Raw genomic sequence first — 115,343 nt, 5'->3', positions numbered from 1 at the left:
TAAATAACGGGCATCTTTTGCGTGGTAGATTTCCATGCCTTCTACATCATCAACCAACAGATCGTTCACGGTTTGCAGCATTACAGGTATATTTCCAGCTGTTGGCTCAGCGCCAATAAACCAAATACCTTCGTCTTCTTCACCTAAAAATAGCTGTGCGGTTTTATCATCTGCACTGCAACCTTCAGGTTGGCTTGGAACACTAAACTCGCGTACTAGTTGTGCAGATACGCTCTCATTATCACCTGTTAGTTTGTATTGCTGAAACAGGCCTGATTTGTCATTCATAAACACATAGTTGCCTGTGTTTGATGAGTACATACACATACCGTAAATTTCGTTTAGAGTCGTTGGCAGCTCTGCAATATGTTGCACCTGATTGTGAGTATCGACGCTGTAAACACTGATGCTGTTATGAGTACGGTTACTACCTGCAATCCAGGTATTCGTTGCGTTGTTGATACTGGCATGTTGGCGCACATCAACATTATTTAAACGGCCTGTTTCTAGTGCTTGTAGCTCTTTGCCTGCAAGGTCATACACCATTAAGCCACGGCGTTTATCGGTACCTAAGATCAAGCTTTTAGCTGCATTATTAGGGTTTACCCAAATTGCAGGGTCATCGGCGGCATCACCAAAAGCACGTACTGCATCGGTTTGCGCTTGTGCATTGATGTAAGTAACAGCCGCTGTTTTAGCGCTATTATGTTGTTTAGCCTGCCCATCTATTTGACCTTTTACATAATGACCTGATTCATCATCGTATAACACGATGTCAGCTTGATTATTGTTAAAGCGCACTGCGGCAGACTCAATCGCCAGTTCACCAGCAAATTGCCAGCTGCTAAAACGCTTTGTGCTATTTTCGTAGCGATGTAATTGGTTATCTTCAGAAGTGGTGAACCATAAGCTACCATCTTCTGTTGTGCTTAATCCGCCAACTTCAGGCGCTAAGCTGCCAAATGGCGACATCATAGCAAGGGGCTTTTTATCGGCGCGCGATTCAGCGTCGGCGTTAATTTGCCAAATGCCTAGCTCGCCTTCACTTAAATAAAGAGTTTTACTGTTATCATCAACCGCGCAGCCTGATGTTTCACTTACACCAGCAAACTCACGTAATTCAAGGTTTAACGCGCGCTTGCTTGCCATATCAAACACCAGTGTTTCGCGGATAAGACCACGAGCGTCTGCCACAAATGCCGAAACTGCCTGAGTGGTCGGGTTGGCAAATAAGCACACCGCCTCAGGTTTTGCTTTTGGTGGGCTGATACGGCTAATTTCAGTTAGGTGCCATTTAGCTGCTTTTTGTAAGCTAAAAATCACCGCTTGGTCGGCTTCGTTGTCGATGCTGGCAACAAGGTAACTGTTTTTGTCGATCGCCTTAACAGATAGCGCTTCGAAGTTACCTTTTTGTAATGCGTGCTGTTTACCAGTGACATCAATAAGTTGTAGGCCTTGGCTTTGTGAGCTTAATAGCCAAGCGTCATCAGCAAGGGCTGCTGCTTGTGAGCCTTGCATATTTTCAGTTGTGCCAAAGGCTGTTAATTGGTTTTTACTTGGTGCCTCGTTTGCCGTTGTTTGGCTACACGCTGCTAGGGTGCTTAGCATCACTGCACTGGCAACAAGATTAAGTGGTTTTTTAAAATTCATGGGATCCCCAAATATACAACAAGGCAGCAATGCGCTGCCTTAATAACTCTTATGTGTATTAAAACGCGTAGCGCAGCATTAACTGGATAACAGGATATGCTTCTTCAGACTCCAGTTCATACTCGTCAAAGTCGCGGTTGATTTGGTCATCAACCGTGTCGAACTTGTTGAAGGTTTCGTCTTTGCTTGCATCAAGTAGGTTTGAGCCCACTAAACGAAGCGTGACGTCTTGCCAGCGTTTTTCTACGAATACTTCAAGGTCTGCACCGTAGTGTGTGGTTACTTCTTCACCCACGATACGACCATAAGCATCACCTTGTTTACGGTAAGTTGCACCGAACGAAGCGCCTAAATCAGGTAGGTCTTGAATAAAACCAACGTTAAACACGTAGTCAGATTGGTCGTTGAATTTACGGCTACCGAAAGTGTCATCTACTTCTGAATCAAGCCATGAGTAGTTAAAGAATACCCCTGTGTTTGGCATGCTAATAGCGCTTAGCGGCGTTGATAAATCAAGCTCGATACCTTTTACGTTGCCATCACCGGTGTTACGCGGTTGCAAAATGTAAGTACCATCACCTTCTGAGCCTTGTTGGCCTGTATTGGCTATTTCGATAAGGTCAGTGACATCGCGATAGAACACATTAATACCCACGACGCCGCTTTTACCTAAGCGATATTCATAGCCTAAGTCCATACCCCACGATGATTCTGGTTGTAGGTCTGGGTTACCTAAAAAGTCGTTATCGCCTAGCTCTTTTTCAAGTAGAGCAGGGGTGATGTAATCAAAGTCAGGACGACGTAAGCTACGTGCAACCGATGCACTAACACGGCCATTTTCAGAGACGTTGTAGCGTAAATGTGCCGATGGTAAGAAGAAGTCATAATCGTTTTTAGCGCTTACACCTTCTACTTTGTCAGTAATGGTTGAATCAGTTGTTTCGTAGCGCACACCTAACTCCCACGAGAAGTCTTGGTCTTCGTGCTTAACTAATGCAAATACATCTAGGCGGTCTTCTTCGAGTTTATTGACGCCACCAGCGGCTGCTTCAAACTCGTTATTAAAGCCTGCCAGTGACAGTGGTGTTTTGTTGAACTGATCCCAGCTAGTAAAGCTTTGCTCGCTTTCACCTTCGGCTTGATAAACCGCAGTATCGCGCTCTTTACCTTGTACAAAGGCACCGAATTGAATCGTTTTGCTCTCGCCTGCAAATAAGCTATGTTGCCATTGTAATGACCATTCTTTGTCATCCAGGTCTACAGTTTCTTCTTCTTCCTCAAACACCATAGGTAACTCAGAGGTATCGATTTCTACTTCTTGCTCGTAAACTGACTCTTCAAAGCTTGCAAAACCAAGCTTAAATTTACTGGTACCACCAAAAAGGGGTAACTCATAACCAGAGTTGATGTTGTAGTTGGTTTGATCAATGTAAGACACATTGGCGTTGTCGGTTTCAAGATTACCGCCTTCAACAATTGAGTTATTGATTGCTGTTGGATCGTCATATTCGAATGAACGCTCATCTTCAGTACGGTCGGTATCAACCCAAATTGCGCTGATATCAAACTTGCTGCCATTATCAAAAGCAATTTCGTAGCTGGCATTTAGTGAGGTGTCGTCACCATCGCGGGTGTCTGTTTGATCTTCGCGGTTATCGAATTCTTCGGTTTTGTAATTGGCGTTATTCTCTGGGCTGTCGCCATAGCGTAGGCTTGATTTTTGTTTTGGGTTATAACGACCTTGTAAGTTCGCACCAAGTAGTAAACGACCGCCAGCAAACTCAGTGCCGTAAACACCAGCAAAGCTTTCTTTTAATTCGCCATCGTCATAACGCAGGCCACCTGCACGCAAGTAACCACCATCTAGGCTGTAACCGTCACGCAATACAATGTTTAGCGTGCCGGCAATGGCATCGGCAGAGCGGTTTGCACTTGAAGCACGAATAATTTCTACACGCTCAATTAGCTCGGCAGGAATACGGTCAACAAAGAATGAGCGGTCAGCACCTGCACCAGGTACTTCTTCACCGTTGATAAGCACCTTTGTGTAAGCTGGGCTTAAGCCACGCATACGTGCGCCATCAGACTCTAAAACATCCGATAAAAACGTCACACTCGGTACACGTTTTAATGCATCACCGGCAGTCAGCGGTTCAAAACGTTGAAAGTATTCTTGTGAGTATTCAAGCGTCGGTGCCAGCTCTTGTGAGCGGTTGCGATAGCCGATTTCGCCATATACAACAAGCTCTTCAGAGACTTTTACTTTTTTCTCATCGCTGCTTTGTTCGTCTTGTGCGTAAGCGGCAAATTGGCATAAGGCGAGGGCGCTTACTAACGCCTTCGTTTTAAATTGTTTCATGGGTTTGCTCCTGGTTGTCCTTGGTTTGATGAGCAAAGTACGCAGCTTAAATGACGCAAATGTGACAGAAAATCGCTAACAACCAGTAAAAACAAGTGATTAGAGGCTTTTAAAAGTACTTTTGAGCTGCAATAACCCCATCTTTTTAAGGCAATTACAGTACTTAAAGGGTTTAACAAGGTATGACTGTCGTTTTGCTGTCACATCATTGAGCTAATATGACCCTGCTGCTTTAAGCGCTAACGAGTTAGCATGGCAGCGTGAATTATTGTTAGGTACTGAGAATGCGATATAACCCTTTTACTCATCATCGATTTTTAACCAATGCCGTTATTGCTTTGTTTGTGATTGCGTTTTTGCTAAGCGCACAAGCAGGAGAGTTAAAGCCTTTTGCCGATATTGCTTGGTTAGATATTTTAGGCGAGGGTGGCATTGTGCTAATGACCCTGACTTGGATAGCTGCGCTACTTATTTCGAGGCCGCCCGGCAAAGTCACCAGCTTTTTAGTGCTTGGGCTAGGGCTTTTTATGTTTTCAGCTTCCCTTGATTTATTTGATGAGTGGTTACATCAACCAACCAATACGTGGCTTACTTGGATTGAATCATTGCCTGCGCCGATAGGCATGATTTTCACAAGCCTTGGGCTGTATCAGTGGCACCAAGAGCAATACGTGCTTAACAGGCAACTAAAACGCCGTGAAGCTCAGCATCGTGAGCATGAATTAGTATGCTCAATAACTGGGCTGTATAAGGCTGATTACTTACAAGCTGTGTTAAAAGAGCAATTAAGTGAGCCACAGCCTCTGCAACTGATCGCTATTGATATTCGTGGTTTTGCTGATTTTAACGCTGAATTTGGCTTTATCGAAGGCGACCGCTTACTAGGTGAAGTAAGCGAGCTTTTATTGATGAATTGTCGCCTTAGCGATGTGGTGTGCCGCTATGCAGGAGACTGCTTTATGGTGCTAATGCCAAACACCAGCGCAGTACAAGCGAAAGAGCTGGTGGCGCAAATTACCTCGGCGCTGAGCCATTGTGCATTTAAGGTCGAAGGCGAAAAACACGCTAAGTTTCAAGATGTAACAGCGGCCTTAGTGGGCAGTATGTATGGCGATACACCACAAAGTTTAAGCTCGCGTTTACACGCTAAGTTACAACAACAAAAACAACAAAGAGTCAGCCATTGTGAAGCCGTATCTTAATCAAGATGACAAATATCTCACCGCACAGGGACTGATCACCACGCTGGTGGAGCTGGCCTTAAGTCGCGGCATTGCACTGCATAAGTTACTCAGAGGCACAGGGGTGTTTGAGCAAGACTTAATGAGTGTGCAGCATCAGTTTAGTATTTCGCAGCAAGTACGCTTATTGGCGCAGTTTAAGCAGTTGATGAAATCCGCCGACAGTGGCTTTTTATTAGGCAGTCAACTAGCAAACGATACCTCTGTTGCCGCCCAAGGCGTGTTACATGCAGCGCATATCGGCCAAGCTTTAAAGCAGTTACACAATTTACGCATGCAACTAGCCCCTTTGTTATTTAGTTACAGTTATGTACATAACGAGCAGTATTACATTGTGCTGCAAAATGCTGTGGGCTTGGATGATGAAATAAGCCAGTACGTAATGGAAATTTATAGCGCCGCGTTTTACCAAGTTCTAAAAAAAGTGGCGGGTGAGCGAGTACCTTGTCAGTTTGAGTTTGCCTATAAACGTGCCAGACATAGCCAAGAATACGAGCAGCATTTGGGCCTTAAAGTTGCTTTTGAAAAGCCTATAACTCGCTGGGTATTAAATAAACACGCGCTTAGGCTTACTAACCCTGCGTTTAGTAGTTTTCGGTTCTCACAAATTAACTCGCAGCTAGCGGCATTAGATTCAGCAAATAGCACTTTTGTGGAAGCCGTAAGCCGATTAATTTATCAAAATCCGGCGTTAAATTTAGACCAAGTCGCCAGCCAATTTGCTATGAGCCCTGCAACTTTCAAGCGCAAACTAAAAGCTCATGGCGTACGTTTTTCTACCTTGTATGATGAGCAAAGTAAGCGCAAAGCGATTTACCTACTTGCCATGCGCGAACAATGCAATGAGCAAGTCGCCATGCGCTTATCATTTTATGATATTGCTAATTTCAGACGAGCATTTAAACGCTGGACCGGGCTTACGCCAAGTCAATTAAAGGGGTAAGAAAGCCCGCTCTTATCGCTAAGAGCGAGCGTGCAGTTAAAGGGTTTCTAAAAATGCGATAAGCGCATTTTTTTCATCTTTACTAAGTGCTAACTTATGCAGTAACTCTGTTGTTTGTGGGTAGTTTGGATCATCTTTAAATTTTTTGCTCGGTTTTGGTTTTGCTCCACCTGCATTATAAAAGTTGACTATCCCTAGCAAACTTTGAAAGCCACCATGGTGCATCCAAGGTGTACTTTGTTGTAACGCTAAAAGAGAAGGGGTTCTAAACTTGCCTATATCAGCTGGGTCTTGGGTGGCATCAAAACGTCCTAAATCTTGAAGTTTTCGACCATAAAAATGCAGCCCCGTAATATGAAATTCATTGTCGCTGAGTAAAGCACCTTCATGGCAAGTCATACACCTTGCTTTGGTTCTAAAAAGATGCAAGCCTTCAAGTTGTTGATTGTTTAAAAGTGCAACCGCTTCACTAGGACTCGTTTGCGCTTTATCGATAAAGCGCGTGAATAATGATTTTGGAATATCAAAGGTACGTTCAAAGGCAACAAGCGTAAGAGCCAATAGTTCTTTGTTTAGTGCTTCTTTGCCAAAGGCATTGAATATTGGGCTTTTATAGTCCTCAGCACTGTTTACTTTGTTAAGCACAAGATCAACGGAAGTGCCCATTTCTATCGGGTTTTCAATCGGCATTAATGCCTGCTCTGTCGCAGTTTTAGCCCTGCCATCCCAAAAGAAACTTTGCCAATGGTCAACACCAATAATAGCTTGGGTATTTCGAGTGCCCACTTGGCCATCAATGCCGACAGCTAGTTTTCGCCTGTCTGAGAACGCTAAACGAGACTCATGACAGCTTGCGCAGCTTACCGTGTTATCTCGTGACAAACGGGTATCGTTAAATAGCTTTTCGCCTAATGTGATGATCTCATCACTTTGATTAAACGGTTTAGCTTTTAAAGGTTTGAGCGGGGCAGCTGGCACATCTTTACTGCTAATAATCGCAGGCCACTCATGCTGTGGCTTTGCGTATAACTTGCGTAATGATTGCTCTTGTGTGAAGGCGCTCGTTGTAAAAATGCCGCAAGTTAAGAGAAATAACCATTTATTCATAGTTATAAGATACCCCTAACCAAAACATTCTACCTGGTTCAATACCTGAATTTCCTTCTGTAATAGCGTGACTTCTGGCATTAAATAAGTTGCTGATATCAAGGCGAACTTCAAGAGATTGAGATTGACTAACTTGATACTCCCAACGGCTACTTAAGGCAAATATAATACGAGCGTCAAAGGTATGAGCTTCATATTTGGATATATATATATCGGTCGAACCACACGTAGCACATTCACTTCCAATGCCTATTCTTTGATCGTTACTAGACTTAATAGCGGTTGTATAACTACCGCTGTAGGTTGCTGTTAGACCAGTTGAAAAAGTATCAGTCCAGTTGGCATTCCAACCAAAGTTAGCAGTTACAGGGCGACCAAAATTCGCTTTAAGGGTATCTAACTCAGATAAGCTCATCAGCTCACCCTCATAGTAAACCAGTGTTTCAACAGGCGTGTTATCGGGTGTTGCAGTGTAGTCGCTATTGCTTTCACTGTTTTGGCTATAAGATGCATTAGCCCATATTGAATGGTCGCCAAATTTGGCATCCCAAGATAGCGAGTAACGCTCGCTTTCACCTGTACCATTATTATAAATAGTAATATATTTAAAACCGTCATTTTTTAGGTTGGTTTCTTCGTTTCTCGCTAATTGTTCTTTTTTGTTACGGTGCACATATTTTAATGCAAAGTTACCGAAATCTTCTGTCGCGTGACGAAGACCTAAGGCAATTTCATCATCGTAAGGACTTTTTACGTCGTCATAGATATAGCGGAAGTTACCTGTGTAAGAAGAAGGAAGCCAAGCTTGTAAATAACCGTTTTGAATAGGGCGATACTCACGATAAGCAAACTTTTGTTGCTCTTTAATTTTATAACCGAGTAGGTTCGCATCGTAATAACGGTTTAAACCCGCGGTCAATAGTGTATTGCCATCGTTATATACGTCATAACCCATTGATAAGCGTGGCGCGATATTGTGATTTTTGAAAAAATCATCGTAGTCGTATCTAACACCTAAATGAAAATCAAACTGTTTCCAGGTGATCACATCGGTGGCATATAGTGCCGCTTTATTTAAGCTTACGTCTATTTGTTCACTGGGTGTGACTAAACGTGAGTTAAAATACTGAGCTGTTGTCGCTACGTTATTCGAGTAGGCAAGTAAGTGCTCTGGATTATTAAAATCGATACTGCCACCTAATTGCTCGGCAAGGGTATCTAAATCAACATAAAAATTTTGCTCAACACAATCAAGGGTATAGCCACTACAGTTTAGTTGTGCGTTGGTTGATGAGTATTGAATTGGCGAGTCATACTTATAATAGTTTTGTTGGCGGGTACGCTCATAGTTTTGATGGTTGAGTTCAGCGCCCACGCGAATTGCGTGCTCAGTATTGCCCCAACTTTTACGCTCAAGTGTTAGGGAATTTCGCCAATTAAAGCTGGTTTGCGTGTTATCAAGATTGCCATAACCGCCGTATCTTGAAACAGGAGTTGAATCAGGGCTCTGATCGGCTAATTGACCCCACTCTTTGCCTTTAGCTTGAAGCCAAGTATAAAAATGCGCAGACCCTTTACGGTTGTTATCACTTTGGCTCATATTAAACTTACTGCTGAAGTGACCAAAGCGTGTTTCTTCACCTAAATTAGCCGTAAAACCAAAGCTTCCTCCTTCGACTTGGTAGTCACTATTAAGCACGTCTTTCAAGTATGAATCTGAAGTATAAGGGGCATACATAACGCTAAGATCAAGTGAATCAACCCAGCCATCGCGATAGCTGTATTTAAGTAATGCATTGATGTTTTCTCTACTTTCGACCTTTTGTGCTGAAAGCGAAACATCTGAGATATCACTTTTTAAATAGCTTACGCTTAGCAATAAGGCATGCTTGTCAGTCAACTCTTTTTGAATTGAAAAATCGATATTGGTTTTTTCATAGGTTGGTGGCTCTAGGGCGTCTTTGCCCTCAGCGGTGTCATCTGGCTCATCATTATCGATTATATGGTACTCCCCCCAATCACTGCGATTACCACGAATACCTAAGCTTACACGTGTTTCTCTAGAGAAAGCAGATATCGTTTCGGCATCAATCACGCCACCAGAAAAGTCGCCAAAGTCTGCTGGAATGTTGTGATCGTACACAGTAATTGACTCTACGATTTGACTGTTAATATTCATACTTTGCACACCGCCTGACACCTCATTTTCAGAGGCGCCAATGCGGCTCGCACTGGCAGGATCAAGACGATTGTTATAGTTCATGCCATCAATCATAAAGCCTGTTTGCCAAGGCTTTGCACCCGAAATACTAATTTCAGGGGCACTAATTTCCGCAAGGTTATCAATCGAGTAGTAGTCTTCACTTAATTGCACGCCCGGCAGTAAGGCAATCAATTCGTTGATATCACCATTACCTTTTGGAGTTGCTTCAATAAAGTTTCTATCTAAATAGGCGCGACCAATTACTTCAGGTACTTCAATCCCTATGTATTGCCCTTTAATGGTAATGCGCTCTACCTCTTGATCTGAGCATTGCTTATTGTTCTTATCATTACATTGAGGATTTGTTGCTTGCTGCTTTACTTCATTAGCGTGTATAGGGGCATTAAGTAAAAGCATCAAACACGCTGATAAGTAGCGCATTTGCATGGTAAAACTCCTGAAATACAAGTGATTAGATTAAAATAGGAACAGTCAAATGACTTGTAAGGCTTCATTGCATTTTTTAAATGCTGCTTTTATTGCGCATTACACATAAAAGTAAATGATGAAAAATTACAATGCTAAACATACGAAGAGATTTCGGATGTGTTTTAAAGTTTGACTTTCTATTGAATATAAAATTTTTTTCTTAATGTTATTGAATAATAATGCGAGGCAAGGCGACCTCGCATTATTGTGATGGTGTTATTCTCCTAAAGGAGTCACATCGATACTATCTTCAATACCATCATTGTCGGCATCGTTATCAGCAATTAAGCCCGATTCAGCAATTGCTTGCTCTGATGCGCTGGATAGGAAGAAGTTAGGTTTGCCATCGTGGTCTGTATCGATACTTGCGATCGCAGATGCAGGGAAGTCATCTTTTTTAGCTACTAAGTTAGCATAAAGGGCTGTAAGTGATAGCTTATCTGCTTCTGCATTGACTGAGTGATCGATTAATTCTTTTACTGCGGCATCATTGCCAAGTCGGGCCTGAAAAGTAAGCAATGTTTCAAGGTTACTTTGAATAACTTTATCGGTTTGTAAGAGTACAAACGTATTTGCATTGGCTACGAATGGCTTTAACATTTCAATTGTTTCAGCATAAGCTGAAGCATACTGCTCGTTATTTACTTGGAATCTAGCTAATGATGAGGTGAGAGAATAGCTTTTGAATAGTCCACCACTTGTTTCGCTATTACTAAGTGTCGCGTAAAGTACTTTATCAAGTAGAGTTTTATAGTCATTAATATCAAGGTTTGATTGTTCTGATTGCAGTGTGGTTAAACTGATATCTAACCAATTTAACGCCATATCAATTAGCCCAGCTTGCACAAGGTATCCGAGTGAACTCAATCGCCATTCTATTTGTGTTTGTTTTTCTTCAATTAAGTTAATTTGAGTGTTAAGTCTTTCTGCGGTGATGGCTACCGAGTCATTCTGAGATACAAATCCAAAAATAGCTAACTGCTGATTTAAAGCATAAGCAGCAGAGGAAGTACTAAAGTTAGTGTTATTTTCTATAAAGTAAGAATCTATAACCTCAGCACAGCGTTGTGCAAAAATATTTGCTTGTTCTTCCCCACCTAAACTAAGGGTAAAGTCGACAAGGCCGCCACAACCGAATATTCCGGTGACATAATATGCGTTAGTTTCATTTAACACATACTCTTCAGAAAATAGGATGTTTGCGGCGTAATCCGTCAGAATTAGGCCAAGTTCATTTTCACCTCGAACTCGAAGAATATCAGCAGCACCTGGTTGACCTGATGAAGTTATAAGTGTTTGATAGAAACTTTTTGCATTAGGTGTTTCGCCACTCATAAAGTATTCTTTAGCGTTTTGCACCGCATCCTCTATGGAGATACCCGCTTGTAGTTTGTTAGCTACTTCATAAGCAAAAGAAAATTCAATAGCATCATCTTTGTCATCTTGATCTGTAAGTAAAGCAAAGGCTGGGTTATTTGAAAGCTCTACATCATATAAAGCTTTAATATTTGCTGTTAATACTTCTAATGGATAGGTGTATGTCGCTAAAGTTGCTTCTGCATATGGGCTTGCAGTAAAGCTATATGTATTATCGAATCCAACAACACCATAATATGAAAGCGCTAAGTTCGTATAATATTTTGCCAAATCAACTTCATTGAGCTGTATAAAAGATTGAGCAGCCCATGCAATGTAAAGCACTCTCATACGCTCAGTTGGTTGGCCTTTGTAGTCACCTGATTTTTGAGTAAAATAACCGATTTTTTCACTTAACTCGGCCATGGCTTGGGTGACTTTTACTCCTTCATTTCTTACTGTTTCTGTGTGAGTCGCTGCGTATTGATCTTTAGAAGATTCAACGGTTTTTTTGATTGCAGATATAAATCTAATATAAGTCGCATTATATTCTTCTGTATAAACCTCATTTGCATAAAGTTTAAGTGTGTCTAACATGGCTTGAGCGTATTCGGTTTGGCCAGCTGCGTTGTATTGATTGGTTAGAGTCAGATAAAACCCCGGATCTGAGCTGCTGATGTTATCTAGGCCTTTTTCAGCAAGGTACTGATTGTAAAGAGTTGCAGCATCTTGTCTAAACGTTAAAGCCCTCTCGCTTAAACTTACTAAATCAAGAGATTTAGCTGCATCTAAATAGGCTTTTGCTTTTGTGTCTATTGCTGAAATGTTGTTGAAGTGTTCGTCTGCTTTCTCAGCAAAGCCTGCAATAAGATAACCAATAGCTAATTGTGTGTTTACTTCGTCCATGTAAACATCATCATTGATATTGTCACTAATCGCTTGTGCTTGTTTTAAATGAGAGTTATTAGAGCTGTAGTAGTAATTAAGTTTATCTTCGTTAGTCACATAGGACGGTTTTAATTCAATGGTTGCGCTGATAGGCGAGCTAATAATGCCATCGGTAAATTCGATAACAAAGCTGTCGTTAATTTCTGACAACGTATCAGCTGTGAATAGAAATTCACCCGTTTGTTCATCTAGAGTAAGGGTGCCGTTGGCAGGGTCCGTTACTAAAGAAACAGTCACAGTGTCACCGTCAACATCATTAAATACTAATGTGCCTTCAGTCGTTGTTGAGGTGGTTACAGTGATTGATTGGCTCGCCAGTGTTGGCGCATCGTTAACGTTATTAACCGTAAAAGTAAGTACTGCATCAGTACTTAAGCTGCCATCAGTGGCGGTAACGGTTACTGTGTCTTGGCCTGCAAAATCTTCTTTTGGGGTATAGCTAAAACTACCATCAGCATTTAAAGCAAATATCCCGTTACTTGCTGCAGAGCCGAGGGTATAGCTAACAGCATTATCACCTGTTGCCACAACTTGACCTGTAATAGATGTATCTTCATCTAGAGTGAACGCTGAGTTGCTGGTGAACTCAGGTGCATTATTACTATCTGAACCGCCACAGCCAGTGAGTGCAAATGCAATCACAAGTGGTAAATACTTTATTCTATTAGTCATGTTTATACCCGCATTTATTATTGGTTATTTCAAAAGGGAGGGAATGTTATCATTATAATACGAATGATAATGGATCTTAATAGCGTTTATTTGTGCATTTTTATGCAATTGTAGTGACTCAGACTTGAAAGCTTAGGTAGAAACTATGCTTTCCATCTGAGAATAATCGCATCATTGAAAATTAAAGCTAATTCATAGCAGTTATTTTTCCCGAGCTGCGTTAGACTATTGTTATTGATGTAATTAACCGAGGTCTCAAATGATTGAGTATCCTGTTGACCAACTTCCCCAGTTAATTGATGACTTGCTTCAGTGTGACACCACAACACGCAAAAATAAGTTACTTACTGATGCTAAAGAAAAGCTTTCTACAGAACATTTATCGTTATTGTTTGAAGCGCTACCTAAAGAACAACGTCTAGAGATTTGGCAATTACTCGATGAAGACACGCAACATGAAATCTTCATTAACTTAGGCGGTGATAGCTGTCGCTGGTTATTGCAAAGCTTAGATGAAGCTGAAGGTTTTAAGCTACTTGACGAAGTGAGCGTAGAAGAATTACTTGAACTCGAAGAAATTATTCCTGAGCGCTTTGTTGATTATGCACGTAAACAACTTGATGAAGTTCAAACAAAGCAGTACGACCTTGCACAGCAATATAACCCAGAGCAGTTAGGTCACTGGCTCGATTTTGATGCGCTAAAAGTATCAGAAAAACTCACCGTGGCTGGCGCGCGTAAAATTTTTCAAAAAGGCTTACCGCAATACACCGAGGTGATTTATTTGGTTAGCCGTAAGGGCACTCTCATTGGTGAAGTGGCTATCAATGCTTTGTTTAAAGCCAATGATAACGACAGCCTGCTTGATTACGCGAACCTTGATGTATCGGCTTTACATGCTGATGACGACTTATACGAAGCTGCTGAAGTGGTTATTCACAGTGAGCAAATGGCGATGCCTGTTGTGAATGCCGATAACAAATTATTAGGCCGATTGTCAGTGTCATCTGCTTATGAATTGCGTCAAGAAGTGACCGACGAAGCCGTTGCAAAAGCCGGTGGTCTTCGTGAAGACGAGGATCTGTTCTCAAGTGTCACTAAGTCGGCAAAAAACCGCGGTATTTGGCTTGGTATAAACCTAGCAACGGCATTTCTAGCATCTTGGTTTATTGGTTTGTTTGGCGCAACCATAGAGCAAGTGGTTGCGCTGGCGGTACTGATGCCAGTTGTTGCCTCTATGGGTGGGATTGCAGGTAGTCAGACGTTAACGGTTATTGTACGCGGTCTAGCACTTGGTCAGGTTACCGACTCCAACCGCAAAGCACTGTTAAAGAAAGAGCTAAGAGTAGGGGCATTAAACGGCTGTGTTTGGGCCTTTGTGATTGGTGTACTCACTTATTTTTGGTTCAACGATGGTATGTTAAGTTTAACAATCACTATCGCTATTTTACTTAACTTAGTTGCCGCGTCGTTATCAGGGGTGGTGATCCCATCGATTTTAGATAAGCTTAAAATTGATCCAGCCCTTTCAGGTTCTGTGATCCTTACCACAGTCACCGATATCGTTGGTTTTGTCACTTTCCTTGGCCTGGGTAGTCTTCTTTTACTTTAAGTGGTTAATGCGCTGGCTAAGATAATTAGCCAGCTTCATTTCGATTATGCTGTTTCTTTACGGGTATTGGTTGCAATTACCTACAATTCCAATATCACAACGTTTTGCTTTGCCATCAAAGGTCCAAGTTGAATTGTTCTAACTTATACAAGTGACTATTCGAATTTATTCATTATTTAGCGTCTCTATTAAGATACTGGATTAGAACTATGTCGGTTACATTTATTAATTTAGTTAAAAAATACTGTTATAAAGCATTAAACTTTGTTAGCTTTCTGAAGGTGTTATCACTGAGATAATTGTGGATGAAGAAAAAGTTAGCCATGTTATTGCTGGGGTTATCTAGTTTTAATGCCTCAGCCTCTGAAAACTTTAGTGATCATGAGATGTTTTGTGAGCGGCAATCGCAAATTAGTTGCCTAGATTACATTAATCAGCAGCTTGCCAGCAGCGAGATTAGCTCTGCGCGTTGGTATGAGATTAAATCGTATCAGTTAGATTACTTCTACGACAAAATGGAATTTCAAGCTTTAAAGGATAGCGCTGAGCCTTTTATTACAAGTGAAGAATTGCCAGTCGTCTTTCAAGTACAAGTTTACTTTTATTACGCAAAATCAACACACTATTTAGGTGACTCAGAAACTGGTCATAAATATGCGACGAAAGCGTTTGAAAAGCTACAAGCTATTTTTGATTTGTTTGGTAATCCGATGCGTATGGTCGAGCTGGTCAATTTGCAATTTGTGTTTGGTAATAAAGAAACAGCGTTGCAAATTCTTGATAGGGCAGAGCGCCGTTTTGGCAAAAGCAAAGACCCCATTTTTCATTTTGAATTAGCGTCGAATAAAGCGAATGTTTTTCATTCATTAGGGGATATAGATGGTGCACTTGTAAACCGACAAATTGCAGCTGATTGGATTTTAAAAACTAATCATAACCGTAAGATTTCTGTAGCATTAGGTAACTTAGCCCGTACTCATCAACTTCTTGCTGATTATGTGAAAGCTGATCATGTTTATGTGCAGTCACTCAAATTCATGGACACGGACTCAGATCGCAACGCAGTTGCTATTTATAAATTACGCCTTGCTGAAATCAATTGGCAAGCTGGCAAGCCAGCACAGGCTTTAAAGTGGTTTAAACAAGTGCATAAAGAAGACATTCGTCAATCACATGCGAAACTTTATGCACATCTTAGTAATGTGCTTTAGATAGTGTAAAAACACCCAGATTTTTCATCTTCACCTGGCGCTAAAATTTGTAGATGGGTTGAATCGCCTTGCTCCATCAAAGGTTTCATAGTTTTATCAAACTGCTTAGCGGCATGTTCAATTAACTTTGCTTGCTGCTCTAGCGCTTTAAAATCGGCATCATGAGCAGCCATCAGTTTATTGAGCTCTGTAGCCAACTTATCTTGCTCTTTTAATAAGCTTTTATTAATTCGCAGGTGATTCTCGTCTTCAATAACAGCTTTTTCGGCGATCGCTTCTATTTGCTCAGAGTACTCAGTCACTTGTTGTTCTATGTTGCTAATTGGTTGCTCTAGCGCTTCTAGTTTTACTTGCTCATGTTTAAGCTCTAGGTATGCAGCAATCTGTTCGTTATTGAGGGTAATTTCGCTCACCTTTTTACAGTCTTTAAAAGTGATAACGCGATAATCACCTTGGTCGTTCGCTGTACTGGCATTAGAGAGGCCGATACAAGCGGTAGTGGCAGCAATTAAGAGTGCGCTTGCGCTGATGCGTACTAAATTCATAATGATATCCTATAGGGTTATGTTATTTAGTTAGTCGTCGCAAGTATGAAAAAGGTTGTTTAAGTTTTAAATTTATATCCCACACCATAAATTGACTCAATGTAATGACTATTAGGGTCGGCTTGTGTCAGCTTTTTACGCAAGTTTTTAATGTGTGAATCAATACTACGCTCGTAGCTTTCAAAGTACTTCCCTTGGGTCATGGTTAGTAAATCTTGGCGTGAAAAAACCTTATTGGGTGAGGCAATTAATATTTTTAATAAGCTAAATTCATTAATTGTTAGTTTTAGCTCTGCATTATTTACCAGTACTTTGTATTCGCTCGGATCAACAATAATATTGCCCGCTTTGAGCGTATTTGGTGCGGTAGTTGGCATACGGCGGCGCTTTAAAATAGCCTTTACACGTGCCATTAACTCTTTTGGTTTAAATGGTTTAGTAACATAGTCATCGGCACCGACATCAAAACCAATTAAGTGGTCAATTTCTTCAACCCGTGCCGTAAGCATAATAATAGGCACATCACTGTATTGTCTTATCTTGCTACACAGCTCGATGCCGTTAGTGCCTGGCAACATGATATCGAGAATAATGAGGTCAGGGTTTAGCTCATTAACAGCATCAAGTGCGCAGGTGCCATCGTGAATTAAGCTTGTTTTAAACCCTTCCAGATATAAATACTTTTCTATTAGTTCGGCAATTTTAACTTCGTCTTCAATAACGAGAATATGCTGTTTTGCTATGGTTTCTGACATATTATTACGCCTCTGCAAGCGGGAGTTTTAACGTTATACACAGACCGCCTAACCGGCTTTTAGTTGCATCTATGCTTCCATGGTGGGCTTCAACAATTGTTTGGCAAATCGCCAAACCTAGGCCAAAACCGCCGGTTTTTCTGTTGCGAGAGCTATCGGTGCGATATAAACGATCAAACAGTTTTTCAAGGGCTTCATCGGGGACACCGGGGCCAGAATCTTCTATCGACAAAAATACATGATGCTTAGACACGGTTAAATCTAACCAGACTTTTTGCTGTTCATCGGTATAGCGTAAATTATTTTCTAAAATGTTTTGTAGTACTTGTGTAATACGATTCTGATCAGCCAAAATTATTACGGGTTGCTCAGATAAGGTTGCATTGAGGGTGATGTTTTTTGATTGAAATTTAAAGGCATATTTATGCGCTTGTAAAGTTACTAAGGTATTAAAATCAATCTCTTCCATCTGGTAGTTGAAGCTGTATCTGTCAAGTGTGCTGACTTTATGTAAGTCGTTCACAAGTCGACTTAACAGCGCCACTTCTTCTTGTAGTGAACTTATCGCTTTTTGGTTGGGTTCGATAATGCCATCGTTAATTGCTTCAAGTTCGCCCTCTAAAATAGTTAAAGGCGTACGCAGTTCATGAGAAATATCCATAATCCATTGACTTTGCTGCGATTCAAAACGCCTAAGCTCTGTGGCAATACGGTTGAAATCTTCCGCTAAGGTGGCGAATTCATCGCTACTATTTACTGTAATTTTGGTCTCAAACTCGCGCTCAGCAAGGGCTTTTGCACCTTCTTTTAGTTGTGAAATAGGATTAGTAAAATGACGTGCGAGTAAGTAACTAAACAATAAAGCAATTAATAAACCAATCCCCGCTGTCCACAAACTGATATTAATTTGTGTATTAAGGTAATGCTGAGTAAGCGCGCTGACATGGTTACCGTTAGCATGCAACTGCAGCACTGCAACAACGGCACCATTGTGAGTGATTTCTTGCTCGTTCACGACCTCAGTATCGGTATTGCCTGCAATCAATATTTTGCCTTTTGCATCAAGCAAGCTGAGGCGTTTTTCAAAAGGCATAAAGTCATCAGCCATCGGTTTATTGCGAGGTGGTGGCATTCCCTCATTTTGCATGTGCTTTTGAGGGGAACCTCTAGTGAAAAAGGTCTGGGCTCTCTTGGTTTTGGTCTGTTCGGCGAAAACAATAAACGGCTTGAGTGAAAATTGCGGTTAATTAGCTCATACCACAGAGCTTTAGAGTCGATAAACATACCAATCGAACCCGTTTGCTGGTACTGCTGGCTAATTTCAGTGGCTATAAGGTTAAATGCTTCGTTGTCTATATCCTCAAATACACTATTGAGCATACGCTTATTAGTTATTGCATTAAGACCAAACATGGTCAGTACCAGCAGCAACGTAATAATAAGATTGGTAATTAAGAGTTTGTGAATTAACTTCATAGGTATAATAGTAAAATGTAATAGCCAAAATTGAATATACTATAAATGTCTATTTTTTGGCATGTGCATCCTAATCACTCTATAAAAGCACCACTTTTTCTACACAAAGTCTCTACATTTGTTCTTTATACTCGACGCTAATTATTCAAGTTAACGAAGGGGCATAAGGTGACTTTAAAACCTGAACTTTATACTCGTAGAAAAATGCTAAAAACATTAGGGGTTTCTCTTGCTACTGTGCCTATGTTGGCATTTTTAGGCTGTAACTCAGACACAATATCTTCAACGGACACAACCTCAGACACCGACACATCAACGGGCACAGGCACCAGCACTGATACAGGCGATACAACAACCACGAACGACAGTGAATATGTATCGGGCACAACAGCGCTTATTACTGATGACTTTCCGGATGACAGTATTTTTGAAACATCCACCGCATGTGTGTTAGCACTTACTAAAGCAACAACAGAAGGCCCCTGTTACTTCCAAGCTGATTCAGACGAAGATATTTCGGATGGCTTAACCGGTTTGCCTATGATGCTTTGTTTAAAGTTAATTGATAGTGACTGTAACCCACTAGCAAATTACGAAATATCGGTTTGGCACTGTGATACCCGCGGTATTTACTCGGGTGATACAAGTAGTAGTTCTGATAGCTCACGTTTTGCGGGTGATTTCTGTACTGATGGCGATACCGAAGCTGAGGGAAGCACCTGGTACCGAGGTTCATTGATCACAGATAGTAGTGGTCGTGTGAACTTTAAAACGCATTTTCCAGGTTGGTATTCGGGGCGAACTATTCATATTCATTTTAAAGTGTCGAACAACAATAACGACTATGTAATTAGTCAGTTTTGTTTTACAGATGCGTTTGCAAAAGAAATTTGTACCACTCATAGCGATTACAAATCACGTGGTGAACAAGATACAACCCTTGCTAGCAGCGATAATGTGTTTGGTAGTGATTATGAGCAGTTTATTTTAAATACAGCACAAAATAGTGATGGCACTTTATTGGCCTACCACACTATTCAGATTAATTAAGCAACCCATCATTGTAGGTTAGGGCGTGTTAGCAATTACTGCTTTCACGCCCTATTTTTTAAAAGCTATAAGTGATGTTACCGTAAACAAAACGACCATCTAAACTGTATGGCGTAAATGCACTGTAGGTAAAAATTTGATTGAAATCACTATAACCTATATTGCTTACAGTATCTTGAGGGTACTGATCAAATAGGTTATTAGCGCCTAATGCAAATTTCCACTGCTCATCGGGACGATAAGCTACCTCTAAGTCAGTGATCCATTTAGCATCAATAATTTCATCACCTTCAGGCGTACTTGAAGTGTCAACGACTTCGCCATAACGGGTTGCACGTAATGTGGTCTGAAAGTTTTCATAATCCCATGTTGCAGATAGGTTCCACTTATCAGCAGGAGTGCCTTCTTCAAAGCGAGTGATTTCACGACGTGCGAAGTATTGATAGTTATCACCTAGTGCTTCAAGTTCTTCAGGGTTTTCTTTAACGTGTGTGACTTCTGTGTCGTTAAAGTTAACCGCAGCACTTAAGCGTAAATCACCATAGTTTTCTAAACCTAATGAGTAGGTAGCTACAATATCAACACCTTGCGTACGTGAATCAATAGCGTTTGTAAAATATCGAACGCTTTGAGTGTTTTGTTCACCAGCTGCAGCTAGAATCGCTTCAACTTCGGATCACTTAAGTTTTCAGACAATACGATACGGTCGTCAATTTCAATGCGATATGCGTCAAGCGTCAGGCTAAAACCGCCTTGCGTAAAGATAAAACCCGCCGTCATATTAACTGATTCTTCAGCATCAAGTTTGCGTGCCCCTAGAGCTTGGGCTGCAGGTTCATCAACTGGGAATAAACCGACCTCACTTGGAATACCGTTTTCAAATACAGTACTTACTGATTTATAAGAAGTTTGTGCAAGTGAAGGCGCTCTAAAACCTGTGCTAATTGCACCGCGTAACGACAATGACTCGTTAATGCTGTAGCGCGTAGCTAGTTTAGAGGTAAAAGTGCTGCCAAAATCGCTGTAATCTTCAAAACGACCAGCCAACACTAGATTCCAATCTGTTGTTAGGTAAGTATCAAACTCAGCAAATACCGCAATGTTATGGCGGCTTTCGTCAGTTGCACTTTCTGGAGAGAAACCAGCTAACACTTGTGCGCCACCAGCAGCAACAGGGTTGCCATCGTCATCCAATACGGTGATGTATGAAGCCTCTTCACCTGCTTTGATTTGATAATTTTCGTGACGATACTCAGCGCCCACGGTAACAAACACATCATCAGGTAAGCCAAGGTCAAGAGTATTGCTGGCATCCATGTTAATTAAGTATTGCTCATAGACAAGGGCGCCGTTATCAAATTCAGTTGGGCTGCTAACACCCATCGACGTATTTAAGCTATTACTGACCCCTAAGCCGAAATCGTTGCGACCATAATTGGTACTTACATCCCATGTCCAGTCATTGGTTTCGCCGTTAGCACCGATCGCAAATGAATAGTCATCAACATCCGTATCTATTTCAGGTAAGAAGCCGTTAGGGTATACTTCGGTTAAGTTACGAGAGTCTTTGGCACGGCGATAAAAGCCTGCCGAATTACCTTTACGGTTTGAGTAACTAGCAAACGAGTAAAGTGATAGTGAGTTATCAAACTCGTAACCTAGATTATAAAAAAGTGCATAGTCTTCGATATCGGCTTTACCAAAACGATGATTGTAACGGTCGAAATCAAATTCACGTGAGTCTAGGTTGCCATTATCATCACGACTGTATTGCTCGCGTTGATCAATTCCCGAGCGGTTTGTTGGCTCGTTATTGCGAGATTCGATAGAGATGTTTATAAAGCCGTTATCACCTAAAGCAAAACCGGCATTCGCGCTTGCTGTTCGCGAAATACCATCGTTTAATTTACGATCACTGCCTTTTGCAAAGCTCAAGTTACCATCGTTATCAGCGCTTGTGCTTAGTAGTTGCGGCGAGCCAGCCATTTGCGTGTCGTATTCACCGTAAGTGTAGCTAACGCTACCGCCCTCATCAGCGTCTTTTAGTACAATATTGATCACGCCAGCAATGGCATCAGAGCCATATTGTGCTGCAGCACCATCGCGAAGAATCTCAACGCGCTTAATAGCTGAAGTAGGAATATTGTTTAAATCAACGGCCGTCGAGCCACGACCCACTGTGCCACCTAAATTTAATAGTGCACCTGCATGGCGACGTTTACCGTTTACTAATACCAGAGTGTGATCAGGAGCAATACCACGTAAAACGGCTGGTTTTGCATGATCAGTACCATCGGCAAGAGTGGCGCTAGGGTAATTAAAACTTGGTAACTGTGAAGCAAGTACTTGGCTAATTTCAAGCTGACCAGTACTTGCTAAGTCGCGGCTTGTTAGTAGATCAACTGGCACTGTACTTTCAGAAAGGCTACGTAAACTCCTACGTGTACCTGTAACAGAGATAACCTCAATATCTTTTGCTGTATCTTCTGTATTTTGCTCAGCAGCGATTGCAGTCGCTGATGCAGCTAACGTACTTGCGATTGCAAGTTGCAAAGGTAATTTTTTGAATAATGTCATTATTGTTCCCATCTGACTTATCTAACTGAATTTAGTCTATAATACGAAACGGGAACAAACAAATAACATTAAAATATAGTATATGTGTTACTTATGATTGTTGTTGAATTTATGTTTTTATTGTTACTGTTATGTTTACGCGCTAATGCTTATTTTATTTCTACCTTCTGTTTTTGCTCGGTATAAAGCAGTATCTGCTGCACAAATTAATGCCTCTGAAGTACGATATTGATTATTAAACTCACAGGCAATTCCTTGGCTTACACTTATTCTAAAATCACTTGGTAAACCTATATCAGTAAATGGCATGTTACTTACTTTTATTTGAATGTGTTTAGCAATGGCGGCGGCCGTGTCTTTTTGACAGCGGGGTAATATAATGGCGAATTCTTCACCACCATAACGCGCTGCTAAACAATCGCGAGAAGGGAGTGATTCTGCGATTATACTTGCTACTTTTTGTAAGCATTTATCGCCTTTTACATGACCAAATCGGTCGTTGAATAATTTAAAGTAATCAATGTCGATTAATATAGTGCTAATGGCTTGGTTGGTTTGTACGCTTTCTTGCCAGTTTTCTTTTAATGACTCTTCAAGAGTTAATCTATTTGCAAGGCCGGTTAAATGGTCAGTGGTAGCCTGTTTAATTAAACGATTATATTGCTCTTTATGTGATGATAAATCGTGTAATACACAAATAAATAAATTTTCTGCAACGGCAATGTTTTTTGGCAGGCTCGATACACATAAATCCGCCTCAAGGGTTTTATTATCGGCGCGGTTTATTTTAACTTCGTTTGGCCCAAGGCTTATCGGCGAGTCTTTATGGTCTAACCAACTGAGTAGGGTATACATGTATTTATCACGGTCGGTGTCGTGTAGGTAATGTAAAATGTTTTGCCCGATTAACGCTTCTTGGTTGTCACCTAAAAGTTGTGCCGCCATCGGGTTTGCAAATTCAAACGTGCCTTGGTCATTAATGATAAACACTCCCTCAGGAATGTTCTGAAACATTTGGGCAATCAGTGCAAGTTGCTCTGAATTGATAGACTGCGGTAGTGCGCTTTTCGTTTCTGATTTTGCAGTGCTTGGTTGTTCATTTTTATTAGTAGACACGTTCGTTTCCTTTTTGCCGATGCAAACGATTTTGGTGTCTATAAAGTTACTTAAAAAAGTGCAAATTAACCTTCTGGTAATCTTCTGGTTTTAATTTGTTGTTTTGTAATGTAAAAAAGCTCCTAAGAAGGAGCTTTTAACGAGAGGTATTTAGTCTTCTTTATCATTTTTTACTTGCGGGTCGGCACTTTCATAGCTTGTGCCATTGCACTCTACGATGAAAATCATACACGCAGTACCGCTATTATCATCTGTATCGGCAATCTCAATTGTTTGACCATTGTTAGTGACTTTAAAGCTAAAGTCTTGCTCGCAATCACCTTCAAGGTTTGCAAATTTAGCACCTGAAAATTGAAAGCCAGCATCAACAGTTGCGTCATCAAGTGTATAAATACCGAGGCTGTTTCTTTCATTCACAGTACCGCCACCAGAAACTTGCTGACCGTCTTGGAAGTATGTGAATACAGCTTCATTTTCAGTATTAAGTGTAACATTCACTGTAAAGTTGTAAGTTTGACTTTCGCTCATAGTTATTACCTTCTAGTTGTTTTTTATAGTTCAAAGTTAGTTATGCCTAACTCTAATAGTTTACTTTTAATTGTGTTGACTTCACTTTCCTTATTCAAACAGGTGTAAGCTTGAATAAGTGGGTAATTTCTCTTTATGCTTTTATTACCATTGATGTTTTTATTAATTGTATTTATAGTTGCCTGGCAAAATTGTTGTTTTGCAATTTTGTCTTCAGTAAGCTTTGCTTTAATTAAGTTAATCTTTATTAGAATAGAGTTGTTTTCTATTTTATTAGTATCAGATATTCTCTCGATAAATTCTGAGTTTCTTTCTAATTTTAATAAGTGGAACTCGGCTTCACTTAAAAGGTTTCTGTTTATTAAATAATGAATTACACCTATTTGAATGTTTATTAAAGTTGTATTTGAAAACCCTTGGTTATCAATGTAACTCAAAACATCTTTTACCCTTTCACTAGTTTTATTTTTATCTAACAGCATTAATTGGTATGAAAGCGTTCTATAAAAGGTGCGTTGAAAGTTTTGATTTTTTGGATCTTGTATTCTTGCTTGTTTAATCGCTTTTTCTGCTTTTTCTGCTTTTAAAAATGCCGCTCTCTTGTTTGGGAAGTAGCTCAATAAAAAGCTTTGCTGCATATAAGTGTTTGCTAAATGACTTTGCAAACTTGCATCATTCGGTGACGTTCTAAGCATGTTGACTAGCTGTTGAGAAGCTTGTTCAAGTAGTTCAAGTGCAGCGTTTAAATTACCGAGTCTTTCTTCTGTGGTTGCAATCCAGCTGATAGTATCTGTCTTATCGCGTAATAAATTTTTGTTATCAGGTTTAAGCTCAAGAGCTTGGTTTTTAAGTTTTAAAGATTCAGTAAAGCTTTGTTTTGCAAGTGCGTAATTAAATTGTTTTAAATACAGCGATCCAAGTGAATTGTGCGAGTAAGATAGCTCCATAATTGAATTAAAGTCATTAGGGGCAAGCTGATACATTTTTTCACTGTAAGCCAAGTAACGTTTGAACATAGGCTCAGTCGCTAAGTAATTACTTTGCTCATAAGTTAATTTACCAAGCCAGAAGGCATTACCCTGCGAGCATTAAAACATCTAGGTTATTGGGTTGAGTTTTTAATAATGATTCTAGGCGTGTTCGCGCATTTTCAAAGGCGGTGAAGGCTTCGTCGGTTTTGCCGCGAGAGTAGGCCACTTCGCCCATAGCCTCTAAGGTTTGAGCGTATTGAAAACGGTTATTAAATTGGTCTTGTTTATCGCTAAAGTCAAACAACGAGGCAACTTCCTCGTCTTGATTGGTAAAATACTCAAGGGCTTTGTTGCTAATACCATCAAGTAAATCCATACGTTCAACGCTTCTAAGTTTGTCGGCAAATTCACCGACCATAAAACCCAATAAACTCTCCGCTTCTTGGCGTTTTTGTTTTGCTATTTGTTCGGCGTGATAGCTGCGCACGCTCATAAATGTAGCAATAAAGGTTAAGCACACAAGTGCAGCAGCCGTTATTTGTAACACGCGCTTTTTACGTTTGGCTTTATTGTTAGAAGCCTTAATTAACGCTTGTTCGTCACTCGATAAGCTAAACATAGGGTTTTTAACTAGGGTTTGTGCTTCTTGCAGCGGTTTGCCTTGGGCTAATAAAAAGTCGCTGTGTTTATGTTCTAGCAGCCATCGCTCGGTGGCAAGTTGCACACGGCTTTGAATTGCTAAGCTTTGTTGATGCTCTTGCACCCAATCTATGGCGCGTTGCCAATGGCGCAGCAGCGCTTCGTGGGCAAGGCTAAAGCAGGCTTGCTCATTTTTAAGGTGTGATACAAACAAGCGGCTGTCGACCATAGCCTGAACAAGCTTGGTCGCGGCAGGGCTGGTTAATTCGCTCCAATGTGCTGCACGGCTAGTAAGTGTTTCGCCATCTGGGCTTAAAGTGATCAGCTTAGAAAGTACTGCGGCAAGTTCAGCTTGTTGGTCTTTGGGTAATTGGCAAAATACCTGTTCGGCTTTTTGGTTCATGGCTCCTTCGATGGTGCCAAGGGCTTGGTATTCAGAAAACAATAATTCGTTGTCTGGGCTGCGCTGCAAGTAAAGCTGCTGCAAGGTGTATTGCAGCATTGGCAATGCATCTGGGTTATTGGCAGTATCGTTACAAAGTTGTTCATCAAGCGGTGTGTGATGCTCTGGGTGATGTTGCCAACTTAAGCCTGCTGCAAGTGCTGGCAAACGGATCATTTGCTTAAGCTCAGAGCGAGTTGGCGCTAATAAGTCAAAGTGTGCGCCATTGGCTTTACCTGCCATTAAACTTGGTTGACTCACTACTTGCGGGTAAAAGTCATTACGACAGGCACTAAAAATGATCATGCAGCCACTTGTTGCTAAGCGCTCAATAAGTGCTAACAGCTGGTTGCGCTCGTCATCGCTAAATAACGGCGATGACAATAGCACTTCGAGCCGGTCGATAAATAAAAATAAATAGGGCGTAGTGCGCTCTGCTTGTAGCGCTGCAAGTGCTGCTTTACAGCGAGAAATAACCTGTTCTGGATCTGTTAATAACAATTCAGCCAACGCATCGGCGCTTATATCGCTAAGTACAGGTGCGTCGTTTATTTCTAAATCGAGCAAGGTTGAGGCTAAATCAAGCAGTAAGCGTTCTTTGTTGACATCGGCAAAGTCGAGTTGGCAGTAACTATGTACTCTAATGCCATCGTAGCCATTACTCGACATTAAAGCGGGCAATACACCTGCGTTAACTAACGACGATTTACCTGAACCACTGGCTCCCAAAATTAAGCAAAATGCGCGACCAAACTCAATTTGAGCCGACACTCGCTGTAACAAGGTGGCAATTTGTTTGTTACGACCAAAAAACACATCAGCTTGCTCTGGTGCAAACGCACTTAAGCCAACAAAGGGCGAATCACCTTGCCAACTGGTTTGGCTGGCTTTTTGTTCTTCGTTGAGTGGAAAGTTGATTTCGGCAATAACCCGATAACCACGTTTACGAATGGTTTCTATGTAATGCGGATCACTTGCTTTATCTTCAAAGGCTTTACGTAATTGGGTGATCACTTTATGCAGGGGGTTGTCACCGAGCGCTACATTTGGCCAGCAGTGGCTGATAATTTCTTCACTTGTTAGTAGCTCACCTTGTTTTTCGCATAGCAGCAGTAATACATCCATCGCCTTGGGTTCAAGATGCTTTGTTTGTTCACCGCGTCTGATTGAATTAGTAGCCGGAGTAACTTGCCATTCGCCAACGAAAAACAGCGCCGTATTCATAGTGTTATCTTCATTGTTATTGTTAGAAACGCAGTCCGATTGGACCGATTTTATATTAGATTACGGGATACTTTGATTAATACAATATTATGAGATCAACAGCAAGCGCCTTGCCTTTTCTGACATTAAAAAATCATATTGATGTCGTGTATATAAAACTTTTTGTAAAGTTTGTTTGACTTTTTGTGTTGCTAGGTTAATCTTTAGTCAAGTTTACTTTACTTTTAAGGTGAGAATAATGAATCAAACAGGATTAACCTTTAAACAACGTAATAAGCAGAACACGCTAAACCTCGCTAAATGGACATCAGCATGGGTGATTACTTTAGCAATTGCCTCATTTGGGCCGCATTTTTTATGGCAAGAGCAGGCTATTTTTAGTGTTGTAGCAATCTTAATTAATGTAGTAGTTGGCATCATGATGATTTTATCGAACAAACGACAACTTCAAGGAATGGATGAGCTGCAGCAGCGTATGCACCTTAATGCAATGGCCATTACCTTGGGTGCAAGCTTGGTATTTGGTTTAGCTTACTCGGTGGTGCAATCAAGTGGTTTAATAAGCTTTAAAGAAGATATATCGCACCTCGTGCTCTTTATGGGCTTAACCTATTTAGTGAGTCTTTTAACGATGAATAAGCAGTTAAACGACGAGGGCGAAGAATGAAAAACCGCTTGAAAGTGCTTCGTGCTGAGCACAACTACACCCAAGCGAAACTCGCAGAGCTTTTGGATGTGTCTAGGCAAACTATTAATGCGATTGAAAAAGGTAAATTTGACCCAAGTTTGCCATTAGCATTTAAAGCCGCGCGTTTATTTAACCTGAGTATCGAAGAGATATTTCAGGATGAGTAAGTCTGATAGCCTTCAGCCTTCAGCCTTCAGCTATCAGACTGAGAGCTTAAGGCTTACAGCTTTGTCTTTTCATCTGCATCGCACTTAACGACCACATTAAAAAGCCACCTAAGAATAATGCCGCCGAAACATAGCCTGTTTGACTAGGGAGTGCGCCCCCAGCAATAGCCATGCCGCCAAGCCAGGGATTTATGGCATTGGCAGTATTAAACGCACACTGTACTAGCGCACCAATCATGGCATGCCCTTGTGGTGATACATCCATTAATAACGATTGGATCACGGTACCTAAACCAACACTAAAACCAATAAAGAAAATCACCGCGTATAACAGCCAAATATTATGGCTTGCGCTTACATAACTGGCTGCAAATACTACAGCACCAATTAGCGCTGCGCCTGTGGTTTTCAGCGGTGAGTGGTCGGCGGCTTTACCTAATAGGTAGTTACCTAAAGTACAACCAATACCAAACATGATCATAGCAATAGAGATAGTGTAAGCAGGGGTATGGGTGACTTCTAAAATAGTGTCGGCAATGTAAGTGTAAACACAAAATACACCACCAAAACCAATAATGATGATACCTAGAATGGTCCATACGAGCTTGTTCTTTAATACACTTAACTCATCGAGAATCGATGTTGGCGCGGTATTTTTTACGTTAGGTACGTATTTCACAATCAATACCAAGGCAACTAACGCAAGTACAGCGGTGCCTGCCAAACAATAACGCCAGCTAAAGTTTTGCCCCACTAAGGTGACCATGGGCACACCAACGATAGTGGCAATGGTTAAACCCATAAATACCTTTGACATAAAGCTTGCGCGTTTATCGGCAGGGGCAATGTCGGCTGCCAATAAAATAGCAGCGGCGAAGTAGGCACCGTGTGGTAAACCACTTAAAAAGCGAAATAAAATAAGTTGCTCAAGCGAGTTTGCAAAAGCACTTAAGCCATTGAATAAAAACATCATACTGACAAACATCAACAGTGCATTGCGCTTACGCATGTTGGCGGTTGTGATCATAAATAGCGGTGCACCGACGACGACGCCTATCGCGTAAGCACTAATGGCATAACCACTTTGCGCTGGCGTAGACGAAAATGTTTCGCTGATCAGGGGCAACATTGGCATCATAGAAAATTCTGATAGGCCTAAAATGAATGTGCCTAAAGCCAATACTATCAGAATGGTAAACGTGCTTGCGTTGCCTTGGGAGTTGGCTACGTTAGTCATGTAATTCCTTTAAAATAAATTTAAAAACAAAATAGATTTTTGATAATTGAAAGTGCCAGTAACAAATACTTTGTTCTGGAGTAGAGATGTGTGCCCAGAGCTATTGTAATACAAATTAATGGGGTTGATACAGTACTTTTTGGAACGTTCTATATTAGTTTGCTATAAGAAAATAACCTGAACTTCTTAAGTCTTTGCTGTTCAAAATAAATACAGAGAAAAAGCCAACTATACTTGGTTAATTAAATTGGTTTGAAGGAGAGTGTAATGAAAAAGATATTTGCTTGTATCGACGGTTCATGCATGACCGATGCGGTGACAGAAGCGGCTATTTGGATTTCTAAGCGCTCCAGCCATCCAATTAATTTTCTGCATGCATTAGAGCCACCTTTGCCGCAGGGCAGTGATGATTTAACCGCAATTATTGGTTTAGGTTCGCAAACCTCATTGTTAGAGCAATTGGCAAAACTTGAACAAGAGCGCAACAAAGTAGCGTCGCAGCACGGTCAATTATTGCTAGATGAAGCAATGAAAAAAGCCGAGCATGCAGGCTTAACCGAGATTGAGCAACAGCAGCTTTCAATGAGTCTTGTTGATGCCTTACTTGAACATGAAGACAATGCCCGCGTGATGATAATTGGCCGCTCTGGCAAGGGCCACTACGATGATTTTAAAGTACTGGGCTCGCATATTGAAACGCTGATCCGTCAGGTGCATACCCCGGTTGCGATTGTGCCGCCGCAATTTCATGAGCCTACAAATTTTATGCTGGCTTATGATGGCAGCGAAAGTACCGACAAAGCGATTACACAAATTATCAAAGGCGGTATTTTATCCGGCTTAGATTGCCACTTGGTGATGGTTGATAAACAAGACGGTCACAGCCAAGACAAACTCGATACTGCCTCAGCAAGGTTGGCTGAAAACGGCTTTAATGTGAGAGCGCGTATGCTCGATGGCGATGTTTACCAAGCGCTGTGGCGATATAAAAGTGACCACGCCGTTGACTTAATGGTGATGGGCGCATTTGGTCACTCTAAATGGCGGCAGTTCTTTTTAGGCAGCACGACCTTAAAAATGCTTGAAGATAGCCGTATTCCTTTAGTGGTGTTGCGCTAAGTTATTTACCTGTGACAGGGTGCGACAATATGTCACGTGTTCAGACTAATTAATGAGTTTTATAATCGGCGTCATTAATTATTTGCTTTGATTTTAAAAGAGTTATGAACACGCAATCTTCTCGCCCTGGTTTTTTATTTTCCAAAATTGCTGCAGCACTTAGCTGTGTTTTAAGTATTTCTGCCTTTGCTGATGATTCTATTGAAGTGATAGAAGTACAAGGTCATGCCCAAAATAACCATCAATTAGTTGGCTCTGCAGACGCGTTACTGAAAGATTTAGGTGTTGATTTTTCTGCGGCCGGAGGGGTGTCTAACTTGCCAGTAATGAACGGCATGATGGGCGATAGAGTTAAAGTTTTAGTTGATGGTGCTGATGTTACAGCAGCGTGTGCTAACCAAATGAACCCGCCACTCTCTTATGTGTCGGCAAACCAAATTGCCTCTTACAGTGTCGTTGCTGGTGTATCACCGGTAAGCAGTGGCGGGGATAATATTGCCGGTGTTATTAGGGTAAATACGATTGCCCCTGGATTTAGTGATTCAGACTCAGTGAAATGGCGCGCAGGCTATGTTACCGCCCAGTACAAAAGCGTTAACGATAGCCAAGCATACGCGCTAGGTGCCAGCCTTGCGAGCAAACAGTTTAGCTTGTCTTACCAAGGCAGCTTTGAAGATGCTAACAGCTATGATGATGGGCATGGTGAGCGTGTACTTGATACCTTATATCGAGTACAAAATCATGCCTTAACAGGCGCTATTCGTAATGAGAAACAACAGCTTGTGGTTAAGCTGACGCATCAAAAAATTCCTTACCAAGGCTTTGCAAATCAATACATGGATATGACCGATAACACCAGTTATGGTTTCGTTGTTCAGTATCAACGTGAGCTTGAAAATGGTGATTTGCAGGTGCAAGTGAATGCGCATGATGTAAAACACGAAATGGGTTTTTTCAGTAATGAGAAAACCGGCATGATGCCAATGAATACCGATGCACAAGATTACAGTTACCAAGTTCATTGGCGCACTGACTTATCAAAACAGTCATCACTAATGCTAGGGCAAGAATATTACGGTTATCGAATTGATGATTGGTGGCCAGCGGTTACAGGGTCAATGATGATGGGCCCAAATGAATACGTAAACATTAACGATGGCAAACGTGACCGCCTTGCGGCATTTGCGGAGTACCAAAACCAAGTAAACCAAGCATGGTGGGTGTCGGCAGGTGTTCGAGTTGAGCAAGTCACCACAGATACTGGCGAAGTGCAGGCTTATAACGAAGGTGGCATGAGCGGCATGGCTAATATGGGTTCAATGATGGATATGTCAAAAACCGACGCCCAAGCTGCGATGGAATTTAACCAATTAGACCGTAAACGTGACGACACTTTAGTTGATATCAGCTTGCTTGCTCGCTATCAATTATCGAATAACGATGAGCTGCAATTTGGTTTAGCTCGTAAAAACCGCGCACCTAATTTATATGAGCGTTATAGCTGGGGTGTAGGTACGATGGCAACCACCATGATTGGTTGGTTTGGTGATGGTAATGGTTATATTGGTAACCCAGATTTAGAAGCCGAAACAGCTCACACATTAAGCTCTAGCTACACCAAACTTGCCAAAGACGATAGCTGGCAAGTAACGGCAAATGTTTGGTACACGCAAGTAAATGATTATATTGATGCTGAAGTGACTAAGAGCTTTAATCGCACCGACATGGCGCATACCAAGCGTAATATTCTTACTTTTACGAACCTAGATGCCACTCTTTACGGTGCAAAACTGGCGGGCTTGGTAGAGCTTTACAACTCAAAGCAAGCAGGAAAATGGCAGTTAAAAGGCTCACTAACCAGTACTCATGGTGAGCGTGATGATAGCAATGAAGACTTATATCAAATTATGCCACTGCACACTGAGCTGAGCCTAGAGCACGAATACAAAGGCTGGCAAAACGCACTGAGCTGGCAATGGGTTGATAGTAAAACTCATGTTGATGAGCGCCGTTTAGAAAACCAAACCGACAGTTATCAGTTACTGGCTATCTCAAGCCAGAAAACGTGGCAAAATTTAACCTTTAAGTTAGCAATTACCAACTTACTTGATGAATATTACCAACAGCCACTTGGCGGTGTAAGCATTGCTAATTACAAGCAAGATATGAGCAATGGCTTTGAGCAACTTGCCGGACAAGGCCGTTCGTATAATGCCAGTGTGAGTTATAGGTTTTAGGTTAGGGAGTTAGCGAGTTGCTAGAGTAAAGTTAGCAAGCTGCTAGGGTAAAGAGTGAAGAGAGCTGTCAGCTTTCAGATTAAAACCAGAGTTTCTAGTTACGAGAGTAAAGTTAGCGAGTCAGATCACGTGTCCGATATAAATGTGACATAAGCTGTCGTAGGCGTGAAATTTATTTCGCGTTAAAACATATTGCACAAAGAGAAAAGAATGAGAAGACAATGAGGTAAAACAATAGATTACTTGTTGTATTCTCTAAAGCGCAGCGCCTCATATTCTCTTTGTGCAAATAAATGTCTTTGACGTAGGCGTGAAATTTATTTCGCGTTAAAACAAATTGCACAAAGAGAAAAGAATGAGAAGGTAATGAGGAAAAACAATAGATTACTTGTTGTTTTCTCTAAAGCGTAGCGCCTCTTATCCTCTTTGTGAAAATAAATGTCTTTGATGTAGACGTGAAATTTATTTCGCGTTAAAACAAATTGCACGAAGAGAAAAGAATGAGAAGGTAATGAGGGAAAACACTGGATTACTTGTTGTTTTCTCTAAAGCGCAGCGTCTCATATTCTCTTTGTGCAAATAAATGTCTTTGACGTAGGCGTGAAATTTATTTCGCGTAAAAAAAAATTGCACAAAGAGAAAAGAATGAGAAGACAATGAGGTAAAACACTGGATTACTTGTTGTTTTCCTCTAAAGCGCAGCGCCTCATATTCTCTTTGTGCAAATAAATGTCTTTGATGTAGGCGTGAAATTTATTTCGCGTTAAAACAAATTGCACAAAGAGAAAAGAATGAGAAGACAATGAGGTAAAACACTGGATTACTTGTTGTTTTCTCTAAAGCGCAGCGTCTCTAATCCTCTTTGTGAAAAAATGTCTTTGCCGTAGACGTGAAATTTATTTCGCGTTAAAACAAATTGCACAAAGAGAAACTAATGAGAAGAAAATGAGGAAGTAATATTAAAACTTTTTTTGTTTTTCTCTAAAGCGAAGCGTCTCTTATCCTCTTTGTGAATCATAGAAGTGTTGCGCGATATAAAATCGCGCCTACAATTTTACCCCTGACCGCTAGGTATTTTAATTTTCCTGCTCAGCTTCTTGCTGTGCTAATTTTTCGCGTTCTGCCTTTGAGATGTAGACCGGTTTATTGCTCTTATGCAATTTTGCATTGGCACGCTTATCTTTTTGCTTAAGTTTTGTGAAGATTTTTTTCTGCGGTTCATGAGTCTAACAAACGAATTAATAGGGTGAGTGGCTATTGTACCTTGTTGGTATTTTTAAGCGATCTATTTTGCTTGAATTAGAGATGTTATGTCGGCGTTATAAGCGTTACAATCAAGGCGACTTTCTAAAAACCTTCTTAAACTCTGGAGCTTATCTTGAAACATTCATTACTTGCTGCATTTTTATTAAGTGCTTTCTCTAGTCAGGCAACTGTGTCTGAGCAAAGTGAAAAGCTGGCTAGCTACGCGGTAGAGCAATATCAACAAGCGCAAATTCATACCTTAGAGAATTTAGTTTCGTATCCAACGGTAAATAAAGAAGGTCTAGCGACTCCTGATAACCCAGATTTTATTGGCTTTAAGTCGTTCTTAAAAATGAAAGCGGCGCAGTTTGGTTTTGATTATCAAGATTTAGGCTACACAGTGTTAATTGGCATGGGTAACCAAGCTGACAAAGTAACCATAGTAACCCATGGTGATGTGCAACCAGCAGACGCCAGTAAATGGCAGCAAAGTCCTTTTAAAATGGATAAAACCTCTGAGCCAGGAAAGCTAATAGCTCGTGGTACAGAAGATGATAAAGGCGCAATTGCGACTGCACTGCATGCAATGAAGGCGATTAAAGATAACGGTATTACTTTAAATAACCGTATTGAATTAATGGTTTACCTTGCAGAAGAGTCTGACTGGGCACCACTCGAAGAGTTCATGAAAACCTATCAGCAACCAAAATATGCTGTCACTATTGATGCTTCATACCCTGTGGTTGTTGCAGAAAAAGGCTGGAGCCTAATTGCGCCGACTTTCTCTGCGACCTCAGCACAAACAGGCTTATATGTCAGTGATTTAAAAGGCGGCGCCTTTGTTAGCCAAATCCCTGAAGATGCCAGCGTGTTAGTGCATAACGCTGATGCGGCGACAGTGGCTAAATTACACGACAATGTTGCTAAGCTTAAAAACGTCAAAGTGGCGATGACAGAGCAAACAAATGGCTTGTTAGTCCAAGTGAAGGGGATTTCAGCGCATTCATCTGAGCCAGAAGCGGGTGAAAATGCCATTGCGCACCTTGCAGAAATCTTTAAAGGTATTGATCTTGAGAACAATAGTGATGGTCAAGCCATTGAGTTTATCAATCAACTAATTGGCCTTGATTTATACGGCGCGCAATTCGGTGAAATTGGTTACAAGCATGACTTTATGATCCGATGACTGTTTCACCTACCTTATTAAGCCGCGACGGTAACGACATTAAACTGTCGATTAATATGCGTCGTCCGGTAGGTAAACAAGAAGCGGTGCTTAAGCAGCAAATTAATGAAGCGCTTAGTTCTTGGCAAACCACTAATGGTGCTACGTTAAAAGACACTAAAGTTATTATTGGTACGCCAATGCTGTTAGATGGTGCGCCTCATGCAGAAGCATTACTCGATATCTTTAAGCACTTTACCGGCGATAAGGACGCGGGCTTTGTGTCAATTGGTGGTGGCACAAATGCTAAGCTGTTTGATAATGCGGTGTCATTTGGTCCATCAATGCCAGGTAAAAAGTACACAGGTCACTCAGAGCATGAGTTTATTACTGAAGAGCAGTTAGCACTGAACTTAAAAATGTATACTGCAATGATGATGAAGCTAGGTAATATGTAATTCTATAAACTGAAAACGCCGCTTTATAGCGGCGTTTTTGTTTAAAACTGGTGACTCATTCCTATTTAGAATTGGGCAACAAACTTAAGGTTATAAAGTTCAGCAGAGCCGCTTTCAGTGTAATTCGCGGTTAAATAGTATTTATCATTAATAAAGTACTTACCTTGTAAAACGAGTTCAGAATCATCCAACCCTGCACCTATGGCATAGTGATCGCCGAAGTAGTAGCTGATCATGGCATTGCTTGCTGAATCATAAAGGCTGTCTTGATGGCCAACATCGACGGTAATGTAATGGCTACCGCTTAAATGATTAAAGTATCTGGCAGAGACATTCCAAACGTCGAGTTCATCATCTGTTTCTGCACTAAAACCAAGGTAATCCTTATCGTTGATTTGGAGGTTATACTGCGCTTTCAAGCGGAAATAATCATCACCATAGCTACGCACATCCCTATTTACAGAGACTTTTAAGGCATCGGCAAATAAGTAGCCAAGTCCTAGCGTGTAATTGTCTAAATCCCTCACGTCCCTCATATCAGCTACAGCAAACCAGTTGTTAAAAAAATACTCGCCTGATAAACCAATATCGTTGTAATAGTCTCCTCCTGAGTAATTCACTCGAAAGTTTGTATCTGTATCTAGGTAACCATAATCATCGAGCACCCCCGAGCTTTGCTGCTCTTCAAAGTAGTAATGGCTTACTAATTGATAGCCATCAAAGTCATAATAGTCATTATTAATATGAGTGTATTCGATACTGTTGAACCATTGTTTACTTACTTGTTGTTCTGTGGCGATTGAGCAGTTTGAATAAGCAAGTGTTGCAAGAGCGATCGGGGCTAATTTTTTAATCATACATATCCTTGTTGTATTTGGTTTTGCTTCATAAAGATAATACAACGAGGCGGTAAAAAGAATGTAATAAAGTGTTGTGGGTCTGTTAGTTTGTGAAAAGGCCAAGCACTGCTTGGCGTTTACAGAGATTAATTAAGCGTTGTGGTGAGTGATATTTCGGCATTCATCAGTTTAGAAATAGGGCAGCCTTGCTTGGTTTTCTCACAAAGTTGCTCAAACTTTTCGAGTGAGATTTCTTTTATCTTTGCGCTGACATCAAGTGCAATGTGGCTCACTTCGAAGCCGTCATCAACCTCATCAAGGCTCACTGTTGCTTTGGTCGTTATGTCGTCAGCGACAAAGCCAGCTTCAGTTAGTGCCAGCGATAGCGCCATGCTAAAACAGCTACTGTGTGCCGCTGCAACCAGTTCTTCAGGGTTAGTACCTGGCTTATCTTCAAAGCGAGTGTTAAAGCCAAATGGCTGTTTCTCAAGCGCGCCACTTTGACTAGAAATATAGCCTTTGCCAGATTTAATATCACCAGACCAACTCGTATTTGCAGATTTTTTAATTGTCATCGTCATCTCCTTTGTAAATTTTTTCGACGACCGTGAAAGGCTTTCAGGGTTTTGTGCCGAAAACGGTGAGTTCACGATATAAGTGCAACTTAAACGCCAATATTTCTTTTTGCCTCACGCTTGCAACGTTCTGAGCAGTATTTAACATGCTGCCAATCACGTTGCCATTTTTTACGCCACATAAATGGACTGTCGCAAACGGGGCAGGTTTTGCTGGGTAAATTCAGCTTTTTATGAGCCATGGCGTTGTCTTTTAAGGCTTATCACATGCTTATGCAGTACGGCTTTTGTGCCACGTTTTACGTCATCACGTTCTCGAAATGACCATAACCGCTCACGTGCTTGTTTGGCTGCGTGTTCAATATCGACCATGGGCTCTGGGTAGTCTTCGCCGAGTTTAAAATTATTAAACAAGGCTTCCATTGGCGGTTGTTGCCATGGCTGGTGGAGATCTTCTATGGGTAAGTTTTTAAGCTCAGGGCACCATGTTTTTATAAATATACCATCTGGGTCTTTGTCTTCAGATTGCTTTATTGGGTTATACAAACGAATGGTGTTAGTTCCTGTGACCGATGCTTGCATTTGGATTTGTGGGTAGTGAATACCCGGCTCAAAATCTAAAAAATAACGCGATAAAATAAAGCTGACTGATTGCCAATGAATGTTCATATGATGAGTCATAAAGCTGACTAACATAGCGCGCATTCGAAAGTTAATGTAACCTGTTGCTGCGAGGCAGCGCATGCACGCATCAATTAAAGGAATACCTGTTTGACCTTGTTCAAAGCGCTTTAAGTGCTCTGCAACGAGTTCATCATCACGATAAGGGTAGTGTAGGTAGCCCGCGTTTTGCGGTGCAAACTCCATGCTGCATTGAGTTTCGAACTTTTGCATAAAATGGCAATGCCAATGAAGCCTAGATTCAAAAGCATGTAATGAGCGACGCCAGCTTAAAGGCTGCTTTACTAAATAGTATTTTAGGGTTTGATAAACTTGTCTGAGGCTCAGGTTGCCAAAAGCTAAGTAAGGCGAAAGCCTAGAGCATGAACCTCTACTTTTGGAAGGACTTGAGATGCCACTTTGGTAGTTTTTTGCACGCTCTTCTACAAAGCTCTGTAGGCAAGCTCTAGCTGCATGAGGGCCACCATATTGAAACTGCGGGTCGTGCTTTAGAAAATCATTAACACAGGTCGCGGCTTGGTAATTATGAGGCAGCACTGCATTAAAGGCTTGCCAATTTGGCGTTACAAGACGTTGGTTCATCACGCCATGCCAATGTGCTTGCCAATCAAACTGTTTTGGTCGCTCGTTTTACACCTCCAAGTGGCGTTTCGTGCCATGGAATTGCTTTACTGTTTAGCCAGCGTGTGACCTGTTTATCTCGCTCAAATGTATTGTTTAGGCCTATTTCTTGATGACTATAAACCCCTGCAATATCAAAATCTTCACTGAGGGTTTCTAACAAGGTAATCATTTCTTGATTATAAATGGCGATTTCAGCGTTGTATTTTTCAAGTTGTTGGTTGATGTCTTTTAGTGACTGAGCAACAAAACGCCAGTGCCTTAAGCTGTAATGGGGGTCGTCGAGTAATAGAGGCTCAAAATTATAAATGAGTAAGCAAGGCAGCTCTGATGCAATCGCACTGGCAAGTGGTTGATGATCAGACAGCCTTAGGTCACGTTTGAACCAAACAAGATTTACTTTTTGTTTTTTTGAGTCTGCCATAAACGTGGAGTTGAAAAAGTGTTTTGCTCTTAATACGTAACAAGTTACAACTTCGATTAATTGCTACAACGATCCACAAAGTTTCCACATTTGTAGCATATTGCCCACACACTTTTGAATGATATTCAGATTATGCTTATGGTCAATTGAATGACATAAGAGGTTCGCTATGAAGCATTTATCTGCACTTTCTGTTTTAGCTATTTCGTTGTTAGTCACAGCGCCCGCTTGCTTTGCTCGCGACCATCAAGGCGGTCCACCCCAGCGACCTGACTTTACGACGATTGATATTGATGGCAATGGGGTGATTGATTTTACTGAGTTTAGTGAACAGCCTATGCCAGAAGATATGCTGCAAACCATTTTTAATGACATGGATACTGATCAAAATGGTGAAGTAACTGAAGACGAGTTCAACAACCATAAACCACCAAAACGTAAGGAAAATCAACGATGATCAACAGTGTCTCATCGGGTGCGAATTTTCAGCCCATGCAACGACCGCAAGCAGAGCCGTTAACCAGTGAACAGACAGAGTTAATGAATGAAACTTTAGCTCAGTTTGATCCTGAAAACTTAACTGCAGAAGATGCACAATCTATTATGCAAACATTTAAAGATGCGGGTATTCAACCGGGTCAAGAAATGGAAGCAATTATGGCTGAAGCAGGCTTTGATGCCGCTAAAGTCGGTGAATTAGGTCGTCCTGAAGGTGAGCGTCCTCCTGGTTCGCCACCACCTCCGCCTAGTGGTAACTCACTTGAGCAGGTTGATACTGAAGAAGTTGTCAGTTATTTAGATGAGTTGTTAGCGCAATATTCTGATCAACTGGGAGAAGAAGATAAAGAAGCGATTCTAGCTTCTGTGCAAGAAAAGTTTGGTTTATCTGAAGGTGAATCGCTGTTATCGGTCACAGCGTAAATCACAAAGCGGTCATGATGACCGCTTTTTTATGCTCTGCTAATTACAGTGCTGCAGCAAAAGTCTTTATTTCGTTTTGTGCTGCTTCTAAGCTTTGCTCTGCACCCGGCATCGCAAGACCTTCGGCATAAATAAAATCAACGTCAGTCATACCCACAAAACCAAGTACATCTTTTAAGTATTTAGTTTGTGTATCCATGTCAGTGCCTTGATACAAACCACCACGTGCTGCAAGTACCACCACTTTCTTGTCTGCAATTAAACCTACAGGGCCTTGCTCAGTGTATTTAAACGTAATACCAGCACGGGCAATACGATCAATCCAAGCTTTGAATGTTGATGGAATTCCAAAGTTGTACATTGGCATACCAATAACAATCAGTTCGTTATCGTTAAGTTCAGCAATTAAATCGTCAGAAATTGCAGCAAGTGCTTTTTGCTCATCGCTACGCTCGTTTGCATCAGTCATCCAAGCAGCCATTTCTGTCTGCGTTAAGTGAGCAATCGCATTGTCGCTTAAATCGCGCGTTGTTACTGAAATTTGTTGGTTGTTAGCAAGTTGCTCAACAAATTGTTGGCTAAGTTTGGTTGAATTACCTTGTTCACCATTTAAAGATGAATTTAACACAAGTACTTTTTTCATCATGTCACCTAAGAAAACTGAAGTAGTGCAGCCATTATAATTATCAAAAAAATAAATTAATAATGCTATTAATCGAGTGTTATGTTCGTTTTAAGCGAATGAAAGATATGCCTAAGTTTTTTTGAGTTAGTCTTTTTTTGTAATTTAATGTTAATATTGTCGGAACAATAAAAAAATGGACTTTACTATGAAGTACTTACTGCTTACATTTTTTGCAGTGCTGAGCTTAATGCCCCGTGCTGCTGAAAACACGCAACTCCCTGTAGAATCATTCGCCTCTTTACGCGCTTTTAGCCAAGTAAAATTTTCGCCTAGTGGTGAACACATATCGTTTATTCGAAATGTGAATGGTGAGTTGGTTTTAATGGTTTATAACCGCAAAACTAAAGAAGCAGATGCTGTTATTCGTTCAGATAATCACACTATCTTCTTCGATTGGTATGAATGGGCAAATGATGAAGTACTGCTTTTAGGTGCACGCTATATTCAACGTCAATTTGGCGTCCTAAATATACATCTACGCGTTTATATGCGTATAACATTGGTGGTGATGGAAAAGCGAAACTGGCTATAAAGCCTAACTTTAATCGTAATGAACGCCAACCGCAATTTGGTGATCAGGTCATCAGCTTTTTACCCGATCAAAAAGATAAAATTTTAGTTCAAGGTGACTTTGATGTTGCCAATGCCCCTGGCGTGTATGAACTTAATTTAAGTACACTTCGTAAGAAAAAAATTCAGCGCTCACGCAGTAAAGTGATTGATTGGACAGCAGACCGCCAAGGTAATGTGCGTATTGCCCTTAAAATGGATGAAGACGAATTCGAATATATTCTTTACGATGAAGATAGAGATAACCGTAAAACGTTATTTAAATATAAAGCATTTACCCCTGATGTAGTGACTGTTTTGGGCTTCGATAAAGACCCTAATATTCTTTATTTCAAAGCTCTTAAAGATGGCTATGATGCGCTTTATAAAATGGACCTAACGACCATGAAAAAAGAGTTAGTGTTCAGCGATGATAATTATGACTTCGACGGTCATATTTTCTACTCACCACTTACAGGTGAAGTAGCAGGCTTTACACACTCTCAATTAGATGAAGGGATCCGTTACTGGAATGAAGATTTAAATAAGCTCTATACAGGTTTACGCGCTGTTTTACCAAAAGATAAATTTGATATTGATATAATTGATACCAGTAAAGACCAACGCCAATATGTGCTTTATTTAACAAGCGACGATAGTGCTGGAACATACATGTTAGGGAACCGTGATACAAGTGAGCTAACGGTATTTGCAAGCGCATTTCCAGATGTAAATGAAACTGTTTATAGCGGTAAAAAGAGAATCAGTTATAAAGCCCGTGATGGTTTAACTATTGAAGGGTATTTAACTTTACCTGTGGGTTACAAAGAAGGCGATAAATTACCCACTATTGTGTTCCCGCATGGTGGTCCTATGGCTCGTGATTACGCTGGTTTTGACTATTGGACTGCATTACTTGCTTATAATGGTTATGCAGTACTGCAACCAAACTTCCGTGGTTCTAGTGGCTATGGCCATGAATTTGAGATGGCTGCAGTTCAAGGTTTTGGTAAAGAAATGCAAGATGACTTGCAAGATGCGGCGAATTGGCTTGTTGAGGAAGGTATCGCTAATAAAGATAAAATCTGTATTGGCGGGGCAAGTTATGGTGGTTATGCTGCATTAATGGCGGTGGTTAAACACCCAGAAACATTCAAATGTGCAGCAAGCTTTGCAGGCGTTACTGATCTTGAGCGTATTGTTAGTAAAGCGCGTTATTTCACTAATAAAGAAATTGTGCGTAAGCAATTTGGAACTGATGGCGATAAACTTGAAAAGGTGTCGCCTGTTAATTTTGCAAAGCAAATTAATCGTCCGGTGCTGTTGGTTCATGGCTCTGATGATAATGTAGTGCCTGTTTATCATAGCCGTGAAATGGATGATGAACTTAAAGACGAAGGTAAAGATGTTACTTACATTGAGCTTGAAGATGGCGATCATTACTTATCGCACCAGCCATACAGAATTAAAACGTTGAAAGCGTTTTTAGAGTTCTTCGATAAGAACTTGAAAAACTAGAATTAGCAAAGAAAAGGCGACCTAGGTCGCCTTTTTTAATACCTGATTCTGCGTCAATTTTATTTATAGGCTAATTCAGCATCAATATTGCGCATTAAGTTGGTAACCCAATTGATATATTGGCGGTGGATTTTTTTGCCATTGTAATCAAGGTTTATCGAATCTTTGTAATCAATAGAGTATTCTTGCTCGTTAAACGTTATATCAACGCGTAATTGGTGTTTACGAATATCAAGTTTACCTAAAATTTGACCTTCGGCATTTGAACGACACGTCCAGCCTAGTTTCATACATGCTTTTAAAATATTGGTTTTGATACTTTCAAGGTCATGTTATCAGACGCCATTTGCGGTACAGGGTTTGCGTCAAAGTTACGAATAGGCACACTGGTGCTACAAGCAGAAAGTGTTAGTAGGGTAAAAAGTGCAAGCGCTGCCTTTTTCATAGTAAGTCCTTTTTGGAAATAAAATCAGCGCGATTATGCGCTTTTTTTACCCGAGGGTCTAGGCATCGGGTAAAAACCACGCACTAATTGCACCAAGTAAGCCTAAGATACTGTAGAAAAAAATTAACTCAGCAGTCGTTAAGTAGGTATTTAGTAAGCCGACGCTACCTAGCAGTAATAATATAACTCCGATCACCGTATTACTAACAGAGACATAGTCAGTGCGCTTGTTTCCTTCAGCCATATCAACAAGGTAGGTTTTACGACCAAGGCGAACCCCTTGATGAGCTACGGTGAGTAAAAAATAACAGAGTGGTAATAGCCAAAACTCATTGAGCGTTTGTGGGCTCAGATAAGCAACTAAATAAACGGCGAAACCGTTGAGGGTGACGAGCATTGCAGCAAACACTAATACCTTGCGGCTCGATAAGTCACTTAGTCGACCCCAGATAGGCGCAGAGACTAAGCTGGCAAGCCCAGAAAGCGCCATAAACGTAGCAAGTAGTGAAAAGTCGAAAGCCTGTTCACTAGCAAGAACGATATAAAACGGGGCGCTCAAAGCAGAACATAGCAACAACGCACGAGTGATAATAAAGTGAGCAAATTGTTTATCTTGGTAAAGCAGTTTTAATTTTGACAAAGCATGCAAAAAGCCGTTTTCAGCGCCCTCGGTTGCGCCCTTGTATTCTTGAATGCGACTATAGCTGAGCGCTGCAAACAGCCACATTAAAGCGGCCAGCATTAAAGCAACATACACCCCATTTTCATAGCCAAGACTTTGTAGATACCATAAACCAAGACCAAAGGTGAGCGTTGCAAATCCGGCAAAACTCGCAGCAAGACCGCTAATACTGCCTCGTTGTTGTTTAGGTATGACCTTGCCTAATACATCTTTTGCAGCAATGGAATTAAAGCCACGAGCAAGGCTAAAGATAATCAAAATCGCGATGATAGCAAAACCTGCTGTTGCACCTTGAAGTGTTAAAGCACAAATAAGCATGCCTACAATACACAAAGCTTGCACTATGGCGCCAATCACCCAAACCCACTTTCTAACAGGCAGCCTACGAATAGCACTGGCGATGACCAGTTGTGGCAACATTGAGCCTGACTCACGAATAGGCACAAGCCAAGCAATAAAACTACTTGGTACATTAATGCTTTGCAGTAGCCAAGGCAGAGTCACTTTAGGGTTTAGCAGGGCATCTGCAAACTTACTAAATAGTTGGCTCACTAATAAAGTAATAAAATTGCCGGGCACCACTTTACAAGCAGTTTCATCAATCGCTTTACAGGCACGGGCATCTTCGGTATTGCTAAGACGTTGATAGATATCTTCTTTACTGAGCTTTTTCATACTTTTTATTTTTATGAAAAAGGGCCGTTAAGCCCTTAAAAATCTTCCTTAGAGTGGCGCTCTGCTAACTGCTCAGCTTCATCACCCCAAGTTCTATTGACTCTACGACCTCGTTTTACAGCAGGGCGGCGCTCAATTTGTTTTGCCCAGCGCATCACATGGCTGTATGACTCAACATCTAAGAACTCTGCCGCATCGTATAAATTGCCAAGTACCAAGCTGCCATACCAAGGCCAAATAGCGATATCGGCAATTGAATATTCGCTACCAGCCATATAGTCATGGTCGCTTAAATGACGGTTTAATACGTCTAGCTGGCGTTTTACTTCCATGGTGAAGCGATCAATTGGGTACTGCATTTTAAATGGTGCATAACTATAAAAGTGACCGAAGCCTCCGCCTAAGTAGGGGGCAGAGCCCATTTGCCAAAACAGCCAATTACGACATTCTGTTTTACTGGCGTGATCGCTTGGGATCAGCGCATCAAACTTTTCTGCCAGGTATTGTAAAATTGCACCTGACTCGAACACGCGAGTAACGGGTGTGGTACTGTGATCCATTAAGGCTGGGATTTTTGAATTAGGGTTAACACTGACAAACCCTGAAGAAAATTGGTCACCATCGCCAATTTTAATTAAAAATGCATCGTAGTCGGCTTCATCAATACCAAGCTCTAATAGCTCTTCGAGCATGATAGTGACTTTTTGGCCGTTTGGTGTCGCAAGTGAGTAGAGTTGTAGGTCATGTTTACCAACGGGCAAGTCTTGCTCGTGGGTTGCACCTGAGACCGGACGATTTGTCTTCGCCCATTCACCACCGTTTTCTGCATCCCATTGCCACACTTTAGGTGGCGTATAACTGTCGGTATTACTCATTGAAACTCCTAAATTGTGCTTTAATGAATGTCATTACGAGACTACCATCCTAGTTGATCAGATAGAGCAAGGGAAGTACAGTTATTAATTATGAATAACAAGGAGGATGACATGAAAAAGCATGGTTTAGCCATTGGCCTTGAGCGCACTGGCACGACTTTTTATCTCACAATGAAAATTGTTGGGAAGCTTACCCACGAGGATTATAAAACTCTCACTCCGCTTATAGATAATGCTGTAGCGGCAGTTCCGAGTGCAAAAATAAGAGCCTATGTTGATATTACTGAACTAGAAGGCTGGGAGTTACAAGCCGCGTGGGATGATTTTAAGCTAGGCCTTAAACACAACAAAGAGTTTTGCCGTATAGCAGTAGTTGGTAACAAACACTGGCAACAAGTGGCAAGCAAAGTGGGTAACTGGTTTATCAGTGGCGAAGTGAAATACTTTGAAGACCCGATTATTGCCTCTGAGTGGTTACACGAATAAGGAATTAAGTGATAAAAAACAGCCAATTAAAGGTGGCGACATTTAATTTATATAATTATTTAGCGCCACCTGACGCCTTTTATGATTTTCAGCGCATTTATAGCGCTGAGCAATGGACCAAAAAGCAGCGCTGGCTGGCCGATTACCTTAAAAATCAGCAGCCAGACATTATTGGCTTTCAAGAAGTGTTCAGTATCAATGAACTAAAACATCAAGTTAACGCAGAGGGTTACCCTTATTTTGCAGTCGTTGATGAGCCAACGGTGATTGATGACTTTATTTATCGCGATCCGGTTGTGGCCATTGCCTCACGCTTTAAAATTGTTGCTGTCAGTCAGGTTGAGGCAGAGCAAGATGATATTTTAGCGATGGGCTTGAGCGATAATTTTAACTTTAGCCGCAGTATTATTCGCGCAACACTTGAAGTACCTCACTTAGGACACGTCGATTGCTATGTAGTGCACTTTAAATCTAAGCGCAGCATGCTCCATCACCAAGATGATGAAAGCCAAAGCGAACAGCAAAACTTAGTTATGCAGTTAAAATCGCAAGCCCTTGGGCGCTGGGCATCAAGTATGCAGCGTGGCAGTGAAGCAGCGCTGTTACTCGTTGAAATTATTAAGCGCAGAGCGCACACCAATAACCCTGTGATTGTGATGGGGGACTTTAATAATGAGTTACACGATGGTGTGCTTAACCATTTAATCGCTGACCACCTTCGTTTTAGCGGTCATAGCCAAAATAGCCCATCTCGTTCAGAGTTTAAACTACAAGATAGTTGGCAACTCTATCAGCGCCATGTTGTCACTGAGAACGACAGAGAAGCCACCCACTATTTTGGTAGTAGCAGCTCAGTATTTGATTATATTTTGTTATCCCGTGAGTTTGATGCCGGGTTTCAGAGCAGCTTTTTCGAGGTAGTTGATTATCACACCTATGATCAGCACTTAATCAACCCACAGTTTGCCTATGATGATCAAAGTACCGACCATGGCGTCGTGATGGTGACAATGAAGTTAAGAGACTAACTTATAGCTTTCAGCTTTCAGCTTTCAGCTTTCAGCTGTCAGTTTAAAGCTTTGGGCTCTTTTGTTTATCACGTTTTGCCATAATATAACCGATAAATGCGCCGCTGATTGCGCCGAATAAATGGCTTTCGAATGAAATATGAACGCGCTGCGGAAAAACACCCCAAATCAGGCCGCTGTATAACACAACAACCGCAATACTGATTAAAATGGCTTTGAATGAGCGGTGCATAATGCCGTAGCTAATTAAATAGCCCCATAAACCGTAGATAACACCACTTAGGTTTACATGAATATTGCTGCGGCCAAATAGCCATACTAATAACCCACCAACGAGCGCTGTGCCTGCAAACACCAGCCAAAAGCGTTTTACGCTAAATTGGCAAACTAGCCAGCCGAGAATAGCAAATGGCACTAGGTTACTAAAAAGGTGCGCCCAGCCACCATGTAAAAATGGCGCAAAAAATACCCCTGATAAACCAGACATTTGTCTTGGCAAAATACCTAAACCGTTTAAGTTTATGCCGGGTAGGGTATTAATTATTTGCAGTACCAAGCACACCAGCATAATGCCGAAAATTGCGAATCGCTTACTACTGATAGGAGGAATTTTGACAGTTTTTTTTTCAGTCATGATGAGAAGCTCTTAAATCAATGTGACCGAATGAGTATAACTTATTAAAAGTGAAGGTAAACACCTTGATATGCAAGGTGTTTACTAAAGCACTATTTAAACAAGCGTGCGATTAAATAAAGCAACGGCTTGTTGATACATGCTGATGGCAAGGGCTGGATCGTATCGGTCGCCTTCGTCGCGCATAAACGCATGTTGGGCGTTCACTTCTTGCCACTGGTAATTAATGCCTGTTGCCACCGCTTGTTGGTAAATTTTAAGGCGGCCTTCTTTTGGTACATGAGGGTCTTGTTTACCCCAAACAAAGTGGATCTCACCTTTAATATCTGCCATGCGCTCAAATGAGTTATTACCCGCTTGCGCTGGTAAGGTATCGCTGTGTATATCTGTCGCGTATAAACAAAAAGCGGCTTTGATACTTGGGTTTAATGCAGCACGGTATGCAAGGTGACCACCAATACATACGCCCATCGCACCTACATTCCCTGTGCAGTAATCTTGTTGGCGTGCAAATGCAATTAAAGCGTCAGTATCTGAGTCATGGCTCTCAAGCGGTTTTGCCCATTTGTCGGCATTGCCTTTGTCTTTACCTGCATCATCATAGGCAAGTACTGTCCCAATAGGATTTAACTCATGAAAAACTTCTGGCACTAACACGACAAAACCATGGCCAGCAAGTATTGCCGCAGAGCGTGCAATTGGTGCTGTTTCTTGGAAAATCTCAGAATAGAAGATAATACACGGGTATTTACCTTCTTCTACAGGACGATAAATACTGGTGCGCATTGCGCCTGTGTTGGTCGCTATGTCGTGGCTCTGGTGCTGAATAATCATGTTTATCCTTGTAAAAAACGGTTTAGCTAATAATACCTCAGCCCCACCTTTTGGACGAGTCAAAGCCCTTGAAATTTATTGATGCTCAGTTATTCCTTTGAGGCAGGATACTGCATACAGCTTGCGTAATAGGTAAGAGTAGCAGACCAGTCAGAGAAAATAGCCATCACACCCACTTGCTTAGCAAGGACGTCTACCACTTTCATCATTTGCCCATCTTGTTTAATTACACGGGCAATCGACTGGTAATAATAACCACCGCCATTATTTAATGGACCAGAGCGCTCTAAACTCCAAGTAATGATGTTCAGTCCGGCTTGTTTAGCTTTAATAGCATAAAGCGATGGCACTATTGCACCTGACTCATCAAGGCTCAAAAGCATCCACATTGGCGGTGCGATAATGCGTACTCCATCGTTATACAGAGCCTGCATTGATGGCTGCCAGGTGGTGTCATCCATGGCATCAAAGTCTGCTTGCTCATCTCGGCCATCAAGATAAATACTGTTGCTCGCAAATTCAGAGTGATTGTTTAGCCAATACTTCACATCTTCAAGATTAAATGATTGCGGATACACATCATCGCTATTCACACCTAAATCCCGATACTCATCAAGCATTTTTTGCGCATAATCTTGCTGGCTAAAACCATTAAATGGCATGCTAACTTCTGGGATTTTTAGCTCGGGTGTCATTTTTACACCCAGTGATTTGAATAACTCAATGCTTTGCTGGTGGGTCATTACGGTGCCACTGTTTGCGTATAAGTCAGTGCGCCAGCTTGGCGTTCCTTGCATATATTCTGCGACGGTTTTGGCGTTTGGGTTGGCGCCATCCATTTTAGCTTTTAAGGTTAAAAACTCAGCTTGGGTGATATCGCTGGTGCAGCATTTAGCCTGAGCTGGTTGGCCGCCTTTGGCCGGGGTAAAAGGTTGGCTGCATTTTGCAGCCAACTCAGGAATCGCTAAAATGTTGGTAGTGGTGTGTAAATCACACTGTGAATGGCGACACACGAGTTGTTTGTCTTTAGTAAAGGCGACGTCACATTCAAGTACGCCAGCGCCCATTCTTGCAGCGGCTAAATATGACTCTTTGCTGTGCTCAGGAAACTGCATGGGGGCACCGCGATGACCAATTACAAAATCAGTTTTATAGAAAGGGCCATTAGCGCATGTCGCAAGTTGCTGCTTTAAAGGTCCATCAGTCATCTTGTCGATTAAATAGTAAGGCCTAGCACCCACTTGCACTGCCTGCTCCTCAGGCAGATTCTTACAACCTTGAATAATTAAAACTAAACAACATAAAACCAGTGCGCGCATAACAGCATTCCTCTAATCTAATAGAGTTTAGCCTATCATTGCTCCATGGCAGTTTTATTAAGTTTCTGATTTATAATAAGTGCTAATAAGATAATCGCTGCGCCGATGGTAAGCTTGATGATATCGGCATCACGATTCCATATCACAATGTTAACGATGATCCCTGCTGGGATCAGTAGATTATTCATGACAGCCAAGGCACCTACATTGACGATGGTCGCGCCCTTATTCCAAGCAAAATAACCAAGCCCTGAAGCAATCGTGCCTAAGTAAATTAACACGCCCCATTGTGTCGTTGTGGTGGGTAGCTTACTGGTATCACCAAATAAACCGTAACAAATCAGCGCGACAATTAAAGCGCCAATAAAGAACCAAGCAAACACCCGAGAGTGGGGGAGCTGCTCATCTTGCATTAAACGTTTGTAGGTTACTTGCCCAGTGGCAAAGCAAATATTGGCAGCCTGCACCATTAACATACCAATAAGGTAGTTCTCATCGACGCCTTCATAGCGAATAGCAACGGCGCCTAAAATAGCCAGTAATGCGGCGAATAAAAACTTGGCATTAAAACGTTTTTCAAGCAAATCGTTTAACAAAGTGATGTAAAGTGGCGTCATTACCGTGAATAGCAGTACCTCGGGCACGCTAAGGTACAAAAACGAATGGTAATAGAAGCTGTACATCACACCAAGTTGTACTGCGCCAATTGCCATGAGCTTTAGGGCTAAGGCTTTAGGCGTTTTACGCCAGTGTAAAAAGGGCAAAAATACGCAAGTTGCCAAGCCAATACGCATTAATACACTAAACCATGCATCCACTTGGCCTGCTAAATAGACACCAATAAGACTAAACGAAAAGGCCCAAAGCAGGGTTACAGCAAATAAGTAGGTCATGTTATTCGAGTTATGTGCAAAAAGGGCAGTGTATATGAGATGGCTGAAAATTAAAATTGCCCATGACGGATAATACGCGGTCATGGGCAATGGGGGGGGTTAGGGTTGGCTGGCAACAAAGGCTTTGGCTTGTTGCTTTAAAAGCTCAAGTGCGTTGCTATCGTAAAACGTGCTGTGCGAGACAACACCCTTTAGCGTTTGTGTATTACTAATATCAATAAGCGGGTTTTTTGAAAGCAAAATGAGATCCGCTACTTTGCCTTCACTAAGGGCACCGTATTGCTGTTGTTTATTTAAAAATTTAGGCCCCGCAAGTGTCGCAGCTTGCAGCGTTTGCAGTGGTGTTAGGCCATATTCAGTAAAAATACTCAGTTCTTGGTGTAAAGAAAGCCCCGGATAAATATACGAATTTAAAAAGCCTGCATCTGTGCCTGCAATAATGCTCACACCTGCTTGTTGGGCGATAGGGAGTAACTGTGCGGTTTTAATAAAACGCTCTTTGCGCTGTTTGATTTGTGCAGGGGTGTCTTTGTTAGCTCTATCAACTCGCCATTGATAAGTCGCTTTTAAACCCTTACCTAAATAATCTAAATAGGCATCGTCCTGATGATTATCTTCATCAATGTAAGCCGTTATTTTGCCACCAATCAAGGTTGGCACCACGGCGGTGTCGTTGTTAGCAAGAACCGTAAACTTCTCAATGGCTGTTGGTTCATCAAACTGCGCGGTGATAATGGGCAGCGCAGTGCGATAGCTCAGCTCTTTTGAGGCAACCTTTGCAGAAATATCCGCTTCGTTTTTAGCCGCAGCTTTAAGCATATAGGTCATATGCTCAATAGCATCAAGCCCCGCCTTGGAGACATCAGTCACAGACAATGAAAATGGAATATGCCCCGAAATTTGGTAACCCCGTTTTTTAACCTCTTTTACTGCCTTTAGATAAAGCTCAGGCGTTAAAGCGCTGTCGGTAATTTTGATAAAATCAACGTCCATGCTGTCTAACAGATCCATTGCAGCATGCATTTCTTCAGTCGTTTCTACTTCTAAATCACCAGGCCGAAATAGACCCTTTACCTTCTAATTTCGGGCCTGAGGTGAAAATAGTTGGCCCCACTAACTGACCTTGTTTTACTTGTTCTCGCCAGCTAAGTACAGATTCACTTAAATCAGCCGCAGCATCACGAACAGTCGTTACGCCGTAAGCTAAATACAGTGGCAAGAGCTGTTTATTCTCTTCAATAAGCTCATCACCACCGCCAAAATGAACATGCATATCCCATAGACCAGGCATGACATACTGACCTTTGGCATCAATCAATGTTGAGCTTTGATAGTGGCTACTTAAAGGTTTATCGCTACGTTTAATGATAATTCCATCGCGAATGGCAAGAGATTGCTGTGTTGCGATAGCCCCAGTTTGCATATCAATAATTTGGGCGTTTTCTATCACGATGTCAGCGCGCTCATCTGGGGGTGATGAACATGCAGCTAATGCTGAGCAAAGTCCTAAAAGTAAAGCGTTTTTCATGTGTGAGCTCGTGTTTTTCTTTGAGATTAGCAAAAACGAGTTAACTGACAACGACTTTGAGGTGAATAGGAATAAAAGCGGGGTGAAAATTTAATTGACACTTAAAAAGTATGAGGGTTACCCCTCATACTCTAAACAACAGTGTGATTATTCAACTAAACCACGACGCTTTAATAGTGCGTCTGTTGTTGGTTTTTGACCACGGAACTCAATGTAGCTTTGCATTAAGTCGCGGCTGTTACCTTTTGATAAAATCTCTTTACGGAAATTATCACCGTTTTCACGTGTTAAACCACCTTCTTCAGTCATGTGTGCAAACGCATCTGCTGCGAATACTTCAGTCCAAAGGTAAGCGTAATAACCCGCTGAGTAACCACCGGCAAAGGTGTGGCTGAAGTAGCAAGACTTATAACGTGGTGGTACTGGGTAGTAAGCAATACCGTGCTTGTCTAATGCATCATGTTCAAACTTTTGAACGTCTGTAACGTCAGCATCAACACCAAATGAGTGCCATTCCATATCAAGCAGTGCCGCAGCTAAATACTCAGTTGTATCAAAGCCTTGGTTGAATTTTTGTGACTCAAGTACTTTATTTAAAAGCGCTTTTGGAATTGGCTCACCTGTTTTGTAGTGCTTGGCATAGTTTGCCAGTACTGTTGGTTCAATATTCCAGTCTTCGTGTGCTTGTGAAGGGAATTCAACAAAGTCACGAGCAGTGGCTGTACCTGCTAAACTTGGGTATTTAACGTCAGAGAATAAACCGTGTGCAGCGTGACCAAACTCATGGAACATAGTCGTTACTTCAGAGAAAGTCATGAGTGTAGGTTGACCTTCAGCTGGCTTAGGAATGTTCTGTGCGTTGTAGATCACAGGCATAGTGTCTTTAAGACCGCTTTGGCTAACATAAGCACTCATCCAGGCACCACCACGTTTACCTTCACGTGCGTAAGGGTCCATGTAGAATATGTTCGATAGCGCTACCGTCTTCGTTAAATACTTCAAACACCATGACGTCTTCGTGATAAATCGGTAGGTCTTTACGCTCTTTAAAGGTAATACCGTAAAGTTTATTCATCGCAAAGAATAGACCGTCGTGGATCACTGACTGCATTTCAAAGTAAGGCTTAACTAAAGCTGGGTCTAAGTCGTACTTCTCTTGGCGAACTTTCTCCGCGTAAAACGCCCAGTCCCAAGGTTGAAGCGCAAACGTTTCACCTGACTTTTTGATTACTTGCTGGATTTGCTCTGCTTCTGCCTCTGCTTTAGCAACCGCTTTCGGTGCTAAGTCATCAAGGATGCCGTAAACATTTTCAGTTGTTTGCGCCATACGATTAGTCATTACATACGAAGCCCAATCTTTATAACCAAGTAATGCCGCTTTTTCTGCACGTAGCTTAGTTTCTTTGATGATGATAGGGCTGTTTGTTGCTTGTGCACGCGTTGAAGACGTTGTCCAAATCTTTTCACGAAGCTTGCGGTTTTCAAGGCTTTGTAAGATAGGTTGGCGAGTCGTGTTCACTAGCGTGATCATGTAACCTTCTTTACCTGCTTTTTTGGCAGCAGCTGCAAGGCTTGCAATTTCACCTTCAGATAAACCCGCTAATTCACTTTTATCTTTAACTAAAATCACATCTTCTTTGAATGACTTTAAGATGTTTTGTGAAAACTCAGTTGAAAGCTTGGCAAGCTCTGCGTTGATTTCACGCATTTTTGCTTTTTCAGCTTCAGTTAGTTTTGCACCTGCGTTAACGAACTTTTTGTAGTAGTAATCAACAAGACGTTGATCTTCAGCATTTAAAGACGCTTTGTTGTCGTAAATGCTTTGTACGCGAGCAAATAAAGCTTTGTTTAAGTAAATATCATCTGTGTGAGCTGACATAATCGGCGCCATTTTCGCGGCGATACGTTGGTACTCACTGTCAGAGATTAAACCCGATAGATTAAAAAATGCCGCAGACGTACGGTCTAATAGCTCACCAGAGTACTCCATAGCAACAAGGGTATTTTCAAATGTTGCTGGTTCTGGGTTGTTTGCAATCTTTGCAATTTCAGCTTTTTGCTGTGCGATGCCTGCTTCAAACGCTGGCTCGTAATCTTTGGTCGAAATTTTATCAAACTCAGGGGCCATGTATTGTAAAGGGCTTGGCTTGAAAAGAACGTTTTCAACATTAGCTGTTTGTGTTTCAGCGGCAGTTTCAACTTGAGTTTGAGTGTCGGCTTGTTGTGAACTACAAGCAGATAATAAAAGCACACTAGCAATCGTAGTTGCTACTAAGGTCTTACGCATGAGAGCTCCAAAAATGTGGATAAATCTTTTCTAACTTATCAAATTTTTGGCTAGAAACAATCAAGTTTGTCGTCTGAATGGGGAATTTGAACGCAAATAATGTGATGGAGGGGATAAATGTGCGTAAAAAGCCATCAATTGTGTATTAATGGCTCACTTAAGTAAAAAGTGGCACTAGCTGCCAGTTTAAATCTTGTTGGTAATAAATCACCATAGGTTAGTTGTAACCCAACACAAACTTTTTCTCTGAGCCAAAGCTTTTCTGGCATAGCGTTGCCAAACTCTTTGTTAATTAAAGTCAGTGAGTGTTCTTGCTCAGCAAGTAAGTTTAAGATGCGGTTACGGTACTCTAAACTTGATTCAAATAAGTTTAGATTGACCAAGGGTTGTAAAGTGGCAAGTTTTTGTGTGAGCGTCATTTGTGACATTGTGTTCTCCTCGTGCTATTCAAAGCCTGTGAAACCTCAAGCTCTCTCTATGTATATAGCAGCTGTAGTCTAAAATAGTTAATAATTAGCGCATATTGCGCATAAAGAACTTAGTATTTACCAAGTTTTCACCTATTATGCCGTGCTAAACTTAGTCACAACTGAATCAAACTCATTTTTTACTAGGAATGTTAATTTATGACCCTTGCTGATTTGCAATCTGCACTATCGTTTGTCTTGTTCACCTACAATGATGTGCAAATTACTGTACTAAAAGTAATTCAAGTACCTTTGGTACTGTTTTTAATGTGGTTTGTGGTCACCTGGATTGGTCGATTAATTAAAAAAGCATTGCAGGCAAAAAACCTAGGCCCTGACACAGTTCACCTGTTCACGCGTATTTATCTTGTCGTTACTATTGCTGTGCTCGTGTTTACCTCGCTTGAGGTACTCAATATTCCTCTGACGGCGTTTGCATTTGTTTCTGGTGCCATTGCTATCGGTGTTGGTTTTGGTGCGCAAAACATTATTAATAACTTTATTAGTGGTTGGATATTAATGTGGGAGCGATCAATTCGTATTGGTGACTTTTTAGAAGTAGGCACAGCAAAAGGGGTTGTCGAGACTATTAATACCCGTTCAACTCGTATCCGTCGTAACGATGGTGTGCATATGCTGGTACCTAATAGCCATTTATTAGAAAACACGGTAACTAACTGGACCTTAATTGACCGTAATGCTCGTTCGTTTGTAAATGTTGGCGTTGCTTATGGTTCAGATGTGGTATTGGTTGAAAAGCTGATGAAGCAAATTCTTAATGAGCATCCAGCCATTTTAAAAACACCTGCATCGTCAGTATTGTTTGATGACTTTGCTGATAGCTCTTTAACTTTTAGCGCTATTTTCTGGGTATGTGCTGAATCAGAAGCACCGCTTCGCCAAGTGCGCAGTGAGCTGCGTTTTAGCATCTATAAAGTATTTGCTGAAAACAACATTACTATCGCATTCCCGCAGCGCGATATTCATATTGATGGTGAAATTGCTTTAACAAGGCGTAACAGCCAAAAATAAAAAAAGCGGCTAAGCCGCTTTTTTATGCTTGTTCATTGAGTTTTTTCAGCTTCAAAGCAAGTAACACCATCATTATGCCAAACACGATTGCATAGCTTGCTACTAGCCACAGGAGGGTGATTATGCCTGCGCCTGGGTTAAATATTAGGTAGCCACCAAAGATTATTGAAATAATACCGCTACCAATTAGCAGCCACTCATTACTGATCTCTTTACGTAGTTTACTCGCAATCAATATTTCAATTACACCGATAGCAATGGCCCATGCGGCAATAAAGTAGAGCATTAAGATAGCCGTTACGTTGGGAGCAAACAGGGTTACAAGTGCAGCAGCAATTGAAATTAAACCACCCACTAATAGCATCCACCAAAGTGGGTTTTCATTTTTTGAAGCAATAGCTAACCAAGTCCTAATGGCACCATCGACAAAAAAGTAAGCGGCGAAAATAAACATCAGAATCGCTAGTGAAGCTTCTGGGGCAAACCAACCACATAAGCCAAAAACGATGGCAATGGCGCCATGGATCATCAATGACGACCAATGAGGAATGAGTGAACTTGAAATCTGCATTATCGTTTTCCTTTGCTTTAGTCTCTATATAACTAACATCTCAGCGCTTACTTGCAAAGATTTTTAATTATTTTTTGTACAGTTACACAAACCATGCTCTAATTTAATTAGCTGAATATTTCAGCGATTTAATGTTTATCGAACAAGGAATAAAGCGTGAGCCGTTGTAATACCCAGTTTTCATTACAATTTAGTAAATTATTAGTGTGTTTTTTACTGTTGTTTAACGCGCCATTATGGGCAACAACCACACCAGAAGTGACCGTTAAATCCTTAATTGATAAAGATAGCAAGGAAGAACAAGTCGAACAAAAGCCCGTCAAACAAGAATCAGAAACCAATAAACCTTCAACAGCTGAAAAAGCGCAGGAATCTCTCGAAGATGACTTGCCCTATGATGCCTTTGACCGGATAACGCCACGTAGTTCAATGCAGGGTTACTTAAAAGCGGCTCGCGCTCGCGATTTTGAACTGGCCAGCCATTATCTTGATTATCGTAATCTACCTAAAGACGTTGAAGCATTAGGAAAAATTCAACTTGCTGAAAATTTATCAGTGGTACTGGATCGTACCTTATGGGTTGATGTTGATAACTTGAGTAATAAGCCTGAAGGTAAACAAAAAGAAAGTGTGCCTAGCTATCGTGATTTGGTGGGGGAAATCAGTACATCACAAGGTAAGGTACAAATTTTATTACAACTAGTACCTGATGATAAAACAGATAATCGGATCTGGAAAATATCAAATGCAACGGTAAGTCAAATACCGTTACTCACCAAAGAGTATGGTTATAACAAAGTAGGTGAATGGCTATATGATAACCTGCCAGACATCGAATTTTTGGGGGTGATGCTTTGGCAATGGATTTATTTTGCCTTCTCATTTGTGTTGTTTTTGCTAGTCGCGATTATCATTACTCGCTTAATCACATTTATCCTAGCACATTTGAAAGTACCTGTAGAAAATGACGTTATTGGTTTTATTAATGGGCCAATTAGCCTGTTACTTGCTGTGTTTATGGCGCGTTCATTGAACGACCAATCAAATGTCACTATTGCTGTAATGGCGCTATTCCATGGCGCAACTGTGTTATTAATTGCGTGGGGTTGGATTTGTTTACGTGCTGTGGATCTTGCCAAACACAGATTAAGCCAGCGTTTTATTAAACAAGATAAGCCACAAGCGATTTTCTTATTACGACCTATAAGCAATGTAGCAAAAACTCTGATTGTCATTTCATTGCTATTTATGTGGTTTGAAAATTTAGGCTTTAATGCTACTACCTTGTTAGCTGGCTTAGGCATTGGTGGGCTTGCTATTGCCCTTGCAGCGCAAAAAACTGTTGAGAATATCATTGCTGCAATCACCCTTTATATTTCTGCGCCGGTAAAAATAGGTAATCTATGTAAATTTGGCAGTCAGTTGGGGACTGTGGAAGAAATAGGCTTAAGAGCCACGCGTATCCGAACCCTTGACCGCTCTGTCATTTATGTAGCAAATGCTAAGTTTGTTGATATGCAGCTTGAGAACGTCTCTGAACGAGAGCGAATTTCTTATCGACCTAAACTGATGCTCAGTGCCAACACCAAGCAACAAAATCTTATGTCGTTTATGCAGATCCAAGAGAGTTATTAGAACAACATAAGCATATCGCCTTTGAACCGTGTCGGGTTCGCTTTAAAGGCTTTACGCCTTGGGCTTTACAAGTGGATGTACTAAGCTACGTAGAGACCGTCGACTTTGCATTTTATATGGAAGTAATCGAAGAATTAAATTTAGCAGTGTTAGGCTTATTAAATGAGCATGAATGCGAATTAGCTAACCCAGAATTCGCACGAGTTACCGATTAGTTACTGAAAAAGGAGCAAATGAAAGTGGCTCTCATTTGTACATAATGTCTACACATTGTTGTAATTAGATGCACAGGACATATGTCCGCTTTATTGAAAAATAATTGCATAAAATCTTCTAAATGCGTCGATGTTGCCGCTAATTGTTGTAAAAAATTTGTATATTTCTAACTTTTAATGCAGTAAAAGTGTCATAAAGTGTTATAATCGTCAGCGTTCGTTCAGCCTCTTCACTTCGTTTTGCACTCTCGATTTAGAGGTCCGCGCAGCTTATTACAAGGCGCGAAAAATTGGCCGAGCCCGTCAAATGAATTGACGCAACATCATCACCGTTGAATAAGAGTGCATAAAAAAGGTTAAAACCCGACATGAAAGCAATGAAAAGATCTACGTTAGCAACACTTATCAATGCAACGTTGTTCTCTGCCGTAGCAGGTACTTCATTTTCAACTCTTGCTGCAGACGAAGCGCCAGCAGCAAAAAACAACCAACTAGAAGTTATTCAAATCACCGCACGTAAACGTGTAGAAAATGCTCAGGAAGTACCTGTTGCTGTATCTGCATTACAAGGTGACAACTTAGACGCTTACAGCTCAGCTGGTATGGATATTCGTTTTATGAACGCGAAGATCCCAAGCTTATCAATCGAATCTTCGTTTGGTCGTTCTTTCCCACGCTTTTATGTTCGTGGTCTAGGTAACACTGACTTTGACCTAAATGCTTCTCAACCAGTTTCGTTAGTTGTAGACGAAGTTGTTCAAGAGAACGCAATCTTAAAAGGTTTCCCTGTATTTGACGTAGCACGTGTAGAAGTTCTACGTGATCCACAAGGTACTTTATTCGGTCGTAATACACCGGCTGGCCTTGTTAAATTTGATACAGTTAAACCATCACAAGAATTTGAAGGCTATGGTTCAGTATCTTACGGTAGCCGTGGCGCAGTTGACTTTGAAGGTGCTGTTGGCGGTGGCTTAACAGACCGTTTATCAACGCGTGTTTCTGTACTTTGGCAAGAAAAAGACGATTATATTGATAATCGTGCACCAGGTTTTGAACAAGATGACGTTTTAGGTGGTTACACTGAAAAAGCGGCACGTATTCAGTTTTTATACGAAGGTGACGATTTCACAGGTCTTTTCAACTACCACGTTCGTGATATGGACGGTAAGCCAATCGCATTCCGTGGTAACGCTATTAAAGCGGGTTCAAACGACTTAGTAGATAATTTTGAGCACGATGTGGTTTATCACGATGCGGCTTCTCGTGCGACACAGCAAGTTGAATCTCAAGGCGCAAGCTTAAAGCTTGAGTGGGATATCAATGATTTAACTCTTACGTCAATCTCTGCGTGGGAAAGCGCTGAAATCTATTCTCGCGCTGACATCGACGGTGGTTACGGTGCAAGCTACTTACCAGATATGGGCCCTGGTTTTATCCCATTCTACTCTGAAAGTGCTGACGGCATTCCAGATCAAGACCAATACACGCAAGAACTTCGTTTATCTAGCAACTATGCTGGCGACGTAAATTTCCAAGTAGGTGTTTTCTACTTTGACGAAGCGTTAACAATCGAAAACTTCAGCTACGATACATACGGTTCAACACCAGGTGAGTTAAACGGCTATGTTATCCAGCAACAAGATACTAAAGCATGGGCGGTATTCGGTTCATTAGATTACACAATCACAGATGATTTAAAAATCACTGCGGGCCTTCGTTACTCAGATGACGAAAAAGAATTCTCTGCAAACCGTACTTTAAGCCCAGCAGGTGGCGGTGCGTTATTCCTAACAGAAAACCCAAGTGACGACCACGTTAGCTGGGATTTATCTGCTAACTACAAGATCAACGATGACGTAAACTGGTACGCACGTGTTGCTAACAGCTTCCGTGCACCAAGTATCCAAGGTCGTATCTTATTCGGTGATGAAGTTACTGTTGCTGAGTCTGAAACTGTGACGTCATTCGAAACAGGTATCAAATCAGACGTACTTGACGGCCAAGGTCGTGTAAACGCAACTGTGTTCTACTACACAATGGATGACCAACAATTAACAGCTGTAGGTGGTGGTGCAAACTTCAACCGCTTAGTTAATGCTGATAAGACAACTGGTTACGGTTTTGAGTTAGACACTGAGTGGGTATTAACTGACAACCTAAATGCTACATTTAACTTAAGCTACAACAACACTGAGCTTAAAGATAAAGACTTAGCTGTTGACGTATGTGCGCAGTGTACTGTAACAAACTCATTAAACAACGCAGGTCAAGCTGTTCTTGACGGTAACAGCTTACCGCACGCACCTGAGTGGATCTCTAACCTTACATTACGTTATAGCCGCGAAGTAGCTGATGGTGAATTCTTCACTTACGGTGACGTGTCTTACCGCAGTGAAATCAACTACTTCTTATACGAGTCAGTTGAGTTTGAAGGCAAGCCTTTAACTGAAGTTGGTTTACGTGCAGGCTATGCTTGGGCACAAGGCGACAACGAATATGAAGTATCAGCATTCGTACGTAACATGTTCGATGAGCAGCAATCAATCGGTGCTATCGACTTCAATAACAACACAGCAATGGTGAACGAAGAGCGTTACATCGGTGCTGAGTTTAAAGTAAGCTTCTTCTAAGCTGAGAAATAAGTCCTATGAAAACCCGCTGTATAGCGGGTTTTTTCGTTTATAATCGCGTTGGTAACTGCTAAAGTGGCAGGATTAATTAAAGAGAAAGAGAATAGCTATGGCTGGATTTTGGAACTACCGTGTCATTTTTTGTGAAGCAACAAAAGATGAAGCGGCACAATATCAAATTCATGAAGTTGAATATAACTTAAATGGTAAAGTGACTAACTGGTCAGAAACCGGTGCCGCACCATTTGGTAATACAGTCGAAGAACTTGAAGCAGATGCAGATCGTTTAAAAACAGCGTTTTCTAAGCCGGTTTTAAAAGTGGTAAGAAAGCAACGTGGCTACGAGCTGGTTGATGTAGAAACCGGCGAGGAAGCATTTGCTGAGCCACCTGCGGGCTTAACTGAATAATCATATTTAAAGGTGCCTATGGCACCTTTTTACTTTGAAGGAATGAGGATGACTTTAAAAGCAGTATTGTTTGATATGGATGGCACTTTAGTGGACTCTGAAAGTGTGCATTTTACTATTTGGAATGATTTATTAGCTCCTTTTGGTGTGCAATATGATGAAGCTACTTTTTGTAAGCGCTTCTCTGGCAGACCAACATTTGAAGCCGCAAAGGAGGTTGTTGAAAGTTATGGGCTTAGTATCAATCCAGAGCAGTTAACGGATGATAAGTACGCGGCATTTGGCCGTTTTGTTAGTACTCATTTACCCGCCTATATGCCTTGCGCTATAGAAGTGCTAGAGAAAGTAAAAGCCAGTGGTTTAAAAATGGCTTTAGTAACAGGCAGTGCAAAAAATGAAGCCTATCCTATTTTAAAAGGCTATGGCATTTTTGATTGGTTTGATTGTGTGGTTACCAAAGATGATGTTAACAATCCTAAACCTGCTGGTGACCCTTATCAACTAGCTCTTGATACGTTAAATATTACAGCTAATGAAGCCGTAGCAGTTGAAGATACCTATACCGGTGTCACCGCTGCGAGCAATGCCGGTGTTGCTGTGTTTGCTGTGCCGAATCATTTCACGTTAGAGCATGATTTTAGTAAAGCGGCAGGCGTGTTTGCTGATTTGAACGAATTTTTCAAATGGCTACAAACTAAACTATAATTAGCTGGCAATCACAAAACAGCTATTGTTAAGTGGTTATGATTAAGCAGGAATAGCCACTTTAAAACTTACAAATTTGCAAGGAAGCAATAATGGTTAAATTCACTCGTGCGCTTTTGTGCGCAATCACGTTATTTATAGGCTTTTCAGCCGAAGCGCAACAAGCCCCTTCAGTCCTTTTAGCAAACGTTTATCAAGCCGAAAAGGTGAATGTAAGCGACTATTTAGTTAGTGAAAAATATGATGGCATTCGAGCTATTTGGACTGGGAGTCAATTAGTAACCCGAAATGGTAACCCAATTTATGCCCCCAAGTGGTTTACCGCGCCGCTGCCAGATGTTTGGCTTGATGGCGAGCTTTGGACTAAGCGCCAAGACTTTGCCAATGTGAGCGGGATTGTTCGAAAAGTCACACCTGTAGAGTCTGAATGGCAAACCGTCAGTTACATGATATTTGATATGCCTGATGCGACAACGCCATTTAGTCAGCGCTATGAAAACTATTCAAGGTTAGTAAACCAGCTGAAAATTGAGCATATTAAAGCTGTTGAGCAAAAACATTTTAACGATAACAAGCAACTTAGTTTGTTTATGGATGAGCTAGTCGCACAAGGTGCTGAGGGCGTCATGCTGCATTTAGCCTTAGCTAAGCACAGTACAGGGCGTAGTGATGCATTGTTAAAGTTAAAGCCTTATTTTGACGCTGAAGCGGTTGTAATCGGTTATATCGCAGGAAAGGGTAAGTTTAAAAATATGCTTGGTGCACTTAAAGTGCGCAGCAGTGATGGGACCGAATTTAAAATTGGCTCGGGGTTTACCGATCAACAAAGATCATCACCCCCTGCGATAGGTAGTACCATTACCTACAAATATCATGGCTTTACTAAAAATGGCTTACCACGTTTTGCAAGCTTTTTGCATGAAACGCCATAGCGTCATTCAAAAATGGCTGCGACTATGGTAAATTTCGCGGCCTTTTTATTGATGTATAGGTGTTAGAATGTTTGCAGGCTTTGATTACGGTAGCTCAAATTGTGCAATCGGTGTAATGAATAACGAGCAACAAGTCTCTTTAGTGCCGCTTGAGCAGGGTAAGCAATATTTACCCTCAACACTTTATACTCATCACAGTGCATTAGTTGTCGATTTTGTCACAAAACATCTGACGGGTAGCCCATTTGAGCACGATTTTAAAACTGAGCGCCAAGCGCTTTTAAATACCATTCCTCGTATTAAATCTGACCTCGATATACAAGCTGGTGATGAGACCTTATTTATAGGTCGCGAAGCAATTAGCGAGTATGTGCAATTTCCTGAAGAAGGTTACTTTGTAAAGTCACCTAAGTCATTCTTTGGTGCGGTAGGCTTAAAGCAAGGGCAAATAAACTTCTTTGAAGACATTGCCACGGCGATGATTTTAAAAATTAAACAACGCGCCGAGCAATCTTTGCAAGACACATTAACAGAAACGGTCATTGGACGACCGGTAAACTTTCAATCAGTCGGTGGTGAAGAGTCTAATCAACAAGCGCTCGGTATATTAGAGCGAGCAGCAAAACGCGCAGGCTTTAAAGAGGTCTCATTTTTGTATGAGCCATTAGCGGCGGGGATTGATTATGAAACCTCATTGCAGCAAGACCAAAAAGTGTTGGTTGTCGATATTGGCGGGGGGACTAGCGATTGCTCATTTGTACAAATGGATACAGCTTTCGTGACAAGCAGTGCCGTGACAATGACTTTTTAGCTCACAGTGGTAAGCGTGTGGGTGGAAATGATTTAGATATTGCGCTGAGCTTTCATGGCTTAATGCCATTACTAGGTTTAGGCACTGAGTTTAAATCGGGACTTCCACTGCCGAATCAACCGTTTTGGCAAGCTTGTAAAATTAATGATGTAAATCTGCAAAGTCAGTTTTATAGCGATGCCCATCATCGTGAGTTACTGACTCAACTTCGTGAAGTCAAAGAGCCTGCGCTTTTTAAACGCTTAATTCAATTGCAGCAAAATAAGCAAGGTCATCAATTAGTGCAGCAAGGCGAAGCGGCAAAAATTGCGCTCTCATCAGCGAATGAATTTACTACAGATTTGCGCTTCTTAGATTCAGACTTAACGCAGTGCTTAACGCTAAAAGATTCTCGCTTTAGCCGTTGATGATTCGATAAGCCAGATAGTGAGCCTAGCTAAACAAGCGATTCAAGAAGCAGGTACAACGCCTGATGTTATTTACCTAACGGGCGGTAGTGCACAATCACCGCTTATCAAGGCTGCGTTAAAAGCCCATTTAGGTGATATTGCAATGCTGAACGGCGATCACTTTGGTAGTGTGACTGCAGGTTTAACTAAGTGGGCGCATAAGCTTTATAGCTAATCGCCCCACTTTGATATATCGACTTATAGAACTAAAGAGTCACTTGGCGCGTTGCGAGGTATTTTTCGTAATCTGGCAACGTGCGGCACAACTCAGTTTCCATCATAGGTGAGCTTAATAGCATATCGGCACTGACTTCATTACAGGCAACAGGAATATTCCAAACCGCAGCTAAACGCAGTAATGCTTTTACATCTGGGTCGTGTGGCTGCGATGCAAGTGGATCCCAGAAAAACACCAGCATGTGCACTTCATGTTCAGCAATTTTAGCACCAAGTTGTTGATCGCCACCCATAGTACGCTTAGCAGCTTAATCACTTCAAGCCCTGTTGTACGCTCGATTAAATGACCGGTTGTACCCGTACCGTATAGCGTGTGCTTACTTAAAATGTCTTGGTGTTTTTCACACCACGCCTGAAGGGCAGCTTTTTTACCATCATGGGCTACGAGGGCAATATTCTTTTTGGCTGGTAAGGCTTGTTGTTTTTGTTCCATAAGTGCTCTTATATCAATAGGTTAATTGCTAGTGCAATAAACACCAGCCCCGTGATCCGATCAATCCAAATTTGGGTTTGTGGGTGCTCACGAAAATAACTGGCTATCTTATCGCCGAAATAAATATACGTGCAGTCGATCGGAAAAGCAAAAAGTGGGTAGAGTAAGCCAAAAAAAGCGAGCTGAAAGGTCGTTGAAGATAAGCTCGGATCGACGAACTGCGGAATAAACGCAATAAAGAATAAGGCGACTTTTGGATTAAGTACCTCGGTCATCATTGCTTGAAACATCACATTTTGCTTTTTACTGGTACTTACATGGGGTTTTTCGTCGCAGTCTGGCTCAGGCTGTGTGAAGGTGTCCTTTAACGTCATTACGCCCAAATAGCACAGGTACGCCGCACCTAAATACTGCACCGTGGTATAAGCAACAGTCGACGCTTTTAAGATTGCTGTTAAACCCACCACCGCAAAAAAAGTATGCACCACACCACCTAAGGCAAAACCAAAGGCACTTTGCATTCCGGCTTTACGGCCATTGGCAAAGGTTTGTGCCATTAAAAATGCATTAGAAGGGCCGGGAGCTACGGCAATTAAAAAGCTGGCGCCTAAAAACGACAGTAGAAATTCTGGATTGATCATCGGCACAAAGATAAAAAGCTAGGTAGTTGATTTTAACAAGCTTCTAGAAAAAGAAAAAGCGGGCAATCAATGCCCGCTAATTTGGGTTGGGGAAGTATTAGAACGTCACAGTGCTGTTGTTTGAACAAACAGTTGTGCTTTGTGCTTCACATACTTGGTAAGTGTAAGTGCTACCACCTTTTGTTGTGATAGTGTCAGTATAACTGTTAGTGTTTGCCACTGAGCCTACTTTGCTACCATTACGGTAAACATCTACAGTGCTTGTAGCAGCGCCACTCCAGCTTAAATCAATGTATTTAGTGCCTTTTGACATATAACCTGAAGTAGAAAGACTAATATCATCACCACCTGGTGTTGTGCCACCGCCATTATCGCCACCACCTGCACAGCCATTGGCTGTTAGGTATGCATCTGCGTCAGCTGCTTTAACAATACCGTGACCGAAGTAAACATCGTGACCAGAAGCACCTTGATCTTCTGCCGTTGCTTTTAGTGCATCACGGATTTCTGTACCCGTACACTCAGGGTGATTTGACCACACTAGAGCTGCGATACCTGAAACAGCAGGCGTTGCCATTGATGTACCGCTCATGAAACCATAATCACTAGTACCAATTGCGATATCAATAGTTGTGCTTGAAAGAAGAGCTGAACGGTCTTCAAGTGCAGCGCCAACAGCAGGAATAGTTGTATCGTTAGTTTCGCCTAGTGTAGCGTATAACATGCCTGCTTCGTTATTGATGATAACAGCCCCGATACCGCCTGAGTTCTCGCAGTTATTTACCTTGTCATAGAACGAAATATTGCCGCGGTCAATCATACAAATTTTGCCCGCTGCGCCAGCATCTACGCTTTCAGCAGTACCCATGTAATACGCCGTGCCTGATGCATTACCTGAGTTTTCCATTGATGAAGTAGCAAAGCCTGTGCCATCAGCTGCTAAGCTAGCTGATGTTGCCATACCTGCAGGGTAAGTAGAAAGAGTATCAACACCACCTGCTGTTAATTCAACACAGATAGTTTCATCTGTAGTAGCGCGTTTACCGCGGCCAGTTGTACAGCTAGGGAACTGCGAGAAATCTGCAATTTGGTTGTCCGCATCATTTGCACCAACCATCATTACAGATGGATAACCTGCAGGGTATGAACGTACGCTGTTACCATCGTTACCCGCTGCAGCAACGACTAAACCGCCAGCGCTTGTGAAATTAGCAAATGCGTTAGACTCGGTGCTATTTGAACCACCGCCACCAAGGCTCATGCTGATGATATTTGCACCTGCTTGAGAACATAAATCTGCTGCGTGTGCTAAGTCTGAAGAGTAACCCCAGCCTTCAGCGTTGAATACTTTGATGATGTGCATTGCCACACCGGGTGCCATACCAACCACACCAACATTGTTGTCTGCTGCACCAATTGTGCCAGCTACGTGAGTACCATGTGATCACCATTGTCGTACCAGTTACCTGTGCCACTGTCATTATCACCTGTGATGTTACCCCATACAAAATCAGGGTTTGTAGCATCTAAACCAGAGTCAATTACACATACTTTCATGCCAGCATTTGCATCGAAGGTAACTTGATCAGCTTGTGATTGGTAAACTGCGTAAGGCGTTAATTGCTGCTGCATTGCATTACCAGCGTCATCGTTATAAAGCGCCATTGGTACACGCTTTTGGTCTTCTTCAACCAGTTTGATGTGAGGGTTGTTTAGTAAGCCTTTTACACTAGCAAGGTCATGACCTGTAAATTGCGCTGCAATAAAGCCATTACCATCAACTTTAATATCACCACCAAGCTTTTTAGCGAGGGCTTTAACTACGCCTTTTTTATTGTTGTCGACTTGGATGATGTAACGATCATTTGCTGCGTTTGCAGTTCCTGCTGCACATAGTCCACTGATGATCAGTGCTAATGCTAATTTATTCTTTTTCATAATTCGTGTCCCAAACCTGTTTTTTGAGTTAACCAAATGTTAACGAGAGTAAACAATAGTTTAATGGGGCAGTAGGTACAAGAAAAATAATCCACAAAACTGGAACAAATTATTCTAGAAAGATGCTTTTTATAACGGTAGGAAATAACAGGATGTCTAAACGGGTAAATAGAATATAACGATTCTCATTTACCCGATATAACCTAAAAGTATGATAAAACTTTTTATGACAAATGCTTATGTTTGAACAATAAATAGGTAAATGGGATGAGCATTAAAAAGTGCACGCCAATTAATACTGGTGTAGTCAAATTTAACAATTGCGTTATAAACACTAATAAACTTGCGCCACTCATTTGCATTAAGCCTATAAGTGCTGAAGCCGTACCTGCTTGTTTAGGGAACAAACTTAATGCACGGCCTGCTGATGAGCCAAGTGTCAGTGCAAAACCAAACGCAGCAATAAACATCGGAAACATCAACGCAAGCGCAGTACGTTGTTGGCTAAAGGCTAACATTAAGGCTCCTGCGATTACAAGCAGCAGGAGTCCTGCTTTTAACGCGCGCTTTGGTTGACGTTTGATGTACAGTGGCATTATAAAGCTTGCCACAATGCTCAATACCGCATTACAGGTAAACCAGAAAGTAAAGTCGGTAACGCTGCCACCTAATTCAGTAATAAGCCAGCCAGGTGCTAGGGTAACGAAGACTAAAATAGCCGACATAGTTACCAAGCAAATTAAGCTATGGAATAAAAACAATGGCGTGCTGATAATTGGCATAAAACGGCGCAGGTCAAGAATATGACCACTATATACACTATCTGCAGGGCGGGTTTCTTTATACATTAACAAGGTTATGAATAAACCAATGAGTGCAAATACAGCCATGAATAAAAAGTTCATGCGCCAGCCAAACTGTACTGTGAGCCAAGCACCTAAAATTGGCGCGAGGGCAGGGATAAAGCAAACGATACCATTAAGATAAGTAATAATTTGGCCGCTGCGTTCACTACCAAATCTATCTCTTACAATGGCAAAGGCTACTACAAATGTGGCACATATCCCCAAACCTTGCAGTGCTCTTGCAATCATCAGGCTTGCAAAATCAGGTGCCAGATACGCGCCAAACGCCGCTAAACCATAAATTGTCACACCGGTGATTGCCACAGGCTTACGACCAAACTTATCTGCTAATGGCCCTGCAATGAGCTGTCCAAGCCCGACGGTAAGCATAAAAATAGCGACGGTTTGCTGAATTTGCTTTTCTGAAGCGCTGAATTGTTCTGCAATAGTCGGAAATGCGGGTAAGTAAATATCTATTGCTAACGGGCTAAAGATAACCAGAAGGCCAAGAATAAATAGTAAGCTGAGGTTTTTGTGCTGGCGTGACTGCATTCGCTCTCCTTTAAAACGGTATTTTATGTGCCCCTAAAGGAAAAGAAAAGCGTTCACTTGGCTAAAAGTGTAATACATACGTAATCATTAAAACTGCTTACAAAAAATTTCCATTTCGCTATCTGGTCTGATGTGTTAGTTTTTTATCTTACATCATAAAAATAATGGATAAACGTCGTGAGCTCACCATCATCATTATTAAAAATTTGGACTAAGTGTCAGTCATTGCCGAAAGGTAACTGGTTGTTTAGTAAAGCCGTGTGCTTTAAAGCACCTTACTTTGGGTCTATAAAGCCATTGATCACAAAATTGACTGCTGGGCATTGCAGTGCAATTGTTAAAAATCGCCGCGCGATCCATAATCACATTGGTACCATCCATGCAATTGCACAGTGCAATGTGGCAGAGCTATGCGCAGGTTTAATGGTTGATGCAACGGTACCTGCAAAAACGCATCGCTGGATCCCAAAAGGCATGACAGTAAACTACTTAGCAAAAATTGATACAGACATGCGTGCAGTTGCCCAGATAGACGTGCCGAGTGAGTGGCTAGAAAAGCAGGATTTGCTAGTGCCCGTTAAGGTTTACAATAGCTGCGATGAACTTGTCTTCACCGCGGATATCACTATGTATGTAACCGCCAAAAAACGTTAAGACTTATCAGCGGCTTGTTTGTTTACAAACGACAAGTCGTTGTCATCATCAGCCAATATTGAATTACTCGTTTGTTCTTCAGGCTTAATAGGCGCCACATTATCTTCTTCATGACGATGTTTTAAGCTGCCTTCAATGATAGCTCCGGCTTCAATACTTAAAGTGTCGTGAAATACATCACCATGGACTTCAGCAGTACTTTCAATTGTCACTTTGTTGGCAATGAGTGAACCAATGATTTTACCTTTAACGACCACACTGTCTGCTTCGATAACACCTTCAATCATACCTGTGTGACCAATCACTAAGTGTTTAACATGTAAGTCGCCTTCGATACGACCATCAAGTTGAACCTCACCTTGGCTGGTAAGGCTACCTGTTAAGCGTACGTCTTCAGAAATAATAGAAGGAGTATGGTTGGTTCTTTTTAATGATGAGCCAGACGAACTAGCTGTTGATTGTTTTTTTTTACCGAACACGAGAAAGCGCCTTTGTTATTTTAACTGGATTGACATGTTTGCCATTCACTAAAACTTCGTAATGTAGGTGGGTACTGGTACTACGACCAGTACTACCCATTAAACCGATGACATCATCTTTAGTTACTGTTTGGCCTTTTTTAACCTTAATTTTATTAAGGTGGCCGAAGCGAGTAACGAAGCCATTTTTGTGTTGTAGTTCGATAAAGTTGCCATAGCCGCCATTACGACCTGCACGAAGTACGGTGCCATCGGCTGGAGCAAAAATTTCGGTTTTATGCCAACCTGCTAAATCAACCCCTTTATGAAAAGCACGGCGGCCATTCATTGGGTCTTTGCGTAGGCCAAAACTGCTAGAAATATAGTAGTCAGCAGCAGGGAGTGTTTGTGGTAACTCACTCAGCAAGTTTTCTAGGTTGTTTAACGCTAGTAAGTTGTCGGCAATTGCTAAAAATTCAGCAGGAATTCTTGATTCGTCAAACAAGTCTAACGGGCCACCCTGGGCTGTGTCTGAGCTTTCAAGTATTGAGGTATTGGCTAGACTGCTATCAAGACCAGCCCCTTCGAGCATGGCAACAATTTCTTGATGGCGTAATTTGATTTGTTCATCTAGCACTACGAAACTACGATTATAAGCCGCATCAAGACGTGCTAAACGCTCAGTCATACTTTCTAAGTGTTTTACTTGTTTTGGTTGCTGCTCATCTTCTAAAGGAGCATGAAAATCTTCAGCATTTTCTTTAATCGGTAAAAGTAGAGGTTCAGCATCGTTTGGCAAGGTGGGTTTGTTCATCGATTCTGGTAGTGATTCAATCATGCTTTGCAATAGCGCTTGTTTTTGCTCAAGAATTGCTAGTTGCTCTAATTGTTTTTCATAGGCAGCTTGCTGTTGAAAGTGCTGCTTTTTCCACTCTTGCTGCTTGGTAACCTGTTTTTGCTCAATGCTGGTTATCTTGTCTGCTTGTGAAATGATTTGAAGTGTTGAGATACTAAGCCAAGCAATGGCTATTAAAATAACCATTAAGGTCGTCAATTGTAGCCAAGGCGCTAATACCAAGTGTTTTACTTCGCCATTTTGACGGATCAACAGCTGTCGAGCTGGAAAAAACGTGCGATAAAAAGACTTAAGTTTAACTAACATGGCGTACAAAATTTAACTAATAACCGAGTTAAGATAGCAACCTCAGTTAAAAAAGCCAGCAAAAAATTGTAACTCAGCTGAAAAAGCACAAAAAAAAGGGCAAAAAATGCCCTTAATACTTGTTCTGGAAATAAAAATAGTGAGTTACTTTTATTTAGCAGGTAGCACGGTTCCTTCAACTGAACCAAAACCAATTCGTGCAAAACCGTCTTTTTCGCACCAACCACGCATGATTACGTTGTCGCCGTCTTCTAAGAAAGCACGCTGCTCACCATTAGCAAGGGTGATTCTTTTCTTTACCACCGCGAGAAAGCTCTAATAATGAACCTGCTTCTTCGTGCTCAGGGCCTGATTGCGTACCCGAACCTAACATATCGCCTGGTTGAAAGTTACAGCCATTTACAGTGTGGTGAGTCACCATTTGCGCAACTGTCCAGTAAGAGTGCTTGAAGCTTGATTTAGATACTTGTGTTGGTGCTTCGCCGGTTGCACGCATCTTTTCAGTTTCGATTTGTACATCCATCTTGATATCAAATGCACCAAACTCACGGTTATGAGCTGACTCTAAATAATCCATTGGTTGTGGATCGTTTTCGTCACGTGTCCAGTTTGTTCTAAATGGTGCCAGTGCTTCTGTCGTAACAATCCAAGGTGATACTGTCGAAGCGAAGTTTTTCGCAAGGAATGGACCAAGCGGCTGGTATTCCCACGCTTGTAAATCACGTGCAGACCAGTCATTAAATACACAGAATCCAAATACGTGGTTTTCAGCATTTTCAATGGCAATTGCATCGCCTAATTCATTACCTTTACCAAGGTAAATACCTAACTCAAGTTCGTAGTCTAGGCGTTTACACGGGCCGAATGAAGGGACTTCTGCATCTGGCGCTTTAGTTTGACCGTTAGGGCGGTGGAACGTTTGACCAGATACATCAATTGACGATGAACGACCGTGATAACCAATTGGTACCCATTTGTAGTTAGGTAGAAGTGGGTTATCAGGGCGGAATAGACTACCTACCGCTGTTGCGTGGTAAATAGAGGTATAAAAGTCAGTGTAATCACCAATACGGCACGGTAGTGCAAATTCGATGTCAGCTTGAGCGATAAGCGCTTCGCTTAATTGCGCTTGCTCACTGGCACCTTCACGAAGTGCTTTTGATAACGCTAGACGCAGTGCAGACCAATACTGCTGACCAAGACCCATAAATTCATTGAGTGTAGCTTGGCTTGCAGCTTTAACGGCAATCTGTGCATCACCAGAGAATAAACCAAGTTCATTTACTTTTGCTAAGTCGATAACTTGATCACCAATAGCTACAGCGCCACGGAACGCTTCATCTGAATTTTTACGACGTACTTCTGCAAAAGGAAGGTTTTGAATTGGGAAGTCACAGTTCGCTTCGTTAGCAGATGCAACCCAGCTTTTTAGATTAATATCGTGGGTTTCGTTAATTAGGCTCATACTCTTTCCTTATTGGTTCGCGCTGATTTATTAGTTATCTATATGGAGGCAATCAACGCAATTTAAACAGTTAGTTTAAAACAGAATTTAAAACGACAAAAAGCAGCGTGTGAATTTACCCAAACCACACGCTGCTTTTTATTCATCATGATGAACTAGATTACACCACGACGCTCTTGATCACGCTCGATTGACTCGAAAAGGGCTTGGAAGTTACCTTCACCAAAACCGCCGTCATCTACACGTTGGATCATCTCGATGAAGATAGGACCAAATAGGTTCTTCGAGAAAATTTGCAGTAGATAACAGTTTTCGCTTTGGCTATCTACAAGGATTTGATGCTTTCGGATCTTCTCTTTGTCTTCTTTAACCCAAGGCACACGGTCAAAAATGGTGTCGTAGTACTCTGGGATGATATCTAGTGTCGCAATCGTTGATTGGTCAAGCTTATCAAGTGAACTTACTAGGTCATTCGTTAGGAATGCTAAATGCTGTACACCCGGACCATTGTACTCATTTAAGTACTCATCGATTTGGTTGTTGTTGTTATCTTTACCTTCATTGATTGGAATCGAGAAAGTGCCGCACGGCGATTTTAGTGCGTAAGATAATAACGCTGTTTTTTGACCTTTAATGTCAAAGTAACGAACTTCAGTAAAACCAAATACGTCTTTATAGAAGTTAGCCCATGTTTCCATCGTGCCTTTATAAACGTTATTGGTTAAATGGTCGATACGGATGAAGCCTTTGTCTTCAACAATGTTTTGCTCGCTTAAATCTTCAAAATCTGACTCATAGATAGAACCTTTGTCGCCAAATTGCTCGATGAAATAAATTAAGCTGTCGCCGATACCGTAAATAGCAGGGTATGGTAAGTTTTTGTGTGTTGAGTCTGTTGCAGGTTTTGCACCACGCTCAACAGCAACCTCGAATGCTTTTTGCGCATTCTCTACACGCCAACCCATAGAACAGATTGCTGGGCCGTGGCTTTTAGCAAATTCAGCAGAGAAACCTTCACGCTCATTGTTTAGTAAGAAATGAATGTCGTGTTGGTTGTAGTACACAATGTCTTTACCTTTGAATTTTTTTAGCTTTGAAAAGCCAAAATCAGTAAACACTTTGTCCATGTAATCTGCATCAGGTGTTGCGTATTCAGTGAATTCAATGCCCATTAGGTTATAACGGATTATTTACTTCGCTCATTGTCATTACTCCCGCAATTATAAGCACTGCGCTAAAAAGAATTATTGTTATGTAATGAGCGGATGATTAACCAGAAATTCAATTTGGGGAAGATCACAGCGTTATTTAGCCAAAGTCCCTTTTGTAAATTTAATGAGACAATGGTTTTAATTTCATCATGTGAAGTGAAAATAGTAAAAATAAAGATCAAAAAGAGTAAATAAAGCGCCGTTAATAAATATTTAATGAACTGATATTTATAAGCTTTTTTGTATTTTATTCGTTTTGTTTTCGCCAAATAAAGTTAGAGTGAATGTATCGAATTGTTTACAAAGTTAGTGGTTGTCAATTTCAGTGAATATTTAAATAGGGAAGTCGAAAGTACGAAATGATATCGAGTGTAGTTAACTAGTAAAGATTTAACGGCGGGAAGTACGTAGCCCCACAGCATAAACTGTGGGGCTTAAGGTTACTGTTTGTCAGCAGTAATCTCTAATTCTTCTTCGAGAATTTCTAACTCATCCTGAGAGGTATCAGCATCATGCATCCAATCAACAAGTTTGTCTGCCAACAGCCATAAACAAATACCTGCGATGAAAGCCATAATTGCTACACCACCAAAGGTGTTTAGAGGGCCACTTTCACCTACAAGCTGACCAATTGATGCTGCTGCGTAGTTGCCTAAACCAGAGAATAGGAACCACATACCCATCAATAGTGAGGTAAACTTCAGCGGAGCGAGCTTAGATACCATTGATAATCCAATTGGTGATAGACATAGCTCACCCATTGTGTGGAATACGTATGCCATAACTAACCAGATTACATGAGCTTTTGTATTTGCATCATCACCAATTTGTAAGGCTGCACCTACCATAGACACGAAGCCTAGGCCTAGGAATAACATACCAAGAGCAAATTTACGCGGAGAGTCAGGCTCCTTATCTCCCATGCGGATCCATACACTTGCGAAAATTGGGGCTAAAATAATAATGAAGATTGGGTTAACAGCTTGCAACCAACTTGCTGGCATTTCCCAACCAAAGAAAACAAGGTCAGTTTTATACTTTGCAAATAAATTCATTGAACCTGCAGCTTGCTCAAAGCCAGCCCAGAATACAATAGTGAAAAAGCTCATGATTAATATAACTTTAACGCGATCACGCTCTTCAGAAGTTAAAGGTTTGTTTGCAGCCTGTGCATCATCACCTTGTTTAGCTGATGGAACTTTACCGATATCGGCAAGATATTTATTAGATAATGCTAACTGTAAAATTACACCAATTAACATACCAACACCTGCGGTTAAGAAGCCGTATTGATAGTCAAACTTTTCACCAATTGAGCCTACAACGAAATAACCTAAAATCGAACCAAGGTTAATACCCATATAGAAAATTGTGAATGCACCGTCACGACGCTTATCAGTTTCAGTATAGAGGTCACCAACCATTGTTGAGATGTTTGGCTTAAAGAAACCATTACCAACAATTAGTAATGCTAAACCAAGGTATAAAAACTCTTTTTCTAGACCTTCGATCATACCGTGAGGTGTACCAAGTGCAAATTGGCCTAAAGCCATCACAACACCACCAAATATAATAGCTTTACGTTGACCAGATACATTATCAGCAAACCAGCCACCGATAACTGGTGTTACGTAAACTAACATTGCATAGAGGCCTAAAATACTCAATGCATTAGAGTTTAATGCTTTTTGGTAAGCTTCATCAGCACCTGCAGATAATGGGTCAATACCAAAGTAGGCCATATCCCAGCCCATAGCAGCTGCAGTTGCGATTGTTGATAAATAAAGCACGAAAATACCGCGCATACCGTAGTAGCTCATACGTTCCCACATTTCTGTAACGAACAGTAAGAAGAGCCCTTTCGGGTGACCCATAAAGTCACCAGCTTTTGGTAGAGAACTCATGAATTATACTTCCTAATTTTAATTGTCGTTGGCCTTATATTATTGCTTTGCTCATTGGTTAATTAATATTGATGAATGAGTGGCCATGTTTTTTTGATGCAGCTAAGATAATGGTTTGTTGCTCAAGTTATGAACTTAAGGGTATAGGACACACCCTTATCCTAGCTACAAGTGCGCTACAGTATACATAGACCTCTTGGTCAGGGGAAGATATTGCGGTAGGTACACCATTTGTTGCGTTAACTTAACCTTACCAAATACAACCAATTTAAGATTACTTGATACTTGTCAGTAATACTTAGCAATTCATTTTAAGTTTATGTGATGAGTTATTTTTGTTTGGGTAGGTGTAATTTATTGCAATGAAAGCGGATCTTTTGGCATCTGGATAGCTGAGCAAGTACTTTAAATTGTCCAAAATTGTTTACAATAGACTATTCAGCCGCTAGTAGTTAGCGTATTATTCTCATACTATAGGTTCCCGTTTTTTGAGGATGTAATGCGTTTAGATATCCACTGTGCTGACCGAATCGGTATCGCACAAGAGATTCTCAATATCTTAGTAAGTTATCAGGTTGACTTAAAAGGTATTGAAGTAGATTCGGTTAATTGTCGTATGTATGTCAGTTTTCCTCCTATTGAATTTGAGCAATTTCAAAAGATCATGCCTTCTATTCGCTTAATTGACGGCGTGATGGATGTTCGCACAACTGCATTTCTACCTTCTGAGCGAGAGCATAATGAATTAAATACATTACTGCGAGCATTGCCTGATGGTGTAATATCTATTGATGCTAAAGGCTGGGTGCGATTATGCAATGATGCAGCTTGTCGCGATTTACAGCTATCTGAAAATGAAGTTATAGGCGCTAATATTAATAACTTGCTGAAAGGCTTTAACTTTACTCGCTGGTTAGAGGGTAAAGAGGTGCTTGGTCAAACAACGCGTGTAGAAGTTGCTGGCGAAGATTTTATTGCTGATATTCTTCCTATTTCAGTTCCACAAGGTGCTGAAGGGGATGTGTTAGCGGGCGCCGTAATTAACATTAAATCGCAAAGTCGACTTGGTCAGCAAGTGAGTGCCTTTCGTCGATATGGCCAAGAAAGTTTTGCGACAATCCATAATTTTAGCACTGCAATGCGTCGTGTTGTTCGTGAAGCTCGCAAAATGGCACAGCTTGAAGCGCCAATTTTGATAACTGGTGAAACGGGGACAGGTAAAGAACTACTTGCACGGGCTTGTCATTATGCATCTAACCGTTCAGTAAAACCCTTTATTGCCTTATCGTGTGCATCGTTACCTGATGACGTGGCTGAGTCAGAGTTATTTGGTTATGCGGGCTATGAAGAAAACGCGGCACCAAAACGTGGCGTTTTGGAGCAAGCCGATGGTGGTACAGTGTTTTTAGATGAAGTTGGTGAAATGTCGACTCAATTGCAAACTAAGTTGCTGCGATTTTTACAAGATGGCACATTTCGCAAAGTCGGTGATGAAAACGAAGTAAAAGTGAATGTACGTATTGTTGCTGCAACGCAAAAAGACTTACCGGCCATGGTGCAAGAGGGGACATTTAGAGAAGATCTTTATTACCGGATTAATGTTTTGACCTTAGAAATTGCGCCATTACGTGACAGAAAAGCTGATATAGGCCCGTTAGCAGAACATTTTATTCAAAAGTATGCCCAACAAAATGGTCATTCTGTGCCTGTGATGTCTGAAGATTGTTTACGCTTTTTACAAGATTATCCGTGGCCGGGTAACGTACGCCAATTAGAAAATGCGATTTACCGTGCGGTGTCGTTGTTAGATGATAACGAACTGCGTATTGAACATTTGCAGTTACCAACCTTTACTCATGATTTAGGTTATCTTGAGTCTGACTTTGAAGGAACTTTAGATCAAGCGGTAAAACGCTTTGAAGCGACCTTACTTCGTAAGCTCTATCCGGCTTATCCTAGCTCTCGACAGCTTGCTAAGCGATTAGGTTTGAGCCACACCGCAGTGGCAAACAAACTTCGAGATTATGGCATTAACCGTAAGACAGTGAAGGTTTAAAAGTAACCCCCCACAATAATCGTTAATTAAGCAAAAAGCTTGGGTGAAAAGCCAAGCTTTTTGCTACTGTTTGGTACCCATATCCTTGGTGACACCATCAATGGCAATATTTTTGATACCGTCATTGTCAAATTTGATAACAATACTTATGTTATTGCGGGCAAAAAAGTAATCTCGGTTATCTAGGCTTATAACATAATCGCCTTTGACTGAGTCGCTAAATTTGCGCTTTTCGAGTTTTAAGGAGTGATCTGCTATTTGCCAATTGAAGCCTTCAATAAAGCCATTATTAAACTCTTGTACCCAAACTTGTTGTTCGTCTTTACTCAGTGTAATCGCAACGGAGTATGACTCAGGCAAAGACATGTCATAGCTTTTATCACCAATAGTGAATTTTTCGGCAGTTTGTTGCCAAGCAAAACCAAATTTAAAATCTTTTTCCACACCCGTTGGGTATTTTAAAGTACCGTTACCTGGAAAGTTGAAGTCAGCATATGCTGAGCCGGTAAATAAACTTGCAGAAAATAGAGTTACCAAACTGAATAGTTTCATTAGGCTTATCTGTTTTTATAATAATATATGCACAGATTAGAGCAGAATATTCGCCTTAGCAATATGCTGTGATACACTTTGTGAATTATCAACTGGTTAGACCTTTATTGTGAATCTATATTTTCGACTAATATTATTGTTTTTTAAAATCAAACGTAATCGTGACTATCAAGGTTTACTCGACACGATAGATATTGAATTCAGAGCACTGCCGACTGATTGCGATATTAATTTGCACCTGACTAATTCCCGTTATTTAGCAATGATGGATTTGGCGCGCACTTGGATGACAGAAAGAGTAGGGTTGCTTCAACATATTATGAAACGTCGTTGGTTCCCGATCGTTAATGCGACTGCAATTACCTATATTCGCGATATTAAACCAATGCAAAAATACACTGTTAGTACGCGTTTAGTTGGCTGGGACCATAAATACTTTTACATCGAACAAAAGTTTCACTCTGAGCGTGGATTGCATGCGATTGCCTATGTACGAGGGGTATTTAAACGTAAGAAAGGTGTTGTGAGCGTTGAAGAAATGCTTGAAGTTGCTGGGTTTGAAGGTGTAGCTCCTATCTTGCCAACAGAAGTAATGCACTGGAAAGAAATGTTAGAGCAAAAGAAACTCACAAATAAGTGATACCCAAGATAAATAAAAAATGCCAGCTAAGCTGGCATTTTTATGGTTTTAAACACAGTTTACTCTGCAGCGCAAACTGCTTCACTAACAAATGTTAAGTCATTAACATGAGAAGGACCATCCATTACAAACGTTGCTTCTGCAGTGTTTTGGTCAAGTGAGTAGATTTTAGCATTTTCACCACTTTCGCGGCCTGAAACATAAATTGTACCATCATCTGCAATCGCAATACCTGATGCCCAATTTACACCATGCTCACCAACAAGTGTCAATTCTAAGCTACCTTCATCTAGCGTATAAAGTGCTTTACCTGTTAACACGTAAAGTACGTTAAAGTCATTTGAGTAAGCAATATCACCATCTGAGAAAGTATCACCAGGGTAAGATAGTTTACCAAGAACTGTCTTATCACCTGTTTCTAAATCAAAGTCGTACATATATGTCTTACTTGTTGCACGAAGAGCAAGACCATCAGCGGTGACTGTTGAGCGGTAAATAGGGAATGAAGTCGCATCAACTACTTCCGCTTGTTGGTTAGTTGCTAAATCTAAGCTGTAAATTTTAGATGCTTTGCTGCTCTTATCTAGTTGCTCCATGAAATAAAGCACACCGTCTTTACTTGCAATATTTGAAGCTGTGTTATTTAGGCCTGCAACAATAGTGACAGAGCTTGAAACTGGGTTGAAATGATAAACATAGCCCTCAGTTTCTGAACCGAAGTTATTAATACCATATAGACCTGTTTCAACTGCACAAGGTTCTGGAATTTCTGTTAGAGAAACATTATCAAGAAATGCGCCTAAAGAGTCTGATTTACCAGCACCAGCAAAGCTCAATACTGAACTAGTATCGTTTGCTTCTACAGTAAAGCTATATTTAGTCCAGCCTTTTGTGCTGCTATTAATGGTAGCTAATTCATTACCATTCCATAAAACTTTGGCAGCGTTTGTTGTCGCATTACCTTCAACACGAGCAGAGTAATAAAAAGTAAGTTCGTACTTTTTACCTGCTGAAGTAGCTACGCTCTGTGAAATTGAATAGTTAGCAGTTGAGTCTAGTTCCAAAAGTTGATTACCATCTTGAGCTGGAACAATACCTAATTTGTTAGTTTGTAACTCAAATTTAGCATTGTTACTACGGCTCCAGTTATCGATATTACTGAATAACTGCCATTGTCCACCATGGCCAGTTACTGTGTTATTTTCAAATGACCCGTTTTCAACTAGGTTTGTGCTTGCCATTGCCATACCAGATGCGATAGCTAAAGGTAACACTGCTAATTTAGAAACTAAGCTTTTCATGACAGTCTCCGAAGTTGTTAACATAAAATTAATATTTAATAGTATCATTTTACTGCTTTTTGCTGGTGTTTATCAAATAGGGAATAGATTTAAATTTATACTTTTTTAATTTTTCATATTAATCAATTGATTTTTAATAAGAATTTAGTTTGTAGGAAAATTCTGATTTTTCGATGGGAAAATAATAAAAACGCAAAGCAATCCTTTTGGGTTACCTTGCGCTTTTATGCTAGGTTAAAAGTTAATTGGGTTTAGATTTGTTAGCAAACCAGCCTGATTTTTGATTGCGGCTTAATTTGCCTAATATTTTTATCGCCTTTTCTAAGGTAATTCGCTGATCAGCTATATCTTTATAAATTTGATTTGCTCTTTTCTTACGTTTAACAGCTGCTCCTGCATCAAGAAATGACTCAACCACTTGATTTAAATATTGAATAGGCAATGCTTGCTGTTTCTCAATGTTATCTTCAGAACTATATGCCTCAAGTTTTTCAAGTAGATTAGTGATTTCTGCTTGGCAGAACTCATTCTGCGCCAAGTGCATTTTTTTCAATGTGCTCAAATGTTGTTTTAATGTGGCCACTTCTAACCTATTAAAGGAAACAATCATGTTGAGGTTTGTTAGTGCTGTTCTGAACTCCTTAGCTGTACATTGTTGGTCAAATAGATGTTCAAGAGTATGGTTTATTCGCTGCCACTGCTGCCAAGCGTAAACATAGTTCAAGCCAGCGCCTTTAATGTTTTGCATACCAACAATAACTTGATGGTTATTTACTAAACCTAATTGGGCAATTGACCGCGTTAGTTCATCAGCAGATAAACTACTGTTTTCATGTAACACAACGTTAGATTTTATTGTATTTACAATAACCTCTTTTAGCTTTTCGCTATTGTTAACGATATCTTGCTTAAGCAACTCTAATGTTTGACGTTGTTGATAAACAAATAGATTTTGTAAAATAGCCGATGCTTCGGCCTCATTTGAGTTACCGGTAGCATCTTTCAAAAGAGCGTTAATATTAGATTTCTTAAGCGAGTCGCCGTTTAATTTTATGAGCTTATTAGCAAGAGTTAGATTGTATGCGTCGCTCAACCGAGCAATTAATTGTTCTTCAGTTAAAAAGTTGAACTGAGATAAAAGTTTATTAAATTCTTCTAGATCATTATTTGCAATAATTTTATCTAATCGCTCAATGAGTGCGTTAATAAAGTAGCTATAAAACCCATCAACGTTTGTACCAATTACAACTATTTTATCGAAACGCAAATCGTGACTTAAAATATCTGCAAACACTTTTGAGCGAGCCACACGGTCATTTCGGTTATTGATTAAAGCAATAACCTGTTTTTTGGGGTTGTCATTTAAATCATAGATCCCTAACCGTTGCCAATTCTCTAACGTTGCTAAACGTTCATTTGCTGACATGCTATTAATAAATGATTGTTCTACTTTACACACTTTAGCTTTTTCAAAATGTTGTAAAACACCAATATCGGGAATGATTCTGGCCGATGTTTCTTTGTAAACATAGTCTCTACTTAAGCCAATATGCTGTGCCATTTTACAAACTAGCGCAATATTAGCTGGATGTTCTTGGTACGGGTATAAAGAACGTATATCGTCTGTAATTTGCAAGCCATCATCCAATGCACCTGGATCAAACTTGAGTTCTTCTGCTTGGCATTGACGTCTAAAATAGGAGCCATATTTTGTTCGCTGGTAAATACTAAGCTATTCTCGCCAATAAAGTGACTGGTTTCGTTTGCAACATCGATACCTGTCGGACCGAGTATATCTTCATGGTCTGGGTAGGCATTTGTTATGGTTGAGAAATTGTCTTTCATCCAGTTGCGAAGAATACGCACATAACGTGGTGTGAGCCCCATACATTCCCACAAAAATACGTCTGCTTTTACATTCTTAGCAAAGTGCAAAACATCTCCTTGCTCCCAAATACTGGCTTTATCGAATGGACGAAATAAGGGGATTTCAAACTGCTCACCACTTGCCCTTGCATAAATCATCGTAGCCTCACAGCCCGTTGTTTTACTTACTACTTTTAGACTTAAGCTGCTAAAAAGGGCCGCTTTAAGGCGTTCTGTTCCGGATTTCCCACGTGTTCCCCAGCCGCCAATCGATACAGGAATAAGTGCTCTGTCAGATTGAATCTGACGGCTTATTTTTATATGCCTCGCCCAAAAGTAAGCGATAAAGCTAATGACAAAAAATATTAGCTGACCAATGCTGTTTTGGTAAATTGAATACGCATACTCTTTAAAGCTTGACCCAATGTTAAAAATAAAGGGTGTAATTGCGAGCTTTTTATAAAGGTTAGCAATACCTGATTCGACAGGAAACGCTACATCAAACAACATTCCATATGGTTGGAAGTCTAGCGTAAAGCCCTTACTGCGAATGTTTTCTAGGTAGTGTTGTTGTTCTACTTCAGTACCATTTCGTAACTCATTCAATTTTTCGTAGTTCAATGAAATCCAACAGTATGCATATAAACGCTTAAATAAACTTGTTGGTGGTGAAACTATCAAAATGCCATCAGGTGTATAGGATTTAGCTGGCGCTTTTAAATTATCTTGAGACAAGGTACTTAATAAGAAATCAAGTAATGGCAAGTGTGGTCGTGAGCTAAATTGATGCTCATCAAAACGAGGCTCACCGGGTACTTCTGTCTGGCTTATCTCTGCAACAGTACAACTTGGTACATGCATAAATGCACTAGGCTTTCTGGCCTGTAAATGGTTATAGCTTTGTCTTTTTCCGGTACTAGGGTTCTTAAATTCATGCCATAAGCGCCAGATTCTAAAGCCACGCTTATAACCCAATTGCACCTGCCATGACTTTTTCTTCAGGATAACATTGAACGCTTCATAATGCTGAGCTTGTTTACTTAGTAGTCGGCCAAGCAAATCTTCATCTACTTCTTTACAGTCAATGGATGTGTCTGAACTTAAGCTCACCTCTAATTGTGCAACTTGTTGCTGATGCATAAAACTGACTAACTGTTCTCGAACACGGCTAATAATACGTTTTACTGCAAGGTTAGTTTTTTCTTCAAGTTGTCGGTTTAATACATTTATAAACGCTTTAAATATATCTTGAGTGTAGTCATGATTATCATTATCAACTTGAAGGTTAAACATGATCCTCGGAGTGAGTTCAAGTAATAGACGTTGTTCTGCAAAGTTATCAGTTTCCTCAAGGAGTTGTTGCCATAACTTAAAGCCTAATTGCTGTTCACTAAAGCGCGGGTCTGATAACTGTTTAATTAATGTTAGTCTTACAGCTGGGCTGTTTTCAAGTTGCATCCGCTCATTGAGTAAATCGGTTACACATGACCAAGGCAAAACGGAACATTGCTCTATAACACTTTGACGAACACGAGGGTAAGCATGTTTAGCAAGCAAAAAAATCAGTTTACGGTTTGCCTCATTTAAGGAAAACTGTTTGCTGATGATTTTGGCAAATGAAGTAATTAAAAATAACTGCTGGCGATCTACTTTGCCGTTTTTATCAACGTCCAGATCAATATGAGAGCGCATAAAGTAGCGAGTAAAAGTGGGTCTAAGATTAATTAGTATTTCTAAAATATCGACTTTTGCTGCGTGTGGTGTTGTTGGCTTCTCTAATGACTGTAGTAAGTTTTCAACTAAATCTGCATTAAACTCAGGATCTTCGACATATTCATTAAGCAAATTTACCTGATTAGCTAACGCTCTAAATAATGAGTTTCGTGTTGCTTCATTGTCTGTTTTTTCTAGTAGGTTTAAAAAGAAGCCTTCTAAATCGAGCCTTAACCATGACTGAGCCATGTCATTTTGGTGATTACGTAAATAACGGTTTGTTAAATCACCGAGCTTTCCTATCAAAAACTTTAATGATTGCTCAAGTTCAGAGGTTTTATCTTGGTAACGATTAATCATTGCCCCTTCATCAAACCAACGCTGAAAAGCATCTTGATCCTTTTGCAGTTGCAACTCACTTGCCCCTAATGTTTTTGCATAATCAAGGATATGAAATTGCCTCTCGGCTTTTAATTCCGCATGACTCAAACGCTCAACAAAGCGACGATGATCGCCATCAAGTTTGGTTAATTGGTTTTGCAGCTTATCAATTTTGTGAGTTAAAAAAGCAATAGCTTGAAGTAACAACCAATCATCTTCGTCATTATCATCTGGCTGGTTCTTTATGAGCTCCCACTCACTTAATTCGTTAACGAGTTGCTTATACTTTTGGCGATAAAGGTCTAACCAAAAATTGGCTATATCGGCAAATAGTAGAGACTCAAGGCGCTCTTTTAAAACTTTACTGCTCATAGTCACTCAGCTCTAACAAATGGTTAAGTTGAAGTGTTGGAAAAATAATTTCATCGTGTGCATAGGGAGCAAAGCCCGTATGCAAGTTATTGCCAGATGAAAACTCAACACTAATATTGTGGTTATTCCAAACCCAATCTTGTTGCCAGCTTACTTTAAGCCAGCCTTGTGAGAAGCCCCCTAAGTCAATCTGCTTTTGCCATGCAAAGCGAGAGATATATTGCCATGTGGCAGTAGCACGATGTTCATCAGCGAAGCGGTAATAACTATCTAGCCCCACCTGGAAAATATGGCCTTCATAATATTGATTCCAACTAGAGTTAAAACGTAAATAATCCAAGCTGCTCCAATCATCATTAGAACCGGAAGAAACACCAAAGTTAAGGTAGTTATCGACCCAGGGCTGATATCTATATTGGTAGAGCCCTAACCAACCAGATGAATGATTTTCTCTGTAAAAATTAAAAATACCTGAGTTAAGCTTATCATCAGCGAGGTAGTCAGCTAAATCAGCGCTGCTGTAGCGAACATAAGGAGTTATTTGCCATTGATGGCGATGCACTGAGTCTTGTCGCCATATTTGGCCAATACTAATGCTGGCATCAATCGCGTATTGACTATCAAATTGCTCTCGGCTCATTTGCCAGCGACTATTAATTTGGCTATCAATATACCAAGGCGTTGTTTCATCCTCCCAAGAGTAATATCCATTTAAATTAATAATATCAGTTTGCGTATCACTGAATGAGTAATATCCCTCTAACTGATACCATTGATTATCATCATTTATCCGAATTCTAGCGCCAATATCAGTTTCTTTGCGGGTGGGAATATCTTCAGCGCTTTGAAAAATTTGCTGTTGATCATAACGAGCAAAAACTTGCCAGTTGAGTTCATCTGCGTGTAGTTCTGTTTGCTCCTTAACGATTTCTACTTTTTCAGGCGCTTGATAGGTGATCAACTCTGGCAGGGCAGCTTTAGTCTGCGAGTAAGCAGAAATTTTATTGTTATGTTCGCTTAACTGCCAACTGTATAGGCGGACATATTCCAACTTTTCAGCTTTAACTTCGATTTTTCCTGCAGGATGAAAAAAGCGACGTTCTGTTCGTCTTTGTTCGTCGATTTCTTCCAACTTGATCAGCCTGTCGGTCCGATAAAGTTGCTATTAGCGGTGTGTCCGGTATTACCGTGTAGAATAATAACTTGGTTGGTAGCTCTAAGTGCTGCCATTTTCCGGCTAGATATTGTTCTGCTTCTATTGTTAAGTATTGCGATAGGTAAGGGTTGAGCCATCTAATACTGATTATGTTGTTATCGAGCTCTTGCTTAGTAAAAGTAAATGGCACACTTTGTTGTTGTGAAACTGACCAGGTTTTCAGTTCATTAGCTAGGCGAAGTGAAACATTTGCGACATTGTCTCGTGCTAACTCTGCAGTAGAGAAGTGAAATTTAAAACGGATTTGTTGTCCAGCAGTTTGAGCTAGATCAATATGCAAAGTATGGAATGGTCGTAACTGTAACCCTTGCTCTGACGCAGACAGGGTGTTAAGCAAGGTAAAACGATCAGCAAAGCTACTTTGTGCAGGAGCTTGCATTTTAAATAGTCGAGTTCCAGCATAATCTAGCATGCTTTCAATAGGTTGCCACTGACCAAAACTTTCAATTCTATTCTGAATGAAGGTCGATCTAGCTGTTGCTGGTAAGGTCTCTAGACGTTGCAGTAGCTGAGTGTATTGATTGTCGTTTAAACGCCTTTTGCTTAATTGGTATAAGCCATTAATTAATAAGTCATACTGTGATGCGGTAGGTGAATAAACTAATGACATAAAGTCTATTGCAGTCAGGTTATTGGCAGCATCAGACTGGTAGTCAAATTGAGAAACTAAATCATTAGGGAGCAGGCTTACATCAAGATATGTCAGATGATCAGCGCTCAAAGTCAGAGTTTCTCCGACTTGCAAGTTTATAATTAAGGTTGCCGATATAGATGCTAGTTGCTGATTATCTATAAACTGAATATTTGCTGGAATATCACTAAAAATTGGCATCAATTTATGCTGATATTGGCTATCGGCTTTTAGCCAAGCCGTTTGATATTCACCATTTTGTTTCGCAGCTACCCGAGCTTTGATCGCTAAATGAATAGGGTGCGTAGCAGTAAATTTCCACGGTTTCTTATCACTTAGCACGGTATTTTGTATTTTGCCTTGTCCATCAATAAGTCCAGCTTGCTCAGCTGTTACTAAGTGGTATAAAGGGTCATTTTGTTTAGTATTTGAAACCAAACTTTGAAAATTTAGTGCTGCGAAACTTGGTTCTGCGATGTTTTGCTGATCAGACTGATGAGCTAGCCACGTCGCTAAACGATTTTTCTGCTGTTTAACAGCAAGCCTGATCAAGATTTTTCTACAATTGGAAATTGACGATAAATTACCAGCGCACAAGGCAAATAGTTTGTAGTCTTGATGTTGCTCTTGGTAAATTTTAATCAACTCTAAACTTGCAAAATGCTGCAATTGAGCCTGTTTTGCACTTTTGTATAAACCTTCTAGATAGCTATTTGCTAAATGAAATTGTTTTTGCTGCCTCAAAATATCAATTCTTGCTTGCCATGCTTTTTCCGCAACTTGATGGTTACTATGCTGGCTTAGCTTTTTCAAAAAGCGAAGGGCATCCAATGGCGCAGATTCTGCTAAATCATTAGCAGTCATTAGCAACTGTTCCCAATCTGTTATGTTTAATTGCTGCTGTGCGGGTGTATAAGGTTCAATTGAAGCTAAATAGTCCGCATGCTGCTTGTGCAAGTAGTTTTTAATAATCAGCTCTGTGGTAGGGCTCTTTGCACTTAACTTGTTCGGCTGCTGGTAGAGTACTTCATCCATGGGGATATCAGCTAGAGTTCTTGCGTATAGTGCAAAATCAATATGTTCCGTTGTGTTTTTAAGTGCTTGTATAGAAAGTGATTTTTCTTTTAAAGGCACAGAGAGTGTTAATGTTTGAAAGTGTTCTGTCGCTTTCAGGTTAACTAGCCAGCTTTGCTCACCTGCGGTGAATTTTAATTGTGTGTCATTGTTACTTTTTGCAATTAGGGTAAGCCAAGGCGTAGCTCGTTCTTTTGCCGTTAAATCAAACACTTGTGCAGATTGAGACAGAGCTGTTAAAAGTCTAGTCTGATGATTGATACGAGGGGAAAAATGGTGATCGACTAAACGCAGCTCAGCAAGCTCAGTGATGGTTTCACTTTTACTTTCTACAGGCAATTGGTTTCGATAGCTGCCAACAAGTTGTGAATCGATGCTCATCATCGAAAGCAAGTTATAGTACCGCTTTACGTTAAGCGGGTCATTTTCAGAAAAAACAGTGTTACTTAACGGCCCCAACGAGTGCTCTTGGTAAATTGATTTTAAATGATCATTGGCAGTATTTAGCCAATATGGCATTAGTTGCTTTTCTTGTTCTTTTGCGGCTGCACCTTCATCATAAATTGCGCGGTGGCTTTGCTCTATTTTAACCAGTGAATTTGTTGCGCTTTTAATGGTTAGGTATTGGTCGCGTCGATAGCCAAATAATCTGAGTTAACTAAACCAACATTCTTATCTGAATATTCAACAGCGAGACTATTAATCGTATTCACTTTTGCTGTTAAAACGTTATCAACATAGGCGTACACAACACCGTTTCGATCAGGAAGTTGCATATTCTGCCTAACAGATAGCTTTAATTTTTTTGCTGCAGGAAAAAACAGCGTAACTTCTTCATCTTTATGCAGTTGATAATAACGCTCATTGCCTTGCTGTGTGGTCAATAAAACAGATGGTTTTGCTAGTTTGAGTGCACGTCGAAAACTATCTCTTTTTGCTTGATAGTGACCGACAAGAGCCCTAAAGCTAGCGCTTTCGTCAAGGTGATTCTGAATGGCAATTATACGATTATGGCCTGTTGCCGGAAGCTGGCATCGTTTCGAATTACAAAGTAGATCCCGATGAACTTGTAAACGCTGCTGAATGTATTGTGTGTTTCCGGCGCTGATAATAAATTGATTTAATAAATCGGGATTTATCTCAAGCCAATGGCCTTCTGGTAGCCATAAATACTGATGCTGCTTGGCATCAAATTGCAACTCTTGAGTAGACGTTAAAGGGGCCAGTTTTGGCGTGGTTTGTAACCAAATAGGGGGCTCAAGAACCGCATGCTCAGGCTTAGCAGCATACACCATGTTGATGCTGAATAATGTAAAAGTGACTAAGGCTATTATGATATAAGGCATTGGCTAAACTGCTTTAAAAGTTGGCTATTAGTTATTAAACGCTCACGCATTTGACGGCTTAACTCGATATGAAAAAACTGGCTATTAACAGGCGCCATGTCGGTAAGTATATTTTTTGTCCCTCCGAGCTCAAAAACATCACGACCAAATAGCATAACATTAGAGCCTACTTGATTATTTAAACATTCAGATATTTTTACAGTTGCTTTTGACGGTGTTTTAGAGCCATTGCTAACAATGATATCTGCATTACGCCCTTGTAAAGTTTTTCGCTTTTCCTTTGCAAACCCATGTACCTGATAAATAGAAAAAGATTCTACAGTCTTAGCATAGGCAAGAATAAATGCATTCGCACTACTAACTTTGTATTTGCCAAAATCGAGTTTATTATTACTTTGATCAAGGGTATTTCTATGTTTTGAATTTGTGAGTAACACCTGACATTCAGCAAACACTGCCTTGGCTATTTTTAGCGTGTGTTTATCAAAATAGCGATGAGGTGCATAAGCAATACAGTTATTACCAGTCTTCTTATAATGAATCTCGCCACCGGAGGTAATTGTTTTTTTTGCTTTAAAAACACCATCCTTGTAATTGAAGTGTGTTAGTTCAGTGTTCGGTTTTAATAGCCAAGCATGAAAATCTTCTGTTAAATCATGCAAGCTAGTTTCCTCGGCACTGCATGCCGCCATAAAAGTGCAAAAAACCAGTAACATAGCATTAATTTTCATTATTCCACCACCTTACTTTTTGCTCTTGAGCAGGGTATTCATCTAGAATAGACAGCCAGATTGTTTCTGATGACTCGATTGTTATTGAGTGTAAAGTATCTATATCACTTGATACTAAGTGCGTGACACTTGGATAGCTATTCAGTCGGCTATTCTTTGGGTGAATCAAAAAAGCATTAATTAGTTCAGATGGATAAAGCTGATATTTTTGCTTTTTAATACTGTATTCGCTTGTGAGTCCTGACTTGTATTTTGCTCTTTGTTTGACACTAAGTTCAACGGGAGCCTTATTATTTGATTTAGCAACTTTGAAAACAAGACTAATAGGGCGCTGATACTTATCAAATCTGAGTGTTAGAGGAGTCTTTTTATTTAGTTGGTACAGGCGTTGTTTAACCCAATACGATTACCATACCAATTTTGATACATTGAGCGAGAACTGTCTTGGATTTGCTGTAGTTGTGAAACAGATAAATCCGCCATATTAGCTTCTTTAGCACTATTACCCTTTAAACGATAAATTAGGCTGTTATCTTCAGAGTTAATATACGGCGTATAATTATTCTTATTATAAATACCGTAGTTAAAAACCTGAGCGGGTTGTTTAGGTAAATAGTACTTATTGGGGCTTAGTGTCAGTGCTACATTTGAAATTGGTAGCTGATCAAATAGTTCCCTAGATTGATAGTATGTGACTTGTGGATCTAACTCTGCTGGTGGCGTGAAAGTCCGAATATTCGAAAAGTGCCCCATCAATGTAAGTTCATAATGATTATTGGCGCGCTGTTCATACCACGCAGCGATATCATGAAAGTTTGTAGGTGATTCTGTCACCAAGCCGTGAGTTAAGGTTCTTTGGTAGTTAAAATCAGCAAAGCGGGATTTCAGACGAACATAGACATCTTTATCTGCCTTGACTTCGACTCGCCTTGCATTCTTTGGCGAGCGCAAATAGTAAGTTACTAACATACCAACATCTTGACGTTGCGTGTTTTCGGCAATCAAACGATCAAACTCTGAAGCTTGTCCTTTCAATGTCACAGAATAGCTCTCGATTTGCTCGTTACTTTCATCAAACAAGGTGACATTTAGTTGGCTTGTTTCAAGAGCTCGAACTTCAATATTTAAATGGCTTTGCGATTCAATATCAAAACTGACAGAGGATTGGTTGTTAGCCAAGTAACTGCCTGAGTAACTAGTTAAGATTGCATTACCAGATAATGTTCGCCATTGCGTTAATAAATTATCTTCGCTGCAGATTGTGACTAAGCCCGGGTTAAGAGGCTCAGTTTGATAACTATTAGCTTCGTCTATTGCACTAAAGTTTACAGGTAAAGGAGGGGAAAACTGTAGTTTGTCATACCAAATTAACGAAGGAAGCAGCCCTTGTTTGTCTGTTTTGAATATCAGGCTATCGGTTTCCTCTAAGCGAATACTCGCGCAAAGACCCGGTTTCGTGAAATAAGAGCCTAGATCATGTTGCTGTTCACTAAAGTCATATGTGACTACATTGTAGGGTAAACTTTCATACAATATGTCTGATTTAAAATCTATGTCAGGAATTCCCTGTGGTGCAATCTTTTGCCACCAAAAGGCCATCGCATTTCTAATCTCTCCATCAGTTACAGTATTTTCTCCCATAGTAAGGTAATCAGTTGCTCGTCTGCGTCTTTCTAAAAGACGCTTTAGCCAGCTGTTAAGCGGATCAATATTTTGTTCTGGAGTTTTAGCGTGGACCCTAACAACCACACCCTGTAGGTTAGTTTGTTCAGGAATAAGGGTTAAATCTAGGCTCGCAGCATTAGGGTAATCTTTAATAGGTAAATAAAAAGATTGACCAGATGCGACGTTCAATGATTGTTTGTTTTCGATTATTTGTTTTACTTGTTGCTCTTGCGAGTTTGTAACCAATTTAGATGCATGATGGTAAACCTTGTCTAAAATGACATCTCCTTCTTGATCATATAGCACGTATTTAATTGCATAATTAACCGGTTGTTCAAGTACAACTGACTGATCAAACACGGCATTTGATAAAATGCGTAGTGAGTGAGTACGTTGATTTGAAAACGTAAACTGTAGTGGCTTTTGACTACTAAGCCACTGTACATTTGAACGTGTTTCTTGACTAGTACGCGCATCAATGGGTTCAGCGGAATTGATCCATACCATTATGTTTCGTGAGAAATAAAAAAGTGCCACTAAAGCAATTGTGATTGCTAAAATAGCAAGTAGGCGTTTAATTAAGTACATATGCGCCTCCAGCCATAATGCTATTAAATAAGCTCAGATCAATAAGCTGGTTATTGGTTGGATTGTAGATTGCCACAATATCGTTATTGTACTTAATCATAAGCGCGTACTTGTCTGCATTTTCCAGCTTAATGGTGTGTAAAGAGCAGTCTTTAATTTGCTCGCAGAAACCGCTTAATGATGTTAAACGCTGATGAGCTATATAGTTTTTAACGAGAGTTTGAATTCGTTGCTTTTCTTTAGTCGAGATTGCTTGCCAGTTTAGTGGCGACAAGGTAGCCAGATTTATAGTTTTTACCTTTGTATTGGTAGATATTGCCAATAATCGTTGCAATACGCTGTTTTGGTCGATTGAAAATTGTTCTTTAAAGTCTGATGCCAGCCATAATGTTGCCAGCTCACTATTGCTATTAAATTGTTGGTATCCTGATTGAGGTGAGCTGCCTATTTCAAGACCTCGCGTTGATTTTTGTCCTGATACTACTTGATATTCAACCCCTAAGTTATTCAGTTTTCCGTCGATTTGTTTCATTAGTGGCGAGGCCACATCGCTGATGCGCGTAGCTGAGAATGCAATTGCATTTGGGCGTACCCATGACGGCGCGCTATGGCTGCGGATTTGAATGTGTAAACTAGGCTGATTAGCTGTAAAGCGCAAATAGCTTTGATGAATAACATTAAATAAAGAGTCAATATTATCAGCCCCAAGTACATTAGCTTTAGGGTGCGCATAAGGGTGAGCCCCCGCAATTAATAAATTGGCAGTGTTTGCCTCGGAGAATAATTCAGCTGCAAAACTCAGCGTATTACTTTCAAATAAAGGCCTTGGTACACTGAGTGTGATAGCTTCATGAGCAGTCAATTTAAAAGCGTAAAGCCCTTGTCCTTGTGAGCGTGCTTCATTATTTTTAAGTGGGCTTAACAATAGATATCGACCACTGCTATTGTTGATTAGTTGCAATTGATAGTTAAGTAGTTCGGTTGTGCCATTGATTTGCTTTAACTGATTAAGCTTGTCTTCTGTCAGTGGGGCATTACCTATCTGTGTAATTAATTTATAGAGTGGCTTTAAAACTTCATACTCCCACAGCGCTATTTGGCTTTCTGATAGAGGTTGATACTCAAAACTACCTTTTTTACTAATTTGATAAGCAAACTCGTCAACAATAGTATTTATTTCTTCATTGATAACGCTAATTTGGGGGGTATTGTACTTATAGTTATCGCGATAAATGTTAGCCAAAATATTAGTATAGTTAGCACTATCTAAAAATAGTTCAAGCATAGAGCCCGAGTAATTCGCTGTTGGCAAACTGCTTTGTGTTGCTGCACCAAAATAAGTTGCCTCACTGCCTATAAATTGGTGAATGTCTCTTTGGCTAATTGAAGTTGGTAGTTGGTTATATATCCAATATTGGCTGTCGAATTTATTAGAAGGCTTTTCAACTAGTGCTGCCGTGAAGCGATTAGCTTCTCGAATTTGTAAGATTTCGTCACTTTGTAGTGCGTCAATGAAAGCTTGATAATAAAAGCTTTGTTGATCTTCCGTTGCAATCGTCTTTTGTGGCGTTTTAGCAGTGCCAAATAACATTGCTTTATTATTCATATGTTGAAAAATCAAGCTTGCAGAGTCACTCGCTAGACTTTCTGTAATTGGATAGGGAATAGTTATCAACAAAGGAGACTTTGGCGTTTTATTAAAAATAAATAGCCCTCTTTGCTGACTTTCGTAGGTATCTACCAAGTAAACATATTGCTCATCACTTTCAAGCGAAAAACCCAGCTCGCTAAATAAATAACCAAACTTTGCTATGGGTTGCTTGTTCTCAAGTGCTTGATTTAACTGGTAAACAGCATACTTAAAATCATTAATTGCTTGATTAGCTTTATAACTACTGACTGTTACTTTATCTGTCCGAGTTGTGTATAAGTAGCTCTTATATTGGCTTACTTGTTGATTTAAGGTGATGACATGTGGATTGTCGATATCTGAATGTACATCCTGATTAGACAGCAAAGAGGGCACTAACATCACTAAGAAACCTACAGTAATAGCGAAAATGCCGCCAATTACCGAAGTTTGAAATGTTGCTCTGATTACTAATCCAAGCGCATTCTTTTGATATATTTTTAGTGCCAGTAGAGTTGCAAGCATGTAGCCAAATGCAAATGTGTCTGTCACTTTTAGCGTAGGAAAATACCAAACAACGACATAATTCAGTATTAACTTATAGACAAAGCCTATAGTGAAGAAGAACATTAATAGTCTGGCACCCTCAATGTTCGCATGTCTTAGCCGAGTAAAATGCACCAATGAGCTACCAATTATTAAAATAACGGCCGTTTCTATAAAAGAAGTTAAAAGCTTTGAAGGCTGAGTTAATTGCAGTGCAAGTAATGCCGGTAGCATTATTCCATTGAACTCCCAGCCGTACTTTATATTTGCTCTGGAAGCAATAAATGCAGTGATGACTAGTATGATATATGCTTTTGGTGCCGCGATGATTGAAGCGGCAACGGCTTCGTACATAATGCCCAAATTAGCAATACTAAAATTAGTAAAAGGCATTAAGACAAAACGAACTAGCAAGAAAGTGATAAGTAATTGAATGAAAGTTACTTTAAGCCCGTACTTAAACCCTCCGTTCCACATCACGTTCGATGTTAGTGCGATAATAATAAGGCCTAAAGAATAAAGCTGAGATGCATAATCAAAAGTAATATCCCATTGGCTTAACTGAGCGGCAATTAAAGGCCAAAACAATGTGTCCATGCAGACACGCACAAGAATACTAAGCAAGATTATGGCGAAAAAGCGATCCCGCCCAAACATTTCTCCATAGCCAAACTTTTCCATCATATAATGAGCACTAAAGCGCATTAATGCATAAACAACGATTGCCTCGATAATAATAACCGCAGCTGAGGTTGGGCTAATAATCAGTAAAGGGACTAGGTAGCCTGGTACAACAAGCCCCGTCAGAGGGAAACCAAAACGCAAATTTAACAAGCAGACGACCGCAGTACCTACCCATACGGTAGTAATAACAGACTGGCCTAAGCCTGTGCCTGCAGGAAAAAGCGCGAGTACAAAGTCCATTAACTTTGGTCCTCTTTAGTGGCTTCTTGCTCGTCTATGACAGCATGGTTATCAATAAATTCAAATAAGATACCTGATACTTGAAATGGTTCGCCTGAGGCAGTTTGCGAACTGTCGGTGTTCAGTGCTTTAATACTTAGCGTATAGTTTCGGTTATTAAGTTTGGCAGGTAAACTTATCTCAGCTTTGTTTAACGTCACATAACGAAGTTTGCCCTTGGCAACCTCAGTATCCAGTTTGCAACAGCGGCATAATAGATCTAATGCAGTCATCTCAAAGACAGCAATTTGATGTTGTTTTGCAAATTGCTCTAATGCGGCATTCGTCTGAATAACTTGGCCAAATAAGTTAAACAAAATATTAGCAGAACGAGTGTGGCTGAATACCATTTCTAAAGTTGTCATTTTTTGCTCCATTTCATCAATAGAGCGCTTAACTCGCTGGCTCGTAGGTTCATGCAGTCTCAAGTTAAGTAGTTGGTTAATTAGAGTTTTATTTTTTCTCTCTGTGGCTTTAAAAATATGGTAATGGAATAGCAATTCAGCGACTTGAGCAGCAAATCTATTAACATTCTTTTCAAAGGCTTGTTGATTGAACTGCGTATTTGGGATCACTGAAAGTGCCCAGAAACCGCGTACATCACCGGCATAAACAAGCGGTACCATAAATTCAATTTCATTCGCACTAACATGTTTAAAAAAAGGTCGAGTTATTTGCACAATCCCCAATGACTTTAACGCATTACTGTAGGGCGTTCGTTGATAATCTCTGCGCATTTCTTGTATGTCATCTAAATTACAATTCATTGCACGAATTTCTACAACTCGGTGATCATCTTCTTTGCGAGCAAGGAAAATTGATTTCTCTAAGTCTAATTGTTGACTAATTAACTGAATAATAGGGTCCCAAGGCGAAGCTTGATCTATAAAGCTTTGTGGTATGAAGCGTCCCATCATCTTTTGTTGGATATTATTTACCACAACATTAAGCTCTGCATCCTCTGTTACTTTGCGGACAACTAGGATCCAGAGAAGGGTGATAAAGGTAAGTATAATGTACTGGCCTATTGGGATATAAATCTGCATTGATTCAACGAAAAAATAACCAATTGTGCACCAGACAAAAATACTCATGAAGGCAATGAAAAATGAGTAAAAGAGTGATAGTTTCTGAAAACTAAAAAGCAGAACCACCACTAAAATTAATTCAATAACAATAGAGTAGGTTGGTTTTAGCAGTGTTACTACAGTGTTCTTATCAATACTGTCAGCCATGTAAGCCGTGAGTAATAGTGGGTCATGTAAGCCGTTAAGTTTTGGCGCGTGTATTTGCACGTTAAATGAGGAAGCTTTTTGACCCACAATGATGACTTTATTTTCTAATTGTTCACTCATAACATCAAAGTTAAGCACTCTTTGAGCACTAAATTTTGGTAAAGCGGCCACGGCGAGCTTAAAGTCAATCAAGGCTATTTGATTATTTTCATAATCAAATATTTCTTGCCAAATACTTATGCAATTCAAACCCTCTTGAGAAGGAATTTGAATCTGATAGGTTGCCCAAGCAATTACATGAGGGACACAATAGCTTTTGTTTGAGTACGGATAGAATACATTGTCTATCGGTAAGGGCTGCAAAGGTTCATCGGCTAAGACAATAATCGCTTTTGGTTTATAATCATGAAGTTTACTTACCAGCTGCTGGTGATTATTGCTCAAATTATCACTGTTGACTAATACGATATTAGTTTGCTGTGTTTGACCAAATGGCTCAAGTGCTTGGTATAAAAAAGCATTACTTGCCTGAAATAGGTTCAGTAAATTGCTGAACATTACAATCGCAAATAAGCTAACTGTTAACCAAAACGCACGTTGGTGCCTCAATCGTAACAATTGTTGAAATACAGCCACTACTCCTCCTTAGTCAAGTAAAGTGAAAGTGAGCTTTATACTCGTATCATTACTTGCAGAGACTTTTAAAAAGTCAAATCCATGCATTTTACTGGTTTGCCATTGCTTATTTTCAAGACTGATTGGGTTTTGCCAAGTGATCATCGCGATATTGTCTAAGCGCGTTATTGCTTCGCCATTACTTGGCGCATATTGTCTAAATTGAAGCTTAATACCACGAGGCGGTAAGTTTTTTGTAATTAAGGGTAAAGTCGTCAGAAGGTAAGCTGAAATCATGGCTAAATACTTGCCACGAGTTATCACCTCCGTTGCTGATAACAACTTCATTTTCCGAAAAAGTAAGGTCATCAATTTCGGTTGTATAAGTCAACAAGCTTTCTAGCTTGCCACCATTCTCAGATTGTAAGTAGCCATATAATGAGAAATCTTTACTCAATAATGGCGCCCCATTTTCGTCAATCAATTCCATCACTCGCATAGTGTGTCTAAAAGGAATGATTGAAGGGGTATTGTCAAACTCATCGCGGCTAGAGCAAAGAGCTTGAATCCCAGCGTAGGGTTTATCGGTGCAAGGAAAAACGCTATCACTAGTATGATCCCAGCGACTTACCTCAAAAGCTTCTGAGTCGTTATCCCAGTCTTCGAAATCGCCGAATACCATGATGTCTCGGCCTAAAATACTATTGCTAAGCTCACCACTAGTCACTTCAATATTAGACAAGTATGCAGCGGATGATGGTGCATATTGACGTAAGTCAATTATGTCACTGCTACTATCGAGTGTAACGGTCACTTGTGAAGTACGCTTTGTTGCTTGGTCTTTAGAGAAATATACTTCAGCATAATTGTCACGCGGTATTAACGTTACCGAGTCATCTGAGAACTCTGCTAGACGGCGCACTAAATAGTTACTTAAAAAGCCAGTGGTAAAACGAGGCTTGTAGTCTTCAATGTAAATAGGGTAAGCAAAGGCACGATTTACTGTTTGTGTGTCTGCGTTTAGGTCAATCATCACCGCAACACCTAATAGAGTGTCTAATCTAGGTTGATCAAACACAAAGTTACCTAAGCCGAGTACTGCAGGAATATCATTATAAACAGCAAAACCCTGAGCAACGTGAGGGTGATGAGCTATTAATAAATCAGTATTTTGCGAAGAAAGAGCTTGGAACCGACCGTCTATATAACTTGTTGGCGAGTAACTATATTCATCACCGCCATGCATTTGTGCAATTATAAAATTATTAGAATCAAGCGCTTGTAGAGTATCATTTACTGCATTTGCATTGGTAAGATTTGCCGCTCCTCCTTTACTCTGCTCTGCAACATAATTAAATTCATGCTCATCTCCAGTGATAGAGGTTGCAGCAAAAAGTGTTAAGTTAATGTCCCCAAGACTAGCATTCACGGGTGCAAGAGCGTCAGTGTCATTTATTCCAGCACCACTGTGTAAGAACCCCGCATTTGCAACTTCTATAAGTGTGTCTTCAAGACCCGATTGTAAATAGTCATACACATGGTTATTACCGAGCCCCAAATAATCAACGCCTATGGCTGAAAGTCCTTGGAGTGAATCAGGTAAAGAAAAAAAGCTAAACTCTTTTGTTGGATGAACGGTACTAGGGTTGCTTGTTACTGGTGATTCAAAGTTAACGGAAGCAAAGTCTGCATTTAAAAATAGCTCAGCAACATCGGCAGTAATTGCAACACTATCTGCCCCAGCTGTTTCAGGGCGAATAAGTGCATTTTTAACATCGGGGATGTTTGTTCCCATAGTCGATAAGCTTGGATTTAAATAACGGCGTCCAAACATAGTATCTCCAGCAAAAATCAGGCTTTTACTGTTTTGAGCTTTTGTTTCTAATTGTACTTGAGAAGTTGCATAATTTGGTTGATTAACGATAACCCCTGCTTTTGCAAAGTAACCGTTTTGTTGCACCATTAAGGCATGGTTACCATAAGGCAAATCGCTAATGTTAACTTTGCCATTGGCATCTGATGTGTAGCTTTGTCCTGCGACTTTTATGACAACATTGCTTAAATTGGCTTTACTCTCATCCACCACTGATAGGGATAAATCAGCCTTACCAGCAAGTAAAGTTTCTCTAGCACTGATGGAATCTTGTTTTTGCTCTTGCGGCTTATCTTCATCAGGGTCTTTCACTTTACATGCTGTTAAGGTTAAACATGAAATTATAAGTAAATAGTTGATAATCTTTTTCAAAAGGCAAGCCTCGTTATCATTTTTTTTACATTGTATAGGTCAATATTATTATTGCTATATTGTATCTTTGTTGGTTATCGGGAACAATAACCGCTGGCTCTGAAAATTCAGATATTTCTTAGTCCGTTGAAATTTAGCAAAATAAATACGTCTTAAATTGAAGTTTAGCTCAAAAAAATGTTTTTTTTCAAAAATATAATTTGTTTACTAGGGTTTAACAAATATGATGCCAGAGTTAAAGAATAAATTTGTAATCGACTAAATGAAGATGAAAAAAAAGGCCATTAAATGGCCTTTTTGTGCGTATGGGCTTTCACAAAATGAAAGTTAGAATTTGTATTTAACACCGAACATAGCAACAACTGGGTCAATTTCTACCGTTGAAGTTAATGCCTTTGCGCCGTCAGCATAAACTGTTGCGTCTGTATCGATGTCGATTAGTGAAACCATGCCATGTAGGTTCCAGTTTTCACTCATCATGTAGTTAAAACCAGCTTGAGCTGCAAAGCCAAATGAATCATCTAGTTTCACTTCTACATCGTCAGTACCTAATGTTGCTTTTAAAGCCGCAGAAGGTTTCTCATCAAAGAAGGTTGTATAGTTAATACCTACACCCACAAAAGGACGGAACTTATAAGTTGAGTCTAAGAAGTGGTACTGGGCGATTAGTGATGGTGGTAATTGCTTAATATCGGCAATTTTATTGCCCGCTAAGCCACCAGTTCCTTGAACATCATGGCTAAATGGTGTCGCTGCAACTAATTCAAGAACCCAGTTGTCATTAAAAGAGTAATCAATCGTAATACCTAATTGGGTATTGTCATCGCCACGAAGTCCTAACGTTGGCGCTTCATTGATTTTTGAGCTGTCGTTATCAGGGTTTACATTAATTGCACCTACATTCACGCTTAAGTTTGCGTTTGCAACAGGAGAGAGTGCTAATAGTGAAGTAAGTAATGCAATGCTTAATTTAGTTTTCATGTTGTTCTCCGCGAACTACTTGTCTTATTTGGTTGAGGCTATTATTACTAAGTTGCAGCGGACAAAACCTGTTCTAGATCAAAGTTTCAAAAATGTTTGAACTAAGTGAAGCCATTTTTTGATTTAGATTAAGTTTTTAAATGGGAAGATCAAAAAAAGATTGACTCTTATTGACTCTATATTCAGTTGCGGCTGGTAAACTAACGGTGTTATTTGCTTATTAGGTGTTTTGCATGGCTGATCCTCAGCACTTATTTCTTCATGGCTCGATTTCAAAAGCGCTACTTAAATTAGGTATCCCGATCATCTTAATCAATATTTTGCAGTCGGCTTATCAACTGACCGATGCATTTTGGGTAGGCCGCTTAGGGGCAGAGCAAGTAGCTGCCGTTTCTGTCAGTATGCCGGTCACTTTTTTAGTGATTGCTATTGGCTCTGGGTTGGCAATGGCGGGTGCTATTTTATCCGCTCAATACATGGGAGCGGGTCAGCAAGATAAGGTTAATCACGTTGCTGCCCAAACTATGTTAATGGTGACAATTACCGCAACCATACTTGGCTTAATAGGCTATATGCTTTCACCATATTTTTTGACTTTATTAGGTGTTGAAGATCAAGTGTTTGGTGATGCCCTTAAATTTATGCATGTATCTTTTATCGGCGTTGTGTTTGTATTTATTTATGCCATGTTTCAAGCATTAATGCGTGGTATAGGGCAAACCAAGGTGCCGCTCTATATTGTAAGCGGTACTGTGTTACTCAATTTTGTGCTTGACCCCTTACTGATTTTTGGTTTTGGTGACTTTTCGGGTTTTGGCGTAATGGGCGCTGCATTAGCCACACTTATCACGCAAAGTTTAGCGGCTGCAATCGGGGTATGGGTGTTTTTGCGAGGGCGTCACGGCATTCAACTTAAACTCTCTAGTTTTAAACCAGACTGGCAGTATATGAAGCAAGCCTTCTTTTTAGGAGCGCCAGGCTCGGTTGAACTCTCTGCGCGAGCCTTTGGTTTAATTATTATGTCGTTTTTGGTAGCTAGCTTTGGTACGCACACGATTGCCTCTTATGGTGTTGGATCTAATATTTTACAAATGGTGATGATCCCGGCAATGGGTCTTTCAATGGCTGTTTCGACTTTGGTTGGTCAAAACATGGGGGCGGGAAATCCACAGCGTGCAGCACAAATAACACGATTAGCCTCACTTTGGGGACTGCTGGGCCTGACAATAGTGGGTGTTGTTGCTTATCTGTTTGCTGAATACTTGGTGGCTTTTTTCATTCCTGATGATGAGTCTGTGATAGCGGGTGGTGCAGAGTTCATTCGGGTTATGTGCTTAACTTGGGGCGGAATAGGCGTGCAGCTTTGTGTAGTCGCTGCATTTAGGGCTTCAGGCAACATGCTAAATGCGATGGTTGTGTCACTGCTTTCACAATGTGTTATTCAATTTCCTGCCGCGTATATTTTGTCTAAGCATACCTCTCTTGGACCGCAGGGGATTTGGTATTCGTTTGCTATTACGAATGTACTTGTGGCGATTATTACTTATCTTTGGTTCGCAGCTGGTCGTTGGCAACGAACACAATTAACCAAAGAAGACAAAGACATTGCCAAGGTAACTCAAGAAACCCTTATTGAAGAAGGAAATCATTAATTTAAGTTTCACACTGCGGTCATAATCTCTCGTTGTAATAACCTAAGCTTTCTAACTGATTAGGGTTATTATGAGTTTGATATCAAATGCAGAGTTAGTAACGCACCAGTCGGTGCAATCTGAGGTGGTTGAAACATTACAAACCTTGCTCCGATTTAAATCGGTAACGCCCGCTCAAGCTGGTGCAATTGATTGGCTTGAAGGTAACTTAAGCCAGCTCGGCTTTGATTGTGAGGTATTTAGCTTTAATCATGTTACTAATTTAATTGCTAAAATCACCTTTGGTGAAGGCCCTATCGTTGCTTTTTCTGGCCATATTGATGTGGTCCCTGCTGCAGAAGGTGATTGGCGAGTTGATCCTTTTAGTGGCGAGATAGTCGATGGCAGTGTCTATGGCCGTGGCGCAGCAGATATGAAAGGCGGTGTTGCTGCGATGCTTTGCGCAACAAAACGTTTTTTAGCGCAAAATAGCAATAAACGCGGCACATTTTACTGGTTAATAACCTCAGATGAAGAGGGCGAAGCTGAATACGGATCCTTATTAATTGCTGAGCGTCTAGCCAAACAAGGTGTTGTGCTAGATGGTTGCCTAGTTGGCGAGCCGACGAGTCATCAGCATGTGGGTGATACCATTAAAAATGGCAGAAGAGGCGCGTTGTCTGCTCGATTATCTATTCAAGGTAAAGCTGGGCATGTTGCTTATCCAGAAAACACCATAAACGCTGCACATTTAAGTGCAGAGGTTGTGAAGCGCTTAACGGCAATTAGCTGGCACAAAGATGAAACAAGTTCGGCTACAACACTGCAAGTGACCGGCATTAATATAGCCAATGTGGTCGATAATCTTGTTCCTGCTCAATGTGAGCTCACGTTTAACGTACGTTATAGTCATGGCTACAAAAGTAAAGACATCAAAGAAGAAATTCAGTTTGCATTGGCAGATTTAGCATCGCGGCTAACGCTTGTTTGGGAGCGTCCGTGCGAATCATTTTATACCTTGCATCAGGCGAGCAATTGCTTGTTGCAGCAGCTTGAACAAGCCGTGCATGAAGTAACAGGCAGCTTCCCTATGCTTAGTACCAGTGGTGGCACATCAGATGGGCGATTTTTTGCCAATGAGCACACGCAAGTGATTGAATGTGGCGTGCGAAACCATACCATTCATCAAGTTAATGAGCATGTTCCTATCGCAGATTTAAAAACTATTGAGCAAATATACTTAGCTGCGCTTAGAAATATCTTTAATTAAAAAGAAAAAGTCGGCGAATATGCCGACTTTTTTAAGCTATTTTATAACGACTATTCGCGTGGCTGCCCTAAGTATCGTTTGGCTTTACTCGCTTTTACTTTATCTAAGTCGACAAGCACTAACCCATCAATGCAATTATTGAACTCAGGGTCGATGCTAAAACTTAAAAACTGTACGCCTCCTGCCTCGCAAAGCTCTGTGTATTGTTTGAATAAGGTTGGGACTTGCGCACCAATATTGGCAAGCACATGCTTAAGTTCAACAAAATCTTCTTTAATATCATCCCCAGCAAATAACTGAGCACATTGTTCTTTTTGTGATTCGGTATGGCGATATTCATTATTGGGGATAGCTAACACTTGTTTAGCACCATAATAATGCTGGTAATAATGAACGAGTAGTGATTTAGCTTGCTCGGGGAGTGCGTTAGATACGCTAACTGCGCCAAACAAATAGCGGTATTGCGGGTAGCGGTTCACAAATGCGCCAATGCCAAACCACAAATAGTCTAGGCTCTTTCTACCCCAGTATTTGGGTTGCACAAAGCTGCGACCGAGCTCAATGCCCTTTTCAAAATACGGCGCCATATCATCGCTGTAGCTAAATAGGCTATCGGTGTATAAACCTTTGCGGCCATGTTTTTCTATAATGTCTTGTGCGCAGGCAAGTCGGTATGCGCCGACTAGTTCAAGTTGCTTAGCATCCCACAGAACGAGGTGTTGATAATCCATGTCGTATTTATCTATATCACGGCGTTTACCACTGCCTTCACCGACTGCCCGAAACGCAATTTCACGAAGTCGTCCTAGTTCACGGAAAATCGGTGAGCTACCACAGTATTGATATAAATAAATTTTCATACCATCAGAGGTTTCACCTAATAGCTCACACTCTTCAATGGCTTTTTTAAGGTCTTTCGTTGCTTCAGGACTGGCAATGGGGGTTTGCGTTTTTAACGGCAGAGGTTTTTTTGTGATAAGTCGATACAGTTGTTTTCTTATCAACTGAGCTATTTCTTTATCTTTTAAATTTTCAATTAAATATGACTCAGGTGGGATGGACGCGCCAATTTCAAACTCTAATGATTTTTGTCGTTGTTTGAACATCTCTTTGACTAATAACAAACTGGCTAAGGGTTTGTAGATTATTGAGGTGCCGTAGAATAACGGGCTGTTTTTCGCTTTGATGTAAATAGGCAAAATAGGTGCGTTGGCTTTTTTTGCCATACGTAAAAAACCGCTGTTCCACTTACAGTCTTTAATGCCCGTTGGACTTAAGCGCGATACCTCACCTGCAGGAAAGATTAATAATGCACCGTCTGATTTTAAGTGTTGCTGGATATTAGCGAGTTCTTTCTTTTTACTTGTACCAGAGAGGTTATCAACGGGAAGGAGTAACGAGTGCATCGGAGTGATTGACATCAGCATGCGGTTTGCAACGACTTTTAAGTCGGGGCGTACACTTGATAAGACTTTTATCAGCGCTAATGCATCAAGAGAGCCGATAGGGTGGTTAGCGACAATAACGACATTACCTTCACTTGGTATATGTTCCATTTGTTTTGGCTTGTAGCGCGTGTCAAAGTCAAGCTCATCAAGCACTTGCTCTACAAATTCAAGCCCCTGTAAGTGTGGGTATGCATCACCAAAGGCAACAAACTCTTGCTCATGTAATAAATAACCTAGGCCTTTCTTTACTAAACCTTTTACTTTTGGCGAATTTTCTAATTGTGGTAAATTTGCTTCTATTACTTTATCAACACTGATCATACAAACCTCAAACATAAACGCATTTAGCGATGAGGTTAGGGTAAGAGTTCGCTGTGACAGTTAGGTTGCAGTTGTGTGACTTTTTAAAGAGCGCTTCGTGTTCGAGGCTAAAATGGAGAAGACAATGATTTTACTTGTAGCTGTAACAGGTCGAGATTGCAGCCAATTAATTGCCCGATTACAAGCGTTATTACCAGAGATTGACGTACAGCTTTGGTCTGAGTGCACAGACTACGAAGCCGTAGAGTTTGTACTGGCCTGGAATGCGCCCGCTGATTTATGGCCTAAGCTGGTAAATTTAAAAGCAGTTTCTTCATTTGGTGCAGGCGTTGATAGCATCGACTTAACAAAGATAGCAGCGCATGTTCCTGTTGTTAGAATTGTTGATGATAACCTTGCTAATGATATGGCAGAGTATGTATTGGGTCATGTATTGGCGCACAAGCTGAGACTCAAAGAATATTATTTAAAACAATCAGCGGGTACTTGGAAGCCAAAGCGAGCGTATTCACATCAACATGTGGGTATCTTAGGTTACGGTGAACTAGGCAAAGCCTGTGCAAAGCGTTTACTCGCAAATGGTTTTCAAGTGAGTGCTTGGTCTAATAGTGAAAAACACGACGTTGAAGTAAGCACCTATTACTCACAGCAGGGGTTAGATGACATGCTTGGTCAAATTGATTATCTCGTGTGCTTACTACCACTTAACCAACACACTCAGGGCATTATCAATAAATCACTGCTGGGTAAACTACAAAGCCATGCGGTGCTAATTAATGTTGCCAGAGGCAAACATGTTGTCGATGAAGATTTACTCGAGGCACTTAATAGTGAGCAATTACGTGGCGCCACCCTTGATGTATTCAGCGAAGAGCCTTTACCTCAGGCGCACCCTTACTGGTCTCATCAAAAGGTGACCTTAACGCCTCACTGTGCTGCAATTTCAGATTTAGAGTCTGTCTCGTTGCAAATTGCAGGTAATGCTAAAAGATTAACTGAAGGTAAAGAACTAATAAATCAGGTTGATAGAACAAAAGGTTATTGACACATTGTAAATTTGTTTAATAAACGTCTTGTTAACATCTGTAATTTTGCTATTCTGGAGTTGCTCAATAAAAAAACAATAATAAAAGAGGCGTTATGAAATCTAATCAAAGTGGAGCTAAATTTAGTCTGGTCGTCGTGTCAGTTATCGTTTTAGGTGTGTCAGCATGGTTTAACCAAGCTAATGCATCGGAGCAACCAGTTCAGGACATTGAAGTTAGTCAATCATAACCACACAGCATGCTCATCGAGTGCAGCACGTTTAGATGCTGCACTTTAATCGCTTATTCAACTAACTTCTTTTTGAGTGGATTTCTCTGTTCTCGTGTTTCTTCTCGTCAGATTTTTTAATCATCACATACGTTGCACCACTACCACCATGATGCTTAAGAGCACTGTGAAAGGCTAAAACCGCTGGAATTTCTTGCAGCCACTTATTGGTATAGCTCTTTAAAATACCTGGCTGTGATTTATTTTTGATACCAATCCCATGGCGAATAAGTACGACACGAATATTTCGTTTATGACAGTCATCGATAAAATTAAATAACGTACTACGTGCACGTTGAAGAGGCTGACCATGCAAATCAAGCGTGGCATCGAGTTGATATTTAGCTAAACGTAAGTTTTTATATACTTGGCCTTGTACGCCATCTTTTTTAAATGCCAATATGGCATGAGGATCTAACAGCTCGACGAACTCGCTGCGCAAATAGTTTTCATCAATTGCTAAATCACACTCAGCTGCTTTACGTTTTTCTTGTTGCGCTAAAGAAGGGCCTTGCTTGGTGGAATCAAATTGAACAGTGTCATGCTTAAGAGGTTTTACGTCTTCCATAGATGAGAGAAATAAGTCGAAGTCGTTTAATGACATAAGGTACCTCCAAATTAATTATACCCAAACCACCTCAAGGTGCGAGTTTCAGTTGGAATTAAAAGCGATTTAGGCAAGGCATTGATTGCAAATAATAGTGGTTCTATTGTTAAAATCAATAACGCAGTATAAATCGCTTTTAAACCAACCCTCTGGGCGTTTCACAGGCACTTACTCTCATCGTTGTTACTTCTTAAAAGGGACCACCATTCTTGCAAAGTAACGCCTTGATATTAAGCACCTGTGAAACGCTGAATTCTGCATCTTGAGGTGGCTTGGGTATATATACGCCGTTTATGGTATCTCAGTTCAACCATTTTGTAAGTAAAAAAAAGCCCAAGCAGGGGACTGCTTGGGCATAAATGCTGATAGATGATATAGCCTATTCTATCAATTTATCTTAGGGGAAGATTAACCTTGATTAATATTCAACTGGCCAAATGTGTAGACCTTGAATAAATAAAATGTGTTGATCAACACCAAGCTCATGTTTGATATTACGCTTGATGACATCAGATCTAAACTAAACGATAAAAATAATAAACTACACGCGCTAATCGCTGCAAAACGCAGTAATGTTAGCTGGTTAATAAAAAATGCACCTAGTCCTAGTGCAAGTAACGTTAAGTTTAAAAGCCAATCTAGCTCGTTTAGCATGGTCGTATCTGATCGTGTCTGTGTTGAAAAAGGAGCGCCATTATGGTGATCTTTTACACAGCTTTCAACCAAGTAATTTTAAATTTTCGGATTAGATTTTTTAATCCATTATCAGCTTTTTCATCGCTGCAAAAAATCCATTTTGTTCTGTAACTCGGTACTTCTGACAGGTGTCTGGTTTACGCTTATCTTGGCACAGGTAAATAATGTTGCGGCTTAGGTCTGCACGGGGGCTAAGAGTAGAATCAAATAAGTTTGCACCATAACCAAAAACCCGGAACCAAAATATACTTTGTGAGACCATACCTAGCTTTTCGTAAGTGATTAACACGGGTTTTGGCGTAATTAGCAGAATTAATACAACTGCTGCGAGTGCATACCACCGTGTTTTGCTTTTCTTAAGTTCTACTTCAGGAGCACTGTGCTGAGCAGCTTGTGCGCGCGCTTGTTGTTGGTTTACTGGTCTTTGGCGCTTTGCTTGTGTTGGTTTCTTTCGTGCAGGAGCTTTACCAAGTAAAGATTGTTTTTTTATTTTATTAGACATAAAGCTTATCTGGCCTTTTAAATATAGGTCTCTATAATGAGATTATAACGAAGTTTTTGATATAATAGTCAAATTCAAATCACTCATAGCTTAAATGCGTTACACTCTACAGTGCAATGAGTGTTTATCTTCATAGTTTAAGAGGAATAGTATGGATACGCAGCTTTCAATTCTAATTGTGGACGACGTAGGTACGGTCCGCAGTTTTCTAAATCAAACATTAATGCACCTTGGTATCGATAATGTACGTGAAGCTTCTACAGCCGCACAGTGTTTAAGCGCATGTAAAGAGAAAGAGTTCAATATAATTTTTCTAGATATTGAATTACCCGATGGAGATGGTAAAGAGATTATCACGCAAATTAATGAAATTTCGCCCGAAGCGAATGTCGTGATGGTTTCGGCTCATTCAACAGTAGAAAACGTTAAAGAAGCAATTGAAAAGGGCGCTAAAGGATTTGTAGTAAAACCGTTTACACCTAAGAAAATTGCGGCAATGCTGAAAAAGTTTTACCCAGAACTAGAAATTGTCTAGCTAATTAACTATTGGGGCATTTAGAAAAGTGCCTTGTTAAATTACAAACAAAAAAAAACCGGCAAAAGCCGGTTTTTCATATTCATCAAAAACAAATTATAGCGCTTTGATTTTAGCTGCTAAACGGCTCTTATGACGAGCTGCTTTGTTCTTGTGGATTAGACCTTTAGTTGCGTAACGGTCTAGGATAGGTGTTGCAACAGCGAATGCCGCTTGTGCAGCTTCTTTGTCGCCCGCTTCAATTGCAGCAACTACTTTTTTGAAGTAAGTACGCATCATTGAACGACGGCTTGCGTTATGTTGACGATTTTTTTCGCTCGTAATAGCGCGTTTTTTTGCAGACTTGATGTTAGCCAAGGTTTGCTCCTAACAATCTTAAAATAAGCTTAATTTAAAGGCCGTGGAATATGCCTGTTTTTATCATGAATGTCAACGAAATTTTGACATCTCAAGAAAAACTGCTCCTTATAACGAACATCAATTTGCCGCTTTAGCAGTTAATATCGCCATTGTAACAAAGGGTCGGGTTCGAGCCTAGTGCTTTAAAGATATTTTAGGCATAATCGCCCATCTTAGAAGTTTTTTGATAATGGGTTTAAGGTGGCAAAAGGATTATTTCGTTCTGGGATGATTGTTAGTGCAATGACGATGATCTCGCGTATTTTAGGGTTAGTAAGAGATGCGGTTGTGGCGAATCTCCTAGGTGCCAGTGCTGCTGCGGATGTGTTTTTATTTGCCAATCGAATTCCTAATTTCCTAAGACGCTTATTTGCTGAAGGAGCCTTTGCCCAAGCATTTGTGCCGGTTTTATCTGAGATAAAAGAACAACAAGGCGATGACAAAGTCCGGTTGTTTGTAGCTCAAGCAGCCGGTACGTTAGGAACTATTTTATTAATTGTTACCCTGTTCGGAGTTATTGCTTCTCCAGTTATAGCGGCCTTATTTGGAACAGGCTGGTTTATTGATTGGTGGCAAGGAGGCGAAAATGCCGAAAAGTTCGTACTGGCCAGTGCACTGTTAAAGCTGACTTTCCCTTATTTATTTTTCGTGAGTTTGGTTGCCCTGAGCGGTGCGGTCATGAACGTCTATAATCGCTTTGCTGTTGCAGCGTTTACACCTGTGCTGTTGAATATATCGATTATTAGCTGCGCAGTTTTATTGCACGATAAATTTTCAGTTGGGGCTTATGCCCTTGCCATTGGCGTGTTTGTAGGGGGCTTAGTACAGTTATTGTTCCAGTTGCCATTTTTGTACCGTGCCCGTATGCTGAGCCGCCCAAAATGGGGCTGGCAAGATGAAAACGTTAAAAAAGTGCGAAAACTCATGCTACCAGCCTTGTTTGGCGTGTCTATCAGTCAAATAAACCTGTTGCTCGACACCATGATTGCCTCAATGTTGATGACCGGTTCTATCGCGTGGCTTTACTACTCAGACCGTTTAATTGAGTTTCCTCTTGGCTTATTCGGTATCGGTATCGCGACGGTAATTTTACCCGCATTGTCTAAGCTACATAGCACTAAAAGCACAAAAGATTTTCAGCTAACCCTGGATTGGGGGGTGAGATTTGTTATTTTCTTAGGCTTGCCTGCTATGTTTGGTTTAATGGTGATAAGCCCGCTCATTATTACGGTTTTATTTGATCATGGTGCATTTCAGGACGGTGAAATTGATCATGTAAAAGCGGTAAGTTACGGTGTCATGGCCTACTCAGTTGGACTGGTTAGCTTTATGTTAATCAAGGTGTTAGCACCGGGCTTTTATTCGCGTCAAGATACTAAAACCCCCGTAAAAATTGGTATTAAAACACTGGTGTTAAATATGGTGTTTAACATTATGCTAGCTCCATTTATTGGCTATTTGGGGTTAGCGTTAGCAACCGCGATGTCGGCCAGTTGTAATGCCTATTTGTTGTATCATCAACTACGTAAAGAAGGCGTTTATCAGTTTTCTGCGATGAGCCTTGGTTTCACCTTTAAGTGTTTGTTTTCAAGTTTATTAATGGCCGCATCTGTATGGTATGTGGGCCAGCAATTTGCCTGGAAAGCATGGCACTTTACTGAGCAAGTGCTGCTGTTGAGTGGATTATTAGTGCTGGCGGTTTTTGTTTACTTTGCGGCCTTATTCATTCTAGGTGTGCGACTAAATACGATAAAAAGTGTTGCAACTACTGAATCAAACTAAAAAAAAGATTATAATCGGCGCTTCAAGCCCGATATCAATGTTTTGGGCTCGCTGATAAAGGCAAAAAGGTGGCATGGAGTTAATTAGAGGTATTCACAATATTCGCGCGCAGCATTATGGCTGTGTGTTGACCATTGGTAATTTTGATGGCGTGCACTTAGGTCATGCAGAAGTGATTAAAGGCTTGCTGCAAGACGCAGAAAAGCATCAATTGCCAAGTACCGTGATGTTATTTGAGCCTCAGCCACAAGAGTTTTTTGCCAAAGATAATGCACCCGCGCGTTTAACTCGACTACGTGATAAGCTCAGTTTGCTTGCTAAATTAGGCGTGGAACGAGTGATTTGTATTAGCTTCAATCAGCAATTTGCCAACATGGAAGCAGAACAGTTTGTCAGCCAAGTACTGGTTGAAAAGCTAGGCGTTAAAGCATTAACTGTTGGTGATGACTTTTGTTTTGGCAAACGTCGTCGTGGCGATTTTGCGTTACTAAAAACCATGGGCGCTGAGCTGAACATGGATGTGAAAAGTACTGCAAGTTTTCGCAGACTCAATGATAGAGTAAGTAGTACCCTTATTCGCCATGCGCTTGCTGCAGGGCAATTGGAAGATGCAAAAACCATGTTAGGTCATGGCTATGCGATTTCTGGGCGTGTTATTCATGGCTGGGCGAAAGGTCGTGAATTAGGGTTCAGAACGGCCAACATAGCGCTAAAACGCCAAGTATGCCCAGTAAATGGGGTATTTGCGGTAAGAGCAAAAGTGGGTGATAAAGAATTATATGGGGTTGCAAATATTGGCAACAAACCCACATTTAATGGGACACGCGCATTGTTAGAGGTTCATATTTTCGACTTTGCGCAAGACATTTACGGACAATTTATGCACGTGGAGCTAATTAAAAAGCTTCGCGATGAGAAAAAATTCGAGACATTAACACAACTGACGGCGCAGATTGCAGATGATGTAACCGCCGCTAAGCAGTGTTTTGGTTTAAATTAGGTAGCCGATACGGAAAGTAGGATTAATGAGCGACTACAAACATACTTTGAATTTACCGGAAACAGCGTTTCCAATGCGCGGCAATTTGGCACAACGTGAACCAAAGATGCTTAAGACATGGTATGAAGACGATCTTTACGGTCAAATTCGCAGCGCTAAAAAAGGTAAAAAAACCTTCATTTTGCATGACGGCCTCCGTATGCAAACGGTGATATCCATTTAGGCCACTCGGTAAACAAAATTCTTAAAGATATTATTGTTAAGTCAAAAACCTTGTCTGACTTCGACGCACCTTACGTGCCGGGTTGGGACTGTCACGGTTTACCAATTGAATTAATGGTTGAAAAGAAAGTAGGCAAGCCAGGCGTGAAAGTGTCTGCTGCTGAGTTCCGTGAAAAATGTCGCGCATACGCCAAAAAACAAGTCGAGGGTCAAAAAACAGACTTTAAACGTCTTGGTGTATTTGGTGACTGGGACAAGCCTTACTTAACAATGAACTTTGACTTTGAAGCGAACGCAATTCGCGTGCTTGGTCGCATCATTAAAAATGGTCACTTACACAAAGGTGCTAAGCCTGTTCACTGGTGTACAGATTGTGGTTCAGCACTAGCTGAAGCGGAAGTTGAATACCAAGATAAACAGTCTCCAGCAATCGATGTACGTTTTCAGTTTGCTGATCAAGATGCTGTAATCAATGCGTTTGAACTTGCTGAAGGCCATGAAGGTACCGGTGCAGTTAGTACAGTTATCTGGACGACAACACCGTGGACATTACCAGCTAACCGTGCAGTAGCCGTTCACGAAAAGCTTGAGTATGCCCTTGTTCAAATTGATGACGAAGGTGCACAGCAACGTCTAATTTTAGGTTCTGAGCTAGTTAAAGATGCTATGGACCGTTATGGCTTCAAACATTACCACGTACTCGGTTATGTAAAAGGTGCTGCACTTGAGAACTTACAGGTTGCTCACCCATTCTATGACTTCACAGTGCCTGTGATTGTGGCTGATCACGTAACGACTGATTCTGGTACTGGTGTTGTTCATACTGCACCAGGTCACGGTCAAGAAGATTTCGCGGCAGGTCTTGCTTATGGTTTAGAAGTAGCTAACCCTGTTGGTGCTAACGGTGTTTATTTACCTGACACACCAATGTTTGCAGGTCAGCACGTATTTAAAGCGAATGCGAGCGTTATTGACGTATTAACTGAAAACAATGCGTTATTGCATCATCATGCGCTTACGCACAGCTACCCACATTGCTGGCGTCATAAAACACCTATTATCTTCCGTGCTACGCCACAGTGGTTCGTAAGTATGGACCAAGCTAACCTTCGTCAAGATTCATTAAACGAAATCAAAAAGACTGAGTGGTTACCTGAGTGGGGCGAGAGCCGCATTGCAAACATGGTTGAAGGCCGTCCTGATTGGTGTATTTCACGTCAACGTACATGGGGTGTGCCAATTGCATTATTCGTTGATAAAGACACTGGTGCGCTTCACCCGAATACACAAGAACTTATCGAAGAAGCGGCGAAATTAGTTGAAAAGTCAGGTATTCAAGCTTGGTATGACTTAGACCCAGCTACTTTGCTTGGCGATGACGCTGAGCAATACATGAAAGTTCAAGATACGCTGGATGTATGGTTTGACTCAGGTGTGACTCACGCATGTGTGGTTGATGCACGTGAAGATTTAACCGGTCCTGCTGATCTTTACCTAGAAGGTTCTGATCAACACCGTGGTTGGTTTATGTCGTCAATGATGACATCGGTTGCTATCAATGGTCATGCGCCATACAAGCAAGTGCTAACACATGGTTTCACGGTTGATGAAAATGGCCGTAAGATGTCTAAGTCATTAGGCAACGTAATTTCACCACAAAACGTGATGAACAAACTAGGTGCTGACATCTTACGCTTATGGGTTGCATCAACTGACTTTACAGCTGAAATGACTGTATCTGATGAAATCTTTAAACGTTCAGCAGACCGTTATCGTCGTATTCGTAATACGAGCCGTTATTTACTTGCGAACTTAAGTGGTTTTGATCCAAAAACAGAATCAAGTTGCTATTGAAGACATGGTTGAGCTTGACCGTTGGATTGTGGGCCGTGCAGCTGAGCTGCAAGATGAAATCTTAGCGGCTTACGACAAGTACCAAATGCTACTTGTAACGCAAAAGCTAATGAACTTCTGTACTGGTGAGCTTGGTTCGTTCTACCTAGACGTAATCAAAGATCGTCAATACACAGCGAAAAGCGACAGCCATGCGCGTCGTTCATGTCAAACTGCGCTTTATCACATTGCCGAAGCAATGACTCGTTGGATGGCACCGATCTTAAGCTTCACTGCGCAAGAAATCTGGGAAGCATTACCAGGTGAGCGTGACAAGTTTGTATTCACTTCTGTGTGGTACGATGGCTTACAAGCTTCTTCACAAGGTAAGTTCAGCAACGATGATTGGTTAACAATCCTAAACGTTCGTGATGAAGTAAACCGTGTGCTAGAAGCGGCGCGTAAAGAAGAAGTTATTGGTGCAACTCTACAAGCAAACGTAAGCATCTATGCAGGTGAAGAGCTAAGCGCGAAATTAGCTGCATTAGGTGATGAACTGCGCTTTGTACTATTAACTTCAGGCGTGACAGTTGAAACTGTGACTACGCAGCCAGAGGATACGCAAGCTACAGAAATTGATGGCTTATACATTAAAGTTGCCGCAACAACCGCTGAAAAATGTGAGCGTTGTTGGCATTACTGTGATGATGTTGGTGCTGATCCTGCACACCCTGAAATCTGTGGCCGTTGTGTAAGCAATGTTGACGGCGATGGTGAACAGCGTCAGTTCGCATAGGAGTTGTTTGTGAGCAAACTAGCCGGAAAAAGTGGCTTGGTTTGGTTATGGCTTAGTCTACTGCTTTTGGTAGTAGACTATGCGACAAAATCACTTGTCGTTAATACCATGGCCTATCAAGAGTCGATAGATATTCTGCCATTCTTTAACTTCACCTATGTACACAACTATGGTGCGGCATTTAGCTTTTTGAGTGATTCAGGTGGCTGGCAGCGCTGGTTCTTTAGTTTGATTGCAGTGTCGATCAGTGTGCTTTTAGTGTGGTGGTTGAAACGTTTACCTGCGTCTAACAAGGTATTATGTTCTGCTTATGCGTTAGTTTTAGCCGGTGCAATAGGCAATTTATACGACCGAATCGCGTATGGCTATGTTATTGACTTCCTGCATGTATATTACGAAAACTGGCACTTTCCTGTTTTTAATATTGCCGATTGTGCGATTTGTATCGGTGCCGCATTACTTTTATTTGATGCCTTCACAGGCGAAAGTCCTAAGGAGCAACAAGCATGAGCCAAGCTGTAATTGGTGAAAACTCTGAAGTGATCTTTCATTTCTCAATTAAGTTAGAAGATGGCTCAGCAGCCGATTCAACTAAAGTACATAATAAACCTGCAAAATTGCGAATGGGTGATGGCAGCCTGACAGCAAACTTTGAAAAGTGTTTACTCGGTTTAGCGGCTGGTGAAAGTAAGTCATTTGCATTAGAGCCAGAAGATGCATTTGGTCAGCCAAATCCAGATAACATCTACTATGTTGACCGCAGCAAGTTTGGTGCAGACACGCCTGCTGAAGTAGGTAATATTATTGCCTTTACTCAGCCTGATGGTACTGAGTTACCAGGTCTTGTTCGTGAAGTGCAAGGTGAGTCAGTTACTATTGACTTTAACCACCCACTTGCAGGGCAACGCTTAACCTTTGAAGTCGATATTTTAGAGGTAACAGGTTAATGGATATTTTATTAGCGAACCCACGTGGTTTTTGCGCAGGCGTTGACCGTGCAATCAGTATTGTGGAGCGCGCACTCGATATCTTTGAAAAGCCAATCTATGTGCGTCATGAAGTCGTTCACAACCGATATGTTGTTGATGGCTTAAAAAATCGCGGTGCAGTCTTTGTTGAAGAGCTAGATCAGGTTCCTGACGACAGCATTGTTATCTTCAGTGCGCATGGTGTATCACAAGCTGTTCGAAGCGAGGCAAAGCGTCGTGACCTTAAAGTATTTGATGCAACCTGCCCGTTGGTAACAAAAGTACATATGGAAGTAACACGTGCAAGCCGTAAAGGTACTGAGTGTGTGTTAATTGGCCATCATGGTCATCCAGAAGTAGAAGGTACAATGGGGCAGTACGACAACG

At 40.8% G+C, this 115,343-nt stretch carries 89 protein-coding genes and 10 pseudogenes (2 of these 99 cut by a window edge); 38 read left to right on the top strand and 61 right to left on the bottom strand.

Annotated features, from left to right (window positions below; genetic code table 11):
- Both ACRWSG_RS03775 and ACRWSG_RS03770 read right to left on the bottom strand, forming a co-directional pair.
- A protein-coding gene (locus tag ACRWSG_RS03775; RefSeq protein WP_462165663.1) for a phytase crosses the window boundary here: on the bottom strand, positions 1-1,650 show its 5' portion. Its footprint begins 279 nt before the window's first position; 1,650 of the gene's 1,929 nt are visible here — the first part of the coding sequence; its start codon is at positions 1,648-1,650; its stop codon lies off the left edge, out of view.
- A gap of 58 nt (positions 1,651-1,708) precedes the next feature.
- Positions 1,709-4,009, bottom strand: coding sequence for a TonB-dependent receptor plug domain-containing protein (locus ACRWSG_RS03770; RefSeq protein ID WP_462165662.1), 2,301 nt, complete (start codon positions 4,007-4,009; stop codon positions 1,709-1,711).
- 284 nt (positions 4,010-4,293) lie between these two features.
- On the opposite strand from ACRWSG_RS03770, the gene ACRWSG_RS03765 reads away from it, so the two are divergent.
- Positions 4,294-5,211: a GGDEF domain-containing protein gene (locus ACRWSG_RS03765; protein ID WP_462165661.1), complete on the top strand. Its 918-nt coding sequence runs from the start codon at positions 4,294-4,296 to the stop codon at positions 5,209-5,211.
- Positions 5,195-6,193, top strand: a complete 999-nt coding sequence (locus tag ACRWSG_RS03760; RefSeq protein ID WP_462165660.1) for a helix-turn-helix domain-containing protein — start codon at positions 5,195-5,197, stop codon at positions 6,191-6,193. Before ACRWSG_RS03765 ends, ACRWSG_RS03760 begins: the two co-directional genes overlap by 17 nt.
- Positions 6,194-6,229: 36 nt before the next feature.
- On the opposite strand, the gene ACRWSG_RS03755 is transcribed toward ACRWSG_RS03760, so the two are convergent.
- The 3 genes from ACRWSG_RS03755 to ACRWSG_RS03745 all read right to left on the bottom strand — a co-directional run bounded on the left by ACRWSG_RS03755 (position 6,230) and on the right by ACRWSG_RS03745 (position 12,968).
- Positions 6,230-7,300, bottom strand: a complete 1,071-nt coding sequence (locus ACRWSG_RS03755; RefSeq protein ID WP_462165659.1) for a cytochrome-c peroxidase — start codon at positions 7,298-7,300, stop codon at positions 6,230-6,232.
- Positions 7,293-9,950: a TonB-dependent receptor gene (locus ACRWSG_RS03750; RefSeq protein ID WP_462165658.1), complete on the bottom strand. Its 2,658-nt coding sequence runs from the start codon at positions 9,948-9,950 to the stop codon at positions 7,293-7,295. The genes ACRWSG_RS03755 and ACRWSG_RS03750 overlap by 8 nt, the downstream gene beginning before the upstream one ends.
- A gap of 258 nt (positions 9,951-10,208) precedes the next feature.
- The gene (locus tag ACRWSG_RS03745; RefSeq protein ID WP_462165657.1) at positions 10,209-12,968 is read right to left on the bottom strand and encodes a cadherin-like domain-containing protein; all 2,760 of its coding nucleotides are present in this window, start codon (positions 12,966-12,968) and stop codon (positions 10,209-10,211) included.
- Positions 12,969-13,227: 259 nt separating this feature from the next.
- Between ACRWSG_RS03745 and ACRWSG_RS03740 the strand changes: the two genes are divergently transcribed.
- Both ACRWSG_RS03740 and ACRWSG_RS03735 read left to right on the top strand, forming a co-directional pair.
- Entirely contained in the window at positions 13,228-14,580 is a 1,353-nt protein-coding gene (locus ACRWSG_RS03740) for a magnesium transporter (protein WP_462165656.1), read from the top strand.
- Positions 14,581-14,885: 305 nt separating this feature from the next.
- Positions 14,886-15,791, top strand: a complete 906-nt coding sequence (locus ACRWSG_RS03735; RefSeq protein WP_462165655.1) for a tetratricopeptide repeat protein — start codon at positions 14,886-14,888, stop codon at positions 15,789-15,791.
- Here ACRWSG_RS03735 and ACRWSG_RS03730 read toward each other — a convergent pair.
- Genes ACRWSG_RS03730 through ACRWSG_RS03720 form a run of 3 tightly spaced genes read right to left on the bottom strand, consistent with a single transcriptional unit; the run spans position 15,788 to position 18,223 of the window.
- A complete protein-coding gene (locus ACRWSG_RS03730) occupies positions 15,788-16,336 on the bottom strand; it encodes a hypothetical protein (protein ID WP_199529128.1) in 549 nt (182 codons plus the stop codon). The genes ACRWSG_RS03735 and ACRWSG_RS03730 overlap by 4 nt on opposite strands.
- Positions 16,337-16,395: 59 nt before the next feature.
- The gene (locus ACRWSG_RS03725; RefSeq protein WP_200909086.1) at positions 16,396-17,091 is read right to left on the bottom strand and encodes a response regulator transcription factor; all 696 of its coding nucleotides are present in this window, start codon (positions 17,089-17,091) and stop codon (positions 16,396-16,398) included.
- 4 nt (positions 17,092-17,095) lie between these two features.
- Entirely contained in the window at positions 17,096-18,223 is a 1,128-nt protein-coding gene (locus ACRWSG_RS03720; protein ID WP_462165654.1) for an ATP-binding protein, read from the bottom strand.
- A 512-nt stretch (positions 18,224-18,735) separates the two neighbouring features.
- Between ACRWSG_RS03720 and ACRWSG_RS03715 the strand changes: the two genes are divergently transcribed.
- Positions 18,736-19,617 (top strand): dioxygenase family protein, encoded by an 882-nt coding sequence (locus tag ACRWSG_RS03715; RefSeq protein ID WP_462165653.1) that lies wholly within the window; start codon positions 18,736-18,738, stop codon positions 19,615-19,617.
- Between the two features lie 58 nt (positions 19,618-19,675).
- On the opposite strand, the pseudogene ACRWSG_RS03710 reads toward ACRWSG_RS03715, so the two are convergent.
- From ACRWSG_RS03710 to ACRWSG_RS03690, 5 genes and pseudogenes are all read right to left on the bottom strand, one after another.
- Positions 19,676-22,206: pseudogene (locus tag ACRWSG_RS03710) on the bottom strand (TonB-dependent receptor plug domain-containing protein).
- Positions 22,207-22,329: 123 nt separating this feature from the next.
- On the bottom strand, positions 22,330-23,310 hold the full coding sequence (locus ACRWSG_RS03705; RefSeq protein WP_462165652.1) for a GGDEF domain-containing protein: 981 nt from the start codon (positions 23,308-23,310) through the stop codon (positions 22,330-22,332).
- Positions 23,311-23,460: 150 nt separating this feature from the next.
- The gene (locus ACRWSG_RS03700) at positions 23,461-23,838 is read right to left on the bottom strand and encodes a DP-EP family protein (RefSeq protein WP_462165650.1); all 378 of its coding nucleotides are present in this window, start codon (positions 23,836-23,838) and stop codon (positions 23,461-23,463) included.
- A gap of 23 nt (positions 23,839-23,861) precedes the next feature.
- Positions 23,862-24,854 carry a hypothetical protein gene (locus ACRWSG_RS03695; protein ID WP_462165649.1) on the bottom strand — a complete coding sequence of 331 codons (993 nt, stop codon included), beginning with the start codon at positions 24,852-24,854 and terminating at the stop codon, positions 23,862-23,864.
- A gap of 58 nt (positions 24,855-24,912) precedes the next feature.
- Positions 24,913-27,114 (bottom strand): nSTAND1 domain-containing NTPase, encoded by a 2,202-nt coding sequence (locus ACRWSG_RS03690; RefSeq protein ID WP_462165648.1) that lies wholly within the window; start codon positions 27,112-27,114, stop codon positions 24,913-24,915.
- A 238-nt stretch (positions 27,115-27,352) separates the two neighbouring features.
- On the opposite strand from ACRWSG_RS03690, the gene ACRWSG_RS03685 reads away from it, so the two are divergent.
- Both ACRWSG_RS03685 and ACRWSG_RS03680 read left to right on the top strand, forming a co-directional pair.
- Positions 27,353-27,781 (top strand): hypothetical protein, encoded by a 429-nt coding sequence (locus ACRWSG_RS03685; RefSeq protein WP_062565075.1) that lies wholly within the window; start codon positions 27,353-27,355, stop codon positions 27,779-27,781.
- Complete coding sequence (locus ACRWSG_RS03680; protein WP_054551820.1) at positions 27,778-27,969, top strand: helix-turn-helix transcriptional regulator; 192 nt, start codon at positions 27,778-27,780, stop codon at positions 27,967-27,969. The genes ACRWSG_RS03685 and ACRWSG_RS03680 overlap by 4 nt, the downstream gene beginning before the upstream one ends.
- 46 nt (positions 27,970-28,015) lie before the next feature.
- On the opposite strand, the gene ACRWSG_RS03675 is transcribed toward ACRWSG_RS03680, so the two are convergent.
- Positions 28,016-29,206 carry an MFS transporter gene (locus ACRWSG_RS03675; RefSeq protein ID WP_462165647.1) on the bottom strand — a complete coding sequence of 397 codons (1,191 nt, stop codon included), beginning with the start codon at positions 29,204-29,206 and terminating at the stop codon, positions 28,016-28,018.
- A 267-nt stretch (positions 29,207-29,473) separates the two neighbouring features.
- Here ACRWSG_RS03675 and ACRWSG_RS03670 point away from each other — a divergent pair, with 267 nt between their 5' ends.
- Together ACRWSG_RS03670 and ACRWSG_RS03665 are read left to right on the top strand one after the other, a co-directional pair.
- A complete protein-coding gene (locus tag ACRWSG_RS03670) occupies positions 29,474-30,325 on the top strand; it encodes a universal stress protein (RefSeq protein ID WP_166339103.1) in 852 nt (283 codons plus the stop codon).
- A 104-nt stretch (positions 30,326-30,429) separates the two neighbouring features.
- Positions 30,430-32,562, top strand: coding sequence for a TonB-dependent receptor (locus ACRWSG_RS03665; protein WP_462165646.1), 2,133 nt, complete (start codon positions 30,430-30,432; stop codon positions 32,560-32,562).
- 1,076 nt (positions 32,563-33,638) lie between these two features.
- Here the strand turns inward: ACRWSG_RS03665 and ACRWSG_RS03660 are convergent.
- Entirely contained in the window at positions 33,639-33,767 is a 129-nt protein-coding gene (locus ACRWSG_RS03660; RefSeq protein ID WP_462166888.1) for a DUF2986 domain-containing protein, read from the bottom strand.
- Positions 33,768-33,940: 173 nt separating this feature from the next.
- Here ACRWSG_RS03660 and ACRWSG_RS03655 point away from each other — a divergent pair.
- A pseudogene (locus tag ACRWSG_RS03655) lies at positions 33,941-35,430 on the top strand (dipeptidase).
- Positions 35,431-35,495: 65 nt separating this feature from the next.
- Here ACRWSG_RS03655 and ACRWSG_RS03650 read toward each other — a convergent pair.
- The 4 genes and pseudogenes from ACRWSG_RS03650 to ACRWSG_RS03635 all read right to left on the bottom strand — a co-directional run bounded on the left by ACRWSG_RS03650 (position 35,496) and on the right by ACRWSG_RS03635 (position 38,570).
- Positions 35,496-36,287 (bottom strand): putative porin, encoded by a 792-nt coding sequence (locus ACRWSG_RS03650; protein WP_138601384.1) that lies wholly within the window; start codon positions 36,285-36,287, stop codon positions 35,496-35,498.
- Positions 36,288-36,415: 128 nt separating this feature from the next.
- Complete coding sequence (locus ACRWSG_RS03645) at positions 36,416-36,844, bottom strand: OsmC family protein (RefSeq protein ID WP_462165645.1); 429 nt, start codon at positions 36,842-36,844, stop codon at positions 36,416-36,418.
- A gap of 89 nt (positions 36,845-36,933) precedes the next feature.
- The gene (locus ACRWSG_RS03640; RefSeq protein ID WP_462165643.1) at positions 36,934-37,086 is read right to left on the bottom strand and encodes a DUF2256 domain-containing protein; all 153 of its coding nucleotides are present in this window, start codon (positions 37,084-37,086) and stop codon (positions 36,934-36,936) included.
- Positions 37,076-38,570: pseudogene (locus ACRWSG_RS03635) on the bottom strand (cryptochrome/deoxyribodipyrimidine photo-lyase family protein). The gene ACRWSG_RS03640 and the pseudogene ACRWSG_RS03635 overlap by 11 nt, the downstream one beginning before the upstream one ends.
- Before the next feature lie 169 nt (positions 38,571-38,739).
- Here ACRWSG_RS03635 and ACRWSG_RS03630 point away from each other — a divergent pair.
- Both ACRWSG_RS03630 and ACRWSG_RS03625 read left to right on the top strand, forming a co-directional pair.
- Complete coding sequence (locus ACRWSG_RS03630) at positions 38,740-39,027, top strand: EF-hand domain-containing protein (RefSeq protein ID WP_054551812.1); 288 nt, start codon at positions 38,740-38,742, stop codon at positions 39,025-39,027.
- Positions 39,024-39,491: a hypothetical protein gene (locus ACRWSG_RS03625; protein WP_462165642.1), complete on the top strand. Its 468-nt coding sequence runs from the start codon at positions 39,024-39,026 to the stop codon at positions 39,489-39,491. The genes ACRWSG_RS03630 and ACRWSG_RS03625 overlap by 4 nt, the downstream gene beginning before the upstream one ends.
- A gap of 43 nt (positions 39,492-39,534) precedes the next feature.
- Here ACRWSG_RS03625 and ACRWSG_RS03620 read toward each other — a convergent pair whose 3' ends face one another.
- A complete protein-coding gene (locus ACRWSG_RS03620) occupies positions 39,535-40,134 on the bottom strand; it encodes an FMN-dependent NADH-azoreductase (protein ID WP_138601395.1) in 600 nt (199 codons plus the stop codon).
- A 187-nt stretch (positions 40,135-40,321) separates the two neighbouring features.
- Between ACRWSG_RS03620 and ACRWSG_RS03615 the strand changes: the two genes are divergently transcribed.
- Both ACRWSG_RS03615 and ACRWSG_RS03610 read left to right on the top strand, forming a co-directional pair.
- Positions 40,322-40,708, top strand: coding sequence for a hypothetical protein (locus ACRWSG_RS03615; protein WP_462165641.1), 387 nt, complete (start codon positions 40,322-40,324; stop codon positions 40,706-40,708).
- A gap of 122 nt (positions 40,709-40,830) precedes the next feature.
- Positions 40,831-42,243 carry an alpha/beta hydrolase family protein gene (locus tag ACRWSG_RS03610; protein WP_462165640.1) on the top strand — a complete coding sequence of 471 codons (1,413 nt, stop codon included), beginning with the start codon at positions 40,831-40,833 and terminating at the stop codon, positions 42,241-42,243.
- Positions 42,244-42,302: 59 nt separating this feature from the next.
- Here ACRWSG_RS03610 and ACRWSG_RS03605 read toward each other — a convergent pair whose 3' ends face one another.
- Genes ACRWSG_RS03605 through yghU form a run of 4 tightly spaced genes read right to left on the bottom strand, consistent with a single transcriptional unit; the run spans position 42,303 to position 44,920 of the window.
- Entirely contained in the window at positions 42,303-42,533 is a 231-nt protein-coding gene (locus ACRWSG_RS03605) for a hypothetical protein (protein WP_462165639.1), read from the bottom strand.
- Positions 42,534-42,541: 8 nt separating this feature from the next.
- A complete protein-coding gene (locus ACRWSG_RS03600) occupies positions 42,542-42,688 on the bottom strand; it encodes a hypothetical protein (RefSeq protein WP_462165638.1) in 147 nt (48 codons plus the stop codon).
- A gap of 58 nt (positions 42,689-42,746) precedes the next feature.
- Positions 42,747-44,045 (bottom strand): MFS transporter, encoded by a 1,299-nt coding sequence (locus ACRWSG_RS03595; RefSeq protein ID WP_462165637.1) that lies wholly within the window; start codon positions 44,043-44,045, stop codon positions 42,747-42,749.
- A gap of 35 nt (positions 44,046-44,080) precedes the next feature.
- Positions 44,081-44,920, bottom strand: coding sequence for a glutathione-dependent disulfide-bond oxidoreductase (gene yghU, locus ACRWSG_RS03590; protein WP_054551806.1), 840 nt, complete (start codon positions 44,918-44,920; stop codon positions 44,081-44,083).
- A gap of 111 nt (positions 44,921-45,031) precedes the next feature.
- Between yghU and ACRWSG_RS03585 the strand changes: the two genes are divergently transcribed.
- Together ACRWSG_RS03585 and ACRWSG_RS03580 are read left to right on the top strand one after the other, a co-directional pair.
- Positions 45,032-45,406, top strand: coding sequence for a SpoIIAA family protein (locus ACRWSG_RS03585; protein WP_054551805.1), 375 nt, complete (start codon positions 45,032-45,034; stop codon positions 45,404-45,406).
- 8 nt (positions 45,407-45,414) lie between these two features.
- Positions 45,415-46,434 (top strand): endonuclease/exonuclease/phosphatase family protein, encoded by a 1,020-nt coding sequence (locus ACRWSG_RS03580; RefSeq protein ID WP_462165635.1) that lies wholly within the window; start codon positions 45,415-45,417, stop codon positions 46,432-46,434.
- Between the two features lie 43 nt (positions 46,435-46,477).
- On the opposite strand, the gene ACRWSG_RS03575 is transcribed toward ACRWSG_RS03580, so the two are convergent.
- From ACRWSG_RS03575 to ACRWSG_RS03540, 8 genes and pseudogenes are all read right to left on the bottom strand, one after another.
- Positions 46,478-47,068, bottom strand: a complete 591-nt coding sequence (locus ACRWSG_RS03575) for a rhomboid family intramembrane serine protease (protein ID WP_462165634.1) — start codon at positions 47,066-47,068, stop codon at positions 46,478-46,480.
- Between the two features lie 96 nt (positions 47,069-47,164).
- Complete coding sequence (locus ACRWSG_RS03570; protein ID WP_054551800.1) at positions 47,165-47,902, bottom strand: dienelactone hydrolase family protein; 738 nt, start codon at positions 47,900-47,902, stop codon at positions 47,165-47,167.
- 89 nt (positions 47,903-47,991) lie between these two features.
- On the bottom strand, positions 47,992-49,221 hold the full coding sequence (locus tag ACRWSG_RS03565) for a glycerophosphodiester phosphodiesterase family protein (protein ID WP_462165632.1): 1,230 nt from the start codon (positions 49,219-49,221) through the stop codon (positions 47,992-47,994).
- 35 nt (positions 49,222-49,256) lie between these two features.
- Complete coding sequence (locus ACRWSG_RS03560) at positions 49,257-50,114, bottom strand: carboxylate/amino acid/amine transporter (RefSeq protein WP_054551798.1); 858 nt, start codon at positions 50,112-50,114, stop codon at positions 49,257-49,259.
- A 99-nt stretch (positions 50,115-50,213) separates the two neighbouring features.
- Positions 50,214-51,125 carry an amidohydrolase family protein gene (locus tag ACRWSG_RS03555; RefSeq protein WP_462165631.1) on the bottom strand — a complete coding sequence of 304 codons (912 nt, stop codon included), beginning with the start codon at positions 51,123-51,125 and terminating at the stop codon, positions 50,214-50,216.
- 37 nt (positions 51,126-51,162) lie between these two features.
- Positions 51,163-51,642, bottom strand: coding sequence for an amidohydrolase family protein (locus ACRWSG_RS03550; protein ID WP_462165630.1), 480 nt, complete (start codon positions 51,640-51,642; stop codon positions 51,163-51,165).
- Between the two features lie 147 nt (positions 51,643-51,789).
- Positions 51,790-53,929: pseudogene (locus ACRWSG_RS03545) on the bottom strand (M3 family metallopeptidase).
- A 134-nt stretch (positions 53,930-54,063) separates the two neighbouring features.
- Positions 54,064-54,357, bottom strand: coding sequence for a hypothetical protein (locus ACRWSG_RS03540; RefSeq protein WP_462165629.1), 294 nt, complete (start codon positions 54,355-54,357; stop codon positions 54,064-54,066).
- 198 nt (positions 54,358-54,555) lie between these two features.
- On the opposite strand from ACRWSG_RS03540, the gene ACRWSG_RS03535 reads away from it, so the two are divergent.
- The gene (locus ACRWSG_RS03535) at positions 54,556-55,428 is read left to right on the top strand and encodes a mechanosensitive ion channel family protein (RefSeq protein ID WP_462165628.1); all 873 of its coding nucleotides are present in this window, start codon (positions 54,556-54,558) and stop codon (positions 55,426-55,428) included.
- A gap of 22 nt (positions 55,429-55,450) precedes the next feature.
- Here the strand turns inward: ACRWSG_RS03535 and ACRWSG_RS03530 are convergent, their stop codons facing one another.
- Positions 55,451-55,999, bottom strand: coding sequence for an HdeD family acid-resistance protein (locus tag ACRWSG_RS03530; RefSeq protein WP_054551794.1), 549 nt, complete (start codon positions 55,997-55,999; stop codon positions 55,451-55,453).
- A 156-nt stretch (positions 56,000-56,155) separates the two neighbouring features.
- Between ACRWSG_RS03530 and ACRWSG_RS03525 the strand changes: the two genes are divergently transcribed.
- The 7 genes and pseudogenes from ACRWSG_RS03525 (at position 56,156) to yegD (ending at position 63,960) form a co-directional block, all read left to right on the top strand.
- Positions 56,156-57,634: a mechanosensitive ion channel family protein gene (locus tag ACRWSG_RS03525; RefSeq protein ID WP_462165627.1), complete on the top strand. Its 1,479-nt coding sequence runs from the start codon at positions 56,156-56,158 to the stop codon at positions 57,632-57,634.
- A 14-nt stretch (positions 57,635-57,648) separates the two neighbouring features.
- Positions 57,649-57,849: a hypothetical protein gene (locus ACRWSG_RS03520; protein ID WP_462166887.1), complete on the top strand. Its 201-nt coding sequence runs from the start codon at positions 57,649-57,651 to the stop codon at positions 57,847-57,849.
- Positions 57,850-58,217: 368 nt separating this feature from the next.
- A complete protein-coding gene (locus ACRWSG_RS03515; RefSeq protein ID WP_462165625.1) occupies positions 58,218-60,479 on the top strand; it encodes a TonB-dependent receptor in 2,262 nt (753 codons plus the stop codon).
- Positions 60,480-60,588: 109 nt separating this feature from the next.
- Complete coding sequence (locus ACRWSG_RS03510; protein WP_054561952.1) at positions 60,589-60,888, top strand: hypothetical protein; 300 nt, start codon at positions 60,589-60,591, stop codon at positions 60,886-60,888.
- 48 nt (positions 60,889-60,936) lie between these two features.
- Positions 60,937-61,593, top strand: coding sequence for an HAD family hydrolase (locus tag ACRWSG_RS03505; RefSeq protein ID WP_462165624.1), 657 nt, complete (start codon positions 60,937-60,939; stop codon positions 61,591-61,593).
- Positions 61,594-61,685: 92 nt separating this feature from the next.
- Positions 61,686-62,525 carry a DNA ligase gene (locus ACRWSG_RS03500; protein ID WP_462165623.1) on the top strand — a complete coding sequence of 280 codons (840 nt, stop codon included), beginning with the start codon at positions 61,686-61,688 and terminating at the stop codon, positions 62,523-62,525.
- Between the two features lie 67 nt (positions 62,526-62,592).
- Positions 62,593-63,960: pseudogene (gene yegD, locus ACRWSG_RS03495) on the top strand (molecular chaperone).
- A 31-nt stretch (positions 63,961-63,991) separates the two neighbouring features.
- On the opposite strand, the pseudogene ACRWSG_RS03490 reads toward yegD, so the two are convergent.
- The 4 genes and pseudogenes from ACRWSG_RS03490 to ACRWSG_RS03475 all read right to left on the bottom strand — a co-directional run bounded on the left by ACRWSG_RS03490 (position 63,992) and on the right by ACRWSG_RS03475 (position 68,431).
- Positions 63,992-64,455, bottom strand: a pseudogene (locus ACRWSG_RS03490) (methylglyoxal synthase).
- A gap of 8 nt (positions 64,456-64,463) precedes the next feature.
- On the bottom strand, positions 64,464-65,096 hold the full coding sequence (locus ACRWSG_RS03485) for a LysE family translocator (RefSeq protein WP_138601443.1): 633 nt from the start codon (positions 65,094-65,096) through the stop codon (positions 64,464-64,466).
- Between the two features lie 97 nt (positions 65,097-65,193).
- A pseudogene (locus ACRWSG_RS03480) lies at positions 65,194-67,034 on the bottom strand (S8 family serine peptidase).
- 224 nt (positions 67,035-67,258) lie between these two features.
- On the bottom strand, positions 67,259-68,431 hold the full coding sequence (locus ACRWSG_RS03475; RefSeq protein ID WP_462165621.1) for a multidrug effflux MFS transporter: 1,173 nt from the start codon (positions 68,429-68,431) through the stop codon (positions 67,259-67,261).
- 177 nt (positions 68,432-68,608) lie between these two features.
- Here ACRWSG_RS03475 and ACRWSG_RS03470 point away from each other — a divergent pair, with 177 nt between their 5' ends.
- The gene (locus ACRWSG_RS03470) at positions 68,609-69,085 is read left to right on the top strand and encodes a hotdog fold domain-containing protein (RefSeq protein WP_462165620.1); all 477 of its coding nucleotides are present in this window, start codon (positions 68,609-68,611) and stop codon (positions 69,083-69,085) included.
- On the opposite strand, the gene ACRWSG_RS03465 is transcribed toward ACRWSG_RS03470, so the two are convergent.
- The 5 genes and pseudogenes from ACRWSG_RS03465 to ACRWSG_RS03445 form a co-directional block, all read right to left on the bottom strand.
- On the bottom strand, positions 69,082-69,564 hold the full coding sequence (locus ACRWSG_RS03465) for a bactofilin family protein (RefSeq protein WP_138601455.1): 483 nt from the start codon (positions 69,562-69,564) through the stop codon (positions 69,082-69,084). The two genes, ACRWSG_RS03470 and ACRWSG_RS03465, sit on opposite strands and share 4 nt — an antisense overlap.
- Positions 69,554-70,705 (bottom strand): M23 family metallopeptidase, encoded by a 1,152-nt coding sequence (locus ACRWSG_RS03460; RefSeq protein WP_054551782.1) that lies wholly within the window; start codon positions 70,703-70,705, stop codon positions 69,554-69,556. The genes ACRWSG_RS03465 and ACRWSG_RS03460 overlap by 11 nt, the downstream gene beginning before the upstream one ends.
- Positions 70,706-70,855: 150 nt before the next feature.
- Positions 70,856-72,170 (bottom strand): annotated as a pseudogene (gene fahA, locus ACRWSG_RS03455) (fumarylacetoacetase).
- Positions 72,171-72,325: 155 nt separating this feature from the next.
- Positions 72,326-73,373: pseudogene (gene hppD / locus ACRWSG_RS03450) on the bottom strand (4-hydroxyphenylpyruvate dioxygenase).
- Positions 73,374-73,821: 448 nt separating this feature from the next.
- Entirely contained in the window at positions 73,822-75,285 is a 1,464-nt protein-coding gene (locus tag ACRWSG_RS03445) for a peptide MFS transporter (RefSeq protein ID WP_054551779.1), read from the bottom strand.
- 499 nt (positions 75,286-75,784) lie between these two features.
- On the opposite strand from ACRWSG_RS03445, the gene tyrR reads away from it, so the two are divergent.
- Positions 75,785-77,341, top strand: coding sequence for a transcriptional regulator TyrR (tyrR, locus tag ACRWSG_RS03440; protein ID WP_138601465.1), 1,557 nt, complete (start codon positions 75,785-75,787; stop codon positions 77,339-77,341).
- 63 nt (positions 77,342-77,404) lie between these two features.
- Here tyrR and ACRWSG_RS03435 read toward each other — a convergent pair whose 3' ends face one another.
- The gene (locus ACRWSG_RS03435) at positions 77,405-77,893 is read right to left on the bottom strand and encodes a hypothetical protein (RefSeq protein WP_054551777.1); all 489 of its coding nucleotides are present in this window, start codon (positions 77,891-77,893) and stop codon (positions 77,405-77,407) included.
- Positions 77,894-78,002: 109 nt separating this feature from the next.
- Between ACRWSG_RS03435 and ACRWSG_RS03430 the strand changes: the two genes are divergently transcribed.
- The gene (locus ACRWSG_RS03430) at positions 78,003-78,533 is read left to right on the top strand and encodes a thioesterase family protein (RefSeq protein ID WP_138601468.1); all 531 of its coding nucleotides are present in this window, start codon (positions 78,003-78,005) and stop codon (positions 78,531-78,533) included.
- Positions 78,534-78,592: 59 nt separating this feature from the next.
- Here ACRWSG_RS03430 and ACRWSG_RS03425 read toward each other — a convergent pair whose 3' ends face one another.
- From ACRWSG_RS03425 to ACRWSG_RS03365, 13 genes are all read right to left on the bottom strand, one after another.
- Positions 78,593-79,834 carry a DUF642 domain-containing protein gene (locus tag ACRWSG_RS03425; RefSeq protein ID WP_054551960.1) on the bottom strand — a complete coding sequence of 414 codons (1,242 nt, stop codon included), beginning with the start codon at positions 79,832-79,834 and terminating at the stop codon, positions 78,593-78,595.
- Positions 79,835-80,075: 241 nt separating this feature from the next.
- On the bottom strand, positions 80,076-81,470 hold the full coding sequence (locus tag ACRWSG_RS03420; protein ID WP_462165618.1) for a hypothetical protein: 1,395 nt from the start codon (positions 81,468-81,470) through the stop codon (positions 80,076-80,078).
- Positions 81,404-84,166, bottom strand: a complete 2,763-nt coding sequence (locus ACRWSG_RS03415) for a hypothetical protein (protein ID WP_462165617.1) — start codon at positions 84,164-84,166, stop codon at positions 81,404-81,406. The genes ACRWSG_RS03420 and ACRWSG_RS03415 overlap by 67 nt, the downstream gene beginning before the upstream one ends.
- The gene (locus tag ACRWSG_RS03410; protein WP_462165615.1) at positions 84,156-85,298 is read right to left on the bottom strand and encodes a hypothetical protein; all 1,143 of its coding nucleotides are present in this window, start codon (positions 85,296-85,298) and stop codon (positions 84,156-84,158) included. Before ACRWSG_RS03410 ends, ACRWSG_RS03415 begins: the two co-directional genes overlap by 11 nt.
- A complete protein-coding gene (locus ACRWSG_RS03405; protein WP_462165614.1) occupies positions 85,228-87,606 on the bottom strand; it encodes a hypothetical protein in 2,379 nt (792 codons plus the stop codon). The genes ACRWSG_RS03410 and ACRWSG_RS03405 overlap by 71 nt, the downstream gene beginning before the upstream one ends.
- 98 nt (positions 87,607-87,704) lie before the next feature.
- On the bottom strand, positions 87,705-88,433 hold the full coding sequence (locus ACRWSG_RS03400; protein ID WP_462165613.1) for a hypothetical protein: 729 nt from the start codon (positions 88,431-88,433) through the stop codon (positions 87,705-87,707).
- Positions 88,418-89,164, bottom strand: coding sequence for a hypothetical protein (locus ACRWSG_RS03395; RefSeq protein WP_054551773.1), 747 nt, complete (start codon positions 89,162-89,164; stop codon positions 88,418-88,420). Before ACRWSG_RS03395 ends, ACRWSG_RS03400 begins: the two co-directional genes overlap by 16 nt.
- Positions 89,165-89,536: 372 nt before the next feature.
- Complete coding sequence (locus tag ACRWSG_RS03390) at positions 89,537-91,417, bottom strand: hypothetical protein (RefSeq protein ID WP_462165611.1); 1,881 nt, start codon at positions 91,415-91,417, stop codon at positions 89,537-89,539.
- Positions 91,404-94,517 carry a poly-gamma-glutamate biosynthesis protein PgsC/CapC gene (locus ACRWSG_RS03385; RefSeq protein WP_462165610.1) on the bottom strand — a complete coding sequence of 1,038 codons (3,114 nt, stop codon included), beginning with the start codon at positions 94,515-94,517 and terminating at the stop codon, positions 91,404-91,406. Before ACRWSG_RS03385 ends, ACRWSG_RS03390 begins: the two co-directional genes overlap by 14 nt.
- On the bottom strand, positions 94,517-96,427 hold the full coding sequence (locus tag ACRWSG_RS03380) for a hypothetical protein (protein ID WP_462165609.1): 1,911 nt from the start codon (positions 96,425-96,427) through the stop codon (positions 94,517-94,519). The genes ACRWSG_RS03385 and ACRWSG_RS03380 overlap by 1 nt, the downstream gene beginning before the upstream one ends.
- A 9-nt stretch (positions 96,428-96,436) precedes the next feature.
- Positions 96,437-96,571: a hypothetical protein gene (locus ACRWSG_RS03375; RefSeq protein ID WP_462165608.1), complete on the bottom strand. Its 135-nt coding sequence runs from the start codon at positions 96,569-96,571 to the stop codon at positions 96,437-96,439.
- A gap of 64 nt (positions 96,572-96,635) precedes the next feature.
- Positions 96,636-98,651 (bottom strand): CapA family protein, encoded by a 2,016-nt coding sequence (locus tag ACRWSG_RS03370; RefSeq protein WP_462165607.1) that lies wholly within the window; start codon positions 98,649-98,651, stop codon positions 96,636-96,638.
- Positions 98,652-98,978: 327 nt separating this feature from the next.
- Complete coding sequence (locus ACRWSG_RS03365; protein WP_462165606.1) at positions 98,979-99,632, bottom strand: OmpW/AlkL family protein; 654 nt, start codon at positions 99,630-99,632, stop codon at positions 98,979-98,981.
- A 233-nt stretch (positions 99,633-99,865) separates the two neighbouring features.
- On the opposite strand from ACRWSG_RS03365, the gene ACRWSG_RS03360 reads away from it, so the two are divergent.
- Both ACRWSG_RS03360 and dapE read left to right on the top strand, forming a co-directional pair.
- On the top strand, positions 99,866-101,284 hold the full coding sequence (locus ACRWSG_RS03360; RefSeq protein WP_054551768.1) for an MATE family efflux transporter: 1,419 nt from the start codon (positions 99,866-99,868) through the stop codon (positions 101,282-101,284).
- 70 nt (positions 101,285-101,354) lie between these two features.
- On the top strand, positions 101,355-102,533 hold the full coding sequence (gene dapE, locus ACRWSG_RS03355; RefSeq protein WP_194441690.1) for a succinyl-diaminopimelate desuccinylase: 1,179 nt from the start codon (positions 101,355-101,357) through the stop codon (positions 102,531-102,533).
- A gap of 50 nt (positions 102,534-102,583) precedes the next feature.
- On the opposite strand, the gene olsF is transcribed toward dapE, so the two are convergent.
- Positions 102,584-104,302, bottom strand: a complete 1,719-nt coding sequence (gene olsF / locus ACRWSG_RS03350) for a bifunctional ornithine lipid synthase OlsF (RefSeq protein ID WP_462165604.1) — start codon at positions 104,300-104,302, stop codon at positions 102,584-102,586.
- 124 nt (positions 104,303-104,426) lie between these two features.
- Between olsF and ACRWSG_RS03345 the strand changes: the two genes are divergently transcribed.
- On the top strand, positions 104,427-105,347 hold the full coding sequence (locus ACRWSG_RS03345; RefSeq protein WP_054551765.1) for a 2-hydroxyacid dehydrogenase: 921 nt from the start codon (positions 104,427-104,429) through the stop codon (positions 105,345-105,347).
- A gap of 95 nt (positions 105,348-105,442) precedes the next feature.
- Complete coding sequence (locus tag ACRWSG_RS03340) at positions 105,443-105,577, top strand: hypothetical protein (protein WP_262387613.1); 135 nt, start codon at positions 105,443-105,445, stop codon at positions 105,575-105,577.
- A 61-nt stretch (positions 105,578-105,638) separates the two neighbouring features.
- Here ACRWSG_RS03340 and smrA read toward each other — a convergent pair whose 3' ends face one another.
- The 3 genes from smrA to ACRWSG_RS03325 all read right to left on the bottom strand — a co-directional run bounded on the left by smrA (position 105,639) and on the right by ACRWSG_RS03325 (position 107,421).
- A complete protein-coding gene (gene smrA, locus ACRWSG_RS03335; RefSeq protein WP_054551764.1) occupies positions 105,639-106,220 on the bottom strand; it encodes a DNA endonuclease SmrA in 582 nt (193 codons plus the stop codon).
- A gap of 411 nt (positions 106,221-106,631) precedes the next feature.
- Complete coding sequence (locus ACRWSG_RS03330; RefSeq protein ID WP_054551958.1) at positions 106,632-106,877, bottom strand: hypothetical protein; 246 nt, start codon at positions 106,875-106,877, stop codon at positions 106,632-106,634.
- Between the two features lie 100 nt (positions 106,878-106,977).
- Entirely contained in the window at positions 106,978-107,421 is a 444-nt protein-coding gene (locus tag ACRWSG_RS03325; RefSeq protein WP_462165602.1) for a hypothetical protein, read from the bottom strand.
- Between the two features lie 151 nt (positions 107,422-107,572).
- Here ACRWSG_RS03325 and ACRWSG_RS03320 point away from each other — a divergent pair, with 151 nt between their 5' ends.
- Positions 107,573-107,956: a response regulator gene (locus ACRWSG_RS03320; protein ID WP_054551762.1), complete on the top strand. Its 384-nt coding sequence runs from the start codon at positions 107,573-107,575 to the stop codon at positions 107,954-107,956.
- Between the two features lie 96 nt (positions 107,957-108,052).
- Here the strand turns inward: ACRWSG_RS03320 and rpsT are convergent, their stop codons facing one another.
- Positions 108,053-108,313, bottom strand: a complete 261-nt coding sequence (gene rpsT / locus ACRWSG_RS03315) for a 30S ribosomal protein S20 (RefSeq protein WP_036967030.1) — start codon at positions 108,311-108,313, stop codon at positions 108,053-108,055.
- 243 nt (positions 108,314-108,556) lie between these two features.
- On the opposite strand from rpsT, the gene murJ reads away from it, so the two are divergent.
- From murJ to ispH, 6 genes and pseudogenes are all read left to right on the top strand, one after another.
- The gene (gene murJ / locus ACRWSG_RS03310; protein WP_300357244.1) at positions 108,557-110,137 is read left to right on the top strand and encodes a murein biosynthesis integral membrane protein MurJ; all 1,581 of its coding nucleotides are present in this window, start codon (positions 108,557-108,559) and stop codon (positions 110,135-110,137) included.
- 73 nt (positions 110,138-110,210) lie between these two features.
- Positions 110,211-111,137 carry a bifunctional riboflavin kinase/FAD synthetase gene (gene ribF / locus ACRWSG_RS03305; protein ID WP_054551761.1) on the top strand — a complete coding sequence of 309 codons (927 nt, stop codon included), beginning with the start codon at positions 110,211-110,213 and terminating at the stop codon, positions 111,135-111,137.
- Positions 111,138-111,162: 25 nt separating this feature from the next.
- Positions 111,163-113,988 (top strand): annotated as a pseudogene (ileS, locus tag ACRWSG_RS03300) (isoleucine--tRNA ligase).
- A gap of 9 nt (positions 113,989-113,997) precedes the next feature.
- On the top strand, positions 113,998-114,498 hold the full coding sequence (lspA, locus tag ACRWSG_RS03295; RefSeq protein WP_054551759.1) for a signal peptidase II: 501 nt from the start codon (positions 113,998-114,000) through the stop codon (positions 114,496-114,498).
- Positions 114,495-114,935, top strand: coding sequence for an FKBP-type peptidyl-prolyl cis-trans isomerase (gene fkpB / locus ACRWSG_RS03290; protein ID WP_054551758.1), 441 nt, complete (start codon positions 114,495-114,497; stop codon positions 114,933-114,935). Before lspA ends, fkpB begins: the two co-directional genes overlap by 4 nt.
- Positions 114,935-115,343: the beginning of a 4-hydroxy-3-methylbut-2-enyl diphosphate reductase gene (gene ispH / locus ACRWSG_RS03285; RefSeq protein WP_235372772.1), read on the top strand. Its footprint extends 521 nt past the window's final position; only the first 409 of its 930 coding nucleotides appear in the window; it begins with the start codon at positions 114,935-114,937; the stop codon falls past the right edge of the window. Before fkpB ends, ispH begins: the two co-directional genes overlap by 1 nt.

Source organism: Pseudoalteromonas sp. GB43 (assembly GCF_054923805.1).
The sequence above is the reverse complement of the archived record's forward strand: the minus strand, read 5'-3'. Positions and strand labels throughout refer to the sequence as shown.

Excerpts from the sequence above, each read along its gene's own strand:
- ACRWSG_RS03675 (WP_462165647.1), bottom strand. The coding sequence starts at position 29,206 with ATGACTAACGTAGCCAACTCCCAAGGCAACGCAAGCACGTTTACCATT.
- ACRWSG_RS03460 (WP_054551782.1), bottom strand. The coding sequence starts at position 70,705 with ATGTTAGTTAAACTTAAGTCTTTTTATCGCACGTTTTTTCCAGCTCGA.
- ACRWSG_RS03565 (WP_462165632.1), bottom strand. The coding sequence starts at position 49,221 with ATGCGCGCACTGGTTTTATGTTGTTTAGTTTTAATTATTCAAGGTTGT.
- ACRWSG_RS03640 (WP_462165643.1), bottom strand. The coding sequence starts at position 37,086 with ATGGCTCATAAAAAGCTGAATTTACCCAGCAAAACCTGCCCCGTTTGC.
- ACRWSG_RS03575 (WP_462165634.1), bottom strand. The coding sequence starts at position 47,068 with ATGACTGAAAAAAAAACTGTCAAAATTCCTCCTATCAGTAGTAAGCGA.
- ACRWSG_RS03670 (WP_166339103.1), top strand. The coding sequence starts at position 29,474 with ATGAAAAAGATATTTGCTTGTATCGACGGTTCATGCATGACCGATGCG.
- ACRWSG_RS03485 (WP_138601443.1), bottom strand. The coding sequence starts at position 65,096 with ATGATCAATCCAGAATTTCTACTGTCGTTTTTAGGCGCCAGCTTTTTA.
- ACRWSG_RS03695 (WP_462165649.1), bottom strand. The coding sequence starts at position 24,854 with ATGTTCAAACGTTACTTGGCTTACAGTGAAAAAATGTATCAGCTTGCC.
- ACRWSG_RS03650 (WP_138601384.1), bottom strand. The coding sequence starts at position 36,287 with ATGATTAAAAAATTAGCCCCGATCGCTCTTGCAACACTTGCTTATTCA.
- dapE (WP_194441690.1), top strand. The coding sequence starts at position 101,355 with ATGAGTTTGATATCAAATGCAGAGTTAGTAACGCACCAGTCGGTGCAA.
- ACRWSG_RS03700 (WP_462165650.1), bottom strand. The coding sequence starts at position 23,838 with ATGAGCGAAAGTCAAACTTACAACTTTACAGTGAATGTTACACTTAAT.
- ACRWSG_RS03680 (WP_054551820.1), top strand. The coding sequence starts at position 27,778 with ATGAAAAACCGCTTGAAAGTGCTTCGTGCTGAGCACAACTACACCCAA.
- ACRWSG_RS03510 (WP_054561952.1), top strand. The coding sequence starts at position 60,589 with ATGGCTGGATTTTGGAACTACCGTGTCATTTTTTGTGAAGCAACAAAA.
- ACRWSG_RS03685 (WP_062565075.1), top strand. The coding sequence starts at position 27,353 with ATGAATCAAACAGGATTAACCTTTAAACAACGTAATAAGCAGAACACG.
- ACRWSG_RS03570 (WP_054551800.1), bottom strand. The coding sequence starts at position 47,902 with ATGATTATTCAGCACCAGAGCCACGACATAGCGACCAACACAGGCGCA.
- ACRWSG_RS03765 (WP_462165661.1), top strand. The coding sequence starts at position 4,294 with ATGCGATATAACCCTTTTACTCATCATCGATTTTTAACCAATGCCGTT.
- ACRWSG_RS03540 (WP_462165629.1), bottom strand. The coding sequence starts at position 54,357 with ATGTCACAAATGACGCTCACACAAAAACTTGCCACTTTACAACCCTTG.
- ACRWSG_RS03395 (WP_054551773.1), bottom strand. The coding sequence starts at position 89,164 with ATGAAAATTAATGCTATGTTACTGGTTTTTTGCACTTTTATGGCGGCA.
- ACRWSG_RS03415 (WP_462165617.1), bottom strand. The coding sequence starts at position 84,166 with ATGAGCAGTAAAGTTTTAAAAGAGCGCCTTGAGTCTCTACTATTTGCC.
- ACRWSG_RS03505 (WP_462165624.1), top strand. The coding sequence starts at position 60,937 with ATGACTTTAAAAGCAGTATTGTTTGATATGGATGGCACTTTAGTGGAC.
- ACRWSG_RS03330 (WP_054551958.1), bottom strand. The coding sequence starts at position 106,877 with ATGCTAAACGAGCTAGATTGGCTTTTAAACTTAACGTTACTTGCACTA.
- fkpB (WP_054551758.1), top strand. The coding sequence starts at position 114,495 with ATGAGCCAAGCTGTAATTGGTGAAAACTCTGAAGTGATCTTTCATTTC.
- ACRWSG_RS03445 (WP_054551779.1), bottom strand. The coding sequence starts at position 75,285 with ATGAGTTCTCTACCAAAAGCTGGTGACTTTATGGGTCACCCGAAAGGG.
- ACRWSG_RS03755 (WP_462165659.1), bottom strand. The coding sequence starts at position 7,300 with ATGAATAAATGGTTATTTCTCTTAACTTGCGGCATTTTTACAACGAGC.
- ACRWSG_RS03405 (WP_462165614.1), bottom strand. The coding sequence starts at position 87,606 with ATGCCATATTGGCTAAATACTGCCAATGATCATTTAAAATCAATTTAC.
- ACRWSG_RS03730 (WP_199529128.1), bottom strand. The coding sequence starts at position 16,336 with ATGAATTTAGTACGCATCAGCGCAAGCGCACTCTTAATTGCTGCCACT.
- ACRWSG_RS03550 (WP_462165630.1), bottom strand. The coding sequence starts at position 51,642 with ATGAAAAACGCTTTACTTTTAGGACTTTGCTCAGCATTAGCTGCATGT.
- ACRWSG_RS03340 (WP_262387613.1), top strand. The coding sequence starts at position 105,443 with ATGAAATCTAATCAAAGTGGAGCTAAATTTAGTCTGGTCGTCGTGTCA.
- ACRWSG_RS03750 (WP_462165658.1), bottom strand. The coding sequence starts at position 9,950 with ATGCAAATGCGCTACTTATCAGCGTGTTTGATGCTTTTACTTAATGCC.
- ACRWSG_RS03740 (WP_462165656.1), top strand. The coding sequence starts at position 13,228 with ATGATTGAGTATCCTGTTGACCAACTTCCCCAGTTAATTGATGACTTG.
- ACRWSG_RS03435 (WP_054551777.1), bottom strand. The coding sequence starts at position 77,893 with ATGAAACTATTCAGTTTGGTAACTCTATTTTCTGCAAGTTTATTTACC.
- ACRWSG_RS03475 (WP_462165621.1), bottom strand. The coding sequence starts at position 68,431 with ATGCAGTCACGCCAGCACAAAAACCTCAGCTTACTATTTATTCTTGGC.
- ACRWSG_RS03375 (WP_462165608.1), bottom strand. The coding sequence starts at position 96,571 with ATGATCACTTGGCAAAACCCAATCAGTCTTGAAAATAAGCAATGGCAA.
- ACRWSG_RS03385 (WP_462165610.1), bottom strand. The coding sequence starts at position 94,517 with ATGGACTTTGTACTCGCGCTTTTTCCTGCAGGCACAGGCTTAGGCCAG.
- ACRWSG_RS03535 (WP_462165628.1), top strand. The coding sequence starts at position 54,556 with ATGACCCTTGCTGATTTGCAATCTGCACTATCGTTTGTCTTGTTCACC.
- olsF (WP_462165604.1), bottom strand. The coding sequence starts at position 104,302 with ATGATCAGTGTTGATAAAGTAATAGAAGCAAATTTACCACAATTAGAA.
- ACRWSG_RS03345 (WP_054551765.1), top strand. The coding sequence starts at position 104,427 with ATGATTTTACTTGTAGCTGTAACAGGTCGAGATTGCAGCCAATTAATT.
- ACRWSG_RS03530 (WP_054551794.1), bottom strand. The coding sequence starts at position 55,999 with ATGCAGATTTCAAGTTCACTCATTCCTCATTGGTCGTCATTGATGATC.
- ACRWSG_RS03720 (WP_462165654.1), bottom strand. The coding sequence starts at position 18,223 with ATGCCACCACCTCGCAATAAACCGATGGCTGATGACTTTATGCCTTTT.
- ACRWSG_RS03390 (WP_462165611.1), bottom strand. The coding sequence starts at position 91,417 with ATGTACTTAATTAAACGCCTACTTGCTATTTTAGCAATCACAATTGCT.
- ACRWSG_RS03600 (WP_462165638.1), bottom strand. The coding sequence starts at position 42,688 with ATGAAAAAGGCAGCGCTTGCACTTTTTACCCTACTAACACTTTCTGCT.
- ACRWSG_RS03735 (WP_462165655.1), top strand. The coding sequence starts at position 14,886 with ATGAAGAAAAAGTTAGCCATGTTATTGCTGGGGTTATCTAGTTTTAAT.
- smrA (WP_054551764.1), bottom strand. The coding sequence starts at position 106,220 with ATGTCATTAAACGACTTCGACTTATTTCTCTCATCTATGGAAGACGTA.
- ACRWSG_RS03725 (WP_200909086.1), bottom strand. The coding sequence starts at position 17,091 with ATGTCAGAAACCATAGCAAAACAGCATATTCTCGTTATTGAAGACGAA.
- ACRWSG_RS03400 (WP_462165613.1), bottom strand. The coding sequence starts at position 88,433 with ATGCCTTATATCATAATAGCCTTAGTCACTTTTACATTATTCAGCATC.
- ACRWSG_RS03645 (WP_462165645.1), bottom strand. The coding sequence starts at position 36,844 with ATGACAATTAAAAAATCTGCAAATACGAGTTGGTCTGGTGATATTAAA.
- ACRWSG_RS03620 (WP_138601395.1), bottom strand. The coding sequence starts at position 40,134 with ATGAAAAAAGTACTTGTGTTAAATTCATCTTTAAATGGTGAACAAGGT.
- ribF (WP_054551761.1), top strand. The coding sequence starts at position 110,211 with ATGGAGTTAATTAGAGGTATTCACAATATTCGCGCGCAGCATTATGGC.
- ACRWSG_RS03770 (WP_462165662.1), bottom strand. The coding sequence starts at position 4,009 with ATGAAACAATTTAAAACGAAGGCGTTAGTAAGCGCCCTCGCCTTATGC.
- ACRWSG_RS03425 (WP_054551960.1), bottom strand. The coding sequence starts at position 79,834 with ATGAAAAGCTTAGTTTCTAAATTAGCAGTGTTACCTTTAGCTATCGCA.
- tyrR (WP_138601465.1), top strand. The coding sequence starts at position 75,785 with ATGCGTTTAGATATCCACTGTGCTGACCGAATCGGTATCGCACAAGAG.
- ACRWSG_RS03325 (WP_462165602.1), bottom strand. The coding sequence starts at position 107,421 with ATGTCTAATAAAATAAAAAAACAATCTTTACTTGGTAAAGCTCCTGCA.
- ACRWSG_RS03365 (WP_462165606.1), bottom strand. The coding sequence starts at position 99,632 with ATGAAAACTAAATTAAGCATTGCATTACTTACTTCACTATTAGCACTC.
- ACRWSG_RS03360 (WP_054551768.1), top strand. The coding sequence starts at position 99,866 with ATGGCTGATCCTCAGCACTTATTTCTTCATGGCTCGATTTCAAAAGCG.
- ACRWSG_RS03500 (WP_462165623.1), top strand. The coding sequence starts at position 61,686 with ATGGTTAAATTCACTCGTGCGCTTTTGTGCGCAATCACGTTATTTATA.
- ACRWSG_RS03560 (WP_054551798.1), bottom strand. The coding sequence starts at position 50,114 with ATGACCTACTTATTTGCTGTAACCCTGCTTTGGGCCTTTTCGTTTAGT.
- yghU (WP_054551806.1), bottom strand. The coding sequence starts at position 44,920 with ATGAGTAATACCGACAGTTATACGCCACCTAAAGTGTGGCAATGGGAT.
- ACRWSG_RS03555 (WP_462165631.1), bottom strand. The coding sequence starts at position 51,125 with ATGGATCTGTTAGACAGCATGGACGTTGATTTTATCAAAATTACCGAC.
- ACRWSG_RS03515 (WP_462165625.1), top strand. The coding sequence starts at position 58,218 with ATGAAAGCAATGAAAAGATCTACGTTAGCAACACTTATCAATGCAACG.
- ACRWSG_RS03630 (WP_054551812.1), top strand. The coding sequence starts at position 38,740 with ATGAAGCATTTATCTGCACTTTCTGTTTTAGCTATTTCGTTGTTAGTC.
- ACRWSG_RS03625 (WP_462165642.1), top strand. The coding sequence starts at position 39,024 with ATGATCAACAGTGTCTCATCGGGTGCGAATTTTCAGCCCATGCAACGA.
- ACRWSG_RS03615 (WP_462165641.1), top strand. The coding sequence starts at position 40,322 with ATGAAGTACTTACTGCTTACATTTTTTGCAGTGCTGAGCTTAATGCCC.
- ACRWSG_RS03585 (WP_054551805.1), top strand. The coding sequence starts at position 45,032 with ATGAAAAAGCATGGTTTAGCCATTGGCCTTGAGCGCACTGGCACGACT.
- ACRWSG_RS03320 (WP_054551762.1), top strand. The coding sequence starts at position 107,573 with ATGGATACGCAGCTTTCAATTCTAATTGTGGACGACGTAGGTACGGTC.
- ACRWSG_RS03595 (WP_462165637.1), bottom strand. The coding sequence starts at position 44,045 with ATGAAAAAGCTCAGTAAAGAAGATATCTATCAACGTCTTAGCAATACC.
- ACRWSG_RS03745 (WP_462165657.1), bottom strand. The coding sequence starts at position 12,968 with ATGACTAATAGAATAAAGTATTTACCACTTGTGATTGCATTTGCACTC.
- ACRWSG_RS03605 (WP_462165639.1), bottom strand. The coding sequence starts at position 42,533 with ATGAAACTAGGCTGGACGTGTCGTTCAAATGCCGAAGGTCAAATTTTA.
- ACRWSG_RS03665 (WP_462165646.1), top strand. The coding sequence starts at position 30,430 with ATGAACACGCAATCTTCTCGCCCTGGTTTTTTATTTTCCAAAATTGCT.
- ACRWSG_RS03690 (WP_462165648.1), bottom strand. The coding sequence starts at position 27,114 with ATGAATACGGCGCTGTTTTTCGTTGGCGAATGGCAAGTTACTCCGGCT.